A 112,032-nucleotide genomic window follows, 5' to 3' on the forward strand; every position below is an offset into this window, starting at 1 on the left:
GTTCGGCACCGTCACGACGCGGATGGGCGACGTGTTCGGCACCACCGTGAATCTGGCGAGCCGGCTCACGTCGATAGCGCCCCGGGACAACGTGCTGGTCGACGGCGCCTTCGCCGAGGAGCTGATCCGCACCGCCGAGGCGCCGGCCTCCGAGGCCGAGGCGGCGGCCGCCGCGGAGAAGGCGGCGGAGCAGGGCGAGGAACCGCCCGCGTACCGGTTCGCGCTGCAGCCCATGTGGCAGCGGCCCGTCCGCGGTCTCGGCGTCGTGGAGCCCTGGACGCTGACCCGGCGCACCTGACACCCTTGACGGTTAACTGGCGTTAACCGGAAGGGTGAGTCATGGGTGATGAGCAGCGGTTCGGGGAGTTCGTGGCCGTACGGCGTCACGAGAGCGGGACCGTCGCCGAGTTGGTGCTCGACCGGCCCAAGGCCATGAACGCCGTGTCCAGCGACATGGCGCGCTCCCTCGGTGCCGCCTGCGAGGCGCTGGGCGGCGACCGCGCCGTGCGGGTCGTCGTCGTCACGTCCAGCAACGAGCGGGCCTTCTGCGTCGGCGCCGACCTGAAGGAGCGCAACTCCTTCTCGGACGCCGAGCTGGTGCGCCAGCGGCCCCTTGCCCGGGCCGCGTACACGGGCGTGCTGGAGCTGCCGATGCCGACGATCGCCGCTGTGCACGGGTTCGCGCTCGGCGGCGGCTTCGAGCTGGCGCTCGCCTGCGATCTGATCGTGGCCGACGCGAGCGCGGTCGTGGGCCTGCCCGAGGTGTCGGTCGGCGTGATCCCCGGGGGCGGCGGTACGCAGCTGCTGCCGCGCCGGGTCGGAGCCGCCCGGGCCGCCGAACTGATCTTCTCGGCGCGCCGCGTGGAGGCCGCAGAGGCGGGTGAACTCGGGCTCGTCGACCAGGTGGTGGCGGCGGGGCAGGACCGGGCGGAGGCGCTGGCGCTGGCCGCGCGGATCGCCGCCAACTCGCCGGTCGGGCTGCGCGCCGCCAAGCGTGCGCTGCGGCTCGGGCACGGGCTCGACCTGCGGGCCGGTCTGGAGGTGGAGGACGCGGCCTGGCGGTCGGTGGCTTTCTCCGGGGACCGGGCCGAGGGCGTCGCCGCGTTCAACGAGAAGCGCAAGCCGCAGTGGCCGGGCGAGTGACCCCGGGGCCCGGGCGGCCCCCGGGACGGGCGTACTGAATTCACCGAAATGCCGGAAACCTTCCTAACCTGAGTCAATGGGTGAGGACGTCCGGCTGCGCGCCGTGGTGACGCTCGCGCAGGGCATGGCCGCTGCGCAGAGCCCGCGCGAGTCCTGGCGGGCGGCCGCCGTCGGCGCCTGCCGTGCGCTGGCCGGGAACTTCGCCGCCCTGTCCGTGTGGGAGCGCGAGCGCGGCCGGCTCCGGGTCCTGGTGAACGTGGGGGAGCGGGCCGAGGGGGAGGAGCGCTTCCCGGAGGACGAGACGTATCCGGTCCACGAGTTCCCGGAGATCACCGAGTTCCTGCACGAGCGGTGGGCCGGGGGCGGCGAGCCGAACGCCTGGGTCGAGACGGCCGACGGCCCGGTCGACCGGGCCGGCTACTGCCACCAGCGGGTCGCGGCGCTGCGCCGGCGCCGGCGCGGCTGCTGTGTCGTCGCGCCGATCGTGCTGCACGGGCGGGCCTGGGGCGAGCTGTATGTCGCGCGGCAGACCGGCATGCCGGTGTTCGGGCCGGAGGACGCCGACTTCGCGACCGTCCTGGCGTCCGTGGTCGCGGCCGGGATCGCCCAGACCGAGCGCCTGGAGGAGGCGCGCCGGCTCGCCTTCACCGACGCCCTGACCGGCCTCGCCAACCGCCGGGCCGTCGACATACGGCTCGACGAGGCGGTGGAGCGGCACGTCGCCGAGGGCGCTGTCGTCAGCCTCGTCGTCTGCGATCTGAACGGGCTCAAGCGGGTCAACGACACCCTCGGGCACGCCGTCGGCGACCGCCTCCTGGAGCGGTTCGGCTCGGTGCTCTCGCTGTGCGGGGCGATGCTGCCGGGGGCGCTCGCGGCGCGGCTCGGCGGCGACGAGTTCTGCCTGCTGGCCGTGGGGCCCTCCGCCGACGAGGTCGTCCGGGTCGGCGAGGAGGTCTGCGCCCGCGCCGCGGGGCTGGAGCTGGGCGACGGGGTGGCGGTCGGGATCGCCTCGACCGGCGATCCGATCGGGGAGGTGCGCAGCGCCCGCCGGCTGTTCCGGCTCGCGGACGCCGCGCAGTACCGGGCGAAGGCGTTGCGCGCCGCGAAGCCGGTCGTGGCGGGCCGGGACGGGGGTCTGGCCGACCCCGTGGTGCGGCTGGCGGACTCGCCCCCGCCGGTGACGGGGGACGGCGAGCGGCGGCGGATCCGGGGCCGGGACGGCGATACGCGGGGGTAAGGGGCGCCGCCGGAACTCGGTCGTGACATCTTGAGATTCACTGCGTACGCTCCTGAATATGGATATGCACACTGTGGTGGTGGGGACGGCCGGGGTCACCGCGGCCGATGTCGTCGCCGTGGCGCGCCGAGGCGCCCGGATCGAACTCTCCGAAGAGGCCGTGGCCGCGCTCACCGCGGCCCGCGAGATCGTCGACGCGCTCGCCGCGAAGCCGGAGCCCGTCTACGGGGTCTCCACCGGGTTCGGCGCGCTCGCCACCCGGCACATCAGCCCCGAGCTGCGCGCCCAGCTCCAGCGCAACATCGTGCGCTCGCACGCGGCCGGGATGGGCCCGCGCGTCGAGCGCGAGGTCGTGCGCGCGCTGATGTTCCTGCGCCTGAAGACCGTCTGCTCCGGGCACACCGGGGTCCGCCCCGAGGTCGCGCAGACCATGGCGGACGTGCTCAACGCCGGGATCACCCCGGTCGTGCACGAGTACGGCTCGCTGGGCTGCTCCGGCGACCTCGCGCCGCTCAGCCACTGCGCGCTGACGCTCATGGGCGAGGGCGACGCCGAGGGCCCCGACGGGGTCGTACGGCCCGCCGGCGACCTCCTCGCCGAGCACGGCATCGCGCCGGTCGAGCTGCGCGAGAAGGAGGGCCTCGCGCTGCTCAACGGCACGGACGGCATGCTCGGCATGCTCGTCATGGCCCTCGACGACCTGGACAACCTCTACAAGGCCGCGGACGTGACGGCCGCGCTGTCCCTGGAGGCGCTGCTCGGCACCGACAAGGTCCTCGCGCCCGAGCTGCACGCCATCCGCCCGCACCCCGGGCAGGCGGCCAGCGCCGCCAACATGCTGGCCGTGCTGGCCGGTTCGGGCCTGACCGGGCACCATCAGGACGACGCGCCGCGGGTGCAGGACGCGTACTCCGTGCGCTGCGCCCCGCAGGTCGCCGGGGCCGGCCGGGACACCATGGCGCACGCGCGGCTCGTGGCCGAGCGGGAGCTGGCGTCCGCCGTCGACAACCCCGTCGTGCTGCCCGACGGCCGCGTCGAGTCCAACGGCAACTTCCACGGCGCGCCGGTCGCCTACGTGCTCGACTTCCTCGCGATCGCGGCGGCCGACCTCGGCTCGATCTCCGAGCGCCGCACCGACCGCCTCCTCGACAAGAACCGCTCGCACGGCCTGCCGCCGTTCCTCGCGGACGACGCCGGGGTCGACTCGGGCCTGATGATCGCCCAGTACACGCAGGCGGCGCTGGTCAGCGAGATGAAGCGGCTCGCCGTGCCGGCGTCCGCGGACTCGATCCCGTCGTCCGCGATGCAGGAGGACCACGTCTCGATGGGCTGGTCGGCCGCGCGCAAGCTGCGGACCGCCGTCGACAACCTCGCGCGGATCGTCGCCGTGGAGCTGTACGCGGCCACGCGGGGCATCGAGCTGCGGGAGGGTCTGGAGGCCGCGCCGGCGTCGCGGGCGGTCATCGCCGCGGCGCGCTCCGCGGGCGTCCAGGGACCCGGGCCCGACCGTTTCCTCGCGCCTGATCTCGCTGCGGCGGATGCGTTCGTGCGGAGCGGGGGGCTGGTGGCCGCCGTCGAAGGGGTGACGGGGGCGCTGGCGTAGCGCCTGGGCGCCGTCGGGGGCGGGGATTCTGTGCGAGTGCCGCTTCAGTGTGGTTGCTCGCGCAGTTCCTCGCGCCCCTTCGCGCCGTGGGTGCCGAGGGGTGTGCGCGAGTGCGGCCCGGTGGGGGTGGCTCGCGTAGTTCCCCGCGCCCCTAAAGGGCGCCTTCGAACGTACGGCCCCTGCGGACGGAGTACGTCACGAAGCCGACGCCCAGGCCCAGGAAGACCGAGCCGCCGACCACGTACGGCGTCGTGTCGACGGTGCCCGTGTCGGCCAGCCGGAGCTGCTGGTCGGACTGGGTGTCGACCGCGGTGGCCGTCTGGGCCTGGTCGGTGCCGGTGTGCTCGGGTGTGGCGGTGGCGTTGGGGACGAACCACAGGGCAGCCAGGAGCGTCCCGGCGGCGGTGGCGGTGAACAACGATCGACGTGCGGCGGACACGGAAGCGATCCCCCTTGTGGCGCTGGCGAATTGGCCGTGTGAGCCGATGTTAGTGAAAGGTGCGGGTCACGGGAAAGTCACGAGTGGAACGGGTCGTACGCTCCGGCGTATGAGCACTGATGAGACGTCACGTTTTGTTCGTCTGAAGGTGGAATTGGTCCTGGAGGTCGCCGACGTCGAGGCGCTGACCGGGGCCGCGCTGCAGCGCGTCGCCGAGGACGAGGCGATGCCCGTCGAGGAGCGCGCGCACGCCGAGAGCGCCGTCCAGGAGGACGAGGCGGAGGCCGTCGCGTACCTCGTGGACCCGTTCGACCTGGTCGGCGATGTGCCGGGGGCCGAACTCGTCCAGGCCTCGTGGTCCAGCGAACAGGTCGACTACGACCCCGATTCGCCGGATTGGGACCTGGACGAGGATGATGACGGGGAGGGCGCCGGGGAGCGCGGGTAGCGGCTGACGGAACGGGACACCCCGGGCGGCAACCGCCGCCCGGGGTTTTGTCGTCCCGCAGGGGGAGAGACGAAAGTGGAGTGAGGGGATCACGGGGGCGCCGTTACCACCGGTGCATCAGTGGTCACGGCCTTCAACGACGTGGCGTCGCCCACATCGGGGCGTTTTCGGGAACGGGGCGAACCGGTCACCGCGTTGTGTACGTGCAAGGGGAACCTCTGTGTTCTCCGTGACCGGACTCGGGGCGGTCGGCAATGTTCGGGGAAGTCGGGAAATCGGCGACTATGGAGAAGCGTGTGATGACGGACGGTAAGCGGCGCAAGGGCCTGATGGCCGCGTCCGCTGTGCTCGGTGGCGTGCTGGTGCTCTCTGCGTGCAGCGGGAGCGACGGCGACTCGGGCAGCTCGTCGAGCGGCAAGAAGGAGTCGCAGGCGCAGGCGGACGAGGCCGCGGCGAAGAAGACCTCGCAGGCCGAGATCAAGATCGCCCCGAAGGACGGCTCCGACAACGCGAGCATCAACAACGCGGCGAAGGTCACCGTGAGCAAGGGCACGCTCACCGACGTCACCATGACCACGGCCGACGGCACGGCGGTCGCCGGCCAGATATCGGCCGACAAGAAGAGCTGGAAGCCCACGAACCAGCTCGAGCGCGCGACGACGTACAAGATCGCCGCGACGGCGAACGACGCGGACAACCGTGCCGCGCACGAGAACGCGTCGTTCACCACGGTCTCCCCGGACAACAGCTTCATCGGCAACTTCACGCCGGAGGACGGCTCGACCGTCGGCGTCGGCATGCCCGTGTCGATCAACTTCGACAAGGCGATCACCAACAAGTCGGACGTGCAGTCCCACATCACGGTGTCGTCGAGCAGCGGCCAGGAGGTCGTCGGCCACTGGTTCAACGCCAACCGGCTGGACTTCCGCCCCGAGGACTACTGGAAGGGCGGCTCCACGGTCACCCTGAAGCTGGACCTCGACGGGGTCGAGGGCGCGGACGGCGTGACCGGTGTCCAGCAGAAGACCGTCACGTTCAAGATCGGGCGCAACCAGGTCTCCACGGTCGACGCCAAGACCAAGCAGATGACCGTCACCCAGGACGGGAAGACGATCAAGACCATCCCGATCTCCGCCGGTTCGCCCGACAACAAGACCTACGAAGGCCAGATGGTGATCTCCGAGAAGTTCAAGGAGACCCGGATGAACGGCGCGACGGTCGGCTTCACCGACGACGACGGCAAGGGCGAGTACGACATCAAGGACGTGCCGCACGCGATGCGTCTGTCGAACTCCGGCACGTTCATCCACGGCAACTACTGGGGCGCCAAGTCGATCTTCGGCTCGGTGAACACCAGCCACGGCTGTGTCGGTCTGTCGGACGCCAAGGGCGCCAACGACTCCAGCACGCCCGGCGCCTGGTTCTACGACCACTCCATGGTCGGCGACGTCGTCGTCGTGAAGAACACCGGCGACAAGACGGTCCAGCCGGACAACGGCCTGAACGGCTGGAACCTGAGCTGGGCGCAGTGGAAGGCCGGCTCCGCCGCCTGACCCGCCCCGTCCCCGACGAGCCCCGGTACGCCGCGCGTACCGGGGCTCACGGCGTCGGCGCCCGGCACTTATGAAGACCGCATGCAGCACACAGCTCAGTGCCAAGCAGTGTCCCTACTGTCCGCGTCATGTTCCTCACCTACCTCAGGCGTGAATGGAGACGGCGCCGGAAGGCCGCCCTCGTCGTCGCCTCCGGGCTCGCGCTCGGCATCGCGCTGGTCATCACGGTCACCTCGGTCTCGGCCGGGATGAAGCAGGCCCAGAGCAAGGTCCTCGCATCCCTCTACGGCCTGGGCACCGACATGACCGTCACCAAGGCCGCCGAGGCGCCGTCGAAGAGCGGCCAGGGCGACCGGCCGAACTTCACGTTCGACGCCGACAGCGAGGACAGCGACAAGGAGCAGTCCACCGACCGCGTCATGACGGCCGGCGGCCAGACCCTCAAGTCGTCGCTGATCGCCGACGTCGCCGGCCGGCAGGGCGTCGGCTCCGCGACCGGCGCGCTCCAGCTCAGCGTCATGAAGGTCTCCGGTTCCTTCACCCAGGGCAAGGCCACCACCGGCGACTCGGGCTCCGGGTCCGCCGGGAGCGGCCGGCCCGGCGGCACGGGCGGCGCAGGCGGTCAGGGCGGTGTGCAGGGCGGCGGCGCGAACTTCGACGTCAACTCGTACTCCGTGTACGGCATCGACGTCGCGCACCAGGGCCTCGGCCCGCTCTCCACCATGGAGATCACCAAGGGACGCACCTTCAAGTCATCCGAGACGAACGCCAAGGTGGCGGTCCTGTCGACGTCGTACGCCAAGGAGAACTCCAAGGCCGTCGGCGACACCCTCACCGTCAACAAGGTGAAGTACGAGGTCGTCGGCATCGCGCAGGCGAGCAGCAGCGACTCGACCGGCGACGTCTATCTGCCGCTGAAGCAGGCGCAGACGCTCGCCGACGCCAAGAACAAGGTCTCCACGATCTACGTCCAGGCGACCGACTCGAAGCAGATCGACAGCGTCAAGGCGGCCATCCAGAAGAACATCCCGGGGACCACGGTCACCACCTCCTCGGACCTCGCCGACTCGGTGTCCGGCTCCCTGTCCACCGCCTCCGACCTGGCGGCCGGCGTCGGCAAGTGGCTGTCCGTGGTCGTGCTCGCCGCGGCCGTCCTGGTCGCCGCGCTGCTCACGTCGTCGGCCGTCTCGCGCCGCGTGCGGGAGTTCGGCACGCTCAAGGCGCTCGGCTGGAAGTCGGGGCGCGTGACCCGGCAGGTCGCCGGTGAGGCGTTCGTCAACGGACTCATCGGCGGTGTCCTCGGCATCGCGCTCGGCCTCGTCGCCGCGTACGCCGTCACGGCGTTCAGCCCGACCCTCACCGCCCAACTCGGCAGTTCCGGCGGCCAGATGAGCGGCGGACCCGGCGGTGGCGGCATGGGCGGCGGACCCGGCGGCGGCGGCCGGAGCGCCGCGCGCACCGTCGACGTCGCCCTGTCCGCGCCGGTCAGCCTCTCCACCATCGCGCTCGCCGCGCTGCTCGCCATCGGGGGCGGGCTGATCGCCGGGGCGTACGGCGGCTGGCGGGCCTCGCGACTGCGCCCGGCGGACGCGCTGCGCCGCGTCGAATAGCCCGACCGCCCCTTTCCGAACAGGAGTTACCCATGTACGAACTGCGCGGCGTGACCAAGCAGTACCGGCGCGGCAAGGAGACCGTCGACGCCCTGCGCGGCGTCGACCTGACCGTGGCGGACGGCGGCCGCCTCGTCATCCAAGGTCCCACCGGCGGCGGCAAGTCGACGCTGCTGCAGATGCTCGGCGGCCTCGACCGGCCCACCGTGGGCAGCGTCGAACTCGACGGCGTCGACCTCGCGACCCTGTCCGAGACCAGGCTGACCCGGGTGCGCAGCGAGAAGATCGGCATCATCTTCCAGTCCTTCAACCTGATCCCGACGCTGACCGCGCAGGAGAACGTGGAGACGGCGCTCGTGCCGCTCGGCCTGAAGGGCGGCGACCGGCGGGAGCGGGCCGCCGAGGCGCTGAAGTCGGTGGGTCTGGGGGAGCGGCTCGCGCATCTGCCCTCGGAGATGTCGGGCGGCCAGCAGCAGCGCGTCGCCATCGCGCGGGCGCTGGTGAAGAACCCGAAGGTGCTCCTCGCCGACGAGCCGACCGGCAACCTCGACGAGTCCATGCGCGACGAGATCATGGACGTACTCGAAGCGCAGTGGAAGGAGCACGGGCTGACGTTCATCATGGTCACCCACGACTCGGCGATCGCGAAGAAGGCCCCGCGCCTCGCCACGATCCGCAAGGGCCGCATCACCGTGACGGAGAAGGCGGCCGCCTGACGGCCCGACGGGTCTCATCCCGTTCTCATCCTGGCCTCACGGAACCCTTACAGCGTCCCCATACGGTTTCGCCGCAGCGGGAGCCGCAGCGACACAGATCGCCGCTGCTCCCGCTGATTCCTGTCAGCGCCCCGTGCCGGGGCCGTTCATCGGCGAGGCTTCGATGTTCTTCACCTACCTCAGGCGTGAGTTGCGCCGCCGCAGAAAAGCGGCGCTCGTCGTCGCCTCCGGGCTCGCACTCGGGATCGCGCTCGTCATCGTGGTCAACTCCGTCTCCTCCGGCATGAGCCAGGCACAGGACAAGGTCCTGCAGTCCCTGTACGGCCTGGGCACGGACATGACCGTCACCAAGGCCGCCGCCGCGCCGAAGGAGGGCGAGACCGGCCGCCCGCGCTTCAACTTCGACGCCAAGGACAGCGACGCCGACGACGCCGACAAGGAGCAGAGCACGGACCGGGTGATGGTGCAGGGGTTCCAGACCCTCGCCTCCTCCACCGTCACGAAGGTCGCGCGGCAGAAGGGCGTCGACGACACCGTGGGCGGTCTGAGCCTGCAGGTGATGAAGGTCAGCGGCCAGTTCACCCGCGGCCAGTTCAAGCAGGACCCGCAGAGCGGCGGCGCCCAGCGCGGCGGCCCCGGCGGCGGCAGCGGCCAGCCGCAGGGCCGGGTCGAGGGCGGCGGCGCCGACTTCGACGTCAACTCCTACTCCGTGTTCGGCACCGACGTCACCAAGCAGGACCTCGGCCCGCTGACCTCCTCGAAGATCACCAAGGGGCGGACCTTCAAGACGTCCGAGACGGACGCCAAGGTCGTCGTCGCCGACGCCTCCTACGCCAAGGAGAAGAAGCTCGCCCTCGACGACAACGTCACCGTCAAGGGCACGAAGTACAAGGTCATCGGCATCGCGACGCCCGACAGCGGGGACGCCGCCGCCAATCTGTACCTCCCGCTGAAGCAGGCCCAGACGCTCGCCGACACCAAGAACAAGGTGACGACGGTGTACGTCAAGGCGACGGACTCGCAGCAGATCGACGCCGTCAAGTCGACCATCCAGAAGAACATCTCGGGCACGACGGTCACCACGTCGGCCGACCTCGCGGACACCGTCTCCGGGTCCCTGTCCACCGCCTCCGACCTCGCCTCGAACGTCGGCAAGTGGCTGTCGATCGCGGTGCTCGTGGCCGCTTTCCTCGTCGCCGGTCTGCTCACCTCGTCGGCCGTCTCGCGCCGTGTGCGGGAGTTCGGCACGCTCAAGGCGCTCGGCTGGAAGTCGGGCCGGGTCACCCGGCAGGTCATCGGCGAGGCCGTCGTCAACGGGCTCATCGGCGGCGTCCTCGGCATCGCCGTCGGCCTCGCGGGCGCCTACGCCGTCACCGCCATCAGCCCCACCCTCTCCGCCCAGCTCGGCAACAGCGCGGGCGGCGGCGCAGGCATGGGCGGCGGTCCCGGCGGGGGCGGCGGCTTCGGCGGCGGCATGATGCGCCAGGCCGGCGGCGGCAAGACCCTCGACATCGCGCTCAGCGCCCCGGTCTCCGCCGCCACCATCGCCCTCGCGGTCGGCCTCGCCGTCGCGGGCGGCCTGATCGCCGGCGCGTTCGGCGGCTGGCGGGCCTCGCGACTGCGCCCGGCCGACGCGCTGCGCCGCGTCGAGTAGCAGCAGCCCTGCACGGGCATCCAACCCCCTTTCGTACCGCAGGAGTTGCACCATGTATCAGCTCAGAGGCGTCACCAAGCAGTACCGGCGCGCCAAAGACACCGTCGACGCGCTGGCCGGTATCGACCTGACCATCGGCGACGGCGACCGGCTCGTCATCCAGGGCCCCACGGGCGGCGGCAAGTCGACGCTGCTGCAGATGCTCGGCGGTCTCGACCGGCCCACCGCGGGCAGCGTCGAGCTCGACGGCACCGATCTGGCGAAGCTGCCCGAGGCCCGGCTCACCAAGGTCCGCGCCGAGTCCATCGGGTTCGTGTTCCAGTCCTTCAACCTGATCCCGACGCTGACCGCGCAGGAGAACGTGGAGACGGCGCTCGTGCCGCTCGGCCTCAAGGGCGGCGACCGGCGGGAGCGGGCCGCCGAGGCGCTGAAGTCGGTGGGTCTGGGGGAGCGGCTCGCGCATCTGCCCTCGGAGATGTCGGGCGGCCAGCAGCAGCGCGTCGCCATCGCGCGGGCGCTGGTGAAGAACCCGAAGGTGCTCCTCGCCGACGAGCCGACCGGCAACCTCGACGAGTCCATGCGCGACGAGATCATGGACGTACTCGAAGCGCAGTGGAAGGAGCACGGGCTGACGTTCATCATGGTCACCCACGACTCGGCGATCGCGAAGAAGGCCCCGCGCCTCGCGACGATCCGCAAGGGCCGCATCACCGTGACCGAGAACAGCCCCGCCCGCTGACGGATTCGCGTTCCGATGCAACCTGTGGCCCCCCTGTGTGCTCTCTACGCAGGGGGGCCGATCGCGGTCCTCCGTCGGTGAACCACCTTCACCAGGGGGAAAGTTGCACAGACAGGGACATTCCCGTACACGTCGCGGCGCGGCTCTCGTCGCAGCGGCCGCCGCCGTCGCGCTGGCCGCCGGGCTGACCGTCCCGTCGGCCGCGGCGCCCGCGTCCGCCGCGGCGCGCCCCGGCCAGGACCTGAAGCCCAGGACACACGTCACGCTCATCACCGGCGACCGCGTCGCGCTCGACGCGAAGGGCAAGCCGGTCGGGCTGCAGCGGGCCGAGGGGCGGGAGCGCATACCCGTGCAGACCCGCAGGACCGGCGGGCACACGTACGTCGTGCCGGCCGACGCGCGGCGGCTGATCGCCGACGGCCGGCTCGACCGGCGGCTGTTCGACGTCACCGAACTGTCCAAGCCCGCGTACACCGAGGCGCGGCGCGGCAGCCTCAAGGTCATCGTCGGCTACCGGGGAGCGGCCACGGCCGCCCGGGCCGAGGTGCGCGACGCCGGTGACACCACCGTCCGGCACCGCCTGACGACGCTCAACGCCGACGCGGTCAGCACGCCCCAGGACGACGCGGGCAAGCTGTGGGACGCGGTGACGAACGGCAAGGGCGCCGCCGCCTCCGGCGTCAGCCGCATCTGGCTCGACGGCGTGCGCCGGGCGAGCCTCGACAAGTCCGTGCCGCAGATCGGCGCCCCCACGGCGTGGGCCGCCGGGTACGACGGCAAGGGCGTGAAGATCGCCGTCCTGGACACGGGTGTCGACGCGACCCACCCCGACCTCAAGGACCAGGTCCTCGAGGCGAGGAACTTCACCACCGCCGCCGACGCGACCGACCACTTCGGGCACGGCACCCACGTCGCGTCCATCGCGGCCGGCACGGGCGCCAAGTCGGGCGGGACGTACAAGGGCGTCGCCCCCGGCGCCAAGCTGATCAGCGGCAAGGTCCTCGACGACGACGGGTTCGGCGACGACTCCGGCATCCTCGCGGGCATGGAGTGGGCCGCGGCGCAGGGCGCCGACGTCGTCAACCTCAGCCTCGGCGGCGGCGACACCCCGGAAATCGACCCGCTGGAGGCCGAGGTCAACAAGCTCTCGGAGCAGAAGGGCATCCTCTTCGCCATCGCCGCCGGCAACGCGGGGCCGCAGTCCATCGGCTCGCCCGGCAGCGCGGACGCCGCGCTCACCGTCGGCGCCGTCGACGACAAGGACAAGCTGGCCGACTTCTCGTCCACCGGGCCGCGCGTCGGTGACGGCGCGATCAAGCCGGACGTGACGGCGCCGGGCGTCGACATCACGGCCGCCGCCGCTCCCGGCAGCGTCATCGCCAAGGAGGTCGGCGAGAAGCCCGCCGGGTATCTCACGATCTCCGGTACGTCGATGGCGACGCCGCACGTCGCCGGTGCCGCCGCGATCCTCAAGCAGGAGCACCCGGACTGGACGTACCAGGAGCTGAAGAGCGCGCTCGTCGGGTCGGCCAAGGGCACCGCCGGGCTCACCCCGTTCCAGCAGGGCAGCGGCCGCATCCAGGTCGACCGGGCCATCAAGCAGAGCGTGTTCGCCCAGGACGCCTCGGTGGGCTTCGGTGTCGCGCAGTGGCCGCACACCGACGACCCGGCGCTCACCAAGAAGGTCACGTACAAGAACACCGGCACCGCGGACGTCACCCTCGACCTCGCGGTGTCCGCCACCGGCCCCAAGGGGCAGGCCGCCCCCGCGGGCTTCTTCACCCTCGGCGCCCCGAAGGTCACCGTGCCGGCCGGCGGCACCGCCTCCGTCGACCTGACCGCGAACACCCGGCTCGGCGGCACGCTCGACGGCGCGTACTCCGCGTACGTGACGGCGACGGGCGGCGGCCAGTCGGTGCGCACGGGCGCCGCCGTGCAGCGCGAGATCGAGTCGTACGACGTGACGCTGAAGCACCTCGGGCGGGACGGAAAGCCCCAGTCGACCTATCTCACCGACCTGTTCGGGTACGAGGGTCTCGGCAAGGATGCGGTGTTCTCCGCGCCGCCCAGCGACTCCGGCGCGGTGACCCTGCGCATGCCCAAGGGCACCTACCTCCTGGACGGACTGCTGGCGAAGGACCTGGAGAAGTTCGAGGGCGGTGTCGACTGGATCGTGCAGCCGAAGCTCAGCGTCACCAAGAACCTGTCGCTGACGCTGGACGCCCGGACGGCCAAGGCGGCCGACATCACGGTGCCGGACGCCGCGGCCGTGCCGCTGAGCGCGATGGTCGACTACTCCTACGACCCGGCCATGACCGGACTCTCCGTGATGCTCGGCTCGTTCGCCGACATCCGCGTGGCCCCGCTCGGCGGCGACGTGCCCGGCGGCCTCACGCAGAACTGGTTCGGACAGTGGACCAAGGCGAACGGCACCGAGTACGACGTCGCGACCAGCGCCAAGGTCCCGCAGCTCCAGGGCGCCAAGGTCAAGCACTTCAAGGCGTCCGAACTCGCCACGGTGAAGAACGAGTTGGGCGCCCCGGCGCCCGGCAAGACCGGTGCGCTCGGCGTCACCGGAGTGCTCCCCGGCGACGCCGTCTTCGGTGTGCCCGTGGAGCAGAAGCTGCCCGCCACGCGCACGCTGCACCTGTCGACCGGGAACGGGATCCAGTGGGGCCTGGACTTCGTGCAGTACGCGGGCAAGGACGCGGAGGGCTTCCCGATCGAGGAGTCCTTCTACACGCTGGGCGCCCCGCAGACGTTCAAGGCGGGCAGCAGCTACACGAAGACGTTCAACACCGCCGTGTTCGGGCCCCGGATCGGCGGCGAGTACGGCCTGTTCCGCGACGGGAACGCCGTCTACGGCTCGCTGCCGCTGTTCGCCGACGGCAAGACGCACGCGGGTTCCTCCACGTTCTCCTCGGTCGTGACGTCGCTCTACCGCAACGGCACGAAGATCGCCACGAACGACGACCCGCTCTTCGGGTACGAGGAGTTCAAGGTCCCGTCGGGCGACGCCGCGTACAAGCTGACGACCTCGGTCAAGCGCAGCGCGAAGGTGGGAACCACCACCAAGGTCAACGCCAGCTGGTCGTTCCGCTCGAAGAAGACGGCGGACCTCACCAAGCTCCCGGCCTCCGGCATCCGCTTCGCCGCGGCCGTCGGCCTGGACAGCAGGGTGCCCGCCGGAAAGACCCAGTCCGTCCCGGTCACGGTGCAGGGTGCGGCCGCGGGCGGCAACCTCAAGTCCCTTTCCGTGTACGTCTCCTACGACTACGGACAGACCTGGAAGAAGGTGACCGTCAAGAACGGGAAGATCTCCGTCAGGAATCCCGCCAAGGACAAGGCGGTCTCCTTCCACGCCAAGATCACCGACAAGAAGGGCAACCTGTCGACGATCTCGGTCTACAACGCCTACTACGGCAAGTAGGCGCGAAGAGGCAGTAGTTGACGCGCGAGGGCGTTACGCCCAGCGCTGATATCGCGAGCGGCCCGCCCCGGTCCATGGCCGGGGCGGGCCGCCCGTGTTCTTCTGGCTGCCATGACGACTCGCACGGTCGAATACATCCGGTACCGCATCGCCGAGGACCGCTCGGCCGCGTTCCTCGCCGCCTACACGCGCGCCGCCCGGCAGCTCGCCGCGTCACCGTACTGCGTCACCTACGAACTCACGCGCTGCGAGGAGGACTTCGAGCACTTCGTGCTGCGCATCGTGTGGACGTCGGCCAAGGACCACGTCGAAGGCTTCCGGACGTCGGAGCTGTTCCCGGACTTCCTCGCCGAGATCCGCCCGTACGTGGGCGACATCGACGAGATGCGCCACTACACACCGACCTCGGTGCGCGGCCGGGGCGCCGCCGAGCCCACCCTCTTCGCCTGGGCGGGCGGCGCCGAGGCGTTCGACCGGCTCACGTCCGTCTTCTACGCCAAGGTGCGAAGGGACGACCTGCTCGGCCCGCTCTTCGCCGGCCTGCCGGCCGAGCACGCCGAACACGTCGCGCTCTGGCTCGGCGAGGTCTTCGGCGGTCCGGCCGCCTACACGGAACAGCACGGCGGACACAGCCACATGGTCGCCAAGCACATCGGCAAGGGCATCACGGAGCGGCAGCGCCGCCGCTGGGTCAACCTCATCCACGACGCGGCGGACGAGGCGGACCTGCCCGCGGACGCCGAGTTCCGCTCCGCGTTCAGCGCCTACGTCGAGTGGGGCACCCGGCTCGCCGTCACCTTCTCCGGCCCGGACGCGAGCCGCCCGGCCGAGCAGCCGGTGCCGCGCTGGCACTGGGGCGCGGCGCCGCCGTACCAGCCGTGACAGGTGCCGGGGGCGGCGTCAGGGGCGGGGCGTCCCGGTGTCCTGGGGCACCGCGTCCGTGCCCCAGCTCGCCAGCAGGCGCAGCGCCTCCGCGGCCGGGGAGCCCGGCTCCGCGTGGTACACGCACAGATACTGCTCGTCGTCGTCCGGCAGGTGCAGCGTCTCGTACGACAGGGTCAGCTCGCCGACCAGCGGATGCCGCATCCGCTTCACGCCGTGGCCCTTCTCCTTCACGTCGTGGGTGGCCCACAGCCGCCTGAACTCCTCACTCTTGACGGAGAGTTCACCCACCAGCGCCGACAGGTCCGGGTCGTCCGGGTGCTGGCCCGCGTACAGCCGCAGATAGCTGACCATGTCCGACGCCTTGGAGTCCCAGTCGCGGAACAGGTCCCGGTAGCCCGGGTCGAGGAACGTGAGCCGCGCCCAGTTCCGCTCCGCCGGCGGCAGCGCGCCCCAGTCGCCGAACAGCGCCGCCGCCATCCGGTTCCACGCGAGGATCTCGGAGCGCGCCCCGGCCACGTACGCGGGCACGCCCTCCAACGAGTCGAGCAGCTGCCGCAGCCCCGGCCGCACCGTCTGCCGCCGGGGCGGCCGCGCCCTGCGGCGCTGCTGCTTCGGCTTGGCCAGCCGGGTCAGATGCGCCTGCTCGGCATCGCTCAGCCGCAGGGCGCGCGCGATGGCGTCCAGCACCTCCGCCGACACATTGCGCCCGTTGCCCTGCTCCAGACGGGTGTAGTACGCCACCGAGACCCCGGCCAGCTGCGCCAGCTCCTCGCGCCGCAGCCCCGGCACCCGCCGGTGCCGCCCCATCGAGGCGATCCCCACGTCCTCCGGCTTGAGCCGGGCCCGCCGGGTGCGCAGGAACTCGCTGAGCTCGGCCCGCTGGTCGAGGCTGTCGGGAGCGGGGTTGTGGTCCATGCACTCAAGTATTCCCGGTCGTACGCCCCTGAGCCTGACCCCGTCAGTAGTAGGACCACTGGACGTACGCAAAGCGGTGACCTGGGTGAACAGGCTCGTGTCCGGCACGCTGGACACCATGACCACGACTGTTGCCGCATACGCCGCGCCCAGCGCCAAGGCTCCGCTGGAGCGCACCACCATCGAGCGCCGCACGGTCGGCGAGCACGACGTACTGATCGACATCGAATTCGCCGGAATCTGCCACTCCGACATCCACCAGGCCCGTGAGGGCTGGGGCGAGGCCATCTTCCCGATGGTCCCCGGGCACGAGATCGCCGGTGTCGTCTCCGAGGTCGGCCCCGGCGTCACCAAGTTCAAGGTCGGCGACCGCGTCGGCGTCGGCTGCATGGTCGACTCCTGCCGCGCGTGCGAGCCCTGCCTGGCCGGGCAGGAGCAGCACTGCGTCCGCGGGAACGTCGGCACGTACAACGCCGTCGGCAAGGACGGCGAGCCCACCTACGGCGGCTACTCCCAGAAGGTCGTCGTCGACGAGGCCTTCACCGTCCGCATCCCCGACGGCCTCTCCCTCGACGTGGCCGCGCCGCTGCTCTGCGCCGGCATCACCACGTACTCCCCGCTGAAGCACTGGGGCGCCGGCCCCGGCAAGAAGGTCGCCGTGGTCGGTCTCGGCGGCCTCGGCCACATGGCCGTCAAGATCGCGCACGCCCTCGGCGCGGAGGTGACGGTCCTGTCCCAGTCGCTGCGCAAGAAGGACGACGGCCTGAAGCTGGGCGCCGACCACTACTACGCGACCAGCGACGAGCAGACCTTCAAGGACCTGGCGGGCACGTTCGACGTGATCCTCTCCACGGTCTCCGCGCCCCTCGACTTCGGCGCGTACCTGAGCCTGCTGAAGACGGGCGGCGCCCTGGTGAACGTCGGCGCCCCCGAGGAGCCCATCGCCCTCAATCTGTTCTCCCTCATCGGCGGGAACAAGACCCTCGCCGGTTCGATGATCGGCGGCATCGCCGAGACCCAGGAAATGCTCGACTTCTGCGCCGAGCACGGCCTGGGCGCCGAGATCGAACTGATCGAGGCGAGCCAGATCAACGAGGCGTACGAGCGGGTCCTCGCCTCCGACGTGCGCTACCGCTTCGTGATCGACGCGGCGACCATCTGAGCGCCTTACCCCGCGAGTAATCGACGCCCTCCCCGGGCTCCGACAGGATCGAACCCGTATCCACCGGAACCCGAGGAGGGCTCGCTCATGACCGCCTACGCCATCGCAGTGCTGCGTCCCACGCCCCCGGTGCACCCCGACGTCCTGGAGTACATCGAGCGGGTCCAGTCCACCTTCGAGCCCTACGGCGGCCGCTTCCTGTCGCACGGCAAGCAGGGCGAATGGCTGGAGGGACGCAGCCTCGGAGACCTGGTCATCGTCGAGTTCCCCGATCTCCCGCAGGCCCACGCCTGGTACGCGTCCCCCGCCTACCAGGAGATCCTCCCGCTGCGCACCGCCCACATCCCCGGCGAGCTGGTCTTCCTGGAGGGCGTGCCGGGCGACTACGACGCGGGGCGGACGGCGGGGGCGATGCGCGAGGCGTCGAGCCGTCCGGATGTGGCGCCTGCCGTGTGACAGCGCGCCCAGCGGTGCGCGTGCGCCGAGCTGGACGGATGGGCGAGCGGGGGGTTCCCGCGCCGTACCTGCAACGACCGGTACGGCAACGGCGCCAGCCGCAGATCGCGCTCGGGGTCCCACTGCACCCGGCGGGTGCCTGCTTCAGCTCCCGCTTCCAGGAGGCCTGATCGGTGTGCACGCCGCGCTCCCGCTTCCACACCGCCGGGAAACGGCCGGCAGGCCCGTGGCCGCCTCGGCCCCTCAGGACCCGGTGCCGGCCCGCGCCACCTGCGCCGCGCAATAGTCCCGCACCTTCACGTACCGCTTCGCCGGATCCCCGTAGTACGACCACGGGGTCGTGCCCGCGTAGCCGTCGGCGAGGCGGAACTGGGCCAGGGCCTCCTCGTAGCGGTTCTGCCAGTACAGGAAGCTGCCGAGCAGGTGGCGGGCCGGAGCGACGGCCGGGTCGTGGGGGTTCGCGGCGTGTGCCGCCGCCACGTCGGCGAGGGCCGCGTCCGTCGCCGCGACGATCTCCGGGCGCCGGTAGTACTCGCCGGGGTTGAGGTCGTCGTGCGCGATCTCGTACTCGAAGTAGGCGTCGAGGACGATCGTGGACAGGAGCTGACCGGGGGCGCCCTTCGCCGCGGCCGCCCTGCCGAACGCCTCCGCCTCCTCGTGCGAGCCCCGCCACTTCGCGCACCAGTACTGCAGCGCGGAACGGTGCGCGGCCAGGTGGTACGGGTCCCGCTTCTCGATCTCGGCCCAGATCGCGGCGAACGCCTCGTGCGGGTAGCCGAGGCCCATCGCCAGCGGCAGCTCCGCGACGAACGGGCACGGGTCGTCGCCGGCCGCGTCCTGCGCCGCGCCGAACGCCTCCTTCGCCTGCGCGAGCACCCGGTGGAAGCCGTCGAACTGCTCGCGCGTCGTGCTCCTCGCCTGCGCGCTGCCGCGGATCTCCCAGGCCAGATAGACCAGGGAACGGGCGTGGACCAGCGCCGCGCCCGGGTCCCGCGGCCGCGCCGCGCGCCACGCGGTCAGCCACGCGTCGTCCTTCACGGCCTCCTCGGCGAGCAGGACGGAGCGCCGGTCGCGCTCCTGCCAGTCCGTGCCCGCGCCCTCCAGGTACTGCGCGCCGGGCTCCCAGTTCCCCGCGCCGAGAGCCGACGTGACGTGCTCGGCCGCCGGGTCGGGGGCGGTCGCCCGCTCGCCGTCGACCTGTGCGACGGGCACCAGGCCGAGCCGGGCCCCCGCCTCGGCGATCTGGGCGTCGGAGAACCTGCCGACGTCCCGGTGGTGCCGGCGCCGGATCCCGACGGTACGGACGATGACGATCACGGCGACGACGACGGCCACGATCAGGGCGATGCGGTTCACTTGGTCCTGCTCTCCCGGAAGTTCTGAAGAAGGTGGGTGGCTGAGGGCTGTCCGGGGCTCACGCCGCCGGGGCGAGGAGCTGCCGCAGGACCGCCGTGTCCGGCACGTCCGCCACCGCCGCGTCCAGCGCCCGCGTCAGCCACTCCTGGTCGGCGCCGGACAGCCGCAGCGTCGCCGGGCCCGACCAGGACAGCTCGAAGTGCGCCGCGCCGCGCGCGATCAGGTCGACGGCCGTCAGGTCGGAGAGCAGGCGGCGCAGCCGGGGCCGGGCGAACTCGCGCGCCGCGCGGCCCGTCGCGGCCGCCGCCTCCTGCGACTTGGGCAGCCGGTCGGCGACCTGCCACATCTCGCCCGCGTCGATCGCCGAGAGGACCGACTCCAGCGAGCCGTCGCCGCCGGTCACCTCACGCACCGCCTGCCGCAACGGCTCCGCCGACCTGTCGACGTACGTGGTCATCGACTCGTGCACGAGCTGCGTCCAGTCCGCGCTGCGGCGCAGACCGAGCGCGGCGGGGGACAGGGCGGCCTGCTCCAGGGCCGCGAACATGGCCGCCGGATCGGCGAGGAGACCGAGCGCGGGGCCCGCCGCCCGCGACCGGCGCCCGTCGTCGGGGAGCTGCTCGATACGGGCCACGCGGTCGGCCATCGGCGGGTGCGTGTCGTAGGCGGAGCCCTCCTCCTGCGGCAACTCGGCGCGCATCTCGTCGAGTTCACCCGAGCGGGCGGCCAGCAGATGACGCAGACCGCCGAACACCTCGCCCTGCGGCGGCAGCAGCCCCGCGCCGGTGCCGAGCGTCGCGTACGAGTCGAAGTAGAAGTCGAACGCGGCGCTCAGGGCCGGGATCTCGCGCAGCGCCGACGCCGTCGCGTCCCGGCCCGCGATCCGGGCGGCCGTGAGGTCGGCGGCGTACTCCTGGCGGCGCATGGTGCCCCGCATGGCCCGCACGTAGAACGTCCCGTACCAGATGAAGGGCTTGGCGGCGATGCGGTAAGTGACGCCCGCGTAGCCGGTGTCGACCTCGCGTGCCGCCTTGCCCTTCGCGACCCGCCGGGCCTCCTTCGCCTCCGCCTTCTCGCGCTCCTGGGACCGCTTGGCGGCGGAGCGCTCCAGGAGCGTGGAGACGGTGCGGGAGATCTGCTCGAAGCCGCGCCGGTTGATCGCGCCGAGCCGGGTGTCGGCGTTGGAGTAGTGGCCGAACTCGTGGGCCAGCACACCGATCAGCTGCGCCTCGTCGAGGCCGCTGAGCAGCGGGGCGCCGATCCGCAGCACGCGGCGCCCGGAGCGCAGGCCCAGCAGGCGCGACTCCTCGTGGACGGCGGCGTTCACCTCGGGCACCAGATAGATCTCGTCCGGGGCCCGGGTGCCGGCCCGCTCGGCGAGATCGCGCACCACGGCCCACAGCCGGGGCTCCTGCCGCTCGTCGACGTGCAGACCGTCGGCCGGCGGCTCGAACTTCGGGCTGCGCACGGCGAACATGCCCTGCACGACCGGGATCGCGACGACGACGCTGAGGAAGACCAGTTTGAGGGCGCCGCCGCCGTGACCACCGGAGATGATCGACCAGTCGAGCGCGCCGAGCAGACCGAGCAGCACGAAGCCGACCAGATAGAAACCGAGCAGCAGAACGAGAGCGCGCACGGCGCGCAGAGTGGAGCCCATCGGGCAATTCCCCCCACGGGAACAAAAAAATGCAGGTGAACATACATGTGGGGGGAACGGGAGTATGGCACAGCCGCCGGGGCACCGGCGACCGGACTTCCCTCAGTGCCGCAGCGTGGCCGGGCTCCCGCCGTTCGCCTCGTAGCCGGCCACCGCGAGCGCGCGGTACACGGCGTACGAAGACGCCGGGTCCTCCTCCGCGGTCCAGGGGATGGCGCCCACGTGCCCGTCCACGCGCACCAGTTGCTGCATGGCCTCGGACCACCGCTCGCCGCGCACGAGGAAGAACACCAGCAAGTGGCGTACGTGGGCGAGCATCGGGTCGTCGGGCCGGGCGGCGTTCACCGCGAACAGGGCGCCGTGCAGCGCCTTGGTCACGACCTCGCTCTCGTAGAAGCCGCGCACGAAGTTCACGTCGGGCAGGTGCTCGTACAGCGCGAAGAGGGGCAGCGCGGCCAGCAGCGAGCCGCGCGGGGCACGCGCCGCGGCGGCCTCGGCGAACGCGAAGGCCTGCTCGCGCGAACCGTGCCACTTCTCGGTCCAGTAGCGCAGACCGGCCAGATGGGCCCCCATGTGCCCGGGCGCCGTGTCCAGGATCTTCAGCCACAGCTGCTCGAACTCGGACTGCGAGTACCCGAGTCCGCGCGCGATCGCCAGCTGCGTGATGTGCGGGACCGGGTCGCCCGGCGCGAGCAGCGCGGCCTGCTCACAGGCGCCCCGCGCCTCCTCCAGGATGATCCGCTGCTCGTCCGGCGTGCCACCGCCCCGCCAGGCCTGCTGCACCAGGAACTCGGCGAAGACCTGCGCCCCGCCCGCGTCCTTGGGCTGCTGCGCCCGCCACGCGTGCAGCCACCCGGCGCCGACGCGCGGCGTCTGCTGCAGCTCCAGCGCGGCGGCCCCGGCGATCGCCTGCACCCGCTCCCAGCGGGCCTCGGTCTCCTTGCCGGTCCCGGCGAGCAGTTGCGAAGCCGCCGTGAAATCCTGGTTGCGCTGCACGACGGCCATCACGTCGAGCAGATCCTGGTCGGGGCCCGGCAGCCGGACGTCGAGGTCCTCCTGCCGTACGAAGCCGTAGTCGGCCGGATCGGCGGCGTCCGGCGACCCCGGGGCGACCTGACGGATACCGCCGCGCCGCCGCAGCATCACCACCCAGGCGATCATCAGCACGGCCATCAGGACCCAGAGAATTCCCATACCTCCAAAGCTAACCGAGGCGGAGCCGGCGCCGAGGAGCACTACTCTCGGGGCACATGAGCGACACGCACAGCCACAGCGGAGCCCCCCGAGGCTTCGAGACGACCGCCATCCACGCCGGGAACACGGCCGACCCCGTCACCGGCGCCGTCGTCCCGCCGATCTACCAGGTCTCCACGTACAAGCAGGACGGCGTCGGCGGCCTGCGCGGCGGCTACGAGTACAGCCGCAGCGCCAACCCGACGCGGACCGCCCTGGAGGAGAACCTCGCCGCGCTGGAGGGCGGCCGGCGCGGCCTCGCCTTCGCCTCCGGCCTGGCCGCCGAGGACTGCCTGCTGCGGACCCTGCTGAGCCCGGGCGACCACGTGGTCATCCCGAACGACGCCTACGGCGGCACGTTCCGGCTGTTCGCCAAGGTCGTCTCGCGCTGGGGCGTGGAATGGTCGGTCGCCGACACCAGCGACGTCGCCTCGGTGCGCGCCGCCCTCACCCCGAAGACCAAGGCGGTCTGGGTCGAGACGCCCTCGAACCCGCTGCTCGGCATCACGGACATCGCCGCCGTCGCCCAGGTGGCCCGCGAGGCCGGCGCCCGGCTCGTCGTCGACAACACCTTCGCCAGCCCCTACCTCCAGCAGCCGCTCGCGCTCGGCGCGGACGTCGTCGTCCACTCGATGACGAAGTACATGGGCGGTCACTCGGACGTGGTCGGCGGCGCCCTCGTCGTCAACGACCAGGCCCTGGCCGACGACTTGGCGTACCACCAGAACGCGATGGGCGCGGTGGCCGGGCCGTTCGACTCCTGGCTCGTGCTGCGCGGCATCAAGACGCTGCCCGTGCGCATGGACCGGCACAGCGAGAACGCGGGCCGGGTCGCCGAGATGCTCACCCGCCACCCGCGCGTCACCAAGGTCCTCTACCCGGGGCTGCCCGAGCACCCGGGCCACGAGATCGCCGCCAAGCAGATGAGGGCGTTCGGCGGCATGGTGTCGTTCCAGGTCGAGGGCGGCGAGGAGGCGGCCGTCGAGGTCTGCAACCGTGCGCAGCTCTTCACGCTCGGCGAGTCCCTCGGCGGCGTCGAGTCGCTGATCGAGCACCCGGGCCGCATGACGCACGCGTCCGTCGCGGGCTCGGCCCTCGAAGTGCCCGCCGACCTCGTCCGCCTCTCCGTGGGCATCGAGTCGGCCGACGACCTGCTGGCCGATCTCCAGCAGGCGCTCGGCACGAAGTAGCGGTCAGCGGACCGTCACCAGCCGGTCAGCGGTGGAGTCGTCTCGGAGGGCGGCTCCACCCACGGGCGCGCCAGTGTCGCCCACACCAGGAACGCCACCACCGCGGTGCACAGCACGCACCACGCCAGCCGCCGGGCGATCCGCCGGCGCCGCAGCACCCGGCCGCCCCTGCGCATCGCCTCCGCGCACAGCTCGCCCGGCACCACCGGGGGCGGCGCGGCATCGAGCACCGCGCGCACCGTCGCCTCCTTGCGCTCCTGAAGGCTCATACCGGAGCCGTCCCGTGCAGGGCGGTGGGCGCGGGGTCGCGCGGCGGGTGCAGGACGAGGGCCATCGCGCGGTGGTGCAGGGCCCGTACGCGCTCCGCGGGCAGCCCGAGCAGCGCCGCCACCTGTTCCTCGCCGATGCCCTCGAACAGCCGCAGCACGAGGACCAGACGCTCCTGGGGCGTCAGATGCCCCAGTACGCCGCCGTGTCCACGGTGCCGGCGCCAGGTCCCGCGCGCGAAGCGGACGCCTAGTTCCTTGCGGGCGCAGTCGTAGGGATCCTCACCCCGAAGACGGTCCCAGGAGGCATACGTACGCGTGAGGGCGGCCGTGAGCAGCTTCCGCGCGCGCGGGTTGTCGTCGTGCGGTTCGGCGGTGAGCAGCGTGGCGGCATGCAGCAGCCGCCCTGCCGCGCCCGCGACGAACGCCTCGAACTCCCGGGCCCGGCGGGCGTTCCTGGACGCCTGCCGTTCGCGCACGCTTCATATGAGGCCCGCCGCGGCCCCCTGGTCAAGAGGCGGGAGCCGCGGCGGTGCGCAGGAGGGCCAGGAGCCTCAGGAGTCGGCAGCGGGCGCCGGCTGGCCCGACTGGCGTGCGGACAGGGCGGTGTTGAAGCGCGTCAGGAGCGCGCAGAACTGCTCGCGCTCCTCCGGGGCCCAGTCCTGCGTCAACTGGGCCATCAGCTCTCGCCTCGACGAGCGGACCTCGTCGAGGCGGGACAGACCGCGCGGCGACAGCTGGAGCACCACGGCGCGGCCGTCCTCCGGATGGGAGGTGCGCTTGACGAGGCCCGTGTCGACGAGCGGGGCGACCTGACGGGTCACCGTCGAGGAATCGATCCCCATGCTCGACGCGAGCGCCTTGACGCCCATCGGTCCCTCTTTGTCGAGGCGGTTGAGCAGCAGGTACGCGGCTCGGTCCATCGAGTTGCGCACCTGCCCGACCCCGCCGAGCCGGGTCTGTTCGGCGCGACGGGCGAAGACCGCCACCTCGTGCTGCAGCGTTTCGAGGAGGCCGGTGTCGCCGGCGGTCGTCATGTCCATCGTTTCCTGTGGTGTGGGCATGGCCGGGGGCTCACTTCATGCGTGGGTGGTGGATTGCACTGGATTGGGGCACAGGGTACGCGGCGAAAGCGCTGGCCGTACCTGCGCTGCGCAATCCGGTCTCGGAGCGTGAACATCCCGAGAGACGTACGCCGTGAGCTGCGAGACTTCGGTCATGAGCTACAGCGCCTCTGACTCCTTGCCGCACTCTCTGCCCGCCGTCACTCTCGACGACGTGCGCGGCGCTCAGAAGATGCTCTCCGGGGTGGCGCGGGTGACGGCCATGGCGCACAGCCACCACCTCTCCCAGCTGCTCGGCACCCCCGTCCACCTCAAGTGCGAGAACCTCCAGCGGACCGGATCATTCAAGCTGCGGGGCGCCTACGTGCGCATCGCGGGGCTGCTGCCGGAGGAGCGCGCCGCCGGGGTCGTCGCCGCGAGCGCGGGCAACCACGCGCAGGGCGTGGCCCTCGCCTCCTCGCTCCTGGGCGTGCGCTCCACGGTGTTCATGCCGGTCGGCGCGCCCCTGCCGAAGGTCGCCGCGACCCGTGACTACGGCGCCGAGGTGCGGCTGCACGGACAGGTGGTGGACGAGACGCTGGCGGCGGCGCAGGAGTACGCGCGCGAGACCGGCGCCGTCTTCATCCACCCCTTCGACCACCCGGACGTCGTCGCGGGCCAGGGCACGCTCGGCCTGGAGATCCTGGAGCAGTGCCCGGAGGTGCGCACGATCGTCGTGGGCATCGGCGGCGGCGGTCTCGCGGCGGGCATCGCCGTCGCGGTGAAGGCGGTGCGGCCCGACGTGCGGGTGATCGGCGTCCAGGCGGAGGGCGCGGCCGCGTACCCGCCCTCGCTGGCGGCCGGGCACCCCGTCCCGGTCGCGCACCCGGCGACCATGGCCGACGGCATCAAGGTGGGGCGGCCCGGCGACATCCCCTTCGAGCTCGTGCGGAACCTGGTCGACGAGGTCCGCACGGTGTCGGAGGACGCCCTGTCCAGCGCCCTGCTGCTCTGTCTGGAGCGGGCCAAGCTGGTCGTCGAACCGGCCGGCGCGAGCCCCGTGGCGGCGCTGCTCAGCGAACCCGGGGCGTTCGAGGGGCCGGTGGTCGCGCTGCTCTCCGGCGGCAATGTCGACCCGCTCCTGATGCAGCGCATCCTCACCCACGGCATGGCCGCGGCGGGCCGCTACCTCTCGCTGGGCCTGCGGCTCACGGACCGCCCCGGCGCTCTGGCCACGCTCCTCGGGGTGTTGTCAGTGGCGGATGCCAATGTTCTCGACGTGAGCCACGTCCGCACCGATCCGCGTCTCGGGCTCACGGAGGCGGAGGTGGAGCTGCACCTGGAGACCAAGGGACCCGCGCACTGCGCCGAGGTCGAGGCAGCCCTGCGGTCGGCGGGCTACACGGTCATCGACTGACCTCCGCGCGGCGATCCGCCGGGTCTCGGGAAAATCCCTTGAGGAGACGCGATACATCGCGATACTGTGTGCGCCGCATCACTCTTCACCGGGCATTCACAAGCGGGCAAATCTAGAATTTCTCCACGCAAGGTCCGCAAGGCCACACAGCACGCATTGAGTACGGCACGCATCGAGCACAGCACGCATTGAGCTGAATCACCCACACACTGGGGGAACCACATGCCAGGCGCCATCTACGCCGAAGGTCTGGTCAAGACCTTCGGCGATGTAAGGGCCCTGGACGGCGTCGATCTGGATGTACCAGAAGGCACCGTCCTCGGGCTGCTCGGGCCCAACGGAGCGGGCAAGACCACGGCCGTGCGCTGCCTGACGACCCTGCTCACGCCGGACAGCGGCAAAGCGGTCGTCGCGGGCATCGACGTCCTGAAGCATCCGAACGAGGTACGGCGCTCGATCGGCCTGTCCGGCCAGTTCGCCGCGGTCGACGAGTACCTGACGGGCCGCGAGAACCTGCAGATGGTCGGCCAGCTCTACCAGATGAAGGCCAAGCAGGCGAAGGCCCGGGCGGGCGAGTTGCTGGAGCGGTTCAACCTCGCGGACGCCGCCGACCGCCCCTCCAAGACGTACTCCGGCGGCATGCGCCGCCGCCTCGACCTCGCGGCCGCGCTCGTCGTCTCCCCGCCCGTCATGTTCATGGACGAGCCGACCACCGGCCTCGACCCGCGCAACCGGCAGCAACTGTGGGAGGTCATCCAGGAGCTGGTCGCCGGCGGTACGACGCTGCTGCTGACCACGCAGTACCTGGAGGAGGCCGACCACCTGGCGCACGACATCTGCGTCGTCGACCACGGCCGCGTCATCGCCCGCGGCACCTCCGACCAGCTCAAGGCGCAGACCGGCGGCGAGCGCGTCGAGGTCGTCGTGCACGAGCGCGAGCACATCGACACCGCCCGCCAGGTCCTGGCCGGCTTCGGCAAGGGCGAGGCCACCGTCGACCAGCACACCCGCAAGCTCACCGTCCCGGTCACCGGCGGCGCGAAGCTCCTCGCGGAGGTGATCCGGGAGCTGGACGCCCGGGGCATCGAGATCGACGACATCGGGCTGCGCCGCCCGACCCTGGACGACGTGTTCATCTCGCTGACCGGCCACCTGGCGGAGGAGTCGCAGGACGCGGAGCAGGACGAGGAGGCACGTAAATGAGCGCCGTCACCGACACCGCGCGCACACCGCGCGCGGCGGGCGGCATCGGCCGGTCCGTCCGGGACTCGCTGGTGGTCGCCAAGCGCAATCTGATCCGGATGACGCGGATCCCCGAGATGATCCTCTTCGGGATCATCCAGCCGGTGATGTTCGTGGTGCTGTTCACGTACGTCTTCGGCGGCTCCATGAGCGTCGGGGGATCCACCGACCCGGACGTCTACAAGAACTTCCTGATGGCCGGCATCTTCGCCCAGACCGTCACCTTCGCCACGGCGGGATCCGCCGCGGGGATCGCCGACGACATGCAGAAGGGGCTCGTCGACCGCTTCCGCTCGCTCCCCATGGCCCGCGGCGCGGTCCTCACCGGCCGCACGGTCGCCGACCTCGTGCAGACCTCCATCACCCTGCTCGTCCTCGCGATCGTGGCGCTGCTCGTGGGCTGGCGCACCGGCTCGGACGAGCCGACGAACGCCGGAAGGGTGCTGGGCGGCTTCGCCCTGCTGCTCCTCCTCGGCTACGCGTTCACCTGGATCGGCGCGCTGATCGGCCTGTCCGTCCGGACCCCGGAGGCGGCGACCTCGGGAGGGATCATCTGGCTGTTCCCGGTGACGTTCATCTCGAACGCGTTCGTGGACACCAGCATGATGACGCCCTGGCTGCGGCACGTCGCCGACTGGAACCCCTTCAGCGCCACCGTGCAGGCGTGCCGGGTGCTCTTCGGCAACCCCGGGGTCTCGCCGTCCTCGGCCTGGCCCATGCAGCACCCGGTGTGGGCGTCGCTGATCTGGTCCGTCGTGATCATCGTGGTCTTCCGCACCCTCGCGGTCCGCAAGTACCGCAACGCGACGGCCTGACCGGCCCCCGGCCACCGCACGACGAGGCCCCCGGAGCAGCCGCTCCGGGGGCCTCGTCGCATGGCACAGGCGGCGTCAGCCGTTGTACGGCTCCGCCGTGAGGACCTTCACCGAGGCGAACTTGCCGTTCGGCAGCTCGTACTCGGCGTCCTCACCGACCTTCTTGCCGTTCACGCCGGTGCCCAGGGGCGACTGCGGCGAGTACGTCTCGATATCGGCGCTCGCGTACTCGCGGGAGGCGAGCAGGAAGCTCAAGGTGTCGCTCTCGTCACCGTCGAAAGCGATCGTGACGACCATGCCGGGCGCGACGACACCGGTGGCGGCCGGGGCCTCGCCGACCTTCGCCTTCTCCAGGAGCTGGGTCAGCTGGCGGATGCGGAGCTCCTGCTTGCCCTGCTCCTCCTTGGCCGCGTGGTACCCGCCGTTCTCGCGCAGGTCCCCCTCCTCGCGCGCAGCCGCAATCTTCTGCGTGACTTCCTCGCGCGCGGGACCAGACAGGTACGCCAGCTCGTCCTTGAGCTTGGTGTACGCCTCCTGCGTCAGCCAGGTGACGTCTTCGCTGGTCTGGGTCACAGGTCGCTCCTCGTAGGTACTGGGAATACAAAGCATCGCCCTACCCAGAAGGATGTTCCCTTACGGGTGGGCGAAACCACGAGCCTAACAATTCAGCGGTCGAAGGGGGAGGACATAAGGCATCAGTTTTACGTCAACGCAGGTCAGCGACGATCAGCCGCAACAGAAGTGACACACGTCAGTCGGCGTGGCAGCCGATCAGCTCCGCCGTCGTTCCCTTGCCCGTCGTACGCAGCGTGACGACCTTGTCGATCCGGTCCGTGCGCTGGTCGAAGCGGAAGTCGGCGCGGCCCACCTCGGCCTGGTCCGCGTCCTGCGAGCGGATCGTGCAGTAGCCGCTCGCGCCGGTGTCCTTGCGGATCTCCAGATGCACCTGGACATGGTCGTCGTACGGCTGGAAGGCGATGACCTCGCCGCTGAACGTGTTGCCGACGACGTAGTACCAGCCGAACCAGCCCACCAGCGCGGCGAAGAGCGTGCCCAGCACGATCGCGGCGATCCGGAGCTTCCGGTCGGCGCGGGCGTCGGCCGCGCGCGAGGATCCGTAGCGGCCCTCGGGCAGCTGCTGCACGGCGCTCATCGGCCAGTTCCTCTCGCCTCGCCCGTCAACATACGGGCGCCGGAATTTTCCGCCCCCCGGTTCGGTCACTATAGAAGCGCCCATTGCGCCGAATCACACCAGGGCGCCTTAATTCACCGAGGATCTTGTCTTGACTGAGCAGCTGCGACTGATGGCCGTTCATGCCCACCCCGACGACGAGTCGTCGAAGGGCGCGGCCACCATGGCCAAGTACGTGTCCGAGGGGGTGGACGTGCATGTCGTCACCTGCACGGGAGGCGAGCGCGGCTCCATCCTCAACCCGAAGCTCCAGGGGGACAAGTACATCGAGGAGCACATCCACGAGGTGCGCCGCAAGGAGATGGAGGAGGCCCGCGAGATCCTCGGCGTCAAGCAGGACTGGCTGGGCTTCGTCGACTCCGGCCTGCCCGAGGGCGACCCGCTGCCGCCGCTGCCCGAGGGCTGCTTCGCCCTGGAGGACGTCGACTACGCGGCTGGCCGGCTGGTGCGCCAGATCCGCTCCTTCCGTCCCCAGGTCATCACGACCTACGACGAGAACGGCGGCTACCCGCACCCCGACCACATCATGACCCACAAGATCTCGATGGTGGCCTTCGACGGAGCGGCCGACGCCGAGAAGTACCCGGAGGCCGAGTTCGGGCCGGTCTTCCAGCCGAGCAAGCTCTACTACAACCAGGGCTTCAACCGGCCGCGCACCGAGGCGCTGCACCACGCCATGATCGAGCGGGGCCTGGAATCGCCGTACGCGGACTGGCTCAAGCGCTGGGACGAGTTCGAGCGGGTCGAGCGCACGCTGACCACGCACGTCCCGTGCGCCGACTTCTATGAGATCCGTGACAAGGCGCTGATCGCGCACGCCACGCAGATCGACCCCGACGGCGGCTGGTTCCGCGTCCCGATGGAGATCCAGAAGGCCGTCTGGCCCACCGAGGAGTACGAGCTCGCGAAGTCGCTCGTCGATACCTCCCTCCCCGAGGACGACCTCTTCGCGGGCGTCCGTCACAATGCCTGATGTGACATCGAATCTGGCAATGACCCATCTCGTCCCCCTCGCCGCGCAAGAGGTCGACGAGAACAAGGTGACTCCGGGCGTGCTCGGCTTCATCGTCTTCGCGGTGATGGCTCTCGCCGTCTGGGGCCTGATGAAGTCGATGAACCGGCACATGGGCAAGGTCGACTTCAAGGAGAAGGCACCGGCCGAGCCGGTCGGCGCCGACACCGGCAAGCCGGCCGAGCGCTCCTAGCCTCCCGGGGCGACCTCCCGGGCGTGCCCGCGATGAGTTTCGCGGGCGCGCCGGGTCGTACAGGTATGAGCCCTGTACTGATGCACGCGGTCGTCTCCGTCGACGGATACATCGCCGACGCCGAGGACGGCGTCGGCCCGCTGTTCGACTGGTACGGCAACGGCGACACGCCGCTCGGCGACGCCGGCCGTTTCCGGATCTCCAAAGCGTCCGCCGACTACACCCGGCCCCTGTGGGACAGCCTCGGCGTGACCGTCATGGGCCGGCACCTCTTCGACCTCACCGACGGGTGGGACGCGAAGCCGCCGGCCGGCGAGCACGTCGTCGTGGTCTCGCACCGGCCCCGGCCCGAGAGCTGGCACCCCGAGGCGTCCCACTACCACTTCGTCGACGACGTGACCGAGGGCATCGCCCGCGCCAAGGACCTCGCGGGCGACCGGAGCGTGGCCCTCACCGCCGGCGACGTCGGCGGCCAGGCCTTCGCGCTCGGCCTCGTCGACGTCGTGGCCATGGACGTCGCCCCGGTCTTCTTCGGCTCGGGCAAGTGCTTCTTCGGCTCCGCCGACGCCCAGCAGCTCCTCGAGGACCCGCACGTGGTGATCCAGGGCGACCGGGTACTGCACCTGCAGTACCGCACCCGCCGCCCCTAGAACCGGCCCGGCCCGGCCCGGCCCGGATCCAACCTCAGGCCGAGTCCGCGCCGACCACCACCCCCATCACGTCCCGCGCGTGGCGGTTCGGCACCATCCCGAGCCGCCACGCCTGCCAGCCCGCGTCCAGCTCCACACCCCGCTCCAGCAGCAGCAGATACGCCGCCACGAAGTCGTCGAGCTTGCCGTCGCGGGTCGGGTTGGAGGTGCGGGCCAGCTGGGACAGCTCCTCCTGGGCGACCGCCGTGCCGACCTCCGAGCCGCCGGGCGAGGCGTACGGCAGAAGCGTGCAGCGCAGGAACGTCGCCCAGTCCTCACCGCGCCGGTCGCCGTACGAGGCGAAGAGGGCCGCCGCGTCCTCGCAGAGCGCCATCGCCTGCTGGAGCCGGGCGTTGCCCGCGTCGACGACCGCCAGTTCCAGGCACGTCCACGCCTCGCCGTGCGCGACGCCGATGCGCTGGAAGTCGGCCCGCGCGTCCACCAGGAGCTGGCGAGCGAAACCGGAGTTGCGCAGCGAGCCCGTCTGCGCCGCCCGCTGGTCGCGGGTCACCCGCGCCGAGTGGTGCCGGGCGCACGCGAGCCCATAGACGTCACGCATCCGGGAGAACATCGTCCGGGACTTCTCCAGCTCCCGCACCGCCTGGTCCAGGTTGCCGGTCTCCTCCAGGGCCTGGCCCAGGTAGTAGTACGTCCAGGCCTCGCCGCGCGCGTCCTCGTTGTCGCGGTGCCGGGACGCCGCCTGGCGCAGGCCGTCGACCGCCGCCGACGCGTCACCGTCGACCAGGCGGGCGCGGGCCAGCTGGGTCATCGCCCAGGCCTCACCGCGGGCGTCGCGGGTGCGGCCGTACAGGTCGAGGGCCGAGCGGAGCTCCTCGTCGGCGCGCGGGACGTCCCCCATGCGCAGACACAGCTGGCCGAGCTGGAAGTGCGCCCAGGCCTCGCCGTGCAGCGACTCGTTCTCCCGGTGCAGGACGAGCGCGTCCGTGAGCAGGCCCAGGGACTCGCGGACGTGGGCCCGGTCCCGCTCGACGGCCGCGAGCGCGTGCAGCGTCCAGCCACGGTCGCCCCTGGTCTCCGGCGTCGTCTGGAGATCGAGCGCCTCCCGCAACTTCGCGGTCGCGTCCGCGAGTTGACCCTGGTGGTGCAGCGTGATGCCGAGCGAGCACAGCGCGCGGGCCTCGCCCGCCTGATGGTGTGCCTCGCGATACAGGTCGACCACCGACGACAGCGTCGTGCGCGCCTTGTCGAGCTCGCCGAGCTGACGGGCCGCGATACCCGTGCGCCACTGGACCGAGCGCACGAGCAGTCCCTGGTCGATGGCCTGCGTCAACTCGCTGATCTCACCGAGCCGGTACAGGTCGCCCCGCAGGAGGCAGTAGTCGCACAGCGCGCCCAGCAGGCCGAGCACCGCGTCCTGGTTGACGCCCTCCGCGTGCCGCAGCGCCGCCGTGATGAAACTCGACTCGTCGTCCAGCCAGCGCAGCGCCGCGTCCAGCGACGTGAAGCCGTGCGGGCCCGGCTGCCCGGCACGCGTCGACATGTTGCCGTCGACCAGGCGGATCACCGAGTCGGCGAGCTCCGCGTAGTTCTGGATGAGGCGCTCCTGCGCCGCCGTGCGCTCCGCGGGCTCCTCCTCGTCCGCGAGACGGGCCTGCGCGAACGAGCGGACCAGGTCGTGCAGCCGGTACCGGCTGCCGCGGACGTGGTCGATGAGGCCCGCGCGGGACAGTGCCGTCAGATGGCGGACGGCCTCCTGCTCACCGGTGGCGAGCAGCGCCGCAGCCGCGGCCGAGCCGAGCGAGGCCCGCCCGGCGAGCGCGAGGCGGCGCAGCAGCCGGCGGGCCGCGTCGGACTGGTCGGTGTAGCGCAGCCACAGCACGCGCTCCACCGGCTCCACGGGCCCGTACGCGCTCAGGTCCGTCGCCAGCTGCCGCGTCGTGCGCGGACCGATCGCCGAGCCCGCGATGCGCAGCGCGAGCGGCAGACCGCCGCACAACTCCCGCACCTCATCGGTGGATTCGGCGTCGTACGGACCGCTCGCGTCCTCCGCGGCATCCCGCAGCAGCTCCTCCGCGCCCGCCGCGTCCAGCGCCTCCACCGGCAGCTGGTGCACCCAGGCCGGCGTCTCCCCGTCGAGGGCGAGCGGCTTGCGGGAGGTGACGACGACGAGGCTGTCGGAGCGCTCGGGAATGAGCGTGCGCACCTGGCCGGCGTCCTCGGCGTCGTCCAGCACGATCGTCACCGGCAGCCCGGTCAGATGCTGGTGGTACAGCTCGCTCAGCCGCTTGACCTGCTGGTCCTGCGACGAACGCTCCCGGAACAGCAGCTGCTCGCGCGGCGCGCCCAGCCGGTTCAGCAGATGCAGCAGCGCGTCCCGCGTCGTCAGCGGCGGCGCGTCCGCCCGGTCCCCGCGCAGGTCCACCACACACGCCCCGCGGAACTGGTCCCGCAGCTCGTGCGCGGCCCGCACCGCCAGCGTCGTACGCCCCGAACCCGGCGCGCCGTGCAGCACCACCACCGTCGGCCGGGTCTCCGTGCTGGCCCGCGCCGCGTGCACCCACTGCGCGATCCGTGACACGGCGGCCCGACGGCCCGCGAACGGCCCCTCCGGCTCCGGGAGTTGACCGAACGACTGCTCCAGAACACTCCTGCGCCGCGCGGCCGCGCTCTTGTCGGTGCGCCGCAGCTGGGGCGAGGCCGACTTCTTCGTGGTGCCGGTGCTGGCCGCCAGCACCCGCTGCTGGTCCAGGAACGGCCGGATGCCCCGCACCTCCAGCGCCGTCAGCCACTGGAGCCTCAGCTGCTCGGGCCCGCCCGGCTGGTTCAGGGCGCCCGCGCTGCGGCTCGCCGCCGGCAGGTGCGACGCGGTCACCTTGGCGACGGTGGCGGCGGCGCCGAGCACGGCGACCGCGGCACCGGCCCCCACGGCGACCCCGGTGCCCGCCCCGAGCGCCAGGTCGGCCACGACCGCGGTGACGGCCCCGACCCCCGCCACCATCAGGGGAGTCGACCCGCCCTCCTTGGCGAACCGGTCCCCGAACGACATCTGCCCCGCCGCCGCCTCGTCCAGGGCCCGGGTGTACGCCGCGTACTCCTCGGCGGCGGTCTGCCCCATGGCGTCGAGCGCCGCCTTGGCCCGCGGCAGGAGCACGCCCCCGTCGGTACGGCCGCCGGAGCGCCTGACCTCCTCCTCCACGGCCCGGGCCAACAGCCGCTCGGCCTCCGCCCGATGGCTGTCTCGCATCTTCGGTCCCCCTCCGGTGGTGACAGTTCCGGGTCAAGTGTCCTGCGTATGGGGTGAAGGCGCGAGGGTCCCTGCGATCAAAGACAGGACCGTGACCACGATGGGCGAGGATGGGGGCATGCCGAACCGACTGGCCCAAGAGACGTCCCCCTACCTCCTCCAGCACGCCGACAACCCGGTGGACTGGTGGCCCTGGTCGGCCGAGGCCTTTGACGAGGCGCGGCGGCGGAGGGTGCCGGTGCTGCTCAGCGTCGGGTATTCCAGCTGCCACTGGTGTCATGTGATGGCGCACGAGTCCTTCGAGGACGACGCCACCGCCGCGGTCATCAACGAGCACTTCGTCAGTGTCAAGGTCGACCGCGAGGAGCGCCCCGACGTCGACGCCGTCTACATGGAGGCCGTCCAGGCCGCCACCGGCCAGGGCGGCTGGCCCATGACCGTGTTCCTCACCCCGGACGCCGAGCCCTTCTACTTCGGTACGTACTTCCCGCCGGAGCCCCGCCACGGCATGCCGTCCTTCACCCAGGTCCTTCAGGGCGTGCGGGACGCGTGGACGGACCGGCGCGGCGAGGTCAGTGAGGTCGCCGCGAAGATCACCGCCGATCTCGCGGGGCGTGAACTGCCCTACGGGGACGCGCAGGTGCCCGGCGAGGGCGAGCTGGCGCAGGCGCTGCTCGGGCTGACGCGGGAGTACGACACGACGTACGGCGGGTTCGGCGGCGCGCCCAAGTTCCCGCCGTCCATGGTCGTCGAGTTCCTGCTGCGCCACCACGCGAGGACCGGTGCCGAGGGCGCGCTGCAGATGGCCGTCGACACCTGCGAGCGGATGGCGCGCGGCGGGATCTACGACCAGCTGGGCGGCGGGTTCGCGCGGTACTCCGTGGACCGCGAGTTCACCGTGCCGCACTTCGAGAAGATGCTCTACGACAATGCGCTGCTGTGCCGGGCCTACGCCCACCTGTGGCGCTCGACGGGCTCGGAGCTCGCCCGGCGTATCGCTCTGGAGACCGCCGACTTCATGGTGGGTGAACTGCGCACGAACGAGGGCGGGTTCGCCTCCGCGCTGGACGCCGACAGCGAGGATCCGGCGAGCGGCGAGCACGTCGAGGGCGCCTACTACGTCTGGACGCCGCAGCAGTTGACCGAGGTGCTCGGCGCCGAGGACGGCGCGGTCGCCGCCCGCTACTTCGGCGTCACGCAGGAGGGGACCTTCGAGGAGGGCGCCTCGGTTCTCCAACTGCCGCAGGACGAAGCGGTGTTCGACGGGGAGCAGATCGCGGGCATCCGGCAGCGGCTGCTGGCCGCGCGCGCGGAGCGGCCCGCGCCCGGCCGGGACGACAAGGTCGTCGCCGCCTGGAACGGGCTGGCGATCGCCGCCCTCGCCGAGACCGGCGCGTACTTCGGGCGGCAGGACCTGGTGGACGCCGCCGTGTGCGCGGGGGACCTGCTCGTGCGGCTGCACATGGACCCGCTGGCCCGGCTCTCGCGCACCAGCAAGGACGGTCGAGCCGGCCAGAACAGCGGGGTGTTGGAGGACTACGCGGATGTCGCCGAGGGGTTCCTCGCGCTCGCGTCGGTGACCGGGGAGGGGGTGTGGCTGGAGTTCGCCGGGTTCCTGCTCGACCACGTCCTCGACCGCTTCGTGGACCGTGAGAGCGGTGCCCTGTACGACACGGCCGTCGACGCCGAGCAGTTGATCCGGCGGCCGCAGGACCCCACCGACAACGCGACGCCCTCCGGCTGGACCGCCGCCGCCGGGGCCCTGCTCTCGTACGCCGCGCACACCGGCTCCGAACCCCACCGGGCCGCCGCAGAAAAGGCGTTGGGCGTGGTCAGGGCGCTCGGCCCGCGGGCGCCGCGGTTCATCGGCAACGGGCTCGCGGTCGCTGAGGCGCTGCTCGACGGGCCGCGCGAGATCGCCGTCGTGGGGGAGGTGGGCGGCCGGATGCACCACGCCGCGCTCACCGGGACCGCGCCCGGCGCCGTCGTCGCCGCGGGACCCGAGGGCAGCGGCGAACTTCCGCTGCTCGCGGACCGGCCGCGGGTCGACGGGCAGGAAACCGCGTACGTCTGCCGTCATTTCGTGTGCGATGCGCCGGTGACGGATGTCGACCGGCTGGGCGTGATCCTGACGCAGACGCAGCAGTAGCGCGTCCCCGTCCGCGGTCTCGGACCGGCCGGGCCGGCAGAAGGAGCAGGAGCGGCAGGCGGGGCGCCCGGGTTTTGGGTGTCCCGCCTGCTGACATACGTACGACATGAACCGTGCTCTCGTCGCGGCGGCGCTGACCGGCGCCTTACTGACCGCGCTCCCCGCCGCCGACACCGTCCACCGCGGCACCACCGGGTGCTTCACCTGGTCCTGGAAGGACGGCGGCGTCCTGACCACGACCGTCTACTACCGGAACCGGTGCGCCGCCGCCCACACCTTCCGCATCCACTGGTCGTCGGCCGCGTCCGGCACCGAGGACATCCGGGTCAAGGGCGGTGAGAAGGGCTCCACCTGGAGCTTCCACTCGCTGAAACCGACCGGGTTCAGCGATCTGGGACCCGCGTGAGCTACAGCCCGTGCTGCACGGTGTCCAGGGCGCGCAGCGTGAGGTCGCGCAGATCGCTCTCGTGGTCGTGCTCGGCCCAGTACATCGTGGCCTCCATCAGGGCGCCGACCAGGGCCATCGCGTAGACCCTGACCTCCAGGTCGCCCGCGTCGCGGCCGGTGCGCTCGGCCAGGACGCGGCACATCATCTGGCCGGTGACCGACATCGACTCCATCATCCGCGAGCGCACCGCGGGCACCTCGGCCTGCAGGCGGGTGCGCAGCCGGGCCACCTCGGGCGGCTCGCTGTGCAGCGCGAGCTGCAGGCTGCGGTCGATGACGTGCCGCAGTGACTCCACGATGGGCTCGTCCGCGGGCCGGGCCCGCAGTTCGCGCTCCAGGATCGGGTCGAACTCGTCCGTGAGGACGATGTCCTCCTTGGTCGGGAAGTACCGGAAGACGGTGGAGGGCGACACCTCGGCGGCCTCGGCGATCTGCTCGACGGTCGTCGCGTCGTACCCCTGCTCCAGGATCAGACGGTAGGTCGCCTCGCGGATCGCCAGGCGGGTCTTGAGCTTCTTGCGTTCGCGGAGCCCGAGCTTGGGTTCCGAGGTCTGTGCTGAGGCGGCCATGGCCCTCATTCTCAGGCATCCGTGCTGACGGGGGCCACCTCCGTGTCGGACGCGGCCCGCGGCGCGGGGTCCGTGGGGCCGGGCATGAGGGCGGCCGTGAGGACCGCGGCGGCCAGCGCCGTGATGCCGATGACGACCAGGGCGAGGTTCATGCCGTGGACGTACGCGGCGTCGGCGGAGGCCGCGAGGGCCCGGTCGCCGAGCCGGGCCGCGACGACGTGGGCGCCGATCACCGAGTCGCTCGCGGTGTCGGCCGCGGCGCCGGGCAGCCCGGTCGTGCTCAGCCGGGCGGTGTACGCACCGGCGATGAGGGCGCCGAGCAGGGCGACACCGAGGGCGCTGCCGGTCTGCCGCACCGTGCTCAGGAGTCCGGAGCCGCGGCCGGCCTGGTCCTTGGGCAGGGTGGCGAGGGCGCCGCCCATCGCCGGGATCATGGCGAAGGCGAAGCCGGCCCCGGCGACGGTCAGCCACAGGGCCGTGAACCCGTACCCGGAGTCGACGGTGGTGCGCGCCCCGAGGAACCCGGCGAACGCGAGGACGACCAGGGCGACGCAGATCACCGACCGCGCCCCGAACCGGGCGACGAGCGGCTGCGCGAACCTGGCGGCGGCCAGCATCCCGGCCATCAGCGGGAGCATCCGCAGTCCGGTGCCGAGCGAGTCGGTGCCGAGGACGGCCTGCAGGTACTGCGGCAGCACGAACAGCAGGCCCGAGAACACGAACATGCCGAGCGTCGCCGCGACCGTGTTGGTGAGGAAGCCGCGGTGGGTGAGGAGCGTGAGGTCGAGCATCGGGCGCGGGCTGCGGCGTTCGCGCAGGACGAGCGCGCCGAGCAGGACGACGGCGGCCGCGAAGCCGCCGAGGACGACCGGGTCGGTCCAGCCCTTTCCGGGGCCCTCGATGATCGCGTAGATCAGGGTGCCGAGGCCGAGCGCGGTGAGCACGGTCGAGACGATGTCGACCTCGGGGGCGGCCGGGTCGCGGGTCTCGGGCAGCAGGAACAGGCAGGCGGTGATGCCGATCGCGACCATCGGCACGTTGATCACGAAGACCGAGCCCCACCAGAAGTGGCCCAGCAGCCAGCCGCCGAGGACCGGCCCGAGCGGCATGCCGATCGCGGACGCCGCCGAGATCATGCCGATGGCCTTGGTCTGCTCCTCGCGCGGGAACAGCGAGGGCAGCACGGAGAAGGCGAGCGGCATCACGAACGCGCCGCCGACGCCCATCAGGGCGCGGGCCGCGATCACCCAGGTCACGTCGGAGGCGAGGGCGCCCACGACGGACGCCACGAGGAAGATGCCGAGCCCGGCGACCAGGATCCGGCGCCGTCCGAAGCGGTCGCCGAGCAGTCCGGCCGGGAGCATCAGCGCCGCGAAGACCACGACGTACGCGTCCGCCATCCACTGCTGCTGGCCGGTGGTGGCGCCCAGCTCCTCGGCGATCGTCGGCAGCGCCACGTTCAGGATCGTCAGGTCGAAACCGAGCACGAGCATGCTCGCGACCAGGGCCCCGAGGGCCCACCAGCGCCGGGGGTCCGGGCGCGACTCCACTTGTTCAATGACAGTAGCCATGAAATGAGAGTAACTCTTATTTTCGAGCGTCTGTCAATCGTGAGTCTCTCTCGGGAACGCAAAAATGGCCGCGGCTCGGGAGCCGCGGCCATGAGGGGGAGGGGGAGCGTCAGGCGTGCTGGTAGGCCACCAGCGAGATGCCGACGTAGTGCACGACGAACGCCGCCAGGGTGAGGGAGTGGAACACCTCGTGGAAGCCGAACCAGCGCGGCGAGGGGTTCGGGCGCTTGATGCCGTAGATGACACCGCCCGCGCTGTAGAGCAGCCCGCCCACGACGACCAGGACGAGCACCGCGATGCCGCCGGTCCGCATGAAGTCGGGCAGGAAGAAGACCGCCGCCCAGCCCATCGCGATGTAGCAGGGGGTGTAGAGCCAGCGCGGGGCGCCGACCCAGAAGACACGGAAGGCGATGCCCGCGCCGGCCGCCGCCCAGATGCCCCACATCAGGGCGTCGCCCTTGGCGCCGGGCAGCAGCAGCATGGTCAGCGGCGTGTAGGTGCCCGCGATGATCAGGAAGATGTTCGCGTGGTCGAGCCGGCGCAGGATGCCGTCCGCGCGCGGCCCCCAGTTGCCCCGGTGGTAGAGCGCGCTCACGCCGAACAGCAGGCAGGCCGTGAGGATGTAGATGCCGCAGGCGATGCGGCCGCGCGTCGAGTCGGCCAGCGCCGTGAGGAAGAGGCCGGCGATCAGCACGGCCGGGAACATGCCCGCGTGCAGCCATCCGCGGAGTCTCGGCTTCAACAAGGAAGGCTCTGCGATGGGGACTTCGGGCTGCTCCGCGGCGACGCTCATGCCCGGCATCGTACCTACGCGACCGTAGGTGGCAGATATGGAGAGCGTCAGTTCTCACCGGGGGTTAACCCGAAGCCCTGATCCCTAGCCCTCGAAACCGAGTGGTGATGCTCACGTCGCTCAGGTGTGAGGCCCCCTGGACAGATGGGCGAAACGGTCGGATGATCAAATGAGTGCGGTCGGCACCGGATGAGCGCTCACTGACTTTCAGTGGACGGGAGGCGCAGCGTCCGGGTCGCAGCCCCCACGGGGCATACCAACTCAACACCCTCATTTAGGAGCGATCGTGGCGCGCGACATCGCGGCTCCCCCCTCCCGGAACGCAGCTCAGGACACCCTCCCGACCACCCACCAGGAACTGATCTCGTGGGTCAACGAGATCGCCGAACTGACGCAGCCGGACAGCGTGGTCTGGTGCGACGGCTCCGAGGCCGAGTACGAGCGGCTCGCCGAGGAGCTCGTCGTCAAGGGAACGTTCAGGAAGCTCGACCCCATCAAGCGCCCGAACTCGTACTACGCGGCCTCCGACCCGACCGATGTCGCGCGGGTCGAGGACCGTACGTTCATCTGCTCCGAGGACGAGGCCGACGCCGGCCCCACCAACCACTGGAAGGCCCCCGCCGAGATGCGGGAGATCTTCCGGGGCAACGAGGGGAACGGGGGCATCTTCCGCGGTTCGATGCGGGGCCGGACGATGTACGTCGTCCCGTTCTGCATGGGCCCGCTCGGCTCCCCGCTGTCCGCGATCGGCGTCGAGATCACCGATTCGGCCTATGTCGCCGTCTCCATGCGCACGATGACCCGGATGGGCCAGCCGGTCCTCGACGAGCTCGGCTCCGACGGCTTCTTCGTCAAGGCCGTCCACACGCTGGGCGCTCCGCTGGAGCCGGACCAGGCGGACGTCGCGTGGCCGTGCAACTCCACGAAGTACATCTCGCACTTCCCGGAGACCCGCGAGATCTGGTCGTACGGCTCCGGCTACGGCGGCAACGCCCTGCTGGGCAAGAAGTGCTACGCCCTGCGCATCGCCTCGGTCATGGCGCGCGACGAGGGCTGGCTCGCCGAGCACATGCTGATCCTCAAGCTGACGCCGCCGCAGGGCGAGTCGAAGTACGTCGCCGCCGCGTTCCCGTCGGCCTGCGGCAAGACCAACCTCGCCATGCTGGAGCCCACGATCTCCGGCTGGACCGTCGAGACGATCGGCGACGACATCGCCTGGATGCGGTTCGGCGAGGACGGGCAGCTCTACGCGATCAACCCCGAGGCCGGTTTCTTCGGCGTCGCGCCCGGCACCGGCGAGCACACCAACGCCAACGCCATGAAGACGCTGTGGGGCAACTCCGTCTTCACGAACGTCGCGCTGACCGACGACAACGACATCTGGTGGGAGGGCATGACGGAGGAGACTCCGGCCCACCTCACGGACTGGAAGGGCAACGACTGGACCCCGGAGTCGGGCGTTCCGGCCGCGCACCCCAACGCCCGCTTCACCACTCCGGCGGCGCAGTGCCCGATCATCGCGCCCGAGTGGGAGGACCCGCGGGGCGTGCCGATCTCGGCGATCCTGTTCGGCGGCCGCCGCGCGTCCGCGGTGCCGCTGGTCACCGAGTCCTTCGACTGGAACCACGGCGTCTTCCTCGGCGCGAACGTGGCCTCCGAGAAGACCGCCGCGGCCGAGGGCAAGGTCGGCGAGCTGCGCCGCGACCCGTTCGCGATGCTGCCGTTCTGCGGCTACAACATGGGCGACTACATGGCCCACTGGGTGAAGGTCGGGGCCGACAAGGACCAGGCCAGGCTCCCGAAGATCTACTACGTCAACTGGTTCCGCAAGGACGCGAACGGGCGCTTCGTGTGGCCCGGGTTCGGTGAGAACGCGCGCGTCCTCAAGTGGATCGTCGACCGCCTCGACGGCCGGGCGGAGGGTGTCGAGACCCCGATCGGCATTCTTCCGACCAAGGAGTCCCTGGACACGGACGGCCTCGCGATGGCCGACGCGGACCTGGACTTCCTGCTCACCGTCGACAAGGAGGTCTGGCGGGAGGAGGCCGCACTGGTGCCCGAGCACCTCAACACCTTCGGCGATCACACGCCGAAGGAGCTGTGGGACGAGTACCGCAAGCTGGTGCAGCGCCTCGGCTAGCCGCCGGACCTGACAGAGCCCCCGCACAACGGAGTGCGGGGGCTCTGTCGCGCCCTTACGCGGCGATCAGCTCACTGGAGGCCGCGTGGAACTCCATGCGCTGGGCGGCGAGGATCGCCGCCGACGTGTCCGCCCGGGACGCCGCGACGACCAGCGCCCGCCCGGCGAGCGCATGCGCGCGCTGGTGCAGCGCGGCGGTGTGCGGCTCGTGGATCGCGGCGGCGACGGCCGAGCGGACCGGCGGGTGACCCCCGCGCAGCCGGGTGACCTGTGCGGCGAGATCCGCCGCGGCCGCGTCGAGCTCCGGGTCCCCGCCGGCCAGCCGGAGCTCGTCGGTCACCGCGAGCAGCGCGGACAGGTGCCCGGCGAGCTGGATGTCCAGCTCCTCCTCGCGGGAGCGGTGCGGGAAATCGACGTGGTCGGCCGCCATCGTGTGGACCGACTTGGAGCGGATCGGCTCGTACATGGAGGCCTCCAGGCAGCAAGGGGTGCGTGGCTTGGGCTCCATCGTACCTTAGAAGCTGTCTAAGTTAGAACTTGTCCAAAGTTAGCCGCGGGCCGTGTCATGGCTGGCTGTAGCCGTCCAGGAAGTTCCCGATCCGGGTGACCGCCTCCGTCAGCTGGCGGGTCGAGGGCAGGGTCACGACACGGAAGTGGTCCGGCTCCGGCCAGTTGAAGCCGGTGCCCTGGACGACCATGATCTTCTCGGCGCGCAGCAGGTCGAGCACCATCTGCCGGTCGTCCTTGACCTTGTAGACCTTGGGGTCCAGGCGTGGGAAGAGATACAGGGCGCCCTTGGGCTTCACGCACGTCACGCCCGGGATCTGCGTCAGCAGGTCGTGCGCCACGTCCCGCTGCTCCTTGAGGCGGCCGCCGGGCAGCACCAGGTCGTTGATCGTCTGGCGTCCGCTGAGCGCCGCGACGACGCCGTGCTGGCCCGGCATGTTCGCGCACAGGCGCATGTTCGCCAGGATCGTCAGGCCCTCGATGTACGACTCCGCGTGCGCGCGCGGACCGGAGATCGCCATCCAGCCGACGCGGTAGCCGGCCACCCGGTACGCCTTCGACATGCCGTTGAAGGTGAGGGTGAGCAGGTCCGGGGCGATGGCCGCGGTCGGGGTGTGCGTCGCGTCGTCGTAGAGGATCTTGTCGTAGATCTCGTCGGAGCAGACGAGGAGGTTGTGGCGGCGCGCGATGTCGGTGAGGCCGCGCAGCATCTCGTCGCTGTACACGGCGCCGGTGGGGTTGTTCGGGTTGATGATGACGATGGCCTTGGTGCGGTCGGTGACCTTCCGCTCCACGTCCGCGAGGTCGGGCATCCAGTCCGACTGCTCGTCGCAGCGGTAGTGCACCGCCGTGCCGCCGGAGAGCGAGACGGCCGCCGTCCACAGCGGGTAGTCGGGCGCCGGGACGAGGACCTCGTCGCCGTCGTCGAGCAGCCCCTGCATCGCCATCACGATCAGCTCGGATACGCCGTTGCCGATGAAGACGTGCTCGACATCGGTCTCCACGCCGAGCGTCTGGTAGTGCATCATCACCGCGCGGCGGGCGGCGAGAAGGCCCTTGGCGTCGCCGTAGCCGTGCGCGTCGCCGAGGTTGCGGAGCATGTCCTCGAGGATCTCCGGAGGACACTCGAAGCCGAACGCCGCCGGGTTCCCCGTGTTCAGCTTCAGGATGCGATGGCCTGCCGCTTCCAGCCGCATCGCCTCCTCGAGAACCGGGCCCCGGATCTCGTAGCAGACGTTGGCGAGCTTGGTCGACTGGATGAGCTGCATGGTCGCACTTTACGGCCGTGTTTCGGGGCGGCGCGCGCTGTTTGCGAGCCGATGGGCGTCGCGGCCGGTGCCGGTCTGGGATGCGCGGGGCACCGGCTGCCGGTTGCCTCCAAAATGCGGGGTGCGCGCCGGGCCGCGGCTTCGAAGCGCGGCCCGGCGGCGCGGGTGAGATGGGCCACTCGGCGGCCCCCGGCGCGATGCGACGGGCCCGGTCAGCCTCGTCCCGCGGCGTGGACGGCGGCGGCCAGGGCCGTACCGACGGCCCGCGAGCCCGCGGCGTCGGGGCGGCTCCGGCAGCAGGTTCACGCAGCCGAGGGCGACGCCGACCATGCTCACGTCGTTGCCGCCGATCGTGATGCCGACGACGTCGGTGCTCCGCGACAGCGCGTCGTACTGTCGGGGTGCCGGTGGCACAGAGGTGTGGCTGACGGACGGGCCGGTCTCGCGGGGGTCACCCCCACAGGCGGCGCTCCCGCTCACGGGGCGCCCGCACCACCGCCGAGCCGTCCGCGCCGCCGAACGTCATGACCGGTCGCTCGGTGCTCCACGGCGCCCATCCGGGGTCCCCGGCGGCGGCGAAGGCCACCCAGGCGGCGTGCATGGCGCGGGCCAGTTCCCGCGGGGCGTCCGGGCCCGTGAGGGCGCGGGTGTCCGCGGAGTCGAGGGTGTCGAAGACGAAGCCGAGCTCCAGGGCGTGGCAGGCGCCGAGCCCGAGCACCGGGAACGGCCAGGCGAACTCGTAGAGGAAGGTGCGGCCGGGGCGCCCTGCGCGCGCGTCGGCGAGCCGGTTCAGCGGGATCCGCAGCAGCTTGTCGGTGGCGATGGCGCCGAGGACCTCGCCCGGCGACGCGCCGGGCCGGGCGGCGCGGTAGACCCGGGCGGCCCGCCACGGCGCGCGCTGCTTCAGCAGGACCAGCCGCAGCGCCACGGCGTTGATCCGGTCGACGAGCCCGCTGGGCACGAACCACAGCCGGTACTCGTCGGTGGTGCTGCCCATCAGCAGGTCGATGCCGTCGGCGGCGCCGTCTGCGAGCGCGGCGGCCGGGTCGCGGGGCAGCACGTCGCCGTCGACGACGAGGTGGAAGCCCGTCGTGCCGGTGAGCGGGTTGCCGCCGTGGGTGACCGCGGTCTGCGCGGCCAGCAGTTCGGCCCGGCCGACCCGGGCCAGCGCCTCGGCGGTGGCGGCGACGCCGAGGCGCTCGGCGATGGCGGTCGTCGTGGGCCGGGCGGTGTCCGGGGCGACCGCGGCGGGCGCGCCGCTCTGCAGCACGGCCCGCCGGAACAGGCCCTTCGCATGCGGGCTCGTGAGCAGCGCGGCGATGCTGATGGCACCGGCGGACTCGCCGAAGACGGTGACGTTCCCGGGATCGCCGCCGAAGGCGCGGATGTTGTCCCGGACCCAGCCGAGCGCGGCGATCTGGTCGCGCAGGCCCAGGTTGGCCGGGGCGTCGGGGAACACCCCGAACCCCTCGATGCCCAGGCGGTAGTTGACCGAGACGAGGACGACGCCGTCCCGGGCGAAGGCGCGGCCGTCGTAGGTCGGCACGGCCGAGGAGCCGTTGCGCAGGGAACCGCCGTGGATCCACACCATGACGGGCAGCGGCCCGCCGCCGGGGTCCGGCGTCCACACGTTGAGGTTGAGGCAGGCGTCGCCGGGGACGTCCGGGTCGGGGAGCAGCTCGTCCAGGGGCGCGGGGTAGGGCGTCTTCGGCGCGGTGGGGCCGAAGGCGGTGGCCTCCCGGACCCCGTCCCAGGCGGCGGGCGGCTCCGGAGGCCGGAACCGGAGCGGGCCGACGGGCGCGGCCGCGTACGGAATGCCGCGGAAGACGGTGATGCCGTCCTCCTCCGTGCCGCTGAGCCGGCCGTGCCCGGTCGTGACGACGGTCATGCGCACACCTCCTGGAGCTCTCGCTTGAGGACCTTCCCGCTCGGGCCGAGCGGCAGCTCGGGAAGCAGCCGGACGACCCGCGGGTACTTGTGCTTCCCGAGCCGCTCGCGCGCCCACGCGACGATCTCCTCCGGCGCGTCCGCCGCCCCCGGGAGCAGCACGACGGCGGCGCAGATCTCCTCGCCCCGCTCCTCGTCGGGCAGGCCCACGACGGAGACCTGCGCGACCGACGGGTGCCGGGCGAGGACCTCCTCGACCTCGCGCGGGTAGACGTTGAAGCCGCCGCGGATGATGAGGTCCTTCTTGCGGTCGACGATGCTCAGGAACCCGTCCGCGTCCCGCACCCCCAGGTCACCGGTGCGGAACCAGCCGTCGACGACGGCCGCGGCGGTGGCCTCCGGGTCGTCGAGGTAGCCCGCGAAGACGTTGTGCCCGCGCAGCACGACCTCGCCGACCTCACCGTCGTCGAGCAGCACGACGCGGCGCTCGGTGCCCGGGTCGGCGATGCCCGCCTCGACGCCCCAGATCGGGTGGCCGACCGTGCCGGGGCGGCGGCCGGTGCCGAGCTGGTTGAAGGTCGCGGCCGGCGCGGTCTCGGTGAGCCCGTACCCCTCCAGGACGACGGCGTCGAAGACGGCCTCGAAGCGTTCGAGGAGCGCGCCGGGCAGGGCCGCCCCGCCGGACACGGCCATGCGCAGCGCGGCGGCGGGGCGCCCGTCGCGGGCCGCGGCCTCGACGAGCGCGTGGTACATCGTGGGCACCCCCATGAAGACCGTCACGCCCTCCTCGATCAGCAGGTCGAGCGCGCCGGGCCCGGTGAAGCGTCCGGACAGCACGAGCGTGGCCCCGGCCCGCAGCGCGGCGTTCATCGCGCAGGACTGGCCGAAGCTGTGGAACAGCGGCAGACAGCCGAGCACCACGTCGTCGGGGGTGAGGCCGAACAGGTCCTGGGCGCAGACGGCCGCGTTCATCACCAGGTTGAGGTGGGTGAGCAGGGCGCCCTTGGGCCGTCCGGTGGTGCCGCTGGTGTAGAGGATCACGGCGGTGTCGTCGGGCCGGCGCGGCTCGGCCGCCGCGAGCGGCTCCCGCCCGGTGGTCACCTGCAGCACCTCGATGCCGGTCCTCGCCGCGGCCTCCTCGGCCACCGGGCGCAGGGCGCCACCGCTGACGACGGCGCGGCAGCCGCTGTGCCGCAGCACGTACGCCACCTCGTCGGCGACCAGCAGGGCGTGCACCGGGACGACCGTGCCGCCGGCCGCCAGGACGGCGTAGTACGCGCGCGGGAAGTCGGCGGAGTTCGGCAGCAGCAGCGCCACCCGGTCGCCCGGCCGCACGCCGCGGGCCCGCAGCTCGGCGGCGAACCGCAGGGCCTCGTCCCACAGTGTGCGGTAGCTGATGCGGACACCGTCGTCGACCACCGCGATCCGGTCGGGACGGCGGGCGGCGGAGTCCTTCAGGACGGTGGCGACGCTCAGCTGCATGGCGGCTCCCCTGCGCTGTGTACGGGTGGTGGACGGCTGCCTCAGCTTCCGGCACCCCCACGGCCGCGGACCATGGGCAACCGCCCAGTGTCGGCGCCCGGACCCTGGGCAACGGCCGTCACGCCCGGGGTCAGCGGGCCAGGTCCAGCACCCGCAGCGCCAGCGCCCAGCCGAGCCGGGCCTCGCCCGACTCCGCGGGCCAGCCGGTCAGCTCGGCCACCCGGCCGATGCGGTTGAGCACCGTGTTGCGATGGCAGAAGAGCTGCGTGGCGGTGCGCGAGGCGGAGCAGCCGGTGTCGAGCCACACCCGCAGCGTCTCCAGGAGTTCCGGGCGCTCGGCGCCGCTGCGCAGCACGCCGTCGAGATAGCGCAGCACCGTCCGGTCCGCGATCTCCGGTTCCGCGCCGAACACGGCGTGCACCAGCCGCTCGTCGAGCTCGGCGACCTCGCCGCTGCCCGGCGCGAGCGTGGCCAGGGCGCGCTTCGCGAGCCGCAGTCCCCGGTCGGCGAGGGCCAGTTCGTCGAACGGCGGCGAGATCCCGGCCGTGCAGCCGACCTGCCCGCGCAGCGTCTCGGTCAGCAGCCACGGGTCGGCGGAGCCCAGCCGCACCAGGCCGGCCACGCTCTGCGCGCGGGGCCGCCAGAACGACCACAGGCCGGCCGCCTCCAGCGCGGGCGCCGGGTCGGGCGGCGCCGCCGGATCCTGGGCGGCGACGACCACCACGTAGTGGCCGAGCTGCGGGACGCCGAGCGCCTCGGCCGCGGCGGCGGCCACGGCCGGGTCACCGGCCCGCCCGTCGAGCAGTGCCTCGAAGAGGGCGCCGCGGCGGGAGGCCTCCCGGTGCTCCAGCTCCAGCGTCGTGAGGCGGTAGGCGTCCGCCATCGCGGACGAGAAGCGGTCGATGGTCTCCCAGACCGCGCCCGCCATGTCGCCCACCATGCGCTGCTGGGCGGGCGACCGGTCACGCATCCAGTCCGCCATGGCCTGCCAGAACACGCGCCCGCCGCGGCGGTAGGCCTTCAGCACCGTGGAGAGCGGCATGCCCTGCTCGGCGCGGAGCCGCCCGTTCTCGGCGGCCACCGTCTCGAAGCCGCGGGCGCCGGACGACGGCAGCCCGCCGAACTCGTGCAGGGCCAGTTCGATGTTGCCGCGGCAGGTGACGTGCAGGTCCTCGATCGAGACCGGCCGGCCGCTGGCGTAGCTCGCGCTGTGGGCGCAGATGTCGGCGACGAGGTCGTCGATGAGCCGGTCGATGTCGTCGAGCAGCGTCGTGGCCAGCTCGCGGCGCAACATCAGCTCCTCCTCCATGGCGGCAGGATAGGCACCCGCATCGATTCGGTGGAAGGGACGCGGGCCCCTGACCAGGAGCGGGCCCCGCCCGTCGGGCATCCGGACACGAGCGGCCGGGCCGGGCTCAGTCGGCGACCGCGGGGACCGCGGCGGGGGCGCCCGGGTCCGTGCGGCGGACGGTCCGGCGCAGGGCGACGGCCAGCGCCGTCCCGAGGAGTCCCGCGGCGACGACGAAGACGAACGGCGCCCGTGCGCTGCCCGCGCGGTCCTCGATGACACCGAAGAGGACCGGGCCGAAGAAGCCGCCCATGAGGCCGATCATGTTGATGAACGCCAGCCCGACGGCGGCCATGAGGCCCGACATGCGGGACATCGCGACCGACCAGAACAGCGGGAGCGTCCCCATCAGGAAGAAGTTGGCGAGGAACAGCACCGCGAACTGCGCGGCCGCGCCCGTGACGGCCAGGTACCCGCCCATGCAGAGGGTCCCCGCCGCGGCGCACAGCACGATCAGGCCCGTGTCGTCGCCGGTCCGCCCGTGCAGCCAGGGGAAGAACAGGACGCCGCCGAGGACGGCCAGGCCGGTGCTGCCGGTGACGAGTCCGATGAGGAAGGGGTCCGTGACGCCGAGCCCCTCGACGATCGACGGCAGGTTGAAGCCGACCGCGGAGGAGACGAGCTGGTTCAGGAAGTAGGTGCCGGCGAGCACCAGGACGACGGGGCGGCCGAAGGCCAGGGCGAGATGGCCGCGCAGCCGCTCCGGAGACGGGTGGGCCTCGGCGGCGGCACGCTCGGACAGGGCGGTGGCCTCGTCGGCCGACAGCCACCGGGCGTCCTCCGGGCGGCTGGGCAGGGCGGACCAGACGAGCACCCCGATGGCGACGGTCAGCAGCCCCTCGCACAGGAACATCCACTGCCAGCCCTGGAGTCCGGCCAGCCCGTCGAGGCGCATGAGCCCGCCGCCGGCCGGCGCGCCGAGGACGACCGCGGCCGCGGGCGCCGTGTAGACGAGCCCGACGACGGTCACCCGGTGCCGCTGGGCGAACCAGAGCGTGACCGTGTACATCAGGGCCGGGTACAGCCCCGCCTCGGCGGCGCCGAGCACGAAGCGCAGCACGTAGAAGGAGAGCTCGCCCTGGACGAACATCATGGCCGCCGAGACCAGGCCCCAGCTCACGGCGATGCGGGCGATCCAGGCCCGCGCGCCCACGCGGTGGAGCACCATGTTGCTCGGCACTTCCAGGAGCGCGTAGCTGAGGAAGAAGACGCCCGCGCCGAGCCCGTACGCGGCGGCGCCGATGCCGATGTCGGCCTCGAGCTGCGTCTTGGCCAGCGCGATGTTCGTCCGGTCGACGTACGACATGAAGTACGCGATCCCGAGGAGCGGCAGCAGCCGCCGCATCGCCTTCCGGGTCGCGGTGGCGTGCACCGCGTCGGAGTGAGTGAACATCGAAGCCTCCTGGTCCTTCCCGCCGGTGAGCGGGCGCGGGGCAGGGGTGTGCTCCAGTGGAAGCCGCCCGGGCGCCGCCGTTCTCGTGGCAGCCGGGTGGGGCGCCGGCTGTGGGTGTTCAGCATCGATTGCGGCTGGTGGGCCGGGCCATGTGCAGACGCCCACCGTGTGCGGCGCCCGACTGGGCGCAGGCCCGCGAGCGCGCTTTCTTCGAGCGTTTGTTCTATTCCTTCGGTAGGCTGGCGCCATGCTTCAGGGATCGCTGTTCGACCAGGCCGAGGAGACCGCGCCCGGCACCCTCGCCGGGATGGCGCGCACCGAGCTGGGGGCCGGAGCCTGGATCGACGTCCTGCCCGGCTGGTTGCGCGGGGCCGACACGCTGTTCGAGCACCTCGCCGCGGACGTCCCGTGGAAGGCGGAGCGGCGGCAGATGTACGAGCGCGTCGTGGACGTGCCGCGACTGCTCAAGTTCTACGGCGAGGGGGAGCGCCTGCCGCACCCCGCTCTCGACACGGCGCGCGACGCCCTCTGCGCGCACTACGCCGATGAGCTGCGCGAGCCCTTCACCACGGCCGGGCTGTGCTTCTACCGGGACGGCCGGGACAGCGTCGCCTGGCACGGGGACCGGATCGGGCGCGGGGCCCGCGAGGACACCATGGTCGCCATCGTCTCCGTCGGGGCGCCCCGCGATCTGCTGCTGCGCCCGGTCGGCGGCGGCCCGGCCGTGCGCCGGTCGCTCGGACACGGCGACCTCATCGTGATGGGCGGCTCCTGCCAGCGGACCTGGGAGCACGCGATCCCCAAGTCGACCCGCGCGACCGGACCCCGGATCAGCGTTCAGTTCCGGCCGCGCGGGGTGCGCTGAGCGAGCGGTTCAGGCCCGGCGGCGTACCGACCGGCCCGCGAGCACGTCCGTGCGCCGGCCGTCCTCGATCACGAAGCGGCCGTCGACCAGGACGTGCGGGATGCCCACGGGCAGCGTCCGCGGCGCTTCGAACGACGAGCCCGCCGCCACCGTCTCCGGGTCGAACAGGACCAGGTCGGCGCGGTAGCCCTCACGGACCAGACCGCGGTCGGGCAGGCGCAGCCGGGCGGCAGGGCGGGACGTGAGGTGCGCGACGGTCTCCTCCAGCGACATGACGCCGAGGTCCCGGGCGTAGTGGCCGAGGTAGTGCGGGAACGTGCCGTAGGCGCGCGGGTGCGGCTTGAAGCCCTGCAGGATGCCGTCGCTGCCGCCGGTGTGCACCGGGTGCTGCATGATCGCCCGGACGTTGTCCTCGTGGCCGACGTGCTGGAGGATCGTCGAGCCGAGGTTGTCGGCGATGAGCAGCCGGCGGGCCGTGATCCAGGGGGCCTCGCCGCGCTCGGCGGCGGCCTGCGCGACGGTCTTGCCGACGCAGGAGGCCAGGCCCGGGTCGGAGACACCGGAGATCTCGATCGTGTCCCACTCCATGGGCACGCCGTGACAGCCGTCGGAGCCGATCTCCTCGACGTGGTGGCGGATCCGCTCGGCGGTCTCCTCGTCCTTCAGCCGGGCCAGGGTCGCGTCCGGGCCGCCCTCGTTGGCCCAACTGGGCAGCATCGCCACGAGAGTGGTCGCGCCCGGGGTGTACGGGTACGTGTCCAGGCTGATGTCGGCGCCGCCCGCGATCGCGTCGTCGAGGAGCGCGAGCAGATCGACGCCCTTGCCCTTGTTCACGCCGAAGTTCATCGTCGCGTGCGCCAGGTGCAGGGCGCAGTCCGCGGTCCGGGTGAGGTCGACCATCTCCCGGTACGCGTCCAGCGCGCCGGCCCCGTAGCTGCGGTGGTGGGGGCAGTAGTAGCCGTCGTACGCGGCCACCACCCGGCACAGCTCGGTGAGTTCGGCGTCCTTGGCGTACATGCCGGGCGTGTAGGTCAGGCCCGACGACATGCCGACGGCGCCCTGCTCCATGCCCTCCGCGACGAGGCGCTTCATGTGGTCGAGCTCGGCGGGGGTGGCGTCGCGGTCGTCCCAGCCGACCGCGTACATACGGACCGTGCCCTGGGGGATGAGGTAGGCGGCGTTCACGGCGATGCCCTGGTCGAGGCGGTCCAGGTACTCGCCGACCGTGCGCCAGCTGAAGTCGATGTCGGAGCCGTCGCCGTTCCAGCCGGTGATGGCCCGGCGGACCTCGGCGAGGGTGCGGTCGTCGACGGGGGCGTACGAGAGGCCGTCCTGGCCGAGGACCTCGAGGGTGACGCCCTGGGCGGCCTTCGCGCTGTGGTCCGGGTCGCGGAGTACGGCGAGGTCGCTGTGGGCGTGCATGTCGATGAAACCGGGGGAGAGGGCGAGGCCGTCGGCCTCGACGGTCCTGGCCCCTGTCGGGCGGGGCCCGGCGTCCCCGTCCCGGTGGATCTGCGTGATGCGGCCGTCCGTGACCGCCACGTCGGCGCGGTAGGAGGCGCCGCCGGTGCCGTCGATCACTCGGGTGTTCTTGATGACCAGGTCCACGGAAGGCTCTCCTGTTCGGGGTGGTTTCTGTGACGGGGCGGGTGCGGGTGCGTGGGGGCTGGTCGCGCAGTTCCCCGCGCCCCTGAGATGCCCGCCCTCCGGGCGGCATCTCCCTCGGGGAAGCTGCGCGCGGCGCATGCTTCAGGGGCGCGGGGAACTGCGCGACCAGCCACGCACAACCCCCGGACAGGCCATCGCCCCGCGGAGCTACGGCGCCTAGAAGAACGTGCGGACGTAGTCCACGACCGTGCCGTCCGCCTCCACCACCGGAATCAACTGCCACTTGTCGAACGACGTGCAGGGATGCGACAGCCCCATCCCGACCCAGTCGCCCACCTCCAGCGCGGCCCCGGCCTCGGTCCGTACCCAGCCGTGCTGGTCCGACAGGCCCGTCACCGCGATCCCGTCCGCGTCCCGGACCGCCCCCGTACGGGCGTCCCGTACGACCTGGACCTCGGGCAGGTCCAGGTCGTAGGCGGCATCCCGCTTGCCCGCGTTCGTGAACGCCTGCTCCGGCGCCGGACGCGACACCACCTGCGCCCACAGCCGGAACGCGGGGTGCAGCGCGCCCTCCTCCGGGACCCGGTTGAACGGCGTCAGGTGCCGGTAGTGACCGTCGTCGTGCGAGACGTACGCGCCGGAGCGGAGCAACTTCAGTACGGGCGAGCTCAGTTCGGGGATCTCCGCGAAGACGTCCGCCACCGCGTCGAACCAGGCGCTGCCGCCCGCGCTCACCACGATCTCGTCGAGCCCGGCGAACCGCCCGGCCTTGTCGAAGTCCACGGCGAGCGCGACCAGGCGGCGCAGCCAGGCGCGGACCCGGTCGCCGTCGGCCTGCGGGACCTCGCCCTCGTACCCCGCGACACCCGCGAGCCGCAGGGTCGGCGCGGCGGCCACCGCGTCCGCGACCGCCGCGCACTCCGTCTCCGTCCGCACACCCGTGCGCGCGCCCTCGCCCGCGCCCAGCTCCACCACGACGTCGACGGGGCGGGCGGCGCCGGCCGCACGCAGGGCGGCGTCCATCAGCTCCACGCCGCGGACCGAGTCGACGTAGCAGGCGAAGCGGAAGGAGGCGTCCCGGTCCAGCTCGGACCCGAGCCAGCGCAGCGCCGCCGCGTCGACCAGTTCGTTGGCCAGGAAGATCCGCTCGATCCCGAACTCCCGTGCCACGCGCACCTGGTGGGGCACGGCGAGGGTGATGCCCCACGCGCCGTGCTCGATCTGCCGCTGGAAGAGCTGCGGGGCCATCGACGTCTTGCCGTGCGGCGCGAACGCGAGCCCGTGCCGGGTGGCGTAGGTCTCCATCAGCGCGAGGTTGTGCTCCAGGCGCTCCGCCGAGAGGGCGAGGACCGGGGTGGTGAAGCCGTCCGTGAAGAGGTTCAGGCGGCGCTCCGACAGTTCGGCGACCGTCAGGCCGTCGGCCTGGGGCGGCAGACCCTTGAACCGGAAGTCCACCCGCTCGTCGGCGAGCCCCTTCAGGCGTTCCTTCCGGCGCTCGACGGCGGTGTCGGCGTTCTGGGCGGTCACGGCGCCTCCTCCAGGCAGACAGTTGCAATATGTGCAACGGTCATTGCGTATGTCGCTTACTGCTGTCTAACATCCGAGCCAACGCCGGGTCAACGGAGCCGTTGGCCCCCAGCCGTGAGGAGACCGACCCCCGTGACCGTCACCGGACCCGCAGCCCCGCACAGCGCACCCGACGTCGTCGCGCTCGGCGAGTCCATGGTCACGTTCGTTCCCTCCGTACCCGGGCGCCTCGCCGACGTGCCGTCCTTCGAGCGCGGCATCGGCGGCGCCGAGTCCAACCTGGCCTGCGTGCTCGCCGCCGGCGGACACCACGCCCGCTGGGTCTCCCGGGTCGGCGCCGACGGCTTCGGCGACCACCTGGTCGAGGCCATCGGCGCGTACGGCGTCGACGTCTCGGGCGTCCGCCGCGACCCCGCCCGCCCCACCGGCATCTACTTCCGCACCGCGGGCGACCGGGCCACCGACGCCCACGAGGTCGCCTACTACCGCGCCGGGTCCGCCGCCTCCGCCATGTCCGCCGCGAACATGGACCTCGGCGTGCTGCGCGCCGGCCGCGTCCTGCACCTGTCCGGCATCACCGCCGCCCTGTCCGCCGACTGCCTCGGGCTGCTCGGCGCGCTCCTGGAGCGGCCCGGCACGCCCGGCGGCCCGCTCCTCTCCTTCGACGTCAACCACCGCCCCGGCCTGTGGGCCGACCCGGCGGACGCCCGCGTGCTGCTCGACCTCGCCCGCCGCGCCGACCTCGTCTTCGTCGGCGAGGACGAGGCCGAGGACGCGTTCGGCGTCACCGGCGGGCCCGACGCCGTCCGCGCCGCGCTGCCCGAGCCCGACCTGCTCGTGGTCAAGCGGGGCGCCGACGGCGCGATCGCCTACGACCGCGACGGCGGCCGCCACTTCGAACCCGCCCCGCGCGTCGACGTCGTCGCCGCCGTCGGCGCGGGCGACGCCTTCGCCGCCGGGTTCCTCTCCGCCACCCTGCGCGGCCTGCCCGCCGCCGCCCGGCTGCGCCACGGCCACCTGTGGGCCGCCGCCGCGCTCACCGTCCCCGGCGACCTCGCCGCGCCGCCGAGCCGCGCCCACGCGGACCGGCTGGTCGCCCTGGACACCGCCGCGTGGGAGACACTGCACCTCGGCCCCGGGTGGACCGTCACCGATGCCGCCGACGAGAGGGCCGCCGAGGAGGTACGCACGCCATGAGCCAGACCGTCGACCGCGCGCTCAGCATCCTGCCGCTGCTCGCCGAGGGACCCGCCGACCTGGGCCAGGTCGCCGACCGGCTCGGCGTGCACAAGTCCACGGCACTGCGCCTGCTGCGCACCCTGCACGAACACGGCCTGGTCCACCGCCAGTCCGACCAGCGCTACCGGCTCGGCGCCCGCCTCTTCGCGCTCGCCCAGGAAGCCGTCGAGAACCTCGACGTCCGCGAGATCGCCCACCCCCACCTCGTCGAACTCAACGAGAAGTGCGGCCACACGGTCCACCTCGCCGTCTACGAGGAGCACGAGGTCCTCTACATCGACAAGGTCGAGAGCCGCTACCCGGTGCGCATGTACTCGCGCATCGGCAAGCCGGTCGCCATCACCGTGGCCGCCGTCGCCAAACTGCTGCTCGCCGACCTGTCCCCGGCCGAGCGCCGCGCCCTCGCGGACCGGCTCGACTACCCCATGTACACGTCCCGTTCGACCCCCAACGCCCCCGCCTTCCTGCGGGAACTGGAGAAGGTGGGCGAACAGGGCTGGGCCACCGACCTCGGTGGCCACGAGGAGTCCATCAACTGCGTCGGGGCGCCGATCCGCGGCGCGGACGGACGCGTCGTCGCCGCCATGTCGGTCTCCGCACCGAACGTCGTCGTCACCGCCGAGGAACTCCTCACCCTGCTCCCGCTGGTGCGCCGCACGGCGGAAGCCATCAGCCGGGACTACTCAGGCACCGGACCCGGCAACACCCCTCACAAGGAAGCAAGTTCATCATGACCGAGAAGATCGCCCTCACCCCCGCCACGCACACCACCCCGCCCGCGAAGTTCTCGCACGGCGTCAAGAAGGGCAACATCCTCCAGGTCGCCGGCCAGGTCGGCTTCCTGCCCGCCGAGGAGGGCAAGGCCCCCACCCCGGCCGGCCCGACCCTGCGCGAGCAGACCCTCCAGACCTTCGCCAACGTCAAGGCGATCCTCGAAGAGGGCGGCGCCACCTGGGACGACGTCATGATGATGCGCGTCTACCTCACGGACGTGGACCACTTCGCCGAGATGAACAAGATCTACAACGAGTACTTCGAGGAGCAGGGCCTGAAGGCCCCGGCCTCCGCCCGCACGACCGTCTACGTCGGTCTCCCCAAGGGCCTGCTCATCGAGATCGACGCGCTCGCCGTCCTGAGCTGAGCCCGCCGCACCACCCGCACGCCGTACGTCGTCACGGCGCGGCGCATCACCACGATGCGCCGCGCCGCGATCCCCCCTGCCCAGAAACCCCCATGCTCTTACGAGGTCAACGATGTCCCCGTTCGCTCCGCTCGCGGCCGCCGCCCCTGAGACCCCACCTCACACCGGCGGCATCCTCACGCTCATCGACGGCACCGCCGGTCTGCTGACCGTCGCCGCCCTCGGCATCGTCCTGCTGCTCTTCCTGATCATCAAGGCGCGCATCCAGCCCTTCGTGGCCCTGCTCGCGGTCTCCATAGCCGTCGGCCTCGGCGCCGGCCTCTCGGTCACCGAACTCTTCGGCACCGTCCAGAAGTCCGACGCGGTCTCCACCATCGAGTCCGGCATGGGCGGCACCCTCGGACACGTCGCGATCATCATCGGCCTGGGCACCATGCTCGGCGCGGTCCTCGAGGTCTCCGGCGGCGCCGAGGTCCTCGCCTCCCGCCTCCTCAACCTCTTCGGCGAGAAGCGCGCCCCCCTCGCGATGGGCCTCACCGGCCTCATCTTCGGCATCCCCGTCTTCTTCGACGTCGGCATCTTCGTCCTCGCGCCGATCGTCTACGCGGCCGCCAAGCGCGGCGGCAAGTCGATCATCCTCTACTGCATGCCGCTGCTCGCCGGCCTGTCGATGACGCACGCCTTCCTGCCCCCGCACCCCGGCCCGGTGGCCGCGGCCGGACTGCTGAAGGTCGACCTCGGCTGGGTCATCCTCATGGGCATCGTCTGCGGCATCCCGGCCGTGCTCGCCGCCTGGGGCTGGGCCGCCTGGATCGGCAAGCGGATCTTCGTGCCCGTCCCGCAGGACATGGTCGAGGCCGCCGACGAGGCCAAGGCCGCGCTGGAGGCCGAGCAGCGTGAAGCGGGCGTCACCCCGACCGAGAAGCCGGTCGCGCTGGGCGTCGTCTTCGCCATCATCGGCACCCCGCTGGTGCTGATCCTCCTCGCCACCTTCTCCTCGATCGCCTTCGACCCCTCCACGGGCCGCTCGGTCATCGAGTTCTTCGGCCACCCCTTCGTGGCCCTCACGATCGCCCTGCTCCTCGCGTACTACCTGCTGGGCATCCGCCGCGGCTGGTCCCGCAAGTCCCTGGAGACGGTGTCGACCGCGTCCCTGAAGCCGGTCGGCAACATCCTCCTGGTCGTCGGCGCCGGCGGTGTCTTCGGCGCCGTCCTCAAGGCGAGCGGCATCGCGCAGGCCCTCTCCGACACGTTCAACGACGTCGGCCTGCCGGTCATCGTCCTGGCCTACCTGATCTCGCTCGTCCTGCGCGTCGCCCAGGGCTCGGCGACGGTCGCCATCGTCACCACGGCCGGCATCGTGGCCCCCCTGCTCTCCGAGGGCAACTACTCGCAGGCCTTCACCGCCCTCGTCATCATGGCGATCTCCGCGGGCTCCATCTTCGCCTCGCACGTCAACGACGGCGGCTTCTGGATGGTCGCCAAGTACTTCGGCATCTCCGAGCGCGACACCCTGCGCACCTGGACGGTCCTGGAGTCGGTGCTCTCGCTCGCCGGGTTCGCGGTGGCGGCGGTGGTCAGCCTCTTCGTCTAGCGCGTTTGACGCGGACCGCTTCGGGCCTGTCCCTCGTCATCCGGTGACGAGGGACAGGCCCGAGCAGCCGGTGCCGCCGGCCGGATCGGGCGCGTACACCCAGTGCAGCGCGAAGATCTGGACGAACAGCAACAGGGCGGCCACGCACACGACCACCGCGCGACCGCCGCCGAAGCGCCGGGTACGACGGCAGGCGAGCACCAACGCGGCCACGCTGCACAAGGGCGCCGCCCACGCGGTGACGTACATCCGTGTCGACGGTCCCAGGTAGGCGCAGTGCCGGAACCCGTCGCCGTCGAAGAAGAGGTGCGCGGCCAGCAGCACGGCCGAGACGACGGTCAGGACGAGAGCGGCCGCGAGGGGGCCGGCGCGGCCGCGGAGCGGAGTCGTGGTGTTCATCGCGGCCATCGTTATCGGCCGGGACGCAGGCTAAGGTAATGCGCACGTCAAGGATGAGCGCGGGTGTCCGGTCGCCCGGGAGGATCACGGTCCCGACGCCGGAGCGCCGTCGTCCGTCCGGCACAGGGAGCCCGAGGCCCCGGGGGAGGCGCCGCACAGGCTCGTCCGCCATACTTCCGCCCGTGGAGCAGCGCATGGAGAGCCAGAAGGTCACGCCCGTCACCGGTGCCGGTTTCGACCCGGCGTACGTCCCCGGCCTGACGTCTCCCCGACCGGAGACGGCTGTCGAGGACGCGGTCACGGAATCCGACGAGGTGGCGGAGGAGGTGACGCAGAGCGCGCCCGAGAAGCCCGTACGCGAGAAGGCCGTCCTGGACAAGAACGACGAACCCGAGGACGAACCCGAGGCCGATTCCGGGCCGGAGGCCGAGGACGCCACGGCCGAAGCGGCCGACGCCGACGCGGACTCCGATTCTGATTCCGAGTCCGCTTCCGCTTCCGCTTCCGAGTCCGCTTCCGAGTCCGGCAAGGGCGACGGCCCCGCCATGGAGGCGAGGGACCGCCGGGGTTCCATCACCGTCGACGCGACCGGGGTGCGCTACACGCTCGACGACCAGGAGGCCGACTTCACCTGGGACGAGATCAGCGCGGTCGAGTACGGCACGTCCCGCAAGCGCCTCACGGTGACGGTCCACACGCCCAACAGCCGCTGGTACCCGAACGACGTCGAGGCCCCCGACAAGGCCCGCCTCGCCGAGTGGACCGAGCAGATCGACAAGGCGCTGGACGCGTACTTCGAGGACTGACGAGGCAACGGTTCCGGTCGGCCCTCTTGCCGACCGGGGTTCTTTACGCTCCCTTGATAGTCATGGCGGACACCACGGGAACCCCAGGAACCGGCACCTCCACCACCACCCCCGACCATCCCCGCTCGTCCAGCTGGAAGTACATCGGTCCCGGCATCGTCGTCGCCGCGACCGGTGTCGGCGCCGGCGACCTCGTCGCGACGCTCGTGGCGGGCAGCAACTTCGGCTACACCCTGCTGTGGGCCGCGGTCGTCGGCTGCCTCGTCAAGATCAGCCTCGCCGAGGCGGCGGGCCGCTGGCACCTGGCCACCGGCCGCACCCTCTTCGACGGCTGGGCGAGCCTGGGCCGCTGGACGACCTGGTTCTTCGTCGTCTACGTCGTGATCTGGGGCTTCGTCTACGGCGCGGCCGCGATGTCGTCGAGCGCGCTGCCGCTCCAGGCGCTCTTCCCCGACGTGTTCCCGGCGGACTGGTCCATCAAGCCGTGGGCGATCCTGTGCGGCCTGGTCGGTCTGGTCTTCGTCTGGTTCAACAAGTACGCGGTCTTCGAGAAGGTCATGACGGTCCTGGTGGGCGTCATGTTCGTGGTCACGGTGTATCTGGCGGTCCGGGTCACGCCGAACCTCGGTGACGCCTTCGCCGGGCTGCTGCCCGTCCTGCCCGACGAGAAGGACTCGGTCCTGAACACGCTCGGCCTGATCGGCGGCGTCGGCGGCACCATCACCCTTGCCGCGTACGGGTACTGGGTCAACGCCAAGGGCTGGACCAACACGTCCTGGATGAAGGTGATGCGCCTCGACAACCGCGTCGCCTACATCACCACCGGCATCTTCGTCGTGGCGATGCTCTTCGTCGGGGCGGAGCTGCTGCACGCCTCCCACACCTCGATCGCCGCCGGGGACAAGGGACTTCTGGACCTGACGAAGATCCTCGAGACCGAGTACGGCACGGCGACCGCCAAGCTGTTCCTGGTCGGCTTCTTCGCCACGTCCTTCACGTCGCTGATCGGCGTCTGGCACGGCGTGAGCCTGATGTTCGCCGACTTCGTCGAGCGCTACCGCGGCGCCCGGGCCACCGCCGCGGACGTGGCGCGCGGCACCCGCGAGAAGGGCTGGGCGTTCCGCGGATACCTGCTCTGGCTGACCTTCCCCCCGATCGTCCTGCTCTTCCAGGGCCAGCCGTTCCGCCTGGTGATCCTGTACGGGGTCCTGGGCGCGGCCTTCATGCCGTTCCTGGCCCTGACCCTGATCTGGCTCCTCAACTCCAGCCGTACCCCGGCCCGTTGGCGCAACGGCCGGCTGAGCAACGGCATGCTGGCCGTCGCGGGCCTGCTGTTCGTGGTGCTGTGCGTGAAGCAGATCTGGGACCAGCCGTGGTCGGACTTCTTCTGACCCGGGCCGTGTGCCGCCCTACGTGAACGGGATGTTGAGCCAGGGGCTCCCCGGGTCCTCCGTCAGGATCCGGTGGGCCGAGACCATCTCCTCGTACCACCTGCCGAACTCCTCGTCGTCGAAGTGCAGGCACCGGCCGAGGGCGTAGGCGGCGGAGAAGTCCTGCCAGGTGCGGTAGGAGCGGACGGCCGACGCGCTCGCCGCGCGGACCGCGGACTCGGCCTCGTCGAGGGTTCCGTAGCGGGAGGCGAGGCCCCAGCGGGCCATGTTCGGGGCGCGGCCGAGATCCCAGGCGTCGACCGAGGTGACGTAACGGCCCTCGGCGAGCAGCCCGTCGGCGCGCATCCGGGCCTCGTAGCGGGTGATCCGGCCGATGAGCCGGTGCACGCCCTCGATCTGCGCGGCGGTCTCGTCGGCGGGGCGCGGCTCCGTGGTGGTCACGCCGTCCTCGGTGAGCACGGTGCGGGCCTCGCCGCGGGCCCGCAGCACCTTGGCGACGGCCTGCTTCCAGTAGCCCGTCTCGACGTGGCCGCCGAAGTCGCGGGCGATGCTGTGCCGCAGGCCGAGCGCGAACTCCCACACCCCGCTGTGGTTGTCGGCGGACAGCAGGAGGTGCACCTGCTCCCGCCACTCCTGGCGGCTGGTCACGCCCCACCATTCGCGCAGCCGTTGGCGCTCGGTCTGGTAGCCCTCGCCGTGGTGGGCCATGGTGTTCCAGAACTCGCCGTTGGTGACCGAGAGCAGCGCGCCCAGGGCCAGGCCGTGCGCGACGGGGCCGTGCAGCGCGCCGCCCACGTGCAGGGCGCGCAGGCACATCTTGTAGCGGGGCGTCCCGGCGCGGGCGGCCGCCCGCATCCAGGACGCGTTGTGCGGGGGCAGCGGCGGGAGGACCGCCTCGCAGGGGGTGCCCGGGTTGATGACGAGGGTCGGGGGGTTGGGGCCTGTGGCCCAGTTCGCGGTGGCGAACCAGTCGAGGGACTGCCACTCGAAGAGGCGGTGCGGGTCGGGAGCGGGCAGCATTCCGATGGTGCGCAGCTCCAGCCACTCGCCGCCGGTGCGGGGGTCCCGGTGGAACAGCGGATACGTGGACTCGAAGACGTCGGCCTTGTCGGGGCGCAGCTCCATGTACAGCTCGACCGAGGCCAGCGTCTCGTAGTACGCCGCCCAGTCGCCCCGACCCTTCGCCTCGTACAGCGCCCGCTCGGTGGGCGAGGGCGCCGCCCAGGCGGGCTGCGGGGACGCGGGGCCGTCGAAGTCGGCGGGCGGTGGGCCGAAGGTCATGGCCGGAAGCCTAAGCAGAAGGGACGTGGGCAGCGCCGCCGGGGGAGCGGCGGCGCTGCCCGTTCATAGGGGGGACCGGCCCGCGGTCAGGTCACAGGCCGTGGACGTGCGGGCCCACCGCCGAGGACCAGGCGTTGTTGGACGTGGCGTCCCAGTTCGTGGACCAGGTCATCGCGCCGCGCACCCCGGGGTACGTCTTCGACGGCTTGAAGGAGCCGCAGTTCGTGCCCTTGGCGAGGCAGTCCAGGGCGTCGTTCACGACCGACGGGGCCACATAGCCGCTGCCCGCCGCGCTCGTCGACGCCGGAGTGCCGATGCCGACCTGCGACGGGTCGAGGCCGCCCTCCAGCTGGATGCAGGCGAGCGCCGTGAGGAAGTCGACGGAGCCCTGGCTGTAGACCTTGCCGTCACAGCCGAGCATCGAACCGCTGTTGTAGTACTGCATGTTGACGACAGTGAGGATGTCCTTCACCGCGAGCGCCGTCTTGAAGTACTCCGCCGACGTCGACTGCATGTCGATGGTCTGCGGCGCCATCGTCAGCACGAAGCCACTGCCCGCCTTCGCCGCGAGCGACTTCAACGCCTGGGACATGTAGGTGGAGTTGACGCCGTTCTCCAGGTCGATGTCGACGCCGTCGAAGCCGTACTCCTGCATCAGCGCGTAGACGGAGTCCGCGAAGTTCGTCGCCGAGGCGGAGTCGCTGACCGACACCGTGCCGTTCTGGCCGCCGATCGAGATGACGACCGACTTGCCCGCCGCCTGCTTCGCCTTGATGTCGGCCTTGAAGGCGTCGTCCGTGTAGCCGCCGAGGCCCGCCGAGTCGAGGGTGAAGTCGACCGCGCCCGGTGTCGTGGTCGCGTCGGCGAAGGCGACCGCGATGATGTCGTAGTCGTCGGGGACGTCGCTCAGCTTCTGGACGCTGGCGCCGTTGTCGAAGTTCTGCCAGTAGCCGGTGACCGCGTGGGCGGGCACCGCGGCGGCGGCCCGGCTCGTCGTGGGCGCCGCGGAGGCTCCCTCGGTCGTCGCGACCAGCCCGGTCACGGCCAGTGCGGCGGCCGTGAACGTGCCGATGAGAGCGCCGAGTCGGGAACGTCGTCGGCGGCTGTGTGCGGGGGCGTGCGTCATTTCTGCCTCCATGTGGGGGGAGGGCTCCCACCACATCAGTGGGGGAGTTGGGGAAGCAGCTGCTGGGCGTACAAACTGGTCCAGACCAATAGGGATGTCAAGGGTTTGCGTCGACGCTTCCTCGCCAACCCGCGCCCACCGCTTCGTGAACAGTGCGAAGTTGGGTGTTGCCGGGCGCTCGCGTGGATATGGTGCTCAGGCAGGAACACTGACGTGTCCTGAACGAAGCAGTGTCACAAGGAGCGCAGAGCGACCGGGGGGTTCACGCGTGCCGACCGCCATAGCCGTGACCGACCCCGACCTGGTGCTCAACTCGCCCGACCGGCACACTCCGACCGCCTCCGTGCTGCCCGTGGGCGAGGCGCCGGACGCGTATCCGCTGGACCGCGCGATCGTCGACGTACACACACTGATCGAACAGCACGGGTATGTGATCGTGCTCTGTCCGCAGTCCGTACCGGACGCGGTCGTCCATCGGCTGTACTCGATCCGGTCCGTGCTCGAAAGCGACCGGATCGCCATTCTGCGCCCCGAGCTGCCGCCGCTCGGCCTCGCCGTGCTCGCGCTGCAACTGCGCCAGCTGTCGATCTGCGACTTCAGCCCGGGCGTCCTGGCGTCCGCGGGCCGGCTGCTCGCCCACTACGTCCACGCGGGCGCCCTCCTCGGCTCGGTCGCCAAGCTCGACCGCGTCCCCGTCACCCTCAAGGCGCACGCCAAGTCGTGGTCCCCGGGCGCCCAGTTCGCGGTCGTCGCCTCACCGCAGCCGCAACTGCTGAAGGTCACCGGGACCGAGACGCCGAGCGGCCCCTCCTTCGGTACGCGGATGTTCTACGCCGCCGGGCAGCAGACCACCGACTGGGTCACCGGCGCGCTCGCCCGGGCCTGGCGGGTGCAGGGCGCGACCGAGACGCGGCTGCCCGCCGAGTCGCCGCGCTGGTGGGCGACCGGCAAGGGCGGCCACCCCGGCCGGATCGTCGAGTTCGCGGCCGCCATCCCCGACATCTCCGTCCTCTACCAGCTCGTGTCGTCCGTACGGCGCGAGGAATGCCACTGGTGCGGGCTCGAACTCATCGGTGACCGCTGCGGGTTCTGCTCCGCGCCGCTGGCCGCCGACGCACCGCCCGAGCGCGCGGGCGGCACCCGGACCTCGCTCGCCCCGGCCGTCGGGGCGGGCCGGGCCGCGCTGCCCCGCGCCCCGCACCATTGACCGCCACCCGCACCCCGAACCCACCCGCCCGTCTATCCACGAGGTTGTCCGGTCCATGAACTCACGTCAGCGCCGCGGCGTCATCCTGCTGGTCGTCTCGGCCCTGTGCGCCGTCGGCGCGTTCGCCGGAGTGCTGTCCGTGATCCACGACGTGGACTCCAAGGTGGGGCCGGAAGTCACCGCGTACCGGCTGAAGTCGGACGTCGCGCCCTACAAGGAGCTGACGGACGACCAGTTCGAGAAGGTGCGGATGCCCGAGCGGTGGCTGTCGGACACCGCCGTCACCAGACTCGCCCAGGTCCGCGGCAAGATCGCTGTCACCCAGCTCAAGAAGGGCTCCCTGCTGCAGACCGACATGATCGTCGACCGGCCCGAACTCCGGGCGGGGCAGCAGGAGATCGCCATCATGATCGACGCCGAGACGGGCGTCGCCGGAAAGATCGACCCCGGCTCGAAGGTGAACATCTACGCCACCTTCAAGGCCGAGAACGACAAGCAGCGCGACCAGTCCAAGGTCATCGTGGAGAACGCCGAGGTCATCGACGTCGGCAAGCTCACCCCGATCGACCAGCAGGGCGCGAACTCCTCCGGGAACAGCACCCGGCGCCAGGGCGAGGCCGTGCCGATCACGTTCGCGCTCTCCGCGGCGGACGCGCAACGGGTCGCCTACGCCGAGTCGTTCGCGACGCACGTACGCCTCGCGCTCGTCGCGCCGGGGGACGACGCGGCGATCGCGCCCGGCGACCGCTCGTACACGCTGGACGAGGACAAGTGATGGGGACCCGGACCCAGGCAGCCCCGCCGGCGACCGCGGAGCGGCGTCCGGGGCGGACCGACGCGACCTGTGCGTCCGCGCCCCTGAAGGGACACCGCCGATGACCACGAGGATCCTCCCCGCAGCGGGCGACCCGGAGGCGGCCCGCGCCCTGGTCACCCTCCTCTCCCAGCTCCCCGACACCGAACCGGCCCCGCCCGTCGCGGACTCCACCGCCCTGCTCGACACCCTCGCGCGGCTCGCCGCCGAGTCCCTCGACGAACTGCCCGAGGTCGTCCTCGTCCACGAGCGGATCGGGCCCGTGCCCGCGCTGGACCTCATCCGCGACCTCGTCCTGCGCTTCCCGGCCGTCGGCGTCGTCCTCGCCACCGCCGACACCAGCCCCGCCCTGCTCACCGCCGCGATGGACAGCGGAGCGCGCGGCATCGTCGCGTTCCCGCTCGGCTACGACGCCCTCGCCGAACGCGTCCAGGCCGCCGCCTCCTGGTCCGCCGGCATGCGCCGCCACCTCGCGGGCAGTACGGGCGCGGAGCTGATGCCGGCGGGCGGCGGCGGCCGCGTCGTGGCCGTCACCGGCGCCAAGGGCGGCGTCGGCACCACCCTCGCCGCCGTCCAGCTGGCCCTGGCCGCCCGCGCCTCGGGCCGCTCGGTCGCCCTCCTCGACCTCGACCTCCAGTCCGGCGACGTGGCGTCCTACCTCGACGTCCAGTTCCGCCGCTCCGTCGCCGACCTCGCCGCGATCCGCGACATCACCCCGCGCGTCCTCCAGGACGCCGTCTTCACCCACGAGACCGGCCTCGACCTGCTCCTCGCCCCCGCCGACGGCGAGCGCGGCGAGGAGGTCACCGACCGCGTGGCCCGCCAGGTCGTGCACGCCCTGCGCGCCCGCTACGAGGTCGTGGTCGTCGACTGCGGTACGCAGATGGGCGCGGCCAACGCGGCGGCGGTCGAACTCGCCGACCAGGCCGTCCTGCTGGTCACCCCGGACGTCGTGGCCGTCCGCGCCGCCAAACGCATGGTCCGCCTCTGGGACCGGCTCCAGATCCGCAAGGCCGAGGAGACCCGCACCGTCGTCAACCGGCAGGCGCGCACCGCCGAGATCCAGCCAACTCTGGTGGAGCGCGTCACCGGCACGAAAACGCTCCGCACCACCGTCCCGGCCGCGTACAAGGAGCTGCAGGCGGCCGTCGACGCGGGCCGCATGCAGGACCTCGACAACCGCTCGACCGTCAAGCAGGCCCTGTGGGCCCTGGCCGGCGAACTCGGCCTGGTCGCCGCCCCCGCCCCCGACACCACCGGCCGCCGCTCCCGCCGCCGCGGCGACAAGGGCGCGGTCACGCTGGAGTTCGCGGCGATGTTCCCGCTCGTACTGCTCGTGATGGCGCTGATGTGGCAGTGCGTGCTGTACGGGTACACGTACTCCCTGGCCGGGAACGCGGCGGACGAGGCGGCGCGGGCGGCGACCTCGGCTGCCGCCGGGAACGGGGACGCCGCCGGGGCCTGCAAGGCGGCCGGCACGTCGCATCTGCCGTCCGCGTGGCAGGCGGCGCAGATCGGGTGTGCGGACGACGGCGTGGTCATGAAAGCCACGGTCGAGGTGAAGGTGCCGCTCTTCTTCCCCGGGGTGAACCCGGGCTGGTCGGTCACGGGCGAGGCGGGCGCGGCCTCCGAGCAGGACACGTCCCAGTGACGGGCAAGCGTTGCGCGGGGCCGCGGAGAACAGCACCCGCAGGGGCGCGGGGAACCGCGCGACCAGCCACGACGAAACGGCAACCGCCCACGGGAGATCGACCCGCGACGACGAGAGGGCGTCTGCGGGGAGACGACGGAGTCTCCATGCTGGAGTTCGCCGGCTTCCTCCCGTTCCTCCTGATCATCGGCATGGCCGCGATCCAGCTCGGCCTCGTCGGATACGGGGCGAACCAGGCGGGGAGCGCGGCGCGCGCGGCGGCGCGGGCCGAGTCGCTGAACCAGGGCACGGGTCAGACGGCGGCCGCCGCGTCGGCGAGCGGATGGCTCCACCCCTCGGCCGAGATCGGCGCGGGCGACACCGTCACCGCCACCGTCACGGTCCGCGTCCCGGCGATCATCCCGCTCTTCGACGGCTGGGACCTGACGCGTCACGCCACCATGCCCAACGACCGCACGAACGACGGGAGTTGAGCAGAGGATGAGCCTACGATCCCGAGTCGTCGCCACCCGCGGCACCCCGGAGGGCCCCGGCACGCCCCCGGACCGCGACGAGGGCCTGATCGCCGTCTACCGCGCCAAGCTCCTGGAGGAGATCGACCTCGCGGAGATGTCCTCGCTCCAGGCCGCGGACCGCCGCGTCCGCCTGGAGCGCGTCCTCGGCCACATCATCAGCCGCGAGGGCCCGGTCCTCTCCTCCGCCGAGCGCACCCAGCTGATCCGCCGCGTCGTCGACGAGGCCCTCGGCCTCGGCATCCTCGAACCGCTCCTCGCCGACGCCTCCATCACCGAGATCATGGTGAACGGCCCCGACGCCATCTTCGTGGAGCGCGCGGGACGGGTGGAGCAGCTCCCCATGCGCTTCGCCTCGCCCGAGCAGCTCATGCAGACCATCGAGCGCATCGTCTCCACGGTGAACCGGCGCGTCGACGAGTCCAACCCCATGGTCGACGCCCGCCTGCCCACCGGCGAACGCGTCAACGTGATCATCCCGCCCCTCGCGCTCACCGGTGCCACCCTCACCATCCGCCGCTTCCCGCGCGCGTACAGCCTCACCGAACTCCTCGAACTCGGTTCGCTCGACGAGCACATGCTGATGCTGCTCGCGGCCTGCGTACGGGCCCGCTTCAACATCATCGTCAGCGGCGGCACGGGCTCCGGGAAGACCACGCTCCTCAACGCCCTCTCGGCGCTCATCCCGCCCCACGAGCGCATCATCACGATCGAGGACTCGGCGGAACTCCAGCTCCAGCAGGACCACGTCATCCGCCTCGAATCACGGCCGCCGAACGTCGAGGGCAAGGGCCAGGTCACCATCCGTGACCTCGTCCGCAACAGCCTGCGCATGCGCCCCGACCGCATCATCGTCGGCGAGGTCCGCGGCGGCGAGACGCTCGACATGCTCCAGGCCATGTCCACGGGCCACGACGGCTCCCTCGCGACCGTCCACGCGAACACCGCCGAGGACGCCCTCACCCGCCTCCAGACCCTCGGCTCCATGTCCGAGGTCGACGTTCCCTTCGAGGCCCTGCGCGACCAGATCAACTCGGCCGTCGACGTCCTCGTCCAGCTCACCCGGCACGCCGACGGCTCCCGCCGGATCAGCGAGATCGCGCTGCTCGTCTCGCACGGCCGCGAACAGTTCACCATCGCCACGGTGACCCGTTTCGTCGCCCAGCCGTACGTGTCGGGCGCCGCGGAGCCGGAGCAGCGCCGCGTCCACGGCTACTACGAACACCTGCCGTTGCCGCGGCGTCTCGCGGACCGGCTGTATGTGGCGGGGGAGGCGGTCCCGCCGGCGTTCGGGGTCGTCGAGGCCGTCGACATACGGAACACGAGAGAGGCCACGGGATGACCAGGACAGACGCACGCGGGGCGGGCGGCGCAGCATGACGACCCCCGCGCTCATCGCCCTCGGCGCCACCGCCCTCACCTGCGTCCTCGCCATCGCGGGCCTGCACATCCACGCCTCCGGGCGCGCCCAGCGCCAGGCCCTCGTCGACCGCCTGGACGACTACCCGGGCGGCGGCTCCGGCGGCCCGGCGGGCGGCCGGGCACGCCGCTTCACCACGGTCGACCGGCGCCTGCGCCGCACCCGCCTCGGCCGCGCCGTCCACCTGCGGCTCTCCGCGACGGGCCTCGACCTGACGGCGGGCGAGTTCACGGTCTACGTGGCCGTGGTCGTCGTCGCGCTGTGGCTGCTGGCGGCGACGACGCTGGCCCCGTTCTTCGGCCCGATCGCGGGCGCCGTGGCGGTCTGGGCCGCGGTCATCTTCCTCAACTGGCAGCGCCAGAAGCGCATCGAGGCCTTCATCAACCAACTCCCGGACGTGGCACGCCTCCTGGCCAACGCGACGGCTGCGGGCCTGGCCCTGCGCACGTCCCTGGCGATGGCCGCGGAGGAGCTGGAGGCTCCGGCGGGCGAGGAACTCAGCCGGGTCGCCGACCAGCTGGCACTCGGCCGCTCGGTCGACGACGCCCTGGACGAACTGGCGGCCCGCCTCCCCTCCCGCGAACTGATCGTCCTCGTCACCACCCTGGTCCTGGCCAACAAGGCGGGCGGCACCGTCGTCTCCTCGCTCCGGAACCTGACCCAGACCCTGGAGGACCGCAAGGAGACCCGGCGCGAGATCCGCACGATGCTCTCCGAGGTGAACGCGACGGCGTTCACCGTCCCGCTCCTCGGCCTGGGATCCCTGCTCCTGATCAACTCCTCGAACGACGGCGCACTGGCCCGCGTCACCGGCTCCCCCCTCGGCCAGACCCTGATCCTGATCGCCCTCGGCCTGTACGCCATCGGGTTCTTCGTGATCCGCCGCCTGGGAAAGATCGAGGTCTGACCCATGCAGACACCTCTTCTGGGCCTGCTCCTCGCCCTCCTCGCCGGCGCGGCGGTCTTCGGTCTCTTCGCGGGCATCCGCATGTACCGCGCCGAGGCCAAGGTCCCCAGCGACCTGGCCCTCGCCCTCGAAGTGGGCGCCACCCGCGTCTCCACGGCGGGCTCGGCGGTGGACCGGCTCGGCATGCGGTTCGCGCCGCTGGTCCTGCGCCTGATGGGCCCGCGCCGCGTGGACGCCAAGCGCCGGAAGATCGACATGGCGGGGAACCCCGGCGGCCTCACGATCGACCGCTACGCGGCACGCCGCGCCGTCTACGGCCTCTTCGGCGTCGTCATGGGCCTGGTCTTCCTCACCAACGGCCAGCCGCTGCTCGGACTGCTGACCCTGGCCTTCGGCGCGCTCGCCGCCGACGCCCTGATCTGGCAGGCGACACGCGAACGCAAAGAGGTCATCGACCGCACCCTCCCCGACTTCCTCGACGTGCTCGCGGTCGTCGTCTCGGCGGGCCTCGGTTTCCGTCAGGCGCTGGACCGGGTCGCGGAGAAGTACGAGGGCCCCTGGGCCGACGAACTGCGCATCACGCTCCGCCAGATGGACATGGGCGTCCCGCGCCGCCAGGCCTTCGACGAACTCCGCCGCCGCAACGCGTCCGAGCAGGTCGCCCAGTTCGTCTCCGCACTCCAGCAGGGCGAGGAGCTGGGCTCACCCATCGCCGACACCCTGATCCAACTGGCCACGGACATGCGCCGCACGGACGCCCAGAACTCCCGCCGCCGCGCCGCGAAAACCATCCCGAAGGCAACGGTGGTGACGCTGGTCTTCATGCTTCCGGCGACCATGATCCTGATCGCTACGGGCATGTTCCTCGGCTCCGGAACCAACTTCGGCTCAATATTGGGACGTTGAGGCACTCCTATGTTGACACCGGACTGGCTACAGTGACTTCGAGCAAAGGTTGGCGAATGCGAATTCCTGGCCCTGGCGGGCCGCCGATCCCGTACGAGGGGAGCTGACATCCGATGACGACCCGGGCAACCCCCAGACAACTTACGGTCAAGCCCGGCCCCCAAATTGGCGAAACCAAGTGCACACGGTCGCAGTTCGCGTACGTTGCGTGTGTTGTTTTGGTTGTCGTGGAGGAAGGGGGATCCCGTGATCAAGGACCGAGTGCTCGGGGCGTGGACGACGTGGACGAGTTCGTTGGGGGAGCGTCTTCGGGGGGCCCGGCGGGATTCTGGGGCCGGGTTCGTGGAGTATGCGGGGTTGATGATTCTGATCGCGGGGATCTTCACGCTGATCGACCAGATCGGCTTGGACGGGATGATCTCCGGTGCCATTCGGGACGCCGTCACCGACGTGACTGGCGGCTGATCCACCCCGCACTGCGTGACGATCGTGGGTCGACGCTGCCCCTTTACATCTGGATGACCGCCATCCTGCTCTTCGCCGCGTTCGCCTTCTTCGCCTTTGCGCAAGCGGCCTCGGCGCGCAATGGTGCCCAATCGGCGGCGGACGCTGCGGCGTTGGCCGCCACGCAGTCTGCTCGCGATCAGCTGATGGATGACCTGGGACAGGCCATCGAGGGCGGAGACGACTGGCTGGACCTGCTGGACGGCCTGGACGTCGATGGTGCTGACGTGGACGCCGCCGCCGGTCAGCTGGCCGCCGAGAACGACGCCGAAGTCGTGGGCGGGCCGGACGCGACAGAGGTGAACGGGTCTCCGGGTTACTGGGTCGAGGTGCGAACTCTCTACACCGTTGGCGACACGATCATCCCCGGCACGGAGAACGACAAGGCGAAGGCGCACGCGACCGCCGTGATCGAGCCCCGCTGTGACGTGCCCGTGGAGGCTGATCCGGAGAAGCTCGTCCAACTAGCCTGCGACGGGCAGGAAATCGAGATCGACCCCGAAGACTTCACCCTGGACGACCTGCCCGATGCGTCAGCCTTGTTCTCCGTCCACCTGGCCGACTGACGAGTGATCGACGAGAGAGGGAAGGCGCAGCGATGAACCTTCGGTGCACAACGACGACCCGCCGGGCCCTGGCCGCGGTGGTGATCACGACTGGGCTGGTCCTCTCCGCGGCCGGCTGCGGAGGTGACGGCGACGGCAAGGGCGAGGAGAAGGCGACCGCTTCGTCCAGCGCCGAAGCCAGCGGGGGCGAAGCGAGCAAGCCGGAGACGCAGCCATCCTCCTCGGGGGAGCCGCTCGCGGAGGTCAAGGGCGGTGACGTCACGTTGTCCGTGATGTCGGCAGCGCGAGATCAAGGCGGCTTCGTCACCGTCTCGGGCAAGGTGACGAACAACGGCGGCCAGTTCTGGGGTGCGTCCGACTGGCAAGCCGATGAGCGCGAACTGCGCAAGAACGGCGCTTCCCTTGCCGGAGCGTTCCTGGTTGACCCGGCAGGCAAGAAGAAGTACCTGGTACTCCGGGACACGGAGGGCCGCTGCCTCTGCACCAAGTTCGAGGGCGGCGGGGTGGCGGCCGGCCAGTCGACCGACTGGTACGCCCAGTTCCCGGCCCCGCCCGGAGGCACGGCCAAGGTCACTTTCCAGGTCGGCGCCATGCCCCCGGCGTCGATCGAGATCACAGAGGGCGAATGACGATGCCCCGACGACATCTGACCGCCACCGCGGCGCTCACCACGGTCGCCGCCATCGTTCTGGTCGCCGGCCCGGCGCACGCCGACGACGACCCCACCGGCGCCCCACCCGGCAGCACGACGACGTCTCCGCCGCCAGAGGTGGACGCCAACAGCCCGGGCCTCAAGCTCGCCGACGGTGCGACCCTCGCCCCCGCCAAGGTCCTGGACATCAAGTCCGTCGTCGAGGACATGTCCGGCGACGAGCGCCGCACGGACACCAGTGAGGACATCACCTTCGCCCTCCAGGCCGAGGTCCTGTTCCCCAAGGACAGCGCGAAACTGAACCCCGACGCCAAGGTCCGCATCCAGGCGATCGCGGTCGAGATCACCAGCCAAAAGGCGGCGACGGTCAGGGTGTTCGGCTTCACGGACAACCTGGGCTCGTACGCGCACGGCCTGACGCTCTCGAAGAAGCGCGCGGAAGCGGTCCACGACGCGCTCCAGTCGGCACTGGGCGGGAACGGCGGCAACCTCACGTTCCAGGTCCGCGGCTACAGCGAGGACTATCCGATCGCGGACAACGGCACGGAAGAGGGCCGCAAGAAGAACCGCCGAGTAGAGGTGTCGTTCCCGAAGAGCGACTGACCGGCTAACTCACCAGTCTCACCAGCACCGAGGCGAGATCGGCGAGGAACTGAAGCCAGGGCCGGACCCGCTCGGCCCGCCGTTCCAACCGCTTGCGCCGCCCACCGGCCCGCACGTCCCGCCGCCGCTGTACCGCCCTGTCCCGGGCATGCCGTAAGGCCGTGATGCGCCTCGCCCCGATGCGTTTACGTCGCCTCATGCCGCGACGTTAGCGACGCCGGGGTCCGGGACGCAGGGCGGCGGACCACCAAAGCGGTCGGGGAGTTATTGGCGGTAACCGTAGAACGGGGAGCCCGTACCGTCCCGGGACTTCATTCACCGCTTGGCGAAGGAACTGTGAGGCGCTCGGCATGACAGAGCCCATCCGCTGGCAGAGGTCGACGTTCTCCGGGGGCGGAGACGGCAACACGTGCGTCGAGGTCGCCACGATCGACGGATCGATCCACCTCCGCGAAAGCGACGACCCGGGCACCGAGATGGCCACCACCCCCACGGCCCTCTTCCATCTCCTCAGCGCGCTCAAGACCAACCGCCGATGAGCAGCGCCACTCCCACGAACCTCACCTGGACCCGAGCCGCCCCCGACGGCGCCGAAGGGCCTGGCCCGTGGATCGAAATCGCTTACGGAGAAGATGACTTGGTGCATGTCCGAGACACCTCGGCTCCGGCAATGATCGTCACCACCACTCGCAGGAAGTGGGACGCCTTCGTGCTCGGAGTGCAGGCAGGCGAGTTCGACCATTTCGTGGTGGACCTCTGACGGCGGCCGTCGATGTGCCGGGCTTACCGGAATGTGTGGGCGACGATCCAGTACTCGTCCTCTTCGGCGGTGACAGCGTGCAGAACCCTGTTGCCCATTGAGAACAGCAGAATTCGGGTCTTCCGAGCACGGCAGCGACGCGGTGGCGGCGGGGCTGACGTTCCCTCCGGTGGCCGCGAGAATCGCAGTGGAGGGGGCTGTCGCGCCGTGAAGGGATGGCGTCCCCGTTACTTGTCGGCACCTCTGGAGGAGTGACTCCCAGTCCTCCAGCGTTCACGGCAGGCGTGGAACGAGGGAGAGCCACAGTTCTGCCTCCCTTCTCGTAGGCGTGCCGGCCGGGATCGAGTCCTCCAGCCCTATGAGCGGGGTCAGGGTGTTCTTGATTCTTCTCAGGTGCAGGATCTCTGGCCGAGACAGCGTTTTCCAGTCGGTGGTCATCCTTGATACGTCGGCATAGGGCGCACGCGCGCTTTCGATGACGTCCCGGAACAGTCCTTCGGGGTCGCGGTGCGGATCACGGGCAGCGGGGCCGAAGACTCTGATCATCGTTGCTCTGATCCAAGCGGCGTCAGCGGCTCGCTTGTGGGCCTCGTCCGGCGAGGGAGCGGACTTGTTGGAAATCGCGGCAAGAGCCAGTACGGCCCAGCGCATCCGAAGCGACTCGCCCGACCCGGGGAGCCTCATCCGGGTGGCGGCCAACTCCCTTACGGCTTCACATGTCTGGTCGTCCCGGCGCGGTTCGTCAGGGCGCTGTGCGTATGCCTCCAACTGCTCCAAGGGGAGTGCGGAGATGTCCTCCCCCTTCAAGAAGCTTGTCCGAGTGCGTCGATGATTCGGATCATGTCGTTCTGGGCGGCAGCGCAAAAGCCTTGGTCGTCTCGCGCGATGGCAACTGCCGCTTCGTTGAGGAGCTCTCCGGCAGGACCCGAATCCTCGACGAGACGAGTCGGCGCGATCATCCAGTTCCGGGCGACCCTGAAGGTCCATGCGGTGCGGGTCGGCGCATCGCGGACAGCCGAAGTAAAGCTGTCCGTCCACGCCTGCCGCGGATTTCTGAAGCGCCATTTGGCGAACGGGACTTGATGATGCCCCAGCAAAGGGTGCCGCGGTACGGCCGCGCCGAACCAGGCCAGATCGTCGAACCCCGTCAATGCCTGCTGGACGCGTGCGTGAGCGTGGGGCATGAAGGCCCTCCTCGTCATGTCACCGACGGCCGGCCCTACGTCGCCCGCCACACCGTCAACGCCCCCGACAGGAAACTGGCCCCGCTCTTGGGGAGCGCCGTCGACTTCGTCGCGACCACGAACAGGCCGATGTAGCCGTCGGGATGCTTGAAGCAGATCTCGCTGCCGGTCGTGATGATGGCGAGCGGCAGGCGCGTGTCGGCGCCCTTGCCGACGAGCCAGGCGCGGCAGTCGTCGAGGGTGGCGCCCGGTTTGCCGTACACCGGGGCGATCACCGTGCCCCGGGTGGTGGTCTCCAGCGCGCAGCTGAACTCCTTGGCGCAGGTGAAGCGGATGTCTCCCTTGCGGTCCTTGCGCTCGACGCCGTCCGTGATGCTCAGGGAGTTCTTCTCGTTCAGCAGCTTCATGGGGTACGGGGTGGCCTGCGGCGACGACGACGCGTTGGCGGCGGGGCCGGAGTCTTTGGATGTGCCGGACCCGCTGGATGTCCCGGATGCCGTACCCGCTGTATCCGAGGTGTCCGCCGTGCTCGACGTGCCCGACTTGTCCATCGAGCCGGTCCCGCCGCCTCCCGACGACTGCGACGCCCCGGCCGCACCGCGCCCCCCGATCTCGCCCCGCGCGTCCCAGACCTTCCACCCGAGCCCGCCCAGCACCAGGACCGCCGCCATGGCGCCCGCGACCCCGATGAGCGTGTTGCGGCGTCTTCGTGTCCGCACCTGCGCGGGGGTGGGCCACGGCGTCCGGATGTCCGGCGCGCGCCACGGCGACAGCGGCTGGGTGCCGTACGCCTGTGTGGACGCCGGAACGCTGGGCGCGGCGACCGGCGGCGGGACGGGCACCGCCGGGCCCATGACCTCCTGCCAGACCGCGGGGCCGGCGCCCGCGTCCGCGTCCGGGCCGAGTTCCCGGCGGCACCACTGCACGATCTCCGACAGGGAGGCCCGGTCCGCGGGATCGGCGGCGAGGCAGCGGGCGATCAGCGGGCGGAGCTGTTCGGGCAGGAGCGACAGGTCGGGCCTGTCGTGCACGATCCGGTAGAGGACGCCGACCGCGGGGCCGTCCCCGTACAGCGGTTCGCCGAGCGCGGCGAACGCCGCCGTCTGACCGAGCGAGAAGACATCGGTCGCCGCCGTGATCTCCCCCGCGCTGCCCGCGGCCGCCTGTTCCGGAGCCATGAACTGCGGGGTGCCGATGGACGTGCCCGTCACGGTGTGCGAACTGATGCCGGAGGCGAGGGAGATGCCGAAGTCGATCACGCGCGGCCCGTCGGACGCCAGCAGCACGTTCGACGGCTTCAGGTCACGATGCACGATCCCGGCGTCGTGGATGGCCCCCAGCGCCTCGGCGATCCCCGCCATCAGCCACAGCACCGCGGGCACCGGCAGCGGCCCGCGCCGGGCCACCGCCTCCGCGAGCGAGGGGCCCGGCACGTACAGCGTCGCGAGCCAGGGCGGCACGCCGTCCGCGTCGCCGTCGATCAACTCGGCGGTGTACGCGCCCCGCACCCGTCGCGCCGCCTCCATCTCCCGCCGGAAGCGGCGCCGGAAGTCCGGGCTGTCCGCGAGCTCCGGCCGTACGACCTTGATCGCCACCGGCCGGCCGCCCTGCGTGTGCGACAGATAGACCCGGCCCATGCCGCCCGCGCCGAGCCGCGCGGCGAGCCGGTACCCGGCCACCGTCCGCGGATCGTCCGCCGCCAGCGGCTCGAAGACCTCTCTCGCCTCGTGCATCCCCTATGCCCCCTGATCCCCTTGCTCCCCTGAGTGCAGAAGCCTAAGGCGCGGTGCGGCCGGGGCCAACGGAGAGGCGGGCCGTGGTGGGGGTGGGGGCCGTCAGTCCTTCAGCCGGACCGGCAGCGAGTCCACCCCGTACACGATCGACAGCTTCCGGAACTCCAGCTCGGCCGGCGTCACCCCGAGCCTCAACTCCGGGAAGCGGCGCACCAGTTGAGGGAACGCCGCACGCAGCTCCATCTTGCCGAGCTCCGCCCCGATGCAGCGGTGGATCCCGTACCCGAAAGCCAGGTGGGACGAGGCCGGCGGACGGGCGGGCAGGAACGCGTCCATGTCGTCGCCGAGGCGCGGATCCCGGTCCGCCGCGCTCAGCGAGACGATCACGATGTCGCCGCCGGATATCCGGACACCGCCGATCTCGGTGTCCTCGCGCGCGAACCGCGGGAACGCCGTCTGCACGACCGTGAGATGACGCAGCAGCTCATCGACGAAGGGGGCCGCGACCGTCGCCGGGTCCTCCGCGTCGCGCAGCGCCTCGAAGTGCTCCCGGTCCTGGAGCATGATCATGGTGCCGAGCGCGAGCATGCTCGCGGTGGTCTCCAGCCCGCCGGTGAGCACACCGTCGGCGAGACCGGTCAGTTCCTCGTCCGTGATGGTGTCGCCGTGCTCGCGCACCAGCATGCCGAGCAGGCCCTCGCCGGGGTTGCGCCGCTGCTCGGCGACGACGCCGCGCAGGTAGTCGAGCGACTGCGACACCGCGCCGAAGGACGCGCCCGCGCCGCCCAGCACGTCGAAGCGGGCGACGGAGAACTGCTGGAAGGCGTCGCGTTCCTCGTACGGGACACCGAGCAACTCGCAGATGACCAGCGCCGGCACCGGCATCGCGAAGTGCTCGACGAGGTCGGCCGTGCCGTCGGCCGACTCCTGCGCCGCCTTCTCCAGGTGAGCGAGCTGCTCCTCGACGATCGCGTGGATGCGGGGCGTGAGGCGCGACAGGCGGCGCATCGTGAACTCGGGAGTGAGGAGCCGGCGCAGCCGCGTGTGGTCCGGCGGGTCGCAGAAGCCGAGGCCGCCCGGATTCTGATCGGCCCCGGCGCCGCCCACGCCGACCAGATGGCGGAAGTCGTTGCTGAAGGCCTTGGCGTCGCCGAGGACTTCCTTCGCCTCGTCGTAGCCGGACACCAGCCACACCGTCATGCCGGGGATCGGCAGTCTGCTGACGGGCTCACGCTCGCGCAGCTCGCCGATCTCGGGAACCGGGTCGACGCCCTCGCGGCGCAGCGGCAGCAGCGCGGCGTCGGGCAGCTTCGCCAGCACGGACAGATCGAGGCTTCCCCCCTTCTTCCGCAGCCGGGAGAAGTAGAGGCGGGTCAGCCAGGTCGCTATCGCGGAACGTACGGACATGTGCTCGCATCTCGGCGGTGGGACGGACGGGCCTGCGTAGGAAACGCGGTACGTGTGGGGCCGTGGTTCTGACGGTGGCGGGGGTCCGCCAAGGGTACGTGCGTTCACCGGGTCCCGCGGAAGAGGGGCCGACCCCCTGATCCGCCCTGGGGACACCCCCACCGCCGCCCCGGCAAATACAGATGAACCGGAACCCGGTCCTTGCGACCATGAGGTCCATGAGTTCGGACGAGCACCCCCACGCACACCCCCAGGCACACCCCCACCCCCAGTCTCAGACCCACCCCCACGCATCCGCATCACCCGGCCGCTCCTTCGACGAGCTCGTCGCGGAGGCCGTCGCCGCGCCCACCGAGGGCTGGGACTTCTCCTGGTTCGTGGGGCGGGCCACCGAGCAGCGCCCGTCCTGGGGGTACGCCCGCGCCATGGGGGAGCGCCTCGCCCGCGCCGAGGCCGCCCTCGATCTGCAGACCGGCGGCGGCGAAGTGCTGAACCAGGCGCCGGAGCTGCCGCCGCTGATCGCCGCGACCGAGGGCTGGCCGCCGAACGTCGCGAAGGCCACCCGGCTCCTCGCCCCGCGCGGGGTGGTCGTCGTCGCGTCCCCCGAGGACGCCCCGCTGCCCTTCGCCGACGCCGCCTTCGACCTGGTCACCAGCCGCCACCCGGTCAAGGCCCACTTCGCCGAGATCGCCCGCGTACTGCGCCCCGGCGGCACGTACTTCGCCCAACACGTCGGCCCCAGCAGCGTGTTCGAGGTCGTCGAGTACTTCCTGGGCCCGCAGCCGGAGCAGGTCCGCCGGGCCCGCGACCCGTACACGGAGCAGGCGGAGGCCGAGGCCGCCGGCCTGGAGATTGTCGACCTGCGCGCGGAGCGGCTGCGGATCGAGTTCCACGACATCGGCGCCGTCGTCCACTTCCTGCGCAAGGTCGTCTGGATGGTCCCCGGCTTCACGGTCGAGGCGTACCGCCCCCGACTCCTCGCCCTGCACGAGCGGATCGAGCGGGACGGCCCGTTCGTGGCGCACAGCACCCGGCATCTGATCGAGGCCCGCAAGCCCGCCGCGTAGTGCGCTACGGCGAATCACGGCGTCCGCGGCCCGGCAGCGGGCAGGACGCCGCGATCCCGCGAGGTGAGGGCCCTCCCGCCGGTCACCTGAGGCAACCGATTCCGCATCGTTATCGAGACCCACTCGATCCTCACGTAAACCTCACGTAAGTTCAGACCAACGGCAATTCGCGTGAGCAAAGCTGCGCGGCGGTACCGCGCGGCGGAGGGGGCTGCGCGGTGCCGCTTGCCCTCGCGGGAGTCCCGGCCGGCCGGCACAGGACCCGAATGCGCCATATCCGTGACGGTGCCCCGCCCGGCCGAACGCGCGTCAACCGCGTGCATGACACGGGAGGGGGACGCCGAACCCCCGGCGGCGCACCAGTGAATACGGTGTCAAAGACGCCTGTGAGCCCTCTGTGGAGCGGCCTGAAAGCTACCTCCACGCGTCGCCGGACGACTGCGGAGAGTAGTTGTGGCACGCCGATGCACGCAGCATCACTTACGAAGGGTTATGGTGGAAACCCCCCCTCGGGCCGGTCCGTCTCCCCCCCCACGGACCGGCCCGTTTTTTTGTCCGTACAAAGGACGCCACAAGCCCCGCTCAGGGGCCCGTGGCGTCCGCGCCGGGTCAGCTCCGGCCGGCCCAGATGTTGGTGCCGGGCGTCGAGACGGCGAACGAATCGATTTCGGTCAGCTCCTCGTCCGTCAGCTTCGCCGCGGCGAGCGCCGCCACGTTCTCCTCCAGCTGCTTCACGCTGGAGGCGCCGATCAGTGCCGACGTCATCCGCTCGTCGCGCAGCACCCAGCTCAGCGCGAGCTGCGCCAGGGACTGGCCGCGGCGCTGCGCGATGTCGTTCAGCCCGTTCAGCCGGCGCACGACCTCCTCGCTCAGCAGATCCGGGTCGAGCGACTTGCCCTGCGTGGCCCGCGAGCCCTCCGGGATGCCCTTCAGGTACTTGCCCGTCAGCAGGCCCTGCGCGAGCGGCACGAAGGAGATGCAGCCCATGCCGGCCGCCTCCAGGGTGTCGAGCAGCCCGTCGTCCTCGGTCCAGCGGTTGATCATCGAGTAGGACGGCTGGTGGATGAGGGCCGGAACGCCCATCTCCTTGAGGATCCGCGCCGCCTCGGCCGTCTGCTCGCTGGTGTACGAGGAGACGCCGACGTACAGCGCCTTGCCCTGCTGCACCGCCGACGCGAGCGCGCCCATCGTCTCCTCGAGCGGGGTCTCCGGGTCGAAGCGGTGCGAGTAGAAGATGTCGACGTAGTCGAGACCCATCCGGTTCAGGGACGCGTCGAGCGACGACAGCAGGTACTTGCGGCTGCCCCACTCGCCGTACGGGCCGGGGTGCATGAGGTAGCCCGCCTTGGTCGAGATGACCAGCTCGTCCCGGTACGGAGCGAAGTCCTGCGCGAACATCTTCCCGAAGTTCAGCTCGGCGGAGCCGGCCGGCGGCCCGTAGTTGTTCGCCAGGTCGAAGTGCGTGACGCCCAGGTCGAAGGCGCGGCGCAGGATCGCGCGCTGGGAGTCGAGGGTGCGGTCGTCACCGAAGTTGTGCCACAGGCCCAGCGAGATCGCGGGCAGCTTCAGGCCGCTGCGGCCGGTGCGGCGGTACTCCATGGAGTCGTACCGGTCCGCGGAGGCGACGTAAGGAGAGGTGTCGTTCATGGGTACGAAGCTACGTCAGTCCACTGACACCCCCTACCTGGCACCTGGTTTCACGGGGGTAGGCTTTCGCCCTCGGGGACTGCCGTCTGCACGGAGGGGCAAAAAGACCGTGAACCTGCGGGAGAGGCTGCGCGGCCTGCTGGTCAGGCTGTACGCGCGCCGGGTGGAAGGCCACCTGGACCACGACCGGGCGCCCAAGCACATCGGGGTCATCATGGATGGCAACCGACGCTGGGCCAAGGCTGCCGGATCCACCACCGCCCAGGGCCATCAGGCGGGCGCCGACAAGATCGAGGAGTTCCTCGGCTGGTGCAGCGAGACGGACGTCGAGGTGGTCACGCTGTGGCTGCTGTCGACGGACAACTTCGACCGGCCCCAGGAGGAACTGGTCCCGCTGCTCGGCATCATCGAGGACACCGTCCGCTCGCTCGCCGCGGACGGCCGCTGGCGCGTCCACCACGTGGGCGCCACCGACATCCTGCCGTCGGGCCTGCAGACCGTCCTCAAGGAGGCCTCGGAGGCCACCGCGCACGTCGACGGAATAGTCGTCAACGTCGCGATCGGCTACGGCGGCCGCCAGGAGATCGCCGACGCCGTCCGCTCCATGCTGCTCGACGCCGCGGAGCAGGGGCAGTCGCTGGAGCAGGTCGCCGACACCGTCGACATCGACCTCATCGGCAAGCACCTCTACACCAGGGCGCAGCCCGACCCGGATCTCGTCATCCGCACCAGCGGCGAGCAGCGCCTGTCGGGCTTCATGCTCTGGCAGACGGCCCACGCCGAGTACTACTTCTGTGAAGTCTTCTGGCCCGCGTTCCGCAAGGTCGACTTCCTGCGCGCGATGCGCGACTACGCGGCCCGGCACCGGCGTTACGGGGGCTGACCCCACGTCACGGGGGACGCAGGTCATCAGGAGTTAACGTACGCGCCGTCCTATGCCGTGGCATGGCTGCGCGTGTTCGAGGGAATAACCCTCCCAGGTCGGTGTCCGAACCACGGACGCCGGTTCTCAGCGGACGGCACGGGGCCGTCCGCCCGGGAGGCCCCTTGCACCAGGACGACCGTACGCAGATGAGTACGGATGACGACTTGGAGGGCCGGCTCTCGGCCCGTGCAGCGCGGCCGGAGACCGGTGAGTCTCTCCCGCCCTCCCGGCCCAGCAAGCCCTCCGTCGCTCCCCGACCTCATCCGAGGGGGTACGTCCTTCCGTGGTGACCAGCAACAAGCGCCACAAGCCTGACCGGCGCACCTATGTTCTCGACACCAGCGTCCTGCTGGCCGATCCGAACGCCATGACCCGATTCGACGAGCACGAAGTGGTGCTTCCCGTCGTGGTGGTCACGGAGTTGGAGGCCAAACGGCAGCATCCGGAGCTGGGGTACTTCGCCCGGCAGGCCCTGCGCCTGCTGGACGACTACCGCATCCGCTTCGGGCGTCTGGACGCCCCGATCCCCACCGGGGAACTGGGCGGCACGCTGCGCGTCGAGCTCAACCACTCCGACCCCAGCGTCCTGCCCTCGGGCTACCGCCTCGGGGACAACGACTCCCGCATCCTCGCGGTCGCGCGCAATCTGCAGGCCGAGGGGTTCGACGTCACGGTCGTGTCGAAGGATCTGCCGCTCAGGATCAAGGCGTCCTCGGTCGGCCTCCTCGCCGAGGAGTACCGCGCCGAGCTCGCCATCACGGACTCCGGTTTCACCGGAATGTCCGAACTGACGCTGCCCGCCGAGCAGGTCGACCTGCTCTTCGAGGAGGACAGCCTCTACGTTCCCGAGGCCGCGGACCTTCCCGTGCACACGGGTCTGACGATCCACTCCGAGCGCGGCAAGGCGCTCGGCCGCGTCACACCCGAGGGCAACGTCCGGCTGGTGCGCGGCGACCGGGAGGCGTTCGGCCTCAAGGGGCGCAGCGCCGAGCAGCGGATCGCGCTCGATCTGCTCCTCGACCCGGACATCGGCATCGTCTCGATGGGCGGCCGGGCCGGCACCGGCAAGTCCGCGCTCGCCCTGTGCGCGGGCCTGGAGGCCGTGCTGGAGCGGCGCCAGCACAAGAAGGTGATGGTCTTCCGTCCGCTGTACGCGGTCGGCGGGCAGGAGCTCGGCTATCTGCCGGGCACCGAGGCCGAGAAGATGGGGCCGTGGGCGCAGGCCGTCTTCGACACCCTCTCGGCGGTCACCTCGCGCGAGGTCATCGAGGAGGTCACGGCCCGCGGGATGCTGGAGGTGCTGCCGCTCACGCACATCCGCGGCCGGTCGCTGCACGACGCGTTCGTGATCGTGGACGAGGCCCAATCCCTGGAACGGAACGTCCTGTTGACCGTTCTGTCCCGTATCGGGGCGAACTCGCGTGTGGTCCTCACTCACGACGTCGCCCAGCGCGACAACCTTCGGGTCGGGCGCTACGACGGTGTCGTCGCGGTCGTCGAGAAGCTGAAGGGGCATCCGCTGTTCGCGCACGTCACGCTCACCCGCTCGGAGCGGTCGCAGATCGCGGCCCTGGTGACCGAAATGCTGGAGGACGGTCAGATCTGAGGTAGACAGCACCAGTTGGTCCCATTTGGCGCCGTCCGGAGAAGCCAGAGAGCTTAGCCGGGCGGCGCCTCGCCGCGTGCGCGTTTCCGGAAAACCCCTGGGGCAAACGGGGTGTGACGTTTGCCACCCGGCACAGAATTGCCTTGCGGCGTCCCGATACGGCAGAGTCACGGTCCTGTCAGGCCCCGCATACGACACTTGTGTACCCCCAGCGGTACGGCATCACCGCAGCCTCGGCTGCAACTGAACTTCATAGAGACCGTCGTATGCCGCCCGAGCACCACGCGGCGCTCCCGAACGGGAGTTGCCCACCGGGCCCGTGCCTCCCGTGACCCGTCAGGTGGGAGGCCAGTGCTGGGGGCACGATTGCGTCCGCGAGGGTCACACTCCAGCGGGCGATGCTGGAAGGAAACCGTGTGAGCCGGATTTCGGTCCGGGGATTCGCAGTGGCCTCGGCCACCGCGGTCACCACTGTCGGCGCCGTCGTGGGTGTTGCCTCGGGCAGCACCGCTCAGCCCTCGAACGAGGCTGAGGCAACGGCCGGCGACGCGACCCTCCTCGCCGACATACCCGCCGGTCAGCAGGCGCAGGTTCAGACCGCGTCGCTGACTCAGCAGGCACAGACGCAGGCCATCGCGGCCGACAACGCGGCGCAGAAGAGTGCGGAGGAAGCGGCTCGCAAGCAGGCCGCCGAGGACGCCGTCGCCAAGCAGAAGGACGCGCAGGCCGCGAAGGAGAAGGCCGAGCAGGAGGCCAAGGAGCGCGAGGAGGCCAAGAAGGCCGCCAGCCGTTCCGCGACCCGCGACGCCTCCAGCTTCGCTACGCAGGCCTCGTACTCGGTCAGCCAGATCCAGGCGATGGCGCGTCAGATGGTGCCGTCCGGTCAGTTCCAGTGCTTCAGCAACATCGTGGACCACGAGTCCAGCTGGAACTACAAGGCCACCAACGCCTCCTCCGGCGCCTACGGTCTCTTCCAGGCACTGCCCGCCTCCAAGTACTCCTCGGCGGGCGCCGACTGGCAGACGAACCCGGCCACCCAGATCAAGTGGGGCCTCAACTACATGAACGGGCGCTACGGCAGCCCGTGCGAGGCCTGGTCGTTCTGGCAGGCCAACAGCTGGTACTGAGCAGGACACCGCTCAACCCTGCGGAGCCCCTCACCGTCCTACGGTGAGGGGCTCCGTCCATGTACGGTCGGAGCCACGGACTCCGGGGGGAGTGGTGAGAGCGCACGGGGGAAAAGGACGAATCATGTCGCGTGTTCCAGGCTGGCTCGGCAGAGTCGGCGCCGGTATCAGCAAGGTGGGCGAGCGTCTGGACGAGCGCCGCGCCGAGGCCGAGCGGTCGGACGGGGATCTGCCCGGCCCGCCCGCTCCAACTGCCGTGCGGCGCACGGAGACCGAGGCGGTGTCCGACAAACCGGCAGCCGACGATCCCTCGCAGGACCACGTGCCCGCGCCGCCGCGGTACGCGCCGGCCATAGCGGCCCGGCCCGAACCGGCCACGGCGGTGCCGTGGGGACTGCGGGTCGCCGCGGAGGCCGCCTGGCGCCTCCTCGTGCTCGCCGGCACGGTCTGGATCCTGATAAGGGTCATCAGCTCGGTGCAGCTGGTGGTGTTCGCGTTCGTCGCGGCGCTGCTCATCACCGCGCTGCTGCAGCCGACGGTGGCACGGCTGCGCCGCCGCGGCGTCCCGCGCGGACTCGCCACGGCCCTCACCGCCATCCTCGGCTTCGTCATCATGGGGCTGGTCGGCTGGTTCGTCGTCTGGCAGGTCCAGGAGAACATCGACAACCTCTCCAACCAGGTGCAGGACGGCATCGACGAGCTGCGCAAATGGCTCCTCAACAGCCCGTTCCACGTCACCGAGGACACGATCAACGACATCGCGAAGTCGCTGCGCGAGGCCATCGGCGCCAACACGGACGAGCTCACGACGGCGGGTCTGGAGGGCGTCACCGTCATCGTCGAGGCGCTGACCGGCATTCTGCTGGCGATGTTCTCGACGCTGTTCCTGCTCTACGACGGCCGGCGCATCTGGGAGTGGACGCTCAAGCTCGTCCCGGCGCAGGCCCGGCCGGGCATCGCGGGCGCGGGCCCGCGGGCGTGGCGGACGCTGACGGCGTACGTGCGCGGCACGGTGATAGTCGCCCTGATCGACGCCATCTTCATCGGCCTCGGCATCTTCTTCCTCGGGGTGCCGATGGCGGTGCCGCTGGCCGTCTTCATCTTCCTGTTCGCGTTCATCCCGCTGGTCGGCGCCGTCGTCTCGGGCGCGCTCGCCGTGGTCGTGGCGCTGGTGACGCAGGGCGTGTTCACCGCCGTGATGGTGCTGGTGGTCGTCCTCGCCGTGCAGCAGATCGAGGGCCACATCCTGCAGCCGTTCATCCTCGGACGTGCGGTGCGGGTGCATCCCCTGGCGGTCGTGCTGTCGGTCGCCGCCGGTGGGATGGTGTCGGGGATCGGGGGAGCGGTGGTGGCCGTGCCGCTCGTCGCCGTGACCAACACGGTGGTCGTCTATCTGCGGTCCTGGTCCCGGGAAGCCGCGATCAGGCAGGCGCCGGCGCCGCACGGCGCGACCGCGATGGATCTTGCGCCGGTGAGCGCACCGCCGGCTCACACCGACGGCGCGTCAGGCTCCACAAGCCCCTCCGGCCCGTCCGACCCCTCCGGTTCCGCAAGCCCCTCCGGCGACTGAGGAGCGGGGCCCCGTGGCCCCACAGCACAAAAGTCTGGCCCCGCCGCGAAAGCGACGGGGCCAGACCTTTGTGTGCGGCTTACGCCAGGACATCCTCGGCGTCGACCGTGACGGCCACCGCCTGGATCACCGAAGCGATCTTGAACGCCTCCTGGACGACCTCGCGGTCGACCCCGGCCTTGCGGAGCACCTGCTCGTGCGAGTCGAGGCACATGCCGCAGCCGTTGATCGCGGAGACCGCGAACGACCACAGCTCGAAGTCGACCTTGTCGACCCCCGGGTTGCCGATGACGTTCATCCGCAGGCCCGCGCGCAGCGTCCCGTACTCGGAGTCCGAGAGCAGGTGGCGGGTGCGGTAGAAGACGTTGTTCATCGACATGATGGCGGCGGCCGACTTGGCGGCCTTGTACGCCTCGGGCGACAGGTTCGCCTCGGCCTCGGGCGCCAGCTCGCGCAGGACGCGCGGCGAGCGGGAGGCGATGGCGCACGCCAGGACCGTGCCCCACAGCTGCTGCGGCGGCAGGTCCGAGTTGCCGATGACCGAGCCCAGGTTGAGCTTCAGGTCCTTGGCGTAGTCCGGTATGGCGGACTTCAGTTCGTCAAGTGCCATGTCAGAAAGCTCCGTTCACTCGCCGGAGAGCAGCGCGACCGGGTCCAGGGTCTCGTCGCCCTTGCTCCAGTTGCACGGGCACAGCTCGTCCGTCTGCAGCGCGTCGAGGACCCGGAGGACCTCCTTGGGGTTACGGCCGACGGAACCGGCGGTCACCATCGTGAACTGGATCTCGTTGTTCTGGTCGACGATGAAGACGGCGCGCTGCGCGAAGCCGTCCTCGCCCTCGATGCCGAGGTCACGCATGAGCTCGTGCTTCGAGTCGGCCAGCATCGGGAAGGGCAGGTCCGTCAGGTCCGGGTGGTCCTTGCGCCAGGCGTGGTGCACGAACTCGGAGTCACCGGAGAAGCCGAGGACCTGCGCGTCGCGGTCGGCGAACTCCTCGTTCAGCTTGCCGAAGGCGGCGATCTCGGTGGGGCACACGAAGGTGAAGTCCTTGGGCCACGCGAAGACGACAAGCCAACCCTTGTCTTCGCGGTTCTTCTTCAGCCATTCCGCATCGATCCGCTCGAACTCCTTGCCCTTCTCGAGCGAGACGCAAGCCTGAAGGTCGAACTCGGGGAACTGATCTCCGACAGAAAGCACAAAAGCCTCCGATGGTGCTGGGTTGGACGAAAAGAACCCTGCCACATCGTGGATCATGCAGGGAAATCGATCATTCCGGTGACTCTGATAGGTGATGGCGATCAGTCGAGGGCTGGGCCACCGGCACTTCTTCCCCATGCCGCCAGTAGCGCAAGCTGGTCCTGATACGTCTGCTGTATCAACTCGCCTATGCGGGCAGCGTGTTCTCGTGTGGCACACCACAGGCGCTGAGCGAGCGCGTAGCCGCCTTGGTGGGGCGCGACCACGAGGTCGGGCCAGAGCGGGTCGAGGCCGAGTACGGTGCGCCGAATCTCCGGCTCGAAGTCGCCATGCCAGCCGACGGGGCGTACGAACTCTGGTGTGGAGGAGGCGCGTCCAAACCATCGTTGCAGGTCGCGCGCACAAGCATCCCGAAGTGCCTCGTCCCTGGGCGGTTCCCGGACCAAGTCCAGCAGACGACGCGCCGCGCGGGGGTCGTCGAGGACGACGAGTGGCAGGCGGTGCGGGCGGGACGTGCGGTGACGGCGCGTTCCCGTGTCGTCGAGGAGCGCGGCCGTACGGTCCGTGACCGTAGTGAAGCGGGTTCCGGCATCCGTCAGCCGGAGCCACAGATCCCAGTCCTCCAGCCCCACCCCGGGACGCCAGCCGCCCACCCGCTCGACGAGGCCGCGTCGGTGAGCCACCCGCGACGGCTCGAACAGTGGGGCGAAGAGCTGGAATTCAGGGTGCCAGCACATGTCCAGGGAGGTCGAGGCGGCTGTGCGTGCGCCGTCGCGATCGACAGTGACGTTTCCGGTGGCCACCGCCTCCGCACCCTTGTCGAAGGCGGTCAGCAGTACGGCCAGGTGTTCGGGAAACCACGTGTCGTCATGATCCACGTAGGCGACGATCTCTCCGCGGGCGTGCTCCAGGGCGAGGTTGCGTGGGCCGCTGGGGTGGCCATGGCGGTTCGCGCGCAGAAAACGGATGCGGGGATCGTGGCGGGCGGCCGTCCGCACCACGTCGTCGGTGTCGTCGTCGCTGCCGTCGGAGATCACGATCATCTCCCAGTCGTCGACCGACTGTGCCTGTACGGACTCCAGTGTGGGCACGATCGCCGGACCTCTGTTGTACGTGGGGCAGACGACCGAGACACGAGGCATGGGCGGACCTTTCCGCAGTGGGCCGGGAGACTTGAGAGATTTGGCGACCTGAAACGGTGCCGTTCTTGGCGTGAGGGTATGCCTGTGCCCGAGTTTTTGGCCACGTCCGAGGAACCGGGCGATCGGGCCCCATCGGAAGTAGGGGTAACCCCATCCCCTGGTAGGGGAAGAAACCGGCCCCGGGAACGGGGATTCCGTGTGTGTCGAGCCATAGATTTCTTCTTGCCGGTCGGCGCAGGGGGATGCCGGTCACGGCACGGATCGAAATGTTCCGCGCATACAGAATTCTGGTGCGCGGCATTCAGAAGGTCGGGGGGACATGACCGAGTACTCGGTGCTCATGCCGTTCCTGCCGCGTAGGCCGGAGCAGTTGCTGCAATACGCCGCGCTGGTGGAGTGGACCGGGGCGCGTCGGCTGTGGCAAGGGCAGGCCATGCTGGTGGAGCCGTTCCAGGGCTTCGCCTCCGCGGCCGGCGCCGGCTTCCGGGTGCCGACCGGACTCGGGGTCACGCTGATGCCGCTGCGGCATCCGTACGAGGCGGCCCACCAAGTGCGCTCTCTCGCCCTGGCCACGGGGGAGTCGGTGGTGGCCGGATTCGGCCCGGCGGGCCGGTCCTTCCAGACCAGCCTGATGGGCGCCCCCTACCGAAGCCCGCTGACGGCGGTGCGGGAGTACCTGACCATCGTGCGCGGACTGCTCGACGGTGCCGAGGTCGATGTCCGGGGCGAGTACTTCTCCTGCCGTGCACGGATGGGGCCGGCTGTCGCGCCGCCGATCGATCTCGGACTCGGAGTGCTGCGACCGGGTATGGCGCGACTGGCCGGAGAGATCGCGGACGTCTCGATCACCTGGCTGACCCCGGCGTCGTATCTGGAGCACACCGTGTTGCCCGCGATGCGCGACGGCGCGGCCACCGGCGACCGGGCGACACCGCGGCTCTCGGCGATCGTGCCCGTAGCGCTCGACCGGCCGGACAGGGCGCCCACGGACATGGTGATCGCCAGCAATGCGGCACATATGCAGGCACCGCACTACATCGACATGCTCAAAAAAGCCGGAATCGACATCTCCGGCCTCGAACTGCCGGATGCGGCTCGCCGAATGATCGACGGTGGAGCATTTGTGCACGGCGACATCGGTCAGATCGCGGACAGGCTTTCGGAGTATCGCAAGGCCGGTGTCGACGAAATCATTCTGAATCTTACGGGCGTGTGCAACGTGTACGGCCCGAAAGCTGCCATGAGCGACCTCAAGACAATTCTGGGTGCACTCGCATGACGGGGAAGGTGGAAAAGGTGAGCCGGAATCGGCTTTCTCTGGCCAGGCGGCACCTGATGTCCTGGGGGACCGGGCAGCCGCTGCCGGGCGCGGCCCATGCCGGCATGCAGGGCAGTGTGACGGTCGTCGTGGAGAGCGACGCCCACCTGGCCGCCGTGCTCGCCTCCGATCTCGTCGGGCCCGGCTCGGCCGTCTTCGCTCCGGGCGCGCCGGCGGACGCCGCCGCCGACCGCCGGGTGGCGCTCGTCATGGGGTACGAGGGTTCGCTGGGCGAGCCCGGCGGCGACCTCGTCCTGGAGGACGACGACACCTTCTACCTGCAGACGCAGGACTACGGCACGTCCGCCTACATGTCGGTGATCGGAGCGACGCTCGTCCGCGTCATGGAGGACGGGGACTTCGAGGCGTTCCTCACCGACGCCGACGCGGCGTTCAGCGAGGGCACGTTCCCCTCGTTCGTGACCGACCCCGCCGTCCAGCTCACGGACGTCGCCGCGCTGGGAGCCGATCTTGCCGACGACGGCCCACGCACCCGGCTGTATGTACGGGCCGACGGCTCCATCAGCACCGGACCGGGGGGTCTCGAGCTGGCGCGCATCGACGACGGCCCGCACCTCTTCGGTGCCGTGACCGAGCGGTGGGAGAAGGCGAACGCTCTCAGTGCACTGCCGTGCGCCGCCGCCCTCGCAGATGTCGTCGACGACGGCATACGGGTACGAGAGCTGGCCGGCCGCCCCTGGATCGGGCGTTACCTGAAGGCGATCGAGGCAGTACGCGAACTGCGGGCGCGAGGGGAGTCACAGATCCGGGTGTCGGGATTCGGAGGCCGGCTTGCTCCGGTGCCCGCGGAATCCCCTGAGCCCGTCGTCGGCTGCCATGACGTCGATGACGCCGCCGTGCCGCTGCTGCTGTGGACGGATGACGCCGCGTTCGTCCGGGCGGAGGGCCGGACCTTCCGGATCAGCCGTACGGCGGGCGAAGCGGTGGAAGCCCTGCTGGTCCGGGGTTCTCTGGACGCGGCGTCAGCCGTCGCGGACCGGGTGCTGCTCGCCGAGGTGGTCCGAACCTTCGCGGCCGGCGGAGTGCGGCTGGTGCCCGTCTCCGGTGAAACCGCCGGTAGCGGCGACGAGTTGGCCGGAGCGACAAGGTGACGTCCCCCACCGATACCGTCCCTGCCCTCGGCCGGCTGCCGGGACGTGCCGGAGCCCTGCTGGCGGAACTCGGCGACCGGGCGGAACTGCACGACCTGTACGACGAGGCGGGGTCGGCGGTCTACCACGACATCACAGCGAGCGACACGCACGAGGTGCGGGAACTGGTCGCCCTGGTACGGCAGTCGACCGGACCGGTCCTCGAACTCGCGGCAGGATCCGGTCGGCTGACCCTTCCACTGCTTGCCACCGGGCGTCATGTGACCGCACTCGAACTGTCCCCGGGCATGCTCGCCGCCCTGGACGAGCGTCTGGCATCCGCCCCCGAGCGGCTGAGGGAGCGCTGCACGCCGGTGCGTGGCGACATGAGCCGGTTCGATCTGGGGCAGCGCTTCGGCGCGATCGTCCTGGGCACGACATCCGTGTCGCTCCTCGACGCACCAGGCAGGGCAGGACTGTTCGCGGCGGTGCGTGAGCACCTCGCTCCGGGCGGACGCTTCCTGATCTCCACGGTCGATGACGCCCTGCCCGGGAACGGCGTGGAGGGCGAGGACGGCGAGGGGCCCGGATCCGACGAGAACGTGTATGAGCTGGCCGGCGCCAGCGGGCGCGTGTACCGCATGCACGAGTACTGGCCGTCCGGTGCCACCACCCGCAAGGTCACCGTCTTCCCCGGTGACACCGACGGAGCGCAGGACGGGCCGGTGCCCGTCTTCACGAGCTCCATCGCGATCGTGCCCGCCGACCTGCTCATCGATGAGACGACCGTCGCCGGACTGTCGCTCGTGGCCCGCCATCCGCTGCCCACGGGCGGCGCACGGCACCGCGACGTCCTGCTCGAAATGGAGGTGACGGCATGAGCGCCACCGGTGCGGACCGCCGACCACCCGCGGTCGCCGAGGGCACGACCGCCCTGTGGCCGTCCCTGCTGTCCCCCGCCGATCACGGCAGGGACGACCTGTGCGCGGTCGCCGCCGAAGGAGTGAGGGTCCGCTTCGCCGACGGACGTCAACTCCTCTGTGGTTCGAGTGGGTTGTGGAACACCAACCTCGGCTATGGCAACCCCGTGATCGCGGACGCGGCCGCGCGGGCCCTGCGCGACGCCTCGTACCTGAGCGTCTTCCGGTACGAGAACGCCTACGCCCGCCGGGCCGCGGCGGAGCTGGTCGACCTGTGCGGCGCCGGGCACTACGGCAAGGTGCTGTTCTCCACGTCCGGCGGCGCGGCCAACGACCTGGTGATGAAACTGGCACGGCAGTACCACGCGCTGCGGGGCACGCCCCGGCGCAAGGTCGTGGTCGGACTGCGCGGCAGCTATCACGGACTGACCTACGGCTCGTTCTCCCTGACCGGTGACGACCTGGGGCAACAGGTGTACGGGGTCGACCAGCGACTCGTGCGGCACGTCACGCCGAACGACCCGGACGAGCTGGCGACCCTGCTGCAACGGCAGGGCGCGCAGATCGCCGCCGTCGTCGTCGAACCAGTGCTCGGCACCGGGGCCGTACCGCTCGACGACGCGTACGTCGCCGAGTTGCTCCGACTGCGCGACGTCCACGGGTTCCTGCTGGTGGCCGACGAGGTGGCCACCGGGTTCGGCCGTACCGGCAGCTTCTTCGCCTCGCAGCGCTGGCCCGGACAACCGGATCTGCTCGTCGCCTCCAAGGGCCTGACCAACGGCACCTGTGCGGCCGCGGTCGTCATCGCCTCACACCAGGTCGCGGACGAGTTCACCGGCTCCGGTGCCCTCCTGACCCACGGTGAGACGCAAGCCGGTACACCGGTGACCTGCGCGGCGATCCTGGCGACGCTGGACGAGATGCGCAGGCTGGACGCGGTGGCGCGCGGCCGTCGTCTCGCCGACCGGCTCGACACCGAACTCGGGCGGCTGGTGTCCGAGCACCCCGACGTATCCGCGACCACCGGCATCGGCTGTTTCCGCTCCGTGCGGGTGCGCGGGGCCGACGGCTCGGCCCTGCCGAACTCCGAGGTGCCGGCGCTCGTCGCCGCGATCCGCGACGCGGGCGCCATCGTCCACCCCGGCCTGCACGGCATCCAGCTCTTCCCGGCCCTCACCTACACCGAGGACGAACTGACCGAGCTGATGGAGTGCGTCCGCACGGGCCTGACCGCGTACGCGCGGACGGCACGGAACGCGGAGGGCGGCGCATGACGCTCGGCTGGCACTGCCCGACGCTCATGATGTACGGCTGCGACGGCCTGGCGCCTTGGCTGCGCAACCGTGCGGAACGCGCGAGCACGCTCGTCGTCGACGGCGCCGTGGCCGATGCTCCGGTGACCACCCGTGTCCACGAGCAGCTCGCCAGGGCCGGCCATGAAGTCGAGACCGTCGAACTCTCGGGTTCCGGCGGTCTCGCGGAAGTGGAGACGCTGGCGGACCGCCTCTCCGGTGTGCGGCTCGTCGTCGGGGTCGGCGGCGGCTCGCTGCTCGACCGGGCGAAGCTGGCCGTGCAGATGAACGCGGTCCCTGACACCCGGGCCCGGCTCGCCACACCGCAGCGCAGCGGCCTGGTGCTGCTGCCGGCCGTTCCGGCACCGGCCCGCGCGGCACTCGTCGCCGTACCGACCACGCTCGGCACCGGTTCGGAATGCAGCTCGGTGGCGTGCCTGACCGTGTCCGGTGCCAAACGCCTCGTCATGGGAGCGTCCCTGTACCCGGACGCGGCCGTGATCGACCCGTTGGCGACATCGACCCTGCCGCACGAACTCGTCGCGGAGGGCGTCCTCGAGGTGCTGTTCCGGCTGACGGGGCTGTATGTCGGAGACCACGGGGACGCGCCCACCGAGGACGCGCTCGCCGAGACGCTGATGATGCGCGCGGTACGGCTCGGATGGGAGTTGCACGCGGCGCGGACGGCCGGGGACGAGGCCGGGCACGCTCGGCTGCGCGCCGAGGCGGCCAAGGTCAGTGGGCTCAGCCACGCGGGCTGGGTGGTGCTGGGACGTCCGCCGTACGCGAGCAAGGGCTGGTACCTCGCCAACGAGCTGTCGTCGGCCCTCGGGGTCCGCAAGATGACGGCCGTCACCGCGCTCCTGCCGCCTCTGTGGCAGGCCGTCACCGACGGCGACAGCAGGCTCGGCTCCGGCCCTCGCCTTGCCCGGTTGTGGCAGGCGCTACGGACGGCCGGACCACGAGAGTTGTCCGTCGACCCGGCCACCGGCGTGGCAGAACTGGCCGACGCCTGGCGCGTGGACCGGAGCCTCACGGCGGACGACGCGCAGCTGAAGGCCGTATCGGCCCGAGCGCTGCGCGCCTGGGGCGCGGGCCTGCCGATGCTCGACGGCCTCACCGCCGCCGACATCACGGGCCTGCTGCGCCAGGCCACCCGGGACGAACCCTCGTAGGGGAGCCCGCACACGAAGACTTCCGTCGCCGCATGCCCGGGCGTACGACGGCGGATGCCCTGAAGGAACAGCACAGACAAGGAGGGGGGACAGATATGCAGGCGATCGAGAACGCCGCGCAGGACTTCACGCCCGCGCTGGAGCTCGGCATGCAGGAGCTGGAGGCCATGGAGGCGCCGGGCTTCTGGTCCGTGACCGGCTACGTCAGCGGCGCCGGTGTCAGCGGCGCTGTCACGTACAGCGTCGTGGCGACCGTCCTCACCTGATCTTGGTCCCGGGCCGTCCCACTACGGCCGCCGGTACCACCGAATCGTCACGAGCCTTTGAGAGGAGGTGAAAAGCATGCAGGAGAACAACCTCGACATCTCCGCGCTGGAGCTGGACATGCAGGAGCTGGAGGCCATGGAGGCCCCGGGCTTCTGGTCCAACTTCAAGGACGGCGTCACGGTGTCCGTCGCCGTGAGCGCCATCTACGGCGGCGTCGCCGTCACCTGAGCACCACCCGTCCGCCCGCGGTCACACCCCGAGCTGTGACTGCGGGCTGAGGGACCAACCCGGTTGCGGGCGGGCAGCTGACCGCCCGCAACCGGGTCCGCGGCCATGTGAGCGCGGCATCAAGCAACCGAGAGGGAAGGCATGTCGAAGAAGCAGGCTCAGACACGGGCCAAGTCCAACCAGAAGATCGCCTATGCGATTCCGCTGCTGGTCGTCGGGCTCGCCTTCTGCCAGATGACGCTCGACGGAACCGCGGCCCGGATCGGACAGGCCGCCTTCACGATCGCCCTCCTCGGCTGTGTCGTCCGTATGACACTCAACGTGCGCGCGGCGAGGAAGGCATGACCGGCGGCCCGGTCGTCACCTGCACAAGGCTGACCAAGAGCTTCGGCCGGGTGACCGCTGTCCAGGACGTCACCTTCGAGGCCGGTTCCGGCCGGATCGTCGGCCTGCTCGGCCGCAACGGCGCGGGCAAGACGACCACCCTGCGCATGCTGCTCGGACTGACCGCTCCCACCGCGGGCGAGGCCACGGTCTTCGGCCACCGGTACGCCGAACTGCCGCACGCCGCCCACCGGATCGGCGTCAGCATGGACGGCATCGGCGCCCTGCCGGGGCTCAGCGGCCGGCGCGACCTGCGGATCTGGGCGCGCATGCTCGGACTGCCCGCGCGCCGCGTCGACGAGGTACTGGAGCGGGTCGGTCTCGGCGACCGGGCCGACCGTAAGATCAATGGCTACTCCACCGGCATGAAGCAGCGCCACGCCCTGGCCTCCGCGCTGCTGGCCGACCCTGAACTGCTGATTCTCGACGAGCCCGCCAACGGCCTCGACCCCGATGGAATCCGCTGGCTCCGCACCTTCCTGCGTTCCCTGGCCGACGAGGGACGTACGGTCCTGATCTCCAGCCATCTGCTGGCCGAGGTGGAGCAGACCGTCGACGACGTGGTCGTCATCGACCGCTCCCTGCGCTACAGCGGTTCCCTGCACGACCTCACCCGCGGTGGCGAGGTCCGACTGGAGGACCGCTTCTTCGAGCTCGTCGACGCTGCCACGACCGAGGAGTCCGTCCATGCGTGATCTGCTGGCCGCCGAATGGGCGAAGGTGTGGTCCGGACGGGCCGCCTGGTCGCTGGCCCTCATCGGCACGGTGCTGTGCGTCCTGGCCGGCAGCGGATACGTCGCCAGTGGTGACGCCGACATCGCCAAGGGCGCCACCACCATCCAGGACGTCACGGACCAGCTGGTGCGCTCCTGGTTCATGATGCTGTTGATGTCCGCGCTGCTCGGCGCCGTCTACGTGAGCCGTGAGTACCAGGCGGGCGCGGTCGGCCGGTCGGTGCTGCTCAGCGGCGGCCGGACCCGGCTGCTCGTGGCGAAGCTGGCCGTCGGCACCGCGATGGGGGTCGCCTTCGGGCTGCTGGCCACCGTCTGCGCGGCCGTCTCACCCTGGATCTTCCTGCGGAGCACCGAGCACGATCCGGCGTGGACCCAGGAGACGACGCTCACGCTCGTCGGCGTGTTCGTGGTGACGGTGCTCGGCGCGCCCTGGGGGGTTCTGCTCGGCTGGATCCTGCGGAACCAGGCCGCCGCGGTGGCGACGGTGCTCGGGCTGACCCTGTTCGTCGACGAGGCGCTGCTGCGGGTGGCGCCGGTCATCGGCAAGTTCACCATGACCATCGCCATGAGCTCCGTGTACCGCGACGGCAAGCCCGAACTGCTCGGCGAACCCTGGGCGTTCGTGGTGATCGGCGCCTGGCTGGCCGTCGCCGGGTTCCTGGCGCACCGGTTCCTGCACCGTCGGGACGTGCTGTGAAGCGCGGCGGCGCGCTGCTGACCCGCCCCCGCGGCAAGGCAGCGGAGCCCACCGCCGAGGAGCGTGCCGCGCTGCTGGCACGTCCCCGCCTCGCCCCCGACGTCCAGGTGCACGACCCCATCGAGGACGGGGCACCCTGGCTGGTGCAGCGCGGATCCCAGCACTACATCCGCGTCGGCGCCGACATGGTGCGGCTGCTGCGGTCCATGGACGGGGCACGCGACCACGCCGGTCTTGTGCAGGTACTCGGGCCGCCGTGGCGCGAAGGTGATGTCGGGCGGGCCGTGGAGCGCCTCGACCGGATGGACCTGATCGCGGACGGCATGAAGCGCCGCCACAGCGGAGCCCGGTTCAAATACGTGCCCCCGCTGACGTTCCAGTTCACGGTTCTTCGTCCGGACCGCCTGCTCCAGCGGCTGACGCCACTGCTCGGCCTGCTGGCGGGCCGGGCCGGTGCCGTGTGCGCCCTGCTGCTCTCGGTGGGCGGTGTGCTGGCTCTCGCACTTCGGGCCCCCGACGTCTACCGGGCGCTCGGCGAGCCCCTGCCGCTCAGCTATCTGGCAGCCCTTGCCTGCGCCTCGATCGTCACCACCGCGCTGCACGAGCTGGGGCACGGTCTCGTCCTGGCCCACCACGGCGGCAAACCCAGCCGCATGGGCGTCATGCTCTTCTACCTGACGCCCGCCTTCTTCTGCGACGTCTCCGACGGCTGGCGGCTGCCGCACCGGCAGCAGCGTGTCCAGGTCGCCGTCGCGGGCATCGCCACCCAGACGATGATCGCCGGCACCGCCGCGCTCACCGCGTGGGCGGCAGGCGGGACCGGCGGGGCACTCAACGCCTGGGACGCGGTCCTCGTCTTCGCCGTCTCGACCTATACGACGAGCCTGCTCAACCTGCTGCCGTTCGTGAAGCTCGACGGTTACATCGCCCTGATGAGCCACCTCGACCTGCCGCACCTGCGAGACCGGACCATGACGGACGCCCGCTCCTTCCTGGCCAGGTCGCTCTTCGGCGGTACGGGGTACACCCGTGAACTTCCGCAGCTGCGCTGGTCGGTGGCGTTCGGCCTGGCCTCCATGGCGTTCCCGCTCTACCTGATCGCCGTCGCCTGTTCGCTCTGGCTCGGCCTCATCCAGGGCACCGGGCTCGTCGGCGCCTCGCTCGTTCTCACGGGAGTCTGCGCTCTCTTGTACCGCGCCTGGACCGGGGGCCGTCGGCTGACCCGGCAGGCACGGGAGGCCGGCGCCCGCACCGGCCGGATCACGGCGGTCTGGCTCCTCGTCGGCGGGGCGGCGACAGCCGTGGCGGCCTTCGTGTCCGTCCCGTACACGATCACCGGCGGTTACGTCACGGAAGGCGGGCGCACGACGCTCGTCCTGTCCGGTACGGCTGACCGGGACGCGCTGCACGCGGGGGCGAAGGTCTCGCTCGAACGCCAAGGCATGGTCACCCGTGCCGACATCGCCACGGCGCAGATCACCGAGTCCACCGGGACGCAGGGCACCGCGCCCCTGTCCGCGTTCGTGCCGGTGCGTGAGGGCGACACCGTGCCGGTGCCGGCCCACCGCGTCCCCATGCGGGTGACCGACGGTGAACCGGAAGGCGCAGGCGCGGCGCGGGTGTCGGCCGGGCAGCGGTCGCTGGGCGCATGGCTGTACCTCAACTACATAGCACCTGCCTGGCGTTGAGCTCACGCGGCGCCCGGCGTACACCGCAGTGCTCCCCTGGAGCGGAGAAGATCATGGACATCTTTCAGTACCTGGCGTTCTGCCCGCCCGGCACCCCGTATTTCGATGTGCCTTCGTCGCGGGGCGCCGCCGAGGACGACTATCCCCTGGCCCAGGACGAGCTGCCCGACGGCTGGACCCGCACCCTCGGCACGGAGTGGGCGGTGCTCGCGCCGCCGAGCCCTCGACTCCCCGCACAGGGCTGGAAGATCCATGTGTCGGCGACGCCGGGGAACGCCGAGCACGTGCTCGGCGTCGTCGCGAAGTACTGCACCACCGAGCAGGTGATGTTCAAGTTTCTGCGTGGTCCGGGAACGCTCAAGCGGCGCAACGGCAAATACGGCGACCGCAGCGGCAGCGGGAAGTTCGTGACGATCTATCCGCGCGACGACGGCCATCTCGCGCGCGTCCTGGCCGAGTTGGGTGACCTTCTCGACGGGGAGCCGGGCCCGTACATCCTCAGCGACCTGCGGTGGCGCTCGGGTCCGCTCTATGTGCGCTACGGCGGCTTCGTCCTGCGCTCGAAGCTGTCCCCGTCCGGCGAGACCGTGTACTGCATCGAGAATCCCGACGGCGAACTCGTCCCCGACCGGCGGGGCCCGGGCTTCCGGCCGCCCGAGTGGGTCACCCTTCCCGACTGCCTGACCGAGGCGGTCGCGGCACGCAACTCCGGTATGCTGCGGGACTTTCCGTTCACCGTCACCCGCGCCCTTCACTTCTCCAACGGCGGCGGCGTGTACCAGGGAACCGACACGCGTGACGACCGCAAGGTCCTGGTGCGGGAGGCCCGCCCCCATGCCGGGCTCGACGGCGACGGACGGGACGCCGTCATCCGACTGGGGCAGGAACACCGGGCCCTGGAAAAGCTGCAGGGCTCGCCGTGCATCCCGGAACTGATCGACCATCGCAAGGGGCACGAGCACTACTACCTGATCCGTGCATACGTGGAAGGAAATCCGCTCTCCAAGGAGATGGCCCGGCGCAATCCGCTGGCGCGCGGCAGCCAGGACCCCGCGGAGTTCGCCGAGTACGCCCGCTGGGCCGTGCACGTGCTCGACCAGATCGACGAGGGCGTCGCGGGCATGCACGAGCGCGGCGTCGTCTTCGGTGACCTGCACCCGGGCAACATCCTCGTCGACGAGGACGGCAAGGTCACCTTCATCGATTTCGAAACCGCCAGCGACGCCGACGGCGGGTCCGTCCAGCACATGGGAGCGGTCGGCTTCATGGCCCCCGCCGGATACACCGGACGGGCCGTCGACCGCTACGCGCTGGGCTGCCTGCGACTGGCCGTGTTCGCCCCGCTGGCCGGCGCGGTGACCTGGTCCCCGCACCACAAGGTCGCACAGCTCCTCGATCTGCTGGCCGCGCACTACCCGCTTCCCGACGGATTCGCCGCGCAGGTGTACGCGGATCTGGGGCCCGCACTCGCTCCGCAGGCGGCCTCCACCGTGAAGGAGATCCCCACTTGGTCGTCGCCCAGGTCGGCCGAATGGCCCGTTCTGCGAAACGAGTTGACCGAAGGGATCCTCGAATCCGTCTCGCGGGAGCGTACGGACCGGCTGTTCCCCGGTGACGCCGAACAGTTCGCACGTTCCCTCGGCGGAGCTGCCTTCGCGTACGGCGCGGCCGGTGTCCTGTGGGCCCTGCACCACGCCGGTGCGCCGATGCGGCCGCAGCACCTGGACTGGCTGATCACCGCCGCGCGGTCGGCGGCGGAGCCGGCGCCGGGGTTCCACCGAGGGCTCTCGGGCATCGCCCACACTCTGGCCGAAGTGGGCCGAGAGGAAGAAGCCCGCGAACTTCTCACGCGCATCACGCCGGCCGACCTCGACCGGGCCGACGACAGCCTCTACGACGGGCTCGCCGGAATCGGGCTGACCCAGCTGCACCTGGCGTCGCGCACCGGGGACAAGGAACTGCTCGCGGCCGCGCAGGACCTGGCCGTCCGCGTGGCCGAGCAGCGGCCGGCGGAGGCAGTGCCGTCGTACGGGCTGCTGCGTGGCCCGGCAGGCGGTGCGCTGTTCCTGCTGCGTATGTACGAACACACCGGCGAGGCAGGACTGCTGACGGCCGCCGAAAGGCGTGTGCGCGCTGATCTGGCGGGGCTGGGCTGGCGCGAAGGAGCCTTCGAGGCCGGCGCCGCCGGACGCCTTCCGCTGTTCGCCGGCGGCAGCGGAGGCACCGCCATGGTCCTGCACGAACTGCTCCCTCGACTCAACGCTGAAGTACCGGAGTTGGTGGCCGCACGAGACGCCGTCCGGCACGCCACGGCACTGCCGTTCACCACACAGGGCGGGCTGTTCCACGGCCGGGCCGGAGTCCTGATGGCGCACCTGCGGCTGTCGGGCGGCAGCCCCGATGAGGAGGTGGTCCGTCGCCACCTCGACGGATTCGGCCTGCACGCCGTGCACCTCTACGGCCGCCCCGCGTTTCTCGGCACCGAGTGCCTGCGGGTCTCCACCGATATGGCCACCGGAACCGCCGGCGTCCTGAGCGCGCTGGGCTCGGCGCTGGGCGGCAGCAGGTCCTGGCATCCGTTCCTGTGACCACCCCTGAGGAAAGTGCCCCGTGATCGACTTCAATGCCTCCCTCGATCCCGTCAACGGACTGGTCGACACCTCCGTACTGCTGCCTCCGTCCCCGCCGGTGGACTTGCTGTGGCGCTCCATGGTCAGCCTCGTCGGCGCTGCCGAGGGACACCCCGGCGGTACCGCCACGGGCGGCGGGCGAGCGCTGGACCCGCAGGTCGTCGGTGCCTACGGCCACTCGCGCCGCGACGCCGTGACGCGAGGCGTGGGGGAGGGCGTGGAGCGGTACGCACTGTTTCCCCACCGGGCCGCGCCCGCAGGGGCGGTGCGCCGCAGACGGAGCGAACTCGACGGCTCTGCACTGGAGTTCGAGCGCGCGGACGTGGCGCTCGGATCACCGGAGGCGGTAGACGAGAGGATGAACTGGTACCCGGCCCGCCGCGTCGTCGACGACACCCGGGTGTGGGTCCCCGCGCCGCTGGTCGATTACCCGGTCGCTGTGCCACAACAGGGAGCGGAGTTGCGGCACTTGTTCGACCCGAGCCCGTCCGGGGCGGCGTCCGGACAGGGGACCGGGCACGCGCTGCGTTCGGCACTTCTGGAGATCGTCGAGCGCGATGCGCTCCTGGTGGCCTGGCAGCGGCAGTCGGCACTTCGCCTCGTCGACCTGGATGCGTCGCTGACAGGCCGTGACAACGCGAACTGGCGGCGCCTCGCCCGGCTTCGGGAGGCCGCGCGCCGGGCCGGCCTGACCCTGCTGGCGGCGGATCTGCCGACGGCGATTCCCGGCGTGGTGTGCACGGTCGGGATCGTGCTCGACACGACCGCGTCCGTGCCCTTGGCCACCGTCGGGTGCAACGCCACCGACGACGTGGCCTGGAGCATCCTCGGTGCGCTTCAAGAAGCCCTGCAGATCCGCTCGGTGATCGTCAACGCCTGGCAGGCGGGGTGGGGCGATGCCCCGACTCCCGCCCCCACGACGATCCTCGACGACGCCGACCGGCTCCGGTATGTGGCGTCGCGGGAGAACTTCCATGCGGTACGGCGCTGGCTCTCGCATTTCCGGCCACCGCTCGCGCCGTCCGTCGAGCATCGGGTGAGGACGGACGACATCGTGCGGGCCATGGCGGCCGACGGCGCCGATCCGCTGGTGGTGGAGCTCACCCACCGACTGCCCACGCCGCTGCAGGACATGGGGTGGGCGGCGGTCAAGGCGATCGTGCCCGGTTATCAGCCGCTGCGCATGATCGAGCGCCTGGACTTCACCTGGAACCGTTCGCGCCTTGCCACCGCCACCCAGCGCACGGGGCTCCCCGCTGTGCCGTGCGACCCTCACCAGGGGGAGGATGCCGGCCCGGGGCCGCATCCCTTGCCGTGACGTTTTGACCAGCAACGACCGGAGAGCACCATGACCATGAACATCACACTGGGCGAGCAGGTACTGCTCCTCTGCCTCGACGACTCCGGGACGGTGCGGCAGCAGCCGACGGCCGAATACATGATCGCGGCCGGTGCTCTGCTGGAACTGGCGATGGCCGACCGGGTCCACCTGGACGGCGCGAGGCTCGTCACCACCGACACCACCGCGGTGGGATCCGCGTCCCTGGACCCCGTACTGGCCCGGCTCGCGGAGCCGGCGAAGAAGACGGGCGACGCCCAGGAGTGGATCTTCGCCCTGCACAAGGAGGCGTTCGCGGCCGCCCGCCAGGATCTGCTCGGCAAGGGACTCGTCCGGGAGGAACGCGGACGCACGCTGGGCATCATCAAGACCACCCGCTACCCCGAGACCGACGGCAGGGCCCGCGCCGAGGTACGCCACGCTCTCGATGAAACGGTCGTCCAGGGCGCCGAACCCGATGAGCGCACCGCGGCTCTGATCACGCTCATCCACCACGGCGACCTGCACGGCATCGCCTTCCCCGACGCCGACTCGGCGGCGGTGAAGCGGCGTTGCGCCGAGGTGGCCGAGGCCCACTGGGCCCGGCCCGCGCTGCGCGCGCTCGTCGACGCGGTGGCGGCCTCGGTCGCGTACTTCATGAGTCTGGTGGCGGTCAATGCGGCCGTGAACTCGTAGCGGCGGAGCGCGACTCGACAACCGCGTCGGTGGGCGGGGCACCTGGTGCCCCGCCCACCGACTTCTTTGTTTGCAACTCCAATGCCTCATCGCGGAGTTGGAGCATCTGTGAATTTGAGGTGGATCTGAGATTCCACCCAACTGGAATTTCCGGTGTGCTCAGAGGGTGTCGATGCAGTGTGCATCGTGTTAGTTTTCGGAAACGATCACGCCGTGCTTCGACAGAGCGCTTGTGCGGTCAACCGGGCCTGACCAGCACGGAAGCCATGCCGCGGCGTGTTTTTGGGTGCTATCTGGCCCGCGTGACTTGCGACAGGAAAAACGGGGAAGCATGGAACGTATAGCCCTTGTCACCGCCGCGCCGTCGTTGCAGCGGCGGCTGACCGATGTGCTCACGTCGAAAGGGTGGGGAGTGATCGACTGGGACTTCTCTCCCGCGGCCGAGAAGTCCGCCGTCGATGTCATCCTGGTCGAATCGGGATCATTGCCCCGGCATCCCCAACTTCCCTGGTCCGAACGCCCTTTCGTCGTCCTGGTCTATGGTGCGGACGATCCGTTCTGGCAGTCGCCGTACGCCCACAAGGCCATGGGCGTCGTCGACCGGGATGATCCCGATCAGGGCTTCGTCGACGCGGTGGCCCAGGTGCTCAGCGGGCGCGGCTGGCTCTCGCCCGAGCTGGTGCCTCGCGTCCTGGCCAGCATTCCGGTTCGAGAGCGCAGACAAGGGCCGGCGGCCGAGGGAATGGACCGCCTGACCGACCGCGAGCGGGACATCGCGCTCCTGGTGGCGCAGGGTCTTTCCAACTCGGAAATCGCCCAGCAGCTCGTCATAGGGCATTCCACTGTGAAGTTCCACGTTTCGAACGTGCTGCAGAAGACCCAGTGCCGCGACCGTGCGCAGCTCGCGGTCCTGATGCACTCGGCCGGTGCGGCAAAGACCCGTATCGCCGCGTGACAGGTGGACGGGGCGGGACGCTGGTCCATCCGCCCCGTCCATGCCCGTCCACAGACGGGGGCGAGCCCCGACCGACGGCGGAAGCCGGTGCGACCGGGCGTCGTTAGCCTCGGTCATCAGCCCGCGCGGAAGGTGATCGGACATGCGAACCCCAGCCCCACATGTCTCCGTGGTCTGTCCCACCTTCAACCGCTCGGCGGCCATCGGGGCGACCCTCGACTCCGTGCGCGGCCAGTCCGTGCGGGACTGGGAACTGATCGTGGTCTCGGACGGCAGCACCGACGACACCGACGACCACGTGCGCGCGGCTGCCGCCAGGGACCCGCGCATCCGGCTGATCCGCACGGCGCGACACGGCCATCCCGCCGAGCCGCGCAACATCGCTCTGGCACAGGCGCGGGGCAGTGTCATCGCCTACCTCGACCACGATGATCAATGGCGCCCCGGGCATCTGGCCGCGGTGACCGCAGTTGTCCACTCCGGCGCTGATCTCGTGGCCACAGGGTTCGAACTCCGCGACGCCGACGGGACGACGACGGCTGTCTCCCAGCCGCACGAGATGTGCTGGCACCCCGAGTTCCAGGTCTTCGGAGTGATCTTCGAACCGTCCCGGGTCGCCCACCGGCGCGGAGTCGCCGAACGGGTCGGCGGCTGGCGCGCGGGTGCCGGCATGGAGGACTGGGACCTGTGGCTGCGCATGACGGACGCGGGACAGCGGTTCACCACCGTCGCGGACCGCACCGCGGTGCTCTTCGACGACACCTCGACCCGCAGGCACCGGATACCCGCCCTGCACCACGTGCCCGTCGCTACCTTCGACGATCCGGCTCACGCGCGGGACGCGCTGCGGGAGGTGCACGACCCACGTCACGCTGCCGCCCTGCGAGCCGCGCACCGGCAGGACACCAGGGCGTGGCTGGCACGCCTCGCCGCATCAGAGGACTTCGTCCGACCCGTGGGCGTGCAGGCCGACGTGCTTCCCGTCCTTGCCGATGCCATGACGGACGCCGCGCCGTCCGAGACGGATCTGGTGCTGACTCGGCGCGGCCGAACGTTCGTCCTGGCCAAGCCGGTACGGTGCGCCAACGCCGCCCACGCGGATCGGATCGGAAAGTTGGTCCGCACGGCCCAACCGCACGTTCTCGCTCTGCTGCGGGAGCTGGCGCACGGCGCGCTCCCGAGCACCGTCGGACGTGCCCGGTGAAGGCACTGATCCTGGCCGGCGGAACAGGCAGCAGACTGTGGCCCCTGACCCACACCACCGCCAAGCAACTGGTCCCTGTGGGCGGCCGGCCCGTGCTCTTCTACGCTGTCCAGGCCATCGTGGAAGCAGGCATCACGGACATCGGCGTGGTGATCGGCGCCACCGGTGACGAGATCCGGGCCGCCCTTGGGGACGGCTCCCGTTTCGGCGCGAGTGTCACCTACCTCCAGCAGGAACGCCCCCTGGGGCTCGCGCACGCGGTACGCGTCGCCCGGGACTGGCTGGGCGACGACGACTTCGTGATGTACCTCGGGGACAATTTCGTCATCGGCGGCATCAGCGAGGTGGTGCAGGGGTTCCGTGCCGACCGCCCGGACGCGGGCATCCTGGTGACCCGGGTGCCTGACCCCTCGCTCTTCGGCGTCGTCGAGCTCGGCCCCGACGGAGGGGTGGTCCGTCTCGAGGAGAAACCGGCACAACCGCGCAGCGACCTCGCTCTCGTGGGGGTCTACCTCTTCACGCCCGCTGTCCACGAAGCCGTCGCCGCCTGCACGCCGTCGGCGCGCGGTGAACTGGAGATCACCGACGCCGTGCAGTGGCTCGTCGATCACGGCCGCACCGTCACGGCGACCCCGATCACCGGCTACTGGAAGGACACCGGGAACGTCGCGGACATGCTGGAGGTCAACCGTTGTGTCCTGGAGAACCTTTCCCCCGAGAACGAGGGCAGCGTCGACGCGGCGAGCGAGATCGTGGGCCGTGTGCGGATCGAGAAGGGCGCCCGCGTCGAGAACTCGCGCATCGTCGGGCCCGCGGTGATCGGAGTGGACACGGTCATTCGCGACAGTTACATCGGCCCCTCCACGTCCATCGACGCGAACTGCGCCGTGCACGGCAGCGAGGTCATGTTCTCCATCGTGCTGCGCGACTCGCGCATCGAGCACGCGGGGCGTGTGGAGGGCTCTCTCATCGGCCGGTCGGTCCGCGTCGTGGGCACCGTGCGGACGCCGCATGCCCACCGACTGGTCCTTGGCGATCACAGCCGTATCGAAGTAGCCGTCTGACGCGCCCCGTCCCGCGAGCGTCACGGGCCCGTGCCCCTGAACCCCGACACGAAAGACCTGCACCGCATGAGAGTTCTCGTCACCGGAGGCGCCGGATTCATCGGCTCCCATCTGGTCCGGTCCCTGCTGTCCCCGAGCGACGCCCGTGGCGCAGGGCCTGACGTGGTCACCGTCCTGGATGCGCTCACCTACGCCGGCAACCGGGCCAATCTGGGCGACGCCGTGCGCGACCGGCGCCTGCGGTTCGTGCACGGGGACATCCTCGACATCGAGCGCGTGACGGCGCTGATGGCCGACCACGACGCCGTGGTGCATCTGGCCGCCGAATCACATGTCGACCGCTCCATCGACAGCGGTCGTGCCTTCGCGGCCACGAACGTCCTGGGCACGCAGACCCTCCTGGAGGCCGCTGTCCGTGCCCCGCACCCCGTGACCTTCCTGCACATATCCACCGACGAGGTCTACGGTTCCATCCCGGCCGGATCATGGTCGGAGAGCCGCCCGCTCGAGCCCGCGTCCCCGTACTCCGCGGCGAAGGCCGGATCCGACCTCCTGGCTCTGGCCTACCACCGCACGCACGGCCTCGACGTCCGCATCACCCGCTGTTCCAACAACTATGGCTCCTACCAGTTCCCCGAGAAGATCATTCCGCTGTTCGTCACCAACCTGCTGCGCGGCCGGTCGGTCCCGCTGTACGGGGACGGCGGACAGGTACGCGACTGGCTGCATGTCGAAGATCACTGCCGCGCGATCCGCCTGGTTCTCGAAGGCGGCCGTCCCGGTGAGGTCTACAACGTCGGCGGTGGGCTTGAGTTGACGAACCGCCAACTCACGGAGCGGATCCTGGCGGCCTGCGACGCGGACTGGACAAGCGTCGAGCATGTCGCCGACCGTCCGGGGCACGACGCCCGGTACAGCGTTGACTGGTCGAAGATCCGTGACGAACTCGGTTACGCGCCCCGCCGCACCTTTGACGAAGGACTCGCCGCCACCGTGGACTGGTACCGCACCCACCGATCATGGTGGGAGCCGCTCGTCGGCGCGCGTCCGGCCCTGGTACGAGAGTGACCACCTGGCTGGTCACCGGTGCCGGTGGCCTTCTCGGACGGGACATGTCAGCCGTACTTCCGCCAGGGCGGACAACGGCCCTGACCCGTCAGGGCCTGGACATCACCGACTTCGAGGCGGTCGCGGACACCGTGGGCCGACTGTGTCCGGACATCGTCGTCAACTGCGCGGCGTGGACGGACGTGGATGCCGCGGAGAACCACGAAGCCGCCGCGACCGAGGTCAACGCCACGGCCGTACGCAACCTCGCGCGAGTCTGCGCCCGCACGGGAGCCCGGCTCCTCCACATCTCCACGGACTACGTCTTCTCGGGGGCCGGGCCCGGCGGAGAGCCGCGGCGCACGCCGTACCCCGAGAACGCCGATCCCCGGCCGCTGACCGCCTACGGCCGCAGCAAACGGGCCGGTGAGAGGGCGGTGCTCGACGTGCTGCCCGACGCCGCGACAGTGATCCGTACCGGCTGGCTCTACGGACGACACGGCCGCAGTTTCGTCCGGACCGTGCTCGACCGGGCACGATCCGCCGAAGAGTCCCATGTGGTCAACGACCAGTACGGGCAGCCGACGTGGAGCAAGAGCCTGGCGGGTCGGCTGAAGATCCTGGGCGAGGCGACTTCGCGACCCGGCGTGCTGCATCTCACCAGCACAGGACATGCCACCTGGTACGAACTCGCCCAGGAGATCTACCGATGGGCCGGTGCGGATGCGGCATTGGTCAGTCCGATCAGCACCGCCGATCTCGGCAGGCCCGCACCGCGACCCGCGTGGAGCGTGCTGGCTCATGACCGCGCCTCGGCCGCCGGGCTCGGCGTGCACCACCACTGGCGCGACGAGCTGCGCCGCGCCCTGCCTCATCTGGTCGACGGCCTGAAGGGGCGTACTCCGCAGCGCAACAGGGATGAGGAGACGCATGGCCACCGCTGACGAAGGCGCGAAGCTCCGACCGCTCGCGATCGACGATGCCTGGATCGTGGAACCGGTTGTCCACCAAGACGACCGGGGCAGCTTCCACGAGTGGTTCCGAGCCCCGGACGTCATGGCGTCCACCGGCGCCTCTTTCCGGACGGCGCAGGCCAACTGTTCGGTTTCCCGCCGCGGGGCGCTGCGAGGGATCCACTACACCAATGCCTCGCAGGGGCAGGCCAAGTACGTCACGTGCGTGCGTGGCGCCATCCTCGACGCGGTCGTCGACCTGCGGGTGGGGTCACCCACCTACGGCATGAGCGAGCTGATCCGGCTCGACGCGGACCATCGGCGCGCCGTCCATCTGAAGGAGGGACTGGGGCACGCCTTCCTGGCGCTGACCGACGACGCCACGGTCGTCTACCTCTGCTCCGCTTTGTACGCCCCGGACCATGAGGGAACCGTCCATCCGCTCGACCCGGACCTGGGGATCCCCTGGCCCTTGGCCGATGTCGGTACGCCGATCCTGTCGGCCAAGGACGCCGCGGCTCCCACGCTCGCGCAGGCGCGTCGGTCCGGAGGGCTTCCTGTTTACGCCCGCGACGCCGTGCACGCCCGCGACGCCTCCGAGGCTCATGCGCCGGACGGCGAGAGCTTGAGGCACAGAGTGCATTGATTACGGAAATAGCTAGACTCGGTCATGTTGATCGGAGGTGGCTATCAGTGGCCGTACAGAACGGAAAGCCCGTGGGGGCGCGGAAGCGGCAGCCGAGCCTGGCGCAGCTGCGGGCGTTCGCCGCGGTCGCGGAGCATCTGCACTTCCGGGACGCGGCCGCCGCGATCGGGATGAGCCAGCCCGCCCTGTCCGGCGCCGTGTCGGCGCTGGAGGAGACGCTCGGGGTGACCCTTCTCGAGCGTACGACGAGAAAAGTGCTGCTCTCGCCGGCCGGGGAACGGATCGCGGTACGGGCCAGGGCCGTGCTCGACGAGGTCGGTACGCTCCTGGAGGAGGCCGAGGCGGTGCGGGCGCCGTTCACCGGCGCGCTGCGGCTCGGGGTGATCCCGACCGTCGCGCCCTATCTGCTGCCCACCGTGCTGCGGCTCGTGCACGACAGGTATCCGGACCTGGACCTCCAGGTGCACGAGGAGCAGACCTCGTCCCTCATCGAGGGCCTGACGGCCGGCCGGCTGGATCTGCTGCTGCTCGCCGTGCCGCTGGGGGTGCCCGGCGTCACCGAACTCCCGCTGTTCGACGAGGACTTCGTGCTCGTCACCCCGCTCGACCACTGGCTCGGCGGGCGCGAGGGCATCCCGCGCGAGGCGCTGCGCGAGCTGAACCTGTTGCTGCTCGACGAGGGGCACTGCCTGCGCGACCAGGCACTCGACATCTGCCGGGAGGCCGGCCGTGGTGACGCGCCCGTCACCACGACCGCCGCCGGTCTCGCCACCCTGGTCCAACTCGTCGCCGGCGGACTGGGGGTGACGCTGCTGCCGCGGACCGCCGTCGCCGTCGAGACCAGCCGCAGCAGTCAGCTGCTCACCGGGTACTTCGCGGAGCCGGCGCCCACGCGGCGGGTCGCCCTCGCGATGCGCACGGGGGCGGCCCGCTCCGCGGAGTACGGGGAACTGGCCGCGGCCCTGCGCGTCGCGCTCCAGGGGTTGCCGGTCAAGATCAGCCCCTCCGGCGACTGAGGAGCGGGGACCGGGGCGCGGCCCCGTGACCCGAGCACCGTCGCCGCTCGCTACTCGGTGCGGAGGCCGTTCGCGCGCATGAGGCGCCACAGCGGCGGCATCGACAGCAGCGTCACCACGACGATCAGGGCGCCGCCGATCGCCGCCAGCGGGAGGAACAGCAGCCAGTCCGAGACCGGCTTGCCGATCATGCGGAGCATCAGCCAGCCGATACCGAGACCGCCCGCGACGGCCAGCACCATGCCCAGGACCACCGGGATCGCCGTCTGCCACAGCACCGACCAGGCGAGCGTCCTGCGGCGCGTGCCGTAGGCGACGAGCACCGACAGCAGGCGCCTGCGCTCCCGGAGCTGCTCGATCTGCGAGACCAGCATGGACGCCGCGATGAGGGTCATCGTGACGGCGGCCGCCGTGAACAGGCCGGTGCGGATGCTCGCGTACTCCTTGTCCCGGGCGACGGCCCGGAACGTCCACACGCTCATGCTCGGATCGATGCGGAACGCGGTGTTGCGGGCGAGGTCGTAGGCGTCCGGCACGGACTCGTCCAGCACCATCTGCGCGGACGTCACGGCCGTGTGCAGCCGGGCCGGGTCGAGGGCGCCCGGGGTGGTGAGGATGCCGCTGAACCGGTTGCCCGCCGGGTCGCGGCGCGAGGTGACCGTCGTGGTGTCCTTGGGCAGCGTCCAGCGCACCGGCTTCTTGTCCTTGACGCCGGGCGTGTACGACTTGCCGTCGTCGACGGTGAGACGGGCGCCGGGCCGCGCCACCGAGGCGAGCTCCTTCTCCGAGTACGCGTCGCCCGAGCCGGTGACCCGGAACGTGTCGCCGTCCGCGCACGACGTGATGCGGGCCAGCTCGCGCAGCGACGCGCAGTCGCCGACGTCCACCGAGACGCTCGGCACGTAGTCGTCGGCGTCGGGCTTCGCGCCCACCACGCTCGCCGTGGTGCCGACCGTGCCGATGACGCTCTTCACGCCCTCGGTCGCCCCGAACTCCCTGACCATCCGGGCCGCCAGCTCACCGCTCGGGAAACTGGCGGACGCGCCCACCTGGGCCCGGCTCGGGTCCTGGCCGGTCGCCCGGTTGAAGTCGTCGTTGATGCCGACGGTGAACATCTGCAGGGCGATGCCGCCCGCGACCGCGATGGTGATGCCCGCGACCGCGCGGGTCGCGCCGCTGCTGCTCAACTGGAGCCTGCGCGTGGCCAGTTGCCAGGGCACCGGGCCGCCGCGCATCCGCCGTACGGCCACCTCGACGAGCCAGGGCAGCACCGCGATGAGGCCCGTCAGGCTCAGCACGATGCCGGCCACGAGCCGGATCATGCCCAGTCTGCCGACCGTGTCGTCGGCGTCGGAGGTGAGCAGGAGCAGCACGCCGACCACCGGCACCGGGATCCGCCACCACACCCGGCGGGCCCGGGTCCGGCCGCCGCGCACCACGCCCAGCGGCTCGATCGTCACCGAGCGCAGCGCGAACACGGTGACCGCGACGGCGGACAGCGGGACCGCGAGCAGGATCAGCACGGCGAGCGCCGGCGAGGGCACGAAGTCGCCGGGGAACGCCGACAGCCGGTAGACCTGCAGCACGGCGAGGAGCTGCCGCCCGGCGAAGAACACCCCGAGGCCGATGGCGAGGCCGACGACCGCGCCGAACAGCGCCTCGCCCGCCGCGATCCGGCGGGTCATCCGGGCGTCGGCGCCGACCAGGCGCAGGGCCGCGAGCCGTCGGTCGCGCCGTTCGCCGCCGAACCGTACGGCCGTCGCGATGAAGATGGCGACGGGAACGAGCAGGACCACGCAGGCCAGCACGACGAGGAGGATGAGGATGGGACTGGTCTCGTCGCTCATCGGCTTCGCGCCGAAGTGGTCGAGCCGGTAGGCGCCGCGGTCGGTGCTGAGCGAGTCGCTGCCCACGTACACGTACAGGTCGAAGGGGTCGCTCAGACCCGTGTCGCCGATCGTGCCCACGACGCGGTAGTCGTAGCGCTCCTTGAGGAGCTTGCCCTCGGGCGAGCCCAGCAGCTCCTCGAGGGCGGGCGAGACGACCATCTCGCCGGGCCCGGGGAGCCTGCTCACGCCGGGCGGCAGGACCGGGTGTTCGCCCTCGGCCTGCAGCAGATGGCCGCCCACGGTGTCGCCGCGGTACTGCGACGAGGCGTCGGCCTGCAGGACCGTGCTGTCGCTCGCCGCGACCGCCGAAGGCTCGGGCGCCATCCGGGCGTCGAGCCGGGCGTCGCGGTTCTCCAGGAACGTGGGGACCGACGCGGCGCCCAGCAGCACGGCCACGCCGAGCCCGACGCCTATCGCGGTGAGCAGCGTACGGATCCAGCCCTCACGGCCGCCCGACGCGGCGAAACGGATGCCGAGGCCGAGGTCGCGCAGCCAGCCGGAGGGGCCGGGCGCGGCGCCGGGCGCCGCCGCCCGCGCGGTGCGTTCGCGGTCGTCCAGGAGCGTCATCGGGCGAACTCCATGTCCCGCGTCTTCCCGTCCCGCACGACGATCTCGCGGTCCGAGTACGCCGCGACCCGCGTCTCGTGCGTGACCAGGACGACGGCGGTGTTCGCGCCGCGC

105 protein-coding genes (2 of these 105 running past the window's edge) are annotated in these 112,032 nt (G+C 71.2%); 70 read left to right on the forward strand and 35 right to left on the reverse strand.

Features of this window, described 5'->3' with window-relative positions; genetic code table 11:
- The 4 genes from ACVHNB_RS04790 to hutH all read left to right on the forward strand — a co-directional run.
- Nucleotides 1–298 carry the 3' end of an adenylate/guanylate cyclase domain-containing protein gene (locus ACVHNB_RS04790; RefSeq protein ID WP_428952668.1) on the forward strand. It extends 833 nt beyond the left edge of the window, so 298 of the gene's 1,131 nt are visible here — the last part of the coding sequence; the start codon falls outside the window, past its left edge; its stop codon occupies nucleotides 296–298.
- Between the two features lie 41 nt (nucleotides 299–339).
- On the forward strand, nucleotides 340–1,143 hold the full coding sequence (locus ACVHNB_RS04795) for an enoyl-CoA hydratase/isomerase family protein (RefSeq protein ID WP_456227481.1): 804 nt from the start codon (nucleotides 340–342) through the stop codon (nucleotides 1,141–1,143).
- Nucleotides 1,144–1,219: 76 nt separating this feature from the next.
- Nucleotides 1,220–2,380 carry a GGDEF domain-containing protein gene (locus ACVHNB_RS04800; protein WP_428952666.1) on the forward strand — a complete coding sequence of 387 codons (1,161 nt, stop codon included), beginning with the start codon at nucleotides 1,220–1,222 and terminating at the stop codon, nucleotides 2,378–2,380.
- Between the two features lie 64 nt (nucleotides 2,381–2,444).
- Nucleotides 2,445–3,983 carry a histidine ammonia-lyase gene (gene hutH / locus ACVHNB_RS04805; RefSeq protein WP_428957566.1) on the forward strand — a complete coding sequence of 513 codons (1,539 nt, stop codon included), beginning with the start codon at nucleotides 2,445–2,447 and terminating at the stop codon, nucleotides 3,981–3,983.
- Between the two features lie 151 nt (nucleotides 3,984–4,134).
- Here the strand turns inward: hutH and ACVHNB_RS04810 are convergent, their stop codons facing one another.
- Nucleotides 4,135–4,422, reverse strand: a complete 288-nt coding sequence (locus ACVHNB_RS04810) for a hypothetical protein (RefSeq protein ID WP_456227482.1) — start codon at nucleotides 4,420–4,422, stop codon at nucleotides 4,135–4,137.
- 109 nt (nucleotides 4,423–4,531) lie between these two features.
- On the opposite strand from ACVHNB_RS04810, the gene ACVHNB_RS04815 reads away from it, so the two are divergent.
- The 8 genes from ACVHNB_RS04815 to ACVHNB_RS04850 all read left to right on the forward strand — a co-directional run bounded on the left by ACVHNB_RS04815 (nucleotide 4,532) and on the right by ACVHNB_RS04850 (nucleotide 15,454).
- Nucleotides 4,532–4,870, forward strand: coding sequence for a hypothetical protein (locus ACVHNB_RS04815; RefSeq protein WP_428952664.1), 339 nt, complete (start codon nucleotides 4,532–4,534; stop codon nucleotides 4,868–4,870).
- A 284-nt stretch (nucleotides 4,871–5,154) separates the two neighbouring features.
- A complete protein-coding gene (locus tag ACVHNB_RS04820) occupies nucleotides 5,155–6,423 on the forward strand; it encodes a L,D-transpeptidase (RefSeq protein ID WP_428952663.1) in 1,269 nt (422 codons plus the stop codon).
- 128 nt (nucleotides 6,424–6,551) lie between these two features.
- On the forward strand, nucleotides 6,552–8,033 hold the full coding sequence (locus ACVHNB_RS04825) for an ABC transporter permease (protein ID WP_456227483.1): 1,482 nt from the start codon (nucleotides 6,552–6,554) through the stop codon (nucleotides 8,031–8,033).
- A 32-nt stretch (nucleotides 8,034–8,065) separates the two neighbouring features.
- Complete coding sequence (locus ACVHNB_RS04830) at nucleotides 8,066–8,749, forward strand: ABC transporter ATP-binding protein (protein ID WP_456227484.1); 684 nt, start codon at nucleotides 8,066–8,068, stop codon at nucleotides 8,747–8,749.
- A 163-nt stretch (nucleotides 8,750–8,912) separates the two neighbouring features.
- Complete coding sequence (locus ACVHNB_RS04835) at nucleotides 8,913–10,403, forward strand: ABC transporter permease (RefSeq protein ID WP_456227485.1); 1,491 nt, start codon at nucleotides 8,913–8,915, stop codon at nucleotides 10,401–10,403.
- A 52-nt stretch (nucleotides 10,404–10,455) separates the two neighbouring features.
- Nucleotides 10,456–11,142, forward strand: coding sequence for an ABC transporter ATP-binding protein (locus ACVHNB_RS04840; protein ID WP_428952659.1), 687 nt, complete (start codon nucleotides 10,456–10,458; stop codon nucleotides 11,140–11,142).
- 103 nt (nucleotides 11,143–11,245) lie between these two features.
- Nucleotides 11,246–14,572 carry a S8 family peptidase gene (locus ACVHNB_RS04845; protein ID WP_456227486.1) on the forward strand — a complete coding sequence of 1,109 codons (3,327 nt, stop codon included), beginning with the start codon at nucleotides 11,246–11,248 and terminating at the stop codon, nucleotides 14,570–14,572.
- A gap of 111 nt (nucleotides 14,573–14,683) precedes the next feature.
- Nucleotides 14,684–15,454, forward strand: coding sequence for a group II truncated hemoglobin (locus ACVHNB_RS04850; protein ID WP_428952657.1), 771 nt, complete (start codon nucleotides 14,684–14,686; stop codon nucleotides 15,452–15,454).
- 18 nt (nucleotides 15,455–15,472) lie between these two features.
- Here ACVHNB_RS04850 and ACVHNB_RS04855 read toward each other — a convergent pair whose 3' ends face one another.
- Complete coding sequence (locus ACVHNB_RS04855; RefSeq protein WP_428952656.1) at nucleotides 15,473–16,372, reverse strand: helix-turn-helix domain-containing protein; 900 nt, start codon at nucleotides 16,370–16,372, stop codon at nucleotides 15,473–15,475.
- A gap of 118 nt (nucleotides 16,373–16,490) precedes the next feature.
- Here ACVHNB_RS04855 and ACVHNB_RS04860 point away from each other — a divergent pair, with 118 nt between their 5' ends.
- Nucleotides 16,491–17,534, forward strand: coding sequence for an NAD(P)-dependent alcohol dehydrogenase (locus ACVHNB_RS04860; protein ID WP_428952655.1), 1,044 nt, complete (start codon nucleotides 16,491–16,493; stop codon nucleotides 17,532–17,534).
- 87 nt (nucleotides 17,535–17,621) lie between these two features.
- Complete coding sequence (locus ACVHNB_RS04865) at nucleotides 17,622–17,990, forward strand: DUF1330 domain-containing protein (protein WP_428952654.1); 369 nt, start codon at nucleotides 17,622–17,624, stop codon at nucleotides 17,988–17,990.
- Between the two features lie 243 nt (nucleotides 17,991–18,233).
- On the opposite strand, the gene ACVHNB_RS04870 is transcribed toward ACVHNB_RS04865, so the two are convergent.
- From ACVHNB_RS04870 to ACVHNB_RS04880, 3 genes are all read right to left on the reverse strand, one after another.
- Nucleotides 18,234–19,346: a hypothetical protein gene (locus ACVHNB_RS04870; RefSeq protein WP_456227487.1), complete on the reverse strand. Its 1,113-nt coding sequence runs from the start codon at nucleotides 19,344–19,346 to the stop codon at nucleotides 18,234–18,236.
- Nucleotides 19,347–19,404: 58 nt separating this feature from the next.
- On the reverse strand, nucleotides 19,405–20,985 hold the full coding sequence (locus tag ACVHNB_RS04875) for a M48 family metalloprotease (protein WP_456227488.1): 1,581 nt from the start codon (nucleotides 20,983–20,985) through the stop codon (nucleotides 19,405–19,407).
- Between the two features lie 123 nt (nucleotides 20,986–21,108).
- Entirely contained in the window at nucleotides 21,109–22,200 is a 1,092-nt protein-coding gene (locus tag ACVHNB_RS04880; RefSeq protein ID WP_428952651.1) for a hypothetical protein, read from the reverse strand.
- Nucleotides 22,201–22,256: 56 nt separating this feature from the next.
- Between ACVHNB_RS04880 and ACVHNB_RS04885 the strand changes: the two genes are divergently transcribed.
- Complete coding sequence (locus ACVHNB_RS04885) at nucleotides 22,257–23,429, forward strand: cystathionine gamma-synthase (protein ID WP_456227489.1); 1,173 nt, start codon at nucleotides 22,257–22,259, stop codon at nucleotides 23,427–23,429.
- Between the two features lie 14 nt (nucleotides 23,430–23,443).
- On the opposite strand, the gene ACVHNB_RS04890 is transcribed toward ACVHNB_RS04885, so the two are convergent.
- The 3 genes from ACVHNB_RS04890 to ACVHNB_RS04900 form a co-directional block, all read right to left on the reverse strand.
- On the reverse strand, nucleotides 23,444–23,698 hold the full coding sequence (locus ACVHNB_RS04890; RefSeq protein WP_428952649.1) for a hypothetical protein: 255 nt from the start codon (nucleotides 23,696–23,698) through the stop codon (nucleotides 23,444–23,446).
- Nucleotides 23,695–24,174, reverse strand: a complete 480-nt coding sequence (locus ACVHNB_RS04895) for a sigma factor-like helix-turn-helix DNA-binding protein (protein ID WP_428952648.1) — start codon at nucleotides 24,172–24,174, stop codon at nucleotides 23,695–23,697. The genes ACVHNB_RS04890 and ACVHNB_RS04895 overlap by 4 nt, the downstream gene beginning before the upstream one ends.
- 75 nt (nucleotides 24,175–24,249) lie before the next feature.
- Nucleotides 24,250–24,738 carry a MarR family winged helix-turn-helix transcriptional regulator gene (locus ACVHNB_RS04900; RefSeq protein ID WP_428957565.1) on the reverse strand — a complete coding sequence of 163 codons (489 nt, stop codon included), beginning with the start codon at nucleotides 24,736–24,738 and terminating at the stop codon, nucleotides 24,250–24,252.
- Between the two features lie 175 nt (nucleotides 24,739–24,913).
- Between ACVHNB_RS04900 and ilvA the strand changes: the two genes are divergently transcribed.
- From ilvA to ACVHNB_RS04915, 3 genes are all read left to right on the forward strand, one after another.
- Nucleotides 24,914–26,155: a threonine ammonia-lyase gene (gene ilvA / locus ACVHNB_RS04905; RefSeq protein WP_456227490.1), complete on the forward strand. Its 1,242-nt coding sequence runs from the start codon at nucleotides 24,914–24,916 to the stop codon at nucleotides 26,153–26,155.
- Between the two features lie 222 nt (nucleotides 26,156–26,377).
- On the forward strand, nucleotides 26,378–27,358 hold the full coding sequence (locus tag ACVHNB_RS04910) for an ATP-binding cassette domain-containing protein (RefSeq protein WP_428952646.1): 981 nt from the start codon (nucleotides 26,378–26,380) through the stop codon (nucleotides 27,356–27,358).
- A complete protein-coding gene (locus ACVHNB_RS04915; protein ID WP_428952645.1) occupies nucleotides 27,355–28,212 on the forward strand; it encodes an ABC transporter permease in 858 nt (285 codons plus the stop codon). Before ACVHNB_RS04910 ends, ACVHNB_RS04915 begins: the two co-directional genes overlap by 4 nt.
- 75 nt (nucleotides 28,213–28,287) lie before the next feature.
- Here the strand turns inward: ACVHNB_RS04915 and greA are convergent, their stop codons facing one another.
- Both greA and ACVHNB_RS04925 read right to left on the reverse strand, forming a co-directional pair.
- Nucleotides 28,288–28,785 (reverse strand): transcription elongation factor GreA, encoded by a 498-nt coding sequence (greA, locus tag ACVHNB_RS04920; protein ID WP_428952644.1) that lies wholly within the window; start codon nucleotides 28,783–28,785, stop codon nucleotides 28,288–28,290.
- 178 nt (nucleotides 28,786–28,963) lie between these two features.
- Nucleotides 28,964–29,365: a DUF4307 domain-containing protein gene (locus ACVHNB_RS04925; protein ID WP_456227491.1), complete on the reverse strand. Its 402-nt coding sequence runs from the start codon at nucleotides 29,363–29,365 to the stop codon at nucleotides 28,964–28,966.
- Nucleotides 29,366–29,495: 130 nt separating this feature from the next.
- Between ACVHNB_RS04925 and mca the strand changes: the two genes are divergently transcribed.
- The 3 genes from mca (at nucleotide 29,496) to ACVHNB_RS04940 (ending at nucleotide 31,259) form a co-directional block, all read left to right on the forward strand.
- Entirely contained in the window at nucleotides 29,496–30,377 is an 882-nt protein-coding gene (gene mca, locus ACVHNB_RS04930; RefSeq protein ID WP_428952642.1) for a mycothiol conjugate amidase Mca, read from the forward strand.
- Nucleotides 30,378–30,396: 19 nt separating this feature from the next.
- Entirely contained in the window at nucleotides 30,397–30,609 is a 213-nt protein-coding gene (locus ACVHNB_RS04935; protein ID WP_428952641.1) for a hypothetical protein, read from the forward strand.
- Nucleotides 30,610–30,674: 65 nt separating this feature from the next.
- A complete protein-coding gene (locus tag ACVHNB_RS04940) occupies nucleotides 30,675–31,259 on the forward strand; it encodes a dihydrofolate reductase family protein (protein ID WP_456227492.1) in 585 nt (194 codons plus the stop codon).
- Between the two features lie 34 nt (nucleotides 31,260–31,293).
- On the opposite strand, the gene ACVHNB_RS04945 is transcribed toward ACVHNB_RS04940, so the two are convergent.
- The gene (locus ACVHNB_RS04945; protein ID WP_456227493.1) at nucleotides 31,294–34,503 is read right to left on the reverse strand and encodes a tetratricopeptide repeat protein; all 3,210 of its coding nucleotides are present in this window, start codon (nucleotides 34,501–34,503) and stop codon (nucleotides 31,294–31,296) included.
- A 118-nt stretch (nucleotides 34,504–34,621) separates the two neighbouring features.
- On the opposite strand from ACVHNB_RS04945, the gene ACVHNB_RS04950 reads away from it, so the two are divergent.
- Both ACVHNB_RS04950 and ACVHNB_RS04955 read left to right on the forward strand, forming a co-directional pair.
- On the forward strand, nucleotides 34,622–36,652 hold the full coding sequence (locus ACVHNB_RS04950) for a thioredoxin domain-containing protein (RefSeq protein ID WP_456227494.1): 2,031 nt from the start codon (nucleotides 34,622–34,624) through the stop codon (nucleotides 36,650–36,652).
- 106 nt (nucleotides 36,653–36,758) lie between these two features.
- Nucleotides 36,759–37,058 (forward strand): hypothetical protein, encoded by a 300-nt coding sequence (locus ACVHNB_RS04955; protein WP_428952637.1) that lies wholly within the window; start codon nucleotides 36,759–36,761, stop codon nucleotides 37,056–37,058.
- 1 nt (nucleotide 37,059) lies between these two features.
- Here ACVHNB_RS04955 and ACVHNB_RS04960 read toward each other — a convergent pair whose 3' ends face one another.
- The 3 genes from ACVHNB_RS04960 to trhA form a co-directional block, all read right to left on the reverse strand.
- On the reverse strand, nucleotides 37,060–37,668 hold the full coding sequence (locus ACVHNB_RS04960) for a TetR/AcrR family transcriptional regulator (protein ID WP_428952636.1): 609 nt from the start codon (nucleotides 37,666–37,668) through the stop codon (nucleotides 37,060–37,062).
- An 11-nt stretch (nucleotides 37,669–37,679) separates the two neighbouring features.
- The gene (locus ACVHNB_RS04965; RefSeq protein WP_456227495.1) at nucleotides 37,680–39,239 is read right to left on the reverse strand and encodes an MFS transporter; all 1,560 of its coding nucleotides are present in this window, start codon (nucleotides 39,237–39,239) and stop codon (nucleotides 37,680–37,682) included.
- Nucleotides 39,240–39,348: 109 nt separating this feature from the next.
- Entirely contained in the window at nucleotides 39,349–40,032 is a 684-nt protein-coding gene (trhA, locus tag ACVHNB_RS04970) for a PAQR family membrane homeostasis protein TrhA (protein WP_428952634.1), read from the reverse strand.
- A 286-nt stretch (nucleotides 40,033–40,318) separates the two neighbouring features.
- On the opposite strand from trhA, the gene ACVHNB_RS04975 reads away from it, so the two are divergent.
- Nucleotides 40,319–42,172 carry a phosphoenolpyruvate carboxykinase (GTP) gene (locus ACVHNB_RS04975; protein WP_428952633.1) on the forward strand — a complete coding sequence of 618 codons (1,854 nt, stop codon included), beginning with the start codon at nucleotides 40,319–40,321 and terminating at the stop codon, nucleotides 42,170–42,172.
- Between the two features lie 55 nt (nucleotides 42,173–42,227).
- Here the strand turns inward: ACVHNB_RS04975 and ACVHNB_RS04980 are convergent, their stop codons facing one another.
- From ACVHNB_RS04980 to ACVHNB_RS05005, 6 genes are all read right to left on the reverse strand, one after another.
- Nucleotides 42,228–42,638, reverse strand: a complete 411-nt coding sequence (locus ACVHNB_RS04980; RefSeq protein ID WP_428957564.1) for an SCO4983 family protein — start codon at nucleotides 42,636–42,638, stop codon at nucleotides 42,228–42,230.
- Between the two features lie 97 nt (nucleotides 42,639–42,735).
- A complete protein-coding gene (locus ACVHNB_RS04985) occupies nucleotides 42,736–43,947 on the reverse strand; it encodes a pyridoxal phosphate-dependent aminotransferase (RefSeq protein WP_428952632.1) in 1,212 nt (403 codons plus the stop codon).
- A 451-nt stretch (nucleotides 43,948–44,398) separates the two neighbouring features.
- A complete protein-coding gene (locus ACVHNB_RS04990) occupies nucleotides 44,399–45,835 on the reverse strand; it encodes a carboxylesterase/lipase family protein (protein ID WP_456227496.1) in 1,437 nt (478 codons plus the stop codon).
- On the reverse strand, nucleotides 45,832–47,316 hold the full coding sequence (locus ACVHNB_RS04995; protein ID WP_456227497.1) for a long-chain-fatty-acid--CoA ligase: 1,485 nt from the start codon (nucleotides 47,314–47,316) through the stop codon (nucleotides 45,832–45,834). The genes ACVHNB_RS04990 and ACVHNB_RS04995 overlap by 4 nt, the downstream gene beginning before the upstream one ends.
- 130 nt (nucleotides 47,317–47,446) lie before the next feature.
- Nucleotides 47,447–48,625 carry a PucR family transcriptional regulator gene (locus tag ACVHNB_RS05000; RefSeq protein ID WP_428952629.1) on the reverse strand — a complete coding sequence of 393 codons (1,179 nt, stop codon included), beginning with the start codon at nucleotides 48,623–48,625 and terminating at the stop codon, nucleotides 47,447–47,449.
- A 106-nt stretch (nucleotides 48,626–48,731) separates the two neighbouring features.
- Nucleotides 48,732–50,057: an MFS transporter gene (locus tag ACVHNB_RS05005; protein ID WP_428952628.1), complete on the reverse strand. Its 1,326-nt coding sequence runs from the start codon at nucleotides 50,055–50,057 to the stop codon at nucleotides 48,732–48,734.
- A 247-nt stretch (nucleotides 50,058–50,304) separates the two neighbouring features.
- Here ACVHNB_RS05005 and ACVHNB_RS05010 point away from each other — a divergent pair, with 247 nt between their 5' ends.
- Nucleotides 50,305–50,922, forward strand: a complete 618-nt coding sequence (locus ACVHNB_RS05010) for an alpha-ketoglutarate-dependent dioxygenase AlkB (RefSeq protein ID WP_428952627.1) — start codon at nucleotides 50,305–50,307, stop codon at nucleotides 50,920–50,922.
- Nucleotides 50,923–50,931: 9 nt separating this feature from the next.
- On the opposite strand, the gene ACVHNB_RS05015 is transcribed toward ACVHNB_RS05010, so the two are convergent.
- Nucleotides 50,932–52,530: an N-acyl-D-amino-acid deacylase family protein gene (locus tag ACVHNB_RS05015; protein WP_428952626.1), complete on the reverse strand. Its 1,599-nt coding sequence runs from the start codon at nucleotides 52,528–52,530 to the stop codon at nucleotides 50,932–50,934.
- Between the two features lie 216 nt (nucleotides 52,531–52,746).
- Nucleotides 52,747–54,009, reverse strand: a complete 1,263-nt coding sequence (locus tag ACVHNB_RS05020) for an amino acid deaminase (protein ID WP_456228840.1) — start codon at nucleotides 54,007–54,009, stop codon at nucleotides 52,747–52,749.
- Nucleotides 54,010–54,189: 180 nt separating this feature from the next.
- On the opposite strand from ACVHNB_RS05020, the gene ACVHNB_RS05025 reads away from it, so the two are divergent.
- The 4 genes from ACVHNB_RS05025 to ACVHNB_RS05040 all read left to right on the forward strand — a co-directional run bounded on the left by ACVHNB_RS05025 (nucleotide 54,190) and on the right by ACVHNB_RS05040 (nucleotide 58,031).
- Nucleotides 54,190–55,254 carry a sugar kinase gene (locus ACVHNB_RS05025; RefSeq protein ID WP_428952625.1) on the forward strand — a complete coding sequence of 355 codons (1,065 nt, stop codon included), beginning with the start codon at nucleotides 54,190–54,192 and terminating at the stop codon, nucleotides 55,252–55,254.
- Nucleotides 55,251–56,030, forward strand: coding sequence for an IclR family transcriptional regulator (locus ACVHNB_RS05030; RefSeq protein WP_428952624.1), 780 nt, complete (start codon nucleotides 55,251–55,253; stop codon nucleotides 56,028–56,030). Before ACVHNB_RS05025 ends, ACVHNB_RS05030 begins: the two co-directional genes overlap by 4 nt.
- The gene (locus ACVHNB_RS05035; RefSeq protein ID WP_428952623.1) at nucleotides 56,027–56,437 is read left to right on the forward strand and encodes a RidA family protein; all 411 of its coding nucleotides are present in this window, start codon (nucleotides 56,027–56,029) and stop codon (nucleotides 56,435–56,437) included. Before ACVHNB_RS05030 ends, ACVHNB_RS05035 begins: the two co-directional genes overlap by 4 nt.
- 112 nt (nucleotides 56,438–56,549) lie before the next feature.
- Nucleotides 56,550–58,031, forward strand: a complete 1,482-nt coding sequence (locus ACVHNB_RS05040; protein ID WP_428952622.1) for a GntP family permease — start codon at nucleotides 56,550–56,552, stop codon at nucleotides 58,029–58,031.
- Nucleotides 58,032–58,067: 36 nt separating this feature from the next.
- On the opposite strand, the gene ACVHNB_RS05045 is transcribed toward ACVHNB_RS05040, so the two are convergent.
- Nucleotides 58,068–58,430: a hypothetical protein gene (locus tag ACVHNB_RS05045; RefSeq protein ID WP_428952621.1), complete on the reverse strand. Its 363-nt coding sequence runs from the start codon at nucleotides 58,428–58,430 to the stop codon at nucleotides 58,068–58,070.
- Between the two features lie 182 nt (nucleotides 58,431–58,612).
- Here ACVHNB_RS05045 and ACVHNB_RS05050 point away from each other — a divergent pair, with 182 nt between their 5' ends.
- Together ACVHNB_RS05050 and ACVHNB_RS05055 are read left to right on the forward strand one after the other, a co-directional pair.
- On the forward strand, nucleotides 58,613–59,236 hold the full coding sequence (locus tag ACVHNB_RS05050) for a hypothetical protein (RefSeq protein ID WP_428952620.1): 624 nt from the start codon (nucleotides 58,613–58,615) through the stop codon (nucleotides 59,234–59,236).
- A 62-nt stretch (nucleotides 59,237–59,298) separates the two neighbouring features.
- Nucleotides 59,299–60,627, forward strand: a complete 1,329-nt coding sequence (locus tag ACVHNB_RS05055; protein WP_428952619.1) for an Nramp family divalent metal transporter — start codon at nucleotides 59,299–59,301, stop codon at nucleotides 60,625–60,627.
- Between the two features lie 18 nt (nucleotides 60,628–60,645).
- Here ACVHNB_RS05055 and ACVHNB_RS05060 read toward each other — a convergent pair whose 3' ends face one another.
- Nucleotides 60,646–61,908 (reverse strand): DUF1266 domain-containing protein, encoded by a 1,263-nt coding sequence (locus ACVHNB_RS05060; protein ID WP_456227498.1) that lies wholly within the window; start codon nucleotides 61,906–61,908, stop codon nucleotides 60,646–60,648.
- Between the two features lie 91 nt (nucleotides 61,909–61,999).
- The gene (locus tag ACVHNB_RS05065) at nucleotides 62,000–63,034 is read right to left on the reverse strand and encodes a chitinase (RefSeq protein WP_428952617.1); all 1,035 of its coding nucleotides are present in this window, start codon (nucleotides 63,032–63,034) and stop codon (nucleotides 62,000–62,002) included.
- Between the two features lie 268 nt (nucleotides 63,035–63,302).
- Here ACVHNB_RS05065 and ACVHNB_RS05070 point away from each other — a divergent pair, with 268 nt between their 5' ends.
- The 13 genes from ACVHNB_RS05070 to ACVHNB_RS05130 all read left to right on the forward strand — a co-directional run bounded on the left by ACVHNB_RS05070 (nucleotide 63,303) and on the right by ACVHNB_RS05130 (nucleotide 73,536).
- Nucleotides 63,303–64,241 carry a hypothetical protein gene (locus tag ACVHNB_RS05070; protein ID WP_428952616.1) on the forward strand — a complete coding sequence of 313 codons (939 nt, stop codon included), beginning with the start codon at nucleotides 63,303–63,305 and terminating at the stop codon, nucleotides 64,239–64,241.
- A gap of 55 nt (nucleotides 64,242–64,296) precedes the next feature.
- Nucleotides 64,297–65,016 (forward strand): Flp pilus assembly protein CpaB, encoded by a 720-nt coding sequence (cpaB, locus tag ACVHNB_RS05075; protein ID WP_428952615.1) that lies wholly within the window; start codon nucleotides 64,297–64,299, stop codon nucleotides 65,014–65,016.
- 100 nt (nucleotides 65,017–65,116) lie between these two features.
- Nucleotides 65,117–66,706: an AAA family ATPase gene (locus tag ACVHNB_RS05080; protein WP_456227499.1), complete on the forward strand. Its 1,590-nt coding sequence runs from the start codon at nucleotides 65,117–65,119 to the stop codon at nucleotides 66,704–66,706.
- A gap of 146 nt (nucleotides 66,707–66,852) precedes the next feature.
- On the forward strand, nucleotides 66,853–67,179 hold the full coding sequence (locus ACVHNB_RS05085; protein ID WP_428952613.1) for a TadE/TadG family type IV pilus assembly protein: 327 nt from the start codon (nucleotides 66,853–66,855) through the stop codon (nucleotides 67,177–67,179).
- A gap of 7 nt (nucleotides 67,180–67,186) precedes the next feature.
- The gene (locus ACVHNB_RS05090) at nucleotides 67,187–68,560 is read left to right on the forward strand and encodes a CpaF family protein (RefSeq protein ID WP_428952612.1); all 1,374 of its coding nucleotides are present in this window, start codon (nucleotides 67,187–67,189) and stop codon (nucleotides 68,558–68,560) included.
- A gap of 34 nt (nucleotides 68,561–68,594) precedes the next feature.
- Nucleotides 68,595–69,545, forward strand: a complete 951-nt coding sequence (locus tag ACVHNB_RS05095; protein WP_428952611.1) for a type II secretion system F family protein — start codon at nucleotides 68,595–68,597, stop codon at nucleotides 69,543–69,545.
- Between the two features lie 3 nt (nucleotides 69,546–69,548).
- A complete protein-coding gene (locus ACVHNB_RS05100) occupies nucleotides 69,549–70,451 on the forward strand; it encodes a DUF5936 domain-containing protein (protein WP_456227500.1) in 903 nt (300 codons plus the stop codon).
- A 246-nt stretch (nucleotides 70,452–70,697) separates the two neighbouring features.
- Nucleotides 70,698–70,916, forward strand: a complete 219-nt coding sequence (locus ACVHNB_RS05105) for a hypothetical protein (RefSeq protein ID WP_456227501.1) — start codon at nucleotides 70,698–70,700, stop codon at nucleotides 70,914–70,916.
- Nucleotides 70,917–70,969: 53 nt separating this feature from the next.
- Complete coding sequence (locus tag ACVHNB_RS05110) at nucleotides 70,970–71,521, forward strand: pilus assembly protein TadG-related protein (protein WP_456227502.1); 552 nt, start codon at nucleotides 70,970–70,972, stop codon at nucleotides 71,519–71,521.
- Between the two features lie 32 nt (nucleotides 71,522–71,553).
- On the forward strand, nucleotides 71,554–72,150 hold the full coding sequence (locus ACVHNB_RS05115; RefSeq protein WP_456227503.1) for a hypothetical protein: 597 nt from the start codon (nucleotides 71,554–71,556) through the stop codon (nucleotides 72,148–72,150).
- Nucleotides 72,147–72,776 (forward strand): OmpA family protein, encoded by a 630-nt coding sequence (locus tag ACVHNB_RS05120; protein ID WP_428952607.1) that lies wholly within the window; start codon nucleotides 72,147–72,149, stop codon nucleotides 72,774–72,776. The genes ACVHNB_RS05115 and ACVHNB_RS05120 overlap by 4 nt, the downstream gene beginning before the upstream one ends.
- A gap of 350 nt (nucleotides 72,777–73,126) precedes the next feature.
- On the forward strand, nucleotides 73,127–73,315 hold the full coding sequence (locus ACVHNB_RS05125; protein WP_428952606.1) for a DUF397 domain-containing protein: 189 nt from the start codon (nucleotides 73,127–73,129) through the stop codon (nucleotides 73,313–73,315).
- The gene (locus ACVHNB_RS05130) at nucleotides 73,312–73,536 is read left to right on the forward strand and encodes a DUF397 domain-containing protein (RefSeq protein ID WP_428952605.1); all 225 of its coding nucleotides are present in this window, start codon (nucleotides 73,312–73,314) and stop codon (nucleotides 73,534–73,536) included. The genes ACVHNB_RS05125 and ACVHNB_RS05130 overlap by 4 nt, the downstream gene beginning before the upstream one ends.
- A gap of 273 nt (nucleotides 73,537–73,809) precedes the next feature.
- Here the strand turns inward: ACVHNB_RS05130 and ACVHNB_RS05135 are convergent, their stop codons facing one another.
- The 4 genes from ACVHNB_RS05135 to ACVHNB_RS05150 form a co-directional block, all read right to left on the reverse strand.
- Nucleotides 73,810–74,343: a hypothetical protein gene (locus tag ACVHNB_RS05135; RefSeq protein ID WP_456227504.1), complete on the reverse strand. Its 534-nt coding sequence runs from the start codon at nucleotides 74,341–74,343 to the stop codon at nucleotides 73,810–73,812.
- Nucleotides 74,340–74,720, reverse strand: a complete 381-nt coding sequence (locus tag ACVHNB_RS05140) for a hypothetical protein (RefSeq protein WP_428952603.1) — start codon at nucleotides 74,718–74,720, stop codon at nucleotides 74,340–74,342. Before ACVHNB_RS05140 ends, ACVHNB_RS05135 begins: the two co-directional genes overlap by 4 nt.
- Nucleotides 74,721–74,755: 35 nt before the next feature.
- Nucleotides 74,756–76,453 (reverse strand): serine/threonine-protein kinase, encoded by a 1,698-nt coding sequence (locus tag ACVHNB_RS05145; RefSeq protein WP_456227505.1) that lies wholly within the window; start codon nucleotides 76,451–76,453, stop codon nucleotides 74,756–74,758.
- A gap of 102 nt (nucleotides 76,454–76,555) precedes the next feature.
- Nucleotides 76,556–77,860, reverse strand: a complete 1,305-nt coding sequence (locus ACVHNB_RS05150) for a cytochrome P450 (protein WP_428952601.1) — start codon at nucleotides 77,858–77,860, stop codon at nucleotides 76,556–76,558.
- Nucleotides 77,861–78,078: 218 nt separating this feature from the next.
- Between ACVHNB_RS05150 and ACVHNB_RS05155 the strand changes: the two genes are divergently transcribed.
- Nucleotides 78,079–78,927 carry a class I SAM-dependent methyltransferase gene (locus tag ACVHNB_RS05155; protein ID WP_456227506.1) on the forward strand — a complete coding sequence of 283 codons (849 nt, stop codon included), beginning with the start codon at nucleotides 78,079–78,081 and terminating at the stop codon, nucleotides 78,925–78,927.
- A gap of 609 nt (nucleotides 78,928–79,536) precedes the next feature.
- Here ACVHNB_RS05155 and mgrA read toward each other — a convergent pair.
- Entirely contained in the window at nucleotides 79,537–80,574 is a 1,038-nt protein-coding gene (gene mgrA, locus ACVHNB_RS05160) for an L-glyceraldehyde 3-phosphate reductase (RefSeq protein WP_428952599.1), read from the reverse strand.
- Between the two features lie 109 nt (nucleotides 80,575–80,683).
- Here mgrA and ACVHNB_RS05165 point away from each other — a divergent pair, with 109 nt between their 5' ends.
- The 4 genes from ACVHNB_RS05165 (at nucleotide 80,684) to ACVHNB_RS05180 (ending at nucleotide 85,802) form a co-directional block, all read left to right on the forward strand.
- Nucleotides 80,684–81,457 (forward strand): isoprenyl transferase, encoded by a 774-nt coding sequence (locus tag ACVHNB_RS05165; RefSeq protein ID WP_428952598.1) that lies wholly within the window; start codon nucleotides 80,684–80,686, stop codon nucleotides 81,455–81,457.
- Between the two features lie 325 nt (nucleotides 81,458–81,782).
- On the forward strand, nucleotides 81,783–83,105 hold the full coding sequence (locus tag ACVHNB_RS05170; protein WP_428952597.1) for a PhoH family protein: 1,323 nt from the start codon (nucleotides 81,783–81,785) through the stop codon (nucleotides 83,103–83,105).
- Between the two features lie 416 nt (nucleotides 83,106–83,521).
- On the forward strand, nucleotides 83,522–84,232 hold the full coding sequence (locus tag ACVHNB_RS05175) for an aggregation-promoting factor C-terminal-like domain-containing protein (RefSeq protein WP_456227507.1): 711 nt from the start codon (nucleotides 83,522–83,524) through the stop codon (nucleotides 84,230–84,232).
- 124 nt (nucleotides 84,233–84,356) lie between these two features.
- Entirely contained in the window at nucleotides 84,357–85,802 is a 1,446-nt protein-coding gene (locus ACVHNB_RS05180; RefSeq protein WP_456227508.1) for an AI-2E family transporter, read from the forward strand.
- A gap of 79 nt (nucleotides 85,803–85,881) precedes the next feature.
- Here ACVHNB_RS05180 and ACVHNB_RS05185 read toward each other — a convergent pair whose 3' ends face one another.
- The 3 genes from ACVHNB_RS05185 to ACVHNB_RS05195 form a co-directional block, all read right to left on the reverse strand.
- Nucleotides 85,882–86,412, reverse strand: coding sequence for an alkyl hydroperoxide reductase (locus ACVHNB_RS05185; protein ID WP_428952594.1), 531 nt, complete (start codon nucleotides 86,410–86,412; stop codon nucleotides 85,882–85,884).
- 15 nt (nucleotides 86,413–86,427) lie between these two features.
- On the reverse strand, nucleotides 86,428–86,997 hold the full coding sequence (locus ACVHNB_RS05190; RefSeq protein ID WP_428952593.1) for a peroxiredoxin: 570 nt from the start codon (nucleotides 86,995–86,997) through the stop codon (nucleotides 86,428–86,430).
- Between the two features lie 101 nt (nucleotides 86,998–87,098).
- Complete coding sequence (locus ACVHNB_RS05195) at nucleotides 87,099–88,088, reverse strand: glycosyltransferase (RefSeq protein ID WP_456227509.1); 990 nt, start codon at nucleotides 88,086–88,088, stop codon at nucleotides 87,099–87,101.
- Between the two features lie 370 nt (nucleotides 88,089–88,458).
- Between ACVHNB_RS05195 and ACVHNB_RS05200 the strand changes: the two genes are divergently transcribed.
- The 21 genes from ACVHNB_RS05200 (at nucleotide 88,459) to ACVHNB_RS05300 (ending at nucleotide 109,462) form a co-directional block, all read left to right on the forward strand.
- Entirely contained in the window at nucleotides 88,459–89,418 is a 960-nt protein-coding gene (locus tag ACVHNB_RS05200; protein ID WP_428952591.1) for an LLM class flavin-dependent oxidoreductase, read from the forward strand.
- Between the two features lie 56 nt (nucleotides 89,419–89,474).
- Entirely contained in the window at nucleotides 89,475–90,569 is a 1,095-nt protein-coding gene (gene mpaB / locus ACVHNB_RS05205; RefSeq protein ID WP_456227510.1) for a daptide biosynthesis RiPP recognition protein, read from the forward strand.
- On the forward strand, nucleotides 90,566–91,429 hold the full coding sequence (gene mpaM, locus ACVHNB_RS05210) for a daptide-type RiPP biosynthesis methyltransferase (protein ID WP_456227511.1): 864 nt from the start codon (nucleotides 90,566–90,568) through the stop codon (nucleotides 91,427–91,429). Before mpaB ends, mpaM begins: the two co-directional genes overlap by 4 nt.
- Nucleotides 91,426–92,742 (forward strand): daptide-type RiPP biosynthesis aminotransferase, encoded by a 1,317-nt coding sequence (gene mpaD, locus ACVHNB_RS05215; RefSeq protein ID WP_456227512.1) that lies wholly within the window; start codon nucleotides 91,426–91,428, stop codon nucleotides 92,740–92,742. Before mpaM ends, mpaD begins: the two co-directional genes overlap by 4 nt.
- Nucleotides 92,739–93,935, forward strand: a complete 1,197-nt coding sequence (mpaC, locus tag ACVHNB_RS05220; RefSeq protein ID WP_428952587.1) for a daptide-type RiPP biosynthesis dehydogenase — start codon at nucleotides 92,739–92,741, stop codon at nucleotides 93,933–93,935. The genes mpaD and mpaC overlap by 4 nt, the downstream gene beginning before the upstream one ends.
- Before the next feature lie 95 nt (nucleotides 93,936–94,030).
- On the forward strand, nucleotides 94,031–94,201 hold the full coding sequence (locus ACVHNB_RS05225) for a daptide-type RiPP (protein ID WP_428952586.1): 171 nt from the start codon (nucleotides 94,031–94,033) through the stop codon (nucleotides 94,199–94,201).
- Between the two features lie 76 nt (nucleotides 94,202–94,277).
- A complete protein-coding gene (locus tag ACVHNB_RS05230) occupies nucleotides 94,278–94,430 on the forward strand; it encodes a daptide-type RiPP (protein WP_428952585.1) in 153 nt (50 codons plus the stop codon).
- 141 nt (nucleotides 94,431–94,571) lie between these two features.
- Nucleotides 94,572–94,775 (forward strand): hypothetical protein, encoded by a 204-nt coding sequence (locus tag ACVHNB_RS05235; RefSeq protein ID WP_428952584.1) that lies wholly within the window; start codon nucleotides 94,572–94,574, stop codon nucleotides 94,773–94,775.
- Nucleotides 94,772–95,509, forward strand: coding sequence for an ABC transporter ATP-binding protein (locus tag ACVHNB_RS05240; protein WP_428952583.1), 738 nt, complete (start codon nucleotides 94,772–94,774; stop codon nucleotides 95,507–95,509). The genes ACVHNB_RS05235 and ACVHNB_RS05240 overlap by 4 nt, the downstream gene beginning before the upstream one ends.
- Nucleotides 95,502–96,245 (forward strand): ABC transporter permease, encoded by a 744-nt coding sequence (locus ACVHNB_RS05245; protein WP_456227513.1) that lies wholly within the window; start codon nucleotides 95,502–95,504, stop codon nucleotides 96,243–96,245. Before ACVHNB_RS05240 ends, ACVHNB_RS05245 begins: the two co-directional genes overlap by 8 nt.
- Nucleotides 96,242–97,933: a daptide biosynthesis intramembrane metalloprotease gene (mpaP, locus tag ACVHNB_RS05250; RefSeq protein ID WP_456227514.1), complete on the forward strand. Its 1,692-nt coding sequence runs from the start codon at nucleotides 96,242–96,244 to the stop codon at nucleotides 97,931–97,933. Before ACVHNB_RS05245 ends, mpaP begins: the two co-directional genes overlap by 4 nt.
- A gap of 53 nt (nucleotides 97,934–97,986) precedes the next feature.
- On the forward strand, nucleotides 97,987–100,521 hold the full coding sequence (gene lanKC, locus ACVHNB_RS05255) for a class III lanthionine synthetase LanKC (RefSeq protein ID WP_456227515.1): 2,535 nt from the start codon (nucleotides 97,987–97,989) through the stop codon (nucleotides 100,519–100,521).
- A 22-nt stretch (nucleotides 100,522–100,543) separates the two neighbouring features.
- Complete coding sequence (locus ACVHNB_RS05260) at nucleotides 100,544–101,881, forward strand: YcaO-like family protein (protein ID WP_428952579.1); 1,338 nt, start codon at nucleotides 100,544–100,546, stop codon at nucleotides 101,879–101,881.
- A 30-nt stretch (nucleotides 101,882–101,911) separates the two neighbouring features.
- On the forward strand, nucleotides 101,912–102,577 hold the full coding sequence (locus ACVHNB_RS05265; protein ID WP_428952578.1) for a GOLPH3/VPS74 family protein: 666 nt from the start codon (nucleotides 101,912–101,914) through the stop codon (nucleotides 102,575–102,577).
- 331 nt (nucleotides 102,578–102,908) lie between these two features.
- Complete coding sequence (locus ACVHNB_RS05270; protein WP_456227516.1) at nucleotides 102,909–103,532, forward strand: helix-turn-helix domain-containing protein; 624 nt, start codon at nucleotides 102,909–102,911, stop codon at nucleotides 103,530–103,532.
- Nucleotides 103,533–103,674: 142 nt separating this feature from the next.
- Nucleotides 103,675–104,736, forward strand: a complete 1,062-nt coding sequence (locus tag ACVHNB_RS05275; protein WP_428952576.1) for a glycosyltransferase family 2 protein — start codon at nucleotides 103,675–103,677, stop codon at nucleotides 104,734–104,736.
- Nucleotides 104,733–105,800, forward strand: a complete 1,068-nt coding sequence (locus ACVHNB_RS05280; protein WP_428952575.1) for a glucose-1-phosphate thymidylyltransferase — start codon at nucleotides 104,733–104,735, stop codon at nucleotides 105,798–105,800. Before ACVHNB_RS05275 ends, ACVHNB_RS05280 begins: the two co-directional genes overlap by 4 nt.
- Nucleotides 105,801–105,866: 66 nt before the next feature.
- The gene (rfbB, locus tag ACVHNB_RS05285) at nucleotides 105,867–106,868 is read left to right on the forward strand and encodes a dTDP-glucose 4,6-dehydratase (RefSeq protein ID WP_428952574.1); all 1,002 of its coding nucleotides are present in this window, start codon (nucleotides 105,867–105,869) and stop codon (nucleotides 106,866–106,868) included.
- A 44-nt stretch (nucleotides 106,869–106,912) separates the two neighbouring features.
- Nucleotides 106,913–107,791 (forward strand): dTDP-4-dehydrorhamnose reductase, encoded by an 879-nt coding sequence (gene rfbD / locus ACVHNB_RS05290; protein ID WP_456227517.1) that lies wholly within the window; start codon nucleotides 106,913–106,915, stop codon nucleotides 107,789–107,791.
- Complete coding sequence (locus tag ACVHNB_RS05295; protein WP_456227518.1) at nucleotides 107,778–108,446, forward strand: dTDP-4-dehydrorhamnose 3,5-epimerase family protein; 669 nt, start codon at nucleotides 107,778–107,780, stop codon at nucleotides 108,444–108,446. The genes rfbD and ACVHNB_RS05295 overlap by 14 nt, the downstream gene beginning before the upstream one ends.
- A gap of 71 nt (nucleotides 108,447–108,517) precedes the next feature.
- Nucleotides 108,518–109,462, forward strand: a complete 945-nt coding sequence (locus ACVHNB_RS05300) for a LysR substrate-binding domain-containing protein (protein ID WP_428957561.1) — start codon at nucleotides 108,518–108,520, stop codon at nucleotides 109,460–109,462.
- A gap of 50 nt (nucleotides 109,463–109,512) precedes the next feature.
- Here the strand turns inward: ACVHNB_RS05300 and ACVHNB_RS05305 are convergent, their stop codons facing one another.
- Both ACVHNB_RS05305 and ACVHNB_RS05310 read right to left on the reverse strand, forming a co-directional pair.
- Entirely contained in the window at nucleotides 109,513–111,918 is a 2,406-nt protein-coding gene (locus ACVHNB_RS05305) for an FtsX-like permease family protein (RefSeq protein ID WP_456227519.1), read from the reverse strand.
- Nucleotides 111,915–112,032, reverse strand: partial view of an ABC transporter ATP-binding protein gene (locus ACVHNB_RS05310; protein ID WP_456227520.1) — the 3' portion only. The gene runs 569 nt beyond the window's last position; only the last 118 of its 687 coding nucleotides appear in the window; its start codon lies beyond the right edge, outside the window; the stop codon is at nucleotides 111,915–111,917. The genes ACVHNB_RS05305 and ACVHNB_RS05310 overlap by 4 nt, the downstream gene beginning before the upstream one ends.

The sequence above is a fragment of the Streptomyces sp. YJ-C3 genome, assembly GCF_053891275.1.

What these genes read in the sequence shown, in the direction of transcription:
- ACVHNB_RS04795 (WP_456227481.1), top strand. Translation starts at nt 340, where the DNA reads ATGGGTGATGAGCAGCGGTTCGGGGAGTTCGTGGCCGTACGGCGTCAC.
- ACVHNB_RS04800 (WP_428952666.1), top strand. Translation starts at nt 1,220, where the DNA reads ATGGGTGAGGACGTCCGGCTGCGCGCCGTGGTGACGCTCGCGCAGGGC.
- hutH (WP_428957566.1), top strand. Translation starts at nt 2,445, where the DNA reads ATGCACACTGTGGTGGTGGGGACGGCCGGGGTCACCGCGGCCGATGTC.
- ACVHNB_RS04815 (WP_428952664.1), top strand. Translation starts at nt 4,532, where the DNA reads ATGAGCACTGATGAGACGTCACGTTTTGTTCGTCTGAAGGTGGAATTG.
- ACVHNB_RS04820 (WP_428952663.1), top strand. Translation starts at nt 5,155, where the DNA reads ATGGAGAAGCGTGTGATGACGGACGGTAAGCGGCGCAAGGGCCTGATG.
- ACVHNB_RS04825 (WP_456227483.1), top strand. Translation starts at nt 6,552, where the DNA reads ATGTTCCTCACCTACCTCAGGCGTGAATGGAGACGGCGCCGGAAGGCC.
- ACVHNB_RS04830 (WP_456227484.1), top strand. Translation starts at nt 8,066, where the DNA reads ATGTACGAACTGCGCGGCGTGACCAAGCAGTACCGGCGCGGCAAGGAG.
- ACVHNB_RS04835 (WP_456227485.1), top strand. Translation starts at nt 8,913, where the DNA reads ATGTTCTTCACCTACCTCAGGCGTGAGTTGCGCCGCCGCAGAAAAGCG.
- ACVHNB_RS04840 (WP_428952659.1), top strand. Translation starts at nt 10,456, where the DNA reads ATGTATCAGCTCAGAGGCGTCACCAAGCAGTACCGGCGCGCCAAAGAC.
- ACVHNB_RS04850 (WP_428952657.1), top strand. Translation starts at nt 14,684, where the DNA reads ATGACGACTCGCACGGTCGAATACATCCGGTACCGCATCGCCGAGGAC.
- ACVHNB_RS04855 (WP_428952656.1), bottom strand. Translation starts at nt 16,372, where the DNA reads ATGGACCACAACCCCGCTCCCGACAGCCTCGACCAGCGGGCCGAGCTC.
- ACVHNB_RS04860 (WP_428952655.1), top strand. Translation starts at nt 16,491, where the DNA reads ATGACCACGACTGTTGCCGCATACGCCGCGCCCAGCGCCAAGGCTCCG.
- ACVHNB_RS04865 (WP_428952654.1), top strand. Translation starts at nt 17,622, where the DNA reads ATGACCGCCTACGCCATCGCAGTGCTGCGTCCCACGCCCCCGGTGCAC.
- ACVHNB_RS04880 (WP_428952651.1), bottom strand. Translation starts at nt 22,200, where the DNA reads ATGGGAATTCTCTGGGTCCTGATGGCCGTGCTGATGATCGCCTGGGTG.
- ACVHNB_RS04885 (WP_456227489.1), top strand. Translation starts at nt 22,257, where the DNA reads ATGAGCGACACGCACAGCCACAGCGGAGCCCCCCGAGGCTTCGAGACG.
- ACVHNB_RS04890 (WP_428952649.1), bottom strand. Translation starts at nt 23,698, where the DNA reads ATGAGCCTTCAGGAGCGCAAGGAGGCGACGGTGCGCGCGGTGCTCGAT.
- ACVHNB_RS04900 (WP_428957565.1), bottom strand. Translation starts at nt 24,738, where the DNA reads ATGGACATGACGACCGCCGGCGACACCGGCCTCCTCGAAACGCTGCAG.
- ilvA (WP_456227490.1), top strand. Translation starts at nt 24,914, where the DNA reads ATGAGCTACAGCGCCTCTGACTCCTTGCCGCACTCTCTGCCCGCCGTC.
- ACVHNB_RS04910 (WP_428952646.1), top strand. Translation starts at nt 26,378, where the DNA reads ATGCCAGGCGCCATCTACGCCGAAGGTCTGGTCAAGACCTTCGGCGAT.
- ACVHNB_RS04915 (WP_428952645.1), top strand. Translation starts at nt 27,355, where the DNA reads ATGAGCGCCGTCACCGACACCGCGCGCACACCGCGCGCGGCGGGCGGC.
- ACVHNB_RS04925 (WP_456227491.1), bottom strand. Translation starts at nt 29,365, where the DNA reads ATGAGCGCCGTGCAGCAGCTGCCCGAGGGCCGCTACGGATCCTCGCGC.
- ACVHNB_RS04935 (WP_428952641.1), top strand. Translation starts at nt 30,397, where the DNA reads ATGACCCATCTCGTCCCCCTCGCCGCGCAAGAGGTCGACGAGAACAAG.
- ACVHNB_RS04940 (WP_456227492.1), top strand. Translation starts at nt 30,675, where the DNA reads ATGAGCCCTGTACTGATGCACGCGGTCGTCTCCGTCGACGGATACATC.
- ACVHNB_RS04945 (WP_456227493.1), bottom strand. Translation starts at nt 34,503, where the DNA reads ATGCGAGACAGCCATCGGGCGGAGGCCGAGCGGCTGTTGGCCCGGGCC.
- ACVHNB_RS04950 (WP_456227494.1), top strand. Translation starts at nt 34,622, where the DNA reads ATGCCGAACCGACTGGCCCAAGAGACGTCCCCCTACCTCCTCCAGCAC.
- ACVHNB_RS04955 (WP_428952637.1), top strand. Translation starts at nt 36,759, where the DNA reads ATGAACCGTGCTCTCGTCGCGGCGGCGCTGACCGGCGCCTTACTGACC.
- ACVHNB_RS04960 (WP_428952636.1), bottom strand. Translation starts at nt 37,668, where the DNA reads ATGGCCGCCTCAGCACAGACCTCGGAACCCAAGCTCGGGCTCCGCGAA.
- ACVHNB_RS04965 (WP_456227495.1), bottom strand. Translation starts at nt 39,239, where the DNA reads ATGGCTACTGTCATTGAACAAGTGGAGTCGCGCCCGGACCCCCGGCGC.
- trhA (WP_428952634.1), bottom strand. Translation starts at nt 40,032, where the DNA reads ATGAGCGTCGCCGCGGAGCAGCCCGAAGTCCCCATCGCAGAGCCTTCC.
- ACVHNB_RS04980 (WP_428957564.1), bottom strand. Translation starts at nt 42,638, where the DNA reads ATGTACGAGCCGATCCGCTCCAAGTCGGTCCACACGATGGCGGCCGAC.
- ACVHNB_RS04985 (WP_428952632.1), bottom strand. Translation starts at nt 43,947, where the DNA reads ATGCAGCTCATCCAGTCGACCAAGCTCGCCAACGTCTGCTACGAGATC.
- ACVHNB_RS04990 (WP_456227496.1), bottom strand. Translation starts at nt 45,835, where the DNA reads ATGACCGTCGTCACGACCGGGCACGGCCGGCTCAGCGGCACGGAGGAG.
- ACVHNB_RS04995 (WP_456227497.1), bottom strand. Translation starts at nt 47,316, where the DNA reads ATGCAGCTGAGCGTCGCCACCGTCCTGAAGGACTCCGCCGCCCGCCGT.
- ACVHNB_RS05000 (WP_428952629.1), bottom strand. Translation starts at nt 48,625, where the DNA reads ATGGAGGAGGAGCTGATGTTGCGCCGCGAGCTGGCCACGACGCTGCTC.
- ACVHNB_RS05005 (WP_428952628.1), bottom strand. Translation starts at nt 50,057, where the DNA reads ATGTTCACTCACTCCGACGCGGTGCACGCCACCGCGACCCGGAAGGCG.
- ACVHNB_RS05010 (WP_428952627.1), top strand. Translation starts at nt 50,305, where the DNA reads ATGCTTCAGGGATCGCTGTTCGACCAGGCCGAGGAGACCGCGCCCGGC.
- ACVHNB_RS05030 (WP_428952624.1), top strand. Translation starts at nt 55,251, where the DNA reads ATGAGCCAGACCGTCGACCGCGCGCTCAGCATCCTGCCGCTGCTCGCC.
- ACVHNB_RS05035 (WP_428952623.1), top strand. Translation starts at nt 56,027, where the DNA reads ATGACCGAGAAGATCGCCCTCACCCCCGCCACGCACACCACCCCGCCC.
- ACVHNB_RS05040 (WP_428952622.1), top strand. Translation starts at nt 56,550, where the DNA reads ATGTCCCCGTTCGCTCCGCTCGCGGCCGCCGCCCCTGAGACCCCACCT.
- ACVHNB_RS05045 (WP_428952621.1), bottom strand. Translation starts at nt 58,430, where the DNA reads ATGAACACCACGACTCCGCTCCGCGGCCGCGCCGGCCCCCTCGCGGCC.
- ACVHNB_RS05055 (WP_428952619.1), top strand. Translation starts at nt 59,299, where the DNA reads ATGGCGGACACCACGGGAACCCCAGGAACCGGCACCTCCACCACCACC.
- ACVHNB_RS05060 (WP_456227498.1), bottom strand. Translation starts at nt 61,908, where the DNA reads ATGACCTTCGGCCCACCGCCCGCCGACTTCGACGGCCCCGCGTCCCCG.
- ACVHNB_RS05065 (WP_428952617.1), bottom strand. Translation starts at nt 63,034, where the DNA reads ATGACGCACGCCCCCGCACACAGCCGCCGACGACGTTCCCGACTCGGC.
- cpaB (WP_428952615.1), top strand. Translation starts at nt 64,297, where the DNA reads ATGAACTCACGTCAGCGCCGCGGCGTCATCCTGCTGGTCGTCTCGGCC.
- ACVHNB_RS05080 (WP_456227499.1), top strand. Translation starts at nt 65,117, where the DNA reads ATGACCACGAGGATCCTCCCCGCAGCGGGCGACCCGGAGGCGGCCCGC.
- ACVHNB_RS05085 (WP_428952613.1), top strand. Translation starts at nt 66,853, where the DNA reads ATGCTGGAGTTCGCCGGCTTCCTCCCGTTCCTCCTGATCATCGGCATG.
- ACVHNB_RS05090 (WP_428952612.1), top strand. Translation starts at nt 67,187, where the DNA reads ATGAGCCTACGATCCCGAGTCGTCGCCACCCGCGGCACCCCGGAGGGC.
- ACVHNB_RS05095 (WP_428952611.1), top strand. Translation starts at nt 68,595, where the DNA reads ATGACGACCCCCGCGCTCATCGCCCTCGGCGCCACCGCCCTCACCTGC.
- ACVHNB_RS05100 (WP_456227500.1), top strand. Translation starts at nt 69,549, where the DNA reads ATGCAGACACCTCTTCTGGGCCTGCTCCTCGCCCTCCTCGCCGGCGCG.
- ACVHNB_RS05110 (WP_456227502.1), top strand. Translation starts at nt 70,970, where the DNA reads ATGACCGCCATCCTGCTCTTCGCCGCGTTCGCCTTCTTCGCCTTTGCG.
- ACVHNB_RS05115 (WP_456227503.1), top strand. Translation starts at nt 71,554, where the DNA reads ATGAACCTTCGGTGCACAACGACGACCCGCCGGGCCCTGGCCGCGGTG.
- ACVHNB_RS05120 (WP_428952607.1), top strand. Translation starts at nt 72,147, where the DNA reads ATGACGATGCCCCGACGACATCTGACCGCCACCGCGGCGCTCACCACG.
- ACVHNB_RS05125 (WP_428952606.1), top strand. Translation starts at nt 73,127, where the DNA reads ATGACAGAGCCCATCCGCTGGCAGAGGTCGACGTTCTCCGGGGGCGGA.
- ACVHNB_RS05130 (WP_428952605.1), top strand. Translation starts at nt 73,312, where the DNA reads ATGAGCAGCGCCACTCCCACGAACCTCACCTGGACCCGAGCCGCCCCC.
- ACVHNB_RS05140 (WP_428952603.1), bottom strand. Translation starts at nt 74,720, where the DNA reads ATGCCCCACGCTCACGCACGCGTCCAGCAGGCATTGACGGGGTTCGAC.
- ACVHNB_RS05145 (WP_456227505.1), bottom strand. Translation starts at nt 76,453, where the DNA reads ATGCACGAGGCGAGAGAGGTCTTCGAGCCGCTGGCGGCGGACGATCCG.
- ACVHNB_RS05150 (WP_428952601.1), bottom strand. Translation starts at nt 77,860, where the DNA reads ATGTCCGTACGTTCCGCGATAGCGACCTGGCTGACCCGCCTCTACTTC.
- ACVHNB_RS05155 (WP_456227506.1), top strand. Translation starts at nt 78,079, where the DNA reads ATGAGTTCGGACGAGCACCCCCACGCACACCCCCAGGCACACCCCCAC.
- mgrA (WP_428952599.1), bottom strand. Translation starts at nt 80,574, where the DNA reads ATGAACGACACCTCTCCTTACGTCGCCTCCGCGGACCGGTACGACTCC.
- ACVHNB_RS05180 (WP_456227508.1), top strand. Translation starts at nt 84,357, where the DNA reads ATGTCGCGTGTTCCAGGCTGGCTCGGCAGAGTCGGCGCCGGTATCAGC.
- ACVHNB_RS05185 (WP_428952594.1), bottom strand. Translation starts at nt 86,412, where the DNA reads ATGGCACTTGACGAACTGAAGTCCGCCATACCGGACTACGCCAAGGAC.
- ACVHNB_RS05200 (WP_428952591.1), top strand. Translation starts at nt 88,459, where the DNA reads ATGACCGAGTACTCGGTGCTCATGCCGTTCCTGCCGCGTAGGCCGGAG.
- mpaB (WP_456227510.1), top strand. Translation starts at nt 89,475, where the DNA reads ATGTCCTGGGGGACCGGGCAGCCGCTGCCGGGCGCGGCCCATGCCGGC.
- mpaD (WP_456227512.1), top strand. Translation starts at nt 91,426, where the DNA reads ATGAGCGCCACCGGTGCGGACCGCCGACCACCCGCGGTCGCCGAGGGC.
- mpaC (WP_428952587.1), top strand. Translation starts at nt 92,739, where the DNA reads ATGACGCTCGGCTGGCACTGCCCGACGCTCATGATGTACGGCTGCGAC.
- ACVHNB_RS05225 (WP_428952586.1), top strand. Translation starts at nt 94,031, where the DNA reads ATGCAGGCGATCGAGAACGCCGCGCAGGACTTCACGCCCGCGCTGGAG.
- ACVHNB_RS05230 (WP_428952585.1), top strand. Translation starts at nt 94,278, where the DNA reads ATGCAGGAGAACAACCTCGACATCTCCGCGCTGGAGCTGGACATGCAG.
- ACVHNB_RS05235 (WP_428952584.1), top strand. Translation starts at nt 94,572, where the DNA reads ATGTCGAAGAAGCAGGCTCAGACACGGGCCAAGTCCAACCAGAAGATC.
- ACVHNB_RS05240 (WP_428952583.1), top strand. Translation starts at nt 94,772, where the DNA reads ATGACCGGCGGCCCGGTCGTCACCTGCACAAGGCTGACCAAGAGCTTC.
- ACVHNB_RS05245 (WP_456227513.1), top strand. Translation starts at nt 95,502, where the DNA reads ATGCGTGATCTGCTGGCCGCCGAATGGGCGAAGGTGTGGTCCGGACGG.
- lanKC (WP_456227515.1), top strand. Translation starts at nt 97,987, where the DNA reads ATGGACATCTTTCAGTACCTGGCGTTCTGCCCGCCCGGCACCCCGTAT.
- ACVHNB_RS05265 (WP_428952578.1), top strand. Translation starts at nt 101,912, where the DNA reads ATGACCATGAACATCACACTGGGCGAGCAGGTACTGCTCCTCTGCCTC.
- ACVHNB_RS05270 (WP_456227516.1), top strand. Translation starts at nt 102,909, where the DNA reads ATGGAACGTATAGCCCTTGTCACCGCCGCGCCGTCGTTGCAGCGGCGG.
- ACVHNB_RS05275 (WP_428952576.1), top strand. Translation starts at nt 103,675, where the DNA reads ATGCGAACCCCAGCCCCACATGTCTCCGTGGTCTGTCCCACCTTCAAC.
- rfbB (WP_428952574.1), top strand. Translation starts at nt 105,867, where the DNA reads ATGAGAGTTCTCGTCACCGGAGGCGCCGGATTCATCGGCTCCCATCTG.
- rfbD (WP_456227517.1), top strand. Translation starts at nt 106,913, where the DNA reads ATGTCAGCCGTACTTCCGCCAGGGCGGACAACGGCCCTGACCCGTCAG.
- ACVHNB_RS05295 (WP_456227518.1), top strand. Translation starts at nt 107,778, where the DNA reads ATGGCCACCGCTGACGAAGGCGCGAAGCTCCGACCGCTCGCGATCGAC.
- ACVHNB_RS05305 (WP_456227519.1), bottom strand. Translation starts at nt 111,918, where the DNA reads ATGACGCTCCTGGACGACCGCGAACGCACCGCGCGGGCGGCGGCGCCC.